This window comes from Chitinophaga sp. CB10, assembly GCA_001870995.2.
Lineage (GTDB): Bacteria > Bacteroidota > Bacteroidia > Chitinophagales > Chitinophagaceae > Chitinophaga.
Genome location: MLAV02000007.1, coordinates 1 through 115,343 on the forward strand (window position 1 = coordinate 1; position 115,343 = coordinate 115,343).

Consider the following 115,343-nt stretch of genomic DNA (forward strand, 5'->3'; position numbering starts at 1 on the left):
CATGGTCAAGATTAAAGTTAATGAATCAATTCATAACTCTAATTCTTATGGCCGAAGTTCGGGGAAGTCTACACCATACTCCTAAACTGGCTGTGGAAATTGGTTAACCGCATATAGTAATCTATTGTAGCCTTATCAACTTTTACCGTCTTTATTTCTTTACCAAACAACACGGAAGTAATGAATTTAGCCTTTGTATTCACACCTGATTTCTCAAACATTGCTAAAAATCGGGCGTTTTCATCATCGGTGAGCCTGAACATATACCTGTTTTGTGCAGGGTTCAGCTTCGGTTTTCTACCACCTTTGTTCCATTTTTTTCTTTGATTTCCATCCATAACAATCCATTTTTAATTTTTCAACCATTCGACTTCGGAGAAATGGTTTAGCTCCCTGCGTAAGGGCAAGTGGTTTTGAGCAGCGGAATTTATTTCGAGCAGCTCAAAACACAACTTGCCAATATCTGATGATATTAAAAATCCGCTCTTTCAGGCGGATTGTAGTTAGCAAGGGAAATGCCCATTTCCTGTATCAAATTTCGGAAAGAATAACAGATACACCGCAAGCCAATGAACGCCAAATAGTGCCACTGACTGCCAGCAATATTTTGTATCTGATTTGATAGAAAGAGGTCTATCAACCCGTCTTTAAGGGTATATAGATGGGCGACATTCAGTAATGCACACATTCCTGCAATCCTGATAGCCGGATTGCAAGAATGCAAGACCGACAGCCTAACGGCTCGCAATCAAACAAGATTACACCTTTGCTTGCAGGCAAGTTTAAGTCGCTACTTTGACGGTACGTTTCTTCCTCATAAATTGTTTCCAAAAGAAAAAAACAGAAAAAAAAGAAAGCCATTCAATCAAGGCGGACAGGCGGAAAAACCAAAAGGAAACGGAATAAGTCCCGAAGGGTGGCAGGGCAACACAACAACCCGGCGAAGCCACCTTATCTGCCCTGCCATTATGCCGTAAGCTTTTGGTTGGGCGGTGCGGTGGGTGTCCGCTTTATCTTTGCTACCTTTTTATTCTTTTTTGGACACATTTTAACTATTCAATTTGGTAACTGAACGCCAAATGCTACCTCTGAAAGCAACATTGGAAAGACCTGTATAAGTACCTTATATTTTTGAAGTCTAAATTGATTAGGTATGGAAATAACGGTTTTAGACATTCAGATTTTAAAGGCATTGCACAGGGAAGTAAAGGAAGTTTCTCTATTGATTGGGGAAATTACCGCACCCTACAAAGCATTGCAACAGGCAACGAAATGGCTCGACCAACAGGAAGCTTGCCAACTGCTCAATATCAGCAAAAGAACGTTACAGACGTACAGGGCAAAAGGTATTCTTGGGGCAACGCAAATCAACCGGAAGACTTATTTCAGATTATCCGACGTGGAATTACTGATGCAGGGAGAGCAACAATTAAAAAAGCAAAGGAAATGAAACAGATTGGAAATTCAAACGAGGATATGCTTGCCCTGCTCGAGGCTGTGGTAGGCATCAAAAACGAACTGCTGTATATCAGGGAATATTTCCACCCATTATTGCAAGGGGAAATTTACTTGTCAGGCGAACAGGTTTGCGAGATGCTTCACATCAGCAAACGGACGTTGCAACAGTATAGAGATGACGGACTGATACCTTTTATCAAGCTCGAACGGAAAATCCTTTTCCGTGAAAGCGATATTGTGAGGGTGTTGGAAGATAACTATCAGCGTTAGCCGATTAAAAGAATATTTTGAAACTGTAACTGTATGGGTCAATTAAAGAAACAGCCCATCGCTTTAAGCGATGGGCTGTACTGTTTTTACATTTTATGGATAACGGTGCTTTGCGTAGTGGCGGTAAAGTCCGCAGGAACTTTACCGCTTGAACGTCAGCCCTCTTACCACAACCCCTTATAAGGCGTTTTTTCTGTCATTCGTTCTATTGTCAGAATGTGAAATATATTGTCCTGCGTTTGGTGCATAGTCAAAATATATTGCACGTCCTTGTTTTATGTCATCTGCTTGCTCGTTTGTCAATAATAGTTTTTGTTCAAATATTTTTTTCGTTGTCCTGTTAACTAAATCCGCATACACTTCAAGTCTGTATTCTCCTGCAACAAAAACCCATTGTTCATTTTTAGGAAGTAAAAAATGATGATAAAGCGATACCCCTGTCTTACTTGCAAATAAATCGCTTCCACGAACTATTCCTTTGTCGTCATAAGCCCAAACATTAAAATTTTGTATAGTTTCTGCTCTAAAAATCTTGACGAACATATTTTGAATATATTGTCCTTGTTCGGCTGTGGCATAAAGTAAAGTCCTGAGAACTATTTTAGGCTCGTCATTTCCATTTTGTCCTACAAAGCAAATCATTGATGGTCGTGTCATTTTTAAGTGTCCTTTCCGAACACGTGTCAACCAAAAAGTCAGTCCCGAAATGAGTAGAGATATTATTGAAATTGTCAAAGCCATATTTTATTTTCTATTGTCAGTCTGTTGATTTACTGGTGTCTAAGTTTACTAATTTTTATAAATAGCTAAAGTACAAAAAAAGCCAATGCTTATAACATTGACTTTCCCTGATTGCTTTATAGGTTTTAGAGTTGCGAAACAAAAGAGCGTTCCAAACTCTTAAATTTGTGCGATACTTTTTGCATATCTTTTCCGACTTTCTCGTTGAGTATCTTGGCGTAAATCTGTGTAGTGGCAATGTTTTTATGTCCTAACATTTTGCTCAAACTTTCAAGTGGAACGCCCTCGCTTAAAAATAGGGTGGCAAATGTATGGCGTGCCAAATGAAAAGTTACTTTCTTCTCTTTAAGGCAGTCTATTTGTTTGGATATTCGTTTCAAACTATCATTGCAGACCGTGTTTGAGGGTACGGGAAATACCTTGCCGTCCTTTGATAATCCTGCATATTTCTCGATAATCATTTTAGGAATATCCAACAGCATCACGTTTGACGATGTAGCCGTTTTCTTCCTGCGTACGATAATCCACCTGTTACCGTCAAAGAAATCTTGGATGTTGTTGTTTTTAAGCCCTTTCATATCCGAATAGGAAAGCCCTGTAAAGCAACTGAAAACAAACAGGTCTTTAACCAACTCGTCTTTTTTTATGTTGCAGTTGAACGTTACAAGCTGTTCCAGCTCATTGCGCAACAGATAGCCCCTGTCTTTGTCCTTTTTGGTATTCTTGTATTCGCTGAATGGATTAAAGGCAAGATGCTTTCTGCTCATTGCCAATCGGCATAGCGTGGTAAAACCAATCATATACAGCCAAATGGTGTTGTGGGTTAAACTCTGGTCATCACGCAGGTAGTAATCAAAGTCCTGTACAAAATCAGGGGTAAGGTCGTTAAACGATACATCAGAATAGCCGTATTTTGTAAGTGCAAAATTCCGCAGGTGCTTTAAAAGCGTTTTGTACTTCCTGCGTGTTCCGATAACCCGAAGTCCGCTATCGACCTTTTTCTCATAGTCGGACAGGAACTGTTCGTAGAATTTGAAAAAGGTCAGCTCTCCGCTTTCCATACCGAGAAAGGCATTTTTAAGTTTCGCACTGTTTACCGCTCCCTCGTTTTTCAGGATTTTGGAATAGCACTCCTCAATACCCAAACGTATCTTGTCAAGTTTGCCGTTCACATCCTGGGCTTCTCGGCTTTTTCCTAAAACCCTGCCGTACTTCAAATCCCAATTCATTGCGGAAATATCCAGCTTTGTAATGAATGCAGACTGTTTGCCGTTTACGGTAATCCTGCACATAACCGTAACTTTTCCGTTTTTCTTTGGGGCATTCTTTTTAAGGTAAAACAATACCTTAAACGTTGATTTTTTTGTAGTTTCCATACTCACAATTCTTAATGATAAAATTAAACCTATGTGAGCTACGGAACAATATGAAAAAATGTGCAAAAAGTTGAAATACAGTATTTTAAAACGATTGTTTCTAATATTTAAAAGTAACGTTTTAGTAACCTTACTTTTGCCAATCGTTGCTTTTTTCTGCTTTTTACCTCATTACCAAAAAATCATAAAACGGCTGTAAAGCCTTTATTTACAACCGTTTTACCTGTTTTTAATCTTTGATGTATTTTTACTGAAAATTTATTTTAAAAGTTGTGCGTAATAGGCTGCACCCCAAAGCGCTGCCTTATCATTATTTACAATATGAATAGGCACACCGGAAAGTAACTCCGCCATCCTGTCCCCCTGTATATAATGATTGTAAAACTCGCCGGTCTCCAACAGGGGCGCAATCTTTGGCGGAATACCACCGCCCAGGAATATCCCCCCGGTAGATTTGTACTTCAACGCCAGATCCGCAGACACACGGGCCAGGTATCTCACAAATAACTCCATCGTCTTCTTCGTAATGCTGGCATCCGCCATCAGGGCGGATTTACTGATCACGGCCGACTTATCCCCCTTCAGGATCGCTTCCCTTAAACTACTGCTTTCCTCATAGCCCATCACATCCCTCAAAAACACATAGATATCATAAATTCCAGGACCGGATATTACCCGCTCCCAACTCGCTATCTCGTATTTCTCCTGCAGGTATTTCAACAACTTAATATCTACATCATTGCGCGCAGCAAAATCAGAATGCCCTCCTTCCGACGCAAACGGATGGTGATGCTGCCCGTCCCAGTAAAGGCCGGCCATACCCAATCCCGTACCCGGCGCTATGATCGCCATATTGCCTTTGCGACTCCCTTCGCCACGGTGCAGCGTCGTGATATGCTCCGGCGATAAGGTTGCCAGCCCGTAAGCCGTCGCTTCCAGGTCGTTGATCAGGGCCACCAGCTCCACGCCCGTCGCCTGGCGGATTTCCCCGGTCGTCAGCTCCCGTGATAAATTAGTCAGCTGCACCGTACCGTTGAACACAGGTCCTGCAACACCAATGCATATACGCTCTACTGGTGTATCCCGGCTTTCTGCCAGGAAATTCACGAACATATCCGTGATATTTTCATAATCACGGGACACATAAGTCTTCTCCCTGACAATATCTAACTCCCCATCAATAGCGCTGTAAAGCGCCAGATTGGTTTTAGTACCGCCCAGGTCGCCTGCCAGCAGGTATATCTTCTCCGTCGTATGGTCCGCCTCCGGAAAAGCCGGAAGGTATTGCTGCTTTTTCAATTGCTGCGTCATCGTTCGAAAATCTTGGAATTAAAAATAGCGATTATTCACCGAAACTGAGTTCCCAAAATATTGCAAAAATCAGCCCGCACCTCATTTTGTGGAACATCATTTGCAAACAGAACAATTTTTGCGAGAGAAATGTATTTGATTAAAGCTTTCATATCCAACCTGATCATATGGAAAGACATACCTACAAGACTGGCATTATCGGAAACTGCGCTTATATCGCACATGTAAATCTCAACACCAACATTGACTGGCTCTGCTGGCCGCGTATGGACAGTACTTTCCTGTTCGGCGGCTTGCTGGACAAACAAAAGGGCGGCGAATTTTCCATATTGCCCGAGGGGCATTATACCTCTCACCAATATTATATGGAGAATACCAATATCCTCTGCACGGAAATCACCACCGCCGAAGGCAGCTACCGCATTACCGACGTGGCGCCCCGCTTCATCCAGTACGAACGCTTCTTCAAGCCCCTCATGCTGATCCGCAAGGTGGAACCCATCGAAGGCGCGCCCCGTATTAAAGTGAAGTGCCGGCCCGTTTGCGATTACGGCTCCCGGGAACTGGCCCCCCTCCGCGGCAGCAGCCATATCGAATTCATAGGCTGCGAAGAACGCATCCGCCTCACTACCAATATCGCAATCAATTATATTATAGACGAAGAGCTGTTCGTCCTGAACGATACCCGCTACCTGCTCCTTACCTACGGCCACCCGCTGGAAGCGCCGCTGGAAAGCACGGCCGAGCGCTTCGTCCGGGAAACGACCCTCTACTGGCGCAGCTGGATTAAACAGTCCTCCATCGCCAACTACTTCCAGCCTTATGTCATCCGCTCCGCCCTCACCCTGAAAATTCACCAGTATGAGGATACCGGCGCCATCATCGCCGCCAGCACCACCAGCCTGCCGGAGTATATGGACTCCGGCCGCAACTGGGATTACCGCTACTGCTGGATGCGCGATACCTATTATATTATAACCGCGCTCAATCACATCGGTCACTTTGAGGAAATGGAGCGCTACTTCGGGTATATTACGGACATCTCCTTCTCGGGCGATTTCCGCTACCAGCCCCTCTATGGCATTACCGGCAAAAAGAACCTGGTGGAAACCATCCTCCCTCACCTGGATGGCTACCTGGGCAACCAGCCGGTGCGCATCGGCAACCAGGCATACGAACATATCCAGAATGATATATACGGACAGGTACTGATTTCCATGCTCCCGCTCTATACGGACCACCGTTTTATTTTCACCGAACGGAAGGACTCCGCCCGCTGGCTCAACCTCCTGCTGCAAAAAATAGAACGCACCATCGACGAAAAGGACGCCGGCATATGGGAATTCCGCAACATGGCTAACGTGCACTGCTATACGAACCTCTTCCAGTGGGCCGGCTGCTGCGCCGCGGAAAAAATGGCCCGCACCATCCACAACGAGGACCTCATGAAACGCGCCATCGCCCTGAAAGAACGGGCCGCCGCACATATCGAAAGCTGCTACGATCCTGAACGTAAAGTATATACGAATGCCGCCGGCAGCAAACACCTGGACGCCAGCACCTTACAGCTGATCATGATGAACTACCTGGACCCGAATTCACAACGGGCGAAGGATCACCTGGCGGCCCTCGAAAAAGAGCTCAAAACGGAAGACGGCCTGTTTTACCGCTACCTCCATTCGGACGACTTCGGGAAACCCAAAGCCACCTTCCTCGTTTGCGCCTTCTGGTACGTGGAAGCCCTCGCCTGCGTAGGCCGGCTCGACGACGCGCAGCGCGAATTTGAAAGGCTGCTCCAATACAGCAACCACCTCCTGCTCTTCAGCGAGGACGTGGAATCCGGCAATGGCAGCCAGTGGGGCAACTTCCCGCAAGCGTATAGCCATGTGGGTTTGATGAATGCCGCCTACCGGATTGCAATGAAACTGGACGTGCCGATATTCCTGTAATGAAACGAGCATACCAGGCCATCCCCTACCGCATTTCGCCAAAAACAAAAAGGCCAGTGGCATACCCACTGGCCTTTCCCTTACTTATTACTTTTTAACGTTCGCAAAAAATGCCTCACCTCATGGAAGCTCCGCAGGTAATAGCGCGCAGCCGAAACCTGGCTACCCACCTTGATCGTATAGGATTCCAGGGGCAGGTCCTTAAAGATATCCTCGTCCGTTACATCATCGCCCATGGCCATGATGAAATCATAGGAACCTTCCAGCAGCCAGCTGAGCGCAGCTTTGCCCTTGTTGATCTCCACGTTCTTCACTTCTATGACCATATCCCCGGGCAGGATCTGCAGTCCTTTCTCCTGTGTGTAATACCGGAGAGTGGCCATCAGCTCATTGGCGCGCAGATCGCCCAGGCCGGCTTCCACCTTGCGGTAGTGCCACACCAGCGAAAAGCTTTTCTCTTCAATGAACGAACCGGGCGTACGGTCCGTCATCATCTCCATCAGCGGCAATATCTCCTGCTTCCATTTATCGCTGAGCCCCGGCAGCTGGAACCAGTCCCCGTCCTTGGTCTTTTGCCAGGCGCCGTGTTCGGCCACGAGGTCTAGCGGCATATGCCCGAACCACTTCCCCAGCGTATCATGATTCCGGCCTGAAATCATGACAATCCGGTTTCCCGGAATGCTGGCCAGCTCCCGTAACAACTGGTAAAGGTCCGGGTCAGGCGAAGCCTGGTCTATATTGGCCTGGAACCCTACAAGCGTACCGTCGTAATCCAGGAAAATAATGCGTTGCGCTGCTTTGCGGTACTCCTGTCGTATATACATGGCCGTTTCCGGGCTCACACGGCGGGCCAGCATGTTCTGCTGCATGGTGTTGACTTCCTTCAGCCGGTCCATAAACAGTTTCACCCAGTGATGGATATTGAATTTGGACACCACCTGCCGCATGGCTTTCATCCGGCGCTGCTGATCGTCCAGCGGCATATTCACCGCCTCCATAATGGCCGTCATGATAGCCCCGATGTTGTTGGGGTTGACGATGATGGCGTCAATCAATTCCCGGCTGGCCCCCGCCATCTCGCTGAGGATCAGGACCCCGTCCTCTTTATTGCGACTGGCAACATATTCCTTGCTGACGAGGTTCATCCCGTCGCGCATGGGCGTCACCAGGCAAATGTCCGCGAAGTTGTACAGGGCGGAAAGCATATCCATCGGGAAGCTCCGGTAAAAGTACTGCACCGGGTGCCAGCTAAGCGTGCGGAACTTCGCGTTGATATGCCCTACCTTGCGGTCAATTTCCTCCCGGAGCTGCTTGTACTGCGGTACCGTATCCCGGGATGGCACAACGATCATATATAATACCACCTTGCCCACGTACTCCGGGTACATTTGCAGCAGCAGTTCAAAAGCGTGTAGCCGTTGCAGTATGCCTTTGCTGTAATCCAGCCGGTCAATGGAGAGGATCATCTTCTCCGTTTTGAAAGTCTCCCTCAGCTGCTGGATGTTGGCCAGCACCTGCGGGTCCTGCCCCATTTCGCTGTACTTCTTATCGTCAATACCCATGGGGAAGGTTTCCACCACTATTGCGCGATCGTTGTAGGTCACCACGTTGGCGGTAGTTTTCGCCGGCAGGAGCCGACTCACCGCCTCAAGGAAATAACGGGTATCGTCGAAGGTATGGAAGCCCATCAGGTCCGCCCCGAGCATCCCTTCCAGGATTTCGGTACGCCATGGGATGAGCCGGAAGAGTTCAAACGAAGGGAATGGAATGTGCTGGAAGAAGCCAATGGAGATTTCCGGTAACTCGGCCCGGATCATGCCCGGCAACAGCAGCAGCTGGTAATCCTGCACCCAGATGGTGTCGCCTTGTTCGGCAACGGATAAAACAATATCCCGGAATTTTTTATTTACCTGGTAATAGGCATCCCAGTAGGTTTGTTCATAGCGGGCATAAACGGACATATAGTGGAAAACTGGCCACAGTGTCTCATTGGAGAAGCCCTCGTAATAATTATTAATTTCTTCTTCGGTAAGGAATACGGGCATCAGGTTCATCTGCCGGAGCTGGGTGGTAACTTTCTCCTGCTGCCTGCTATCGGAGATTTCCTGGCCGGGCCACCCTATCCAAATATTATTTCCTTCCCTGTAAATAGAGCCTAAACCGGTTGCCAGCCCTCCTTCACTCGCCTGCAGGACGTAGTCGCCGTCCTGTTCCATGATCTTAACCGGCAATCTGTTCGATACAATAATAGTTTTTCTCATAGTCTTATCATATATCCATTTTCAAAATACGTTCTCGGGAAACTGCATAAACAGCGCAATAAACGTACCTGCAAAATGGCCTGGCGGCTAAAGACTTCGTTCTTCCTATCATGATCAGCCCTTTTCTTCGCCTGGCGGCGTCCACTCCATCACCTAAAATAGATCTTACTTCTTCCCCAGCGTCATCAGCACCACCCCTCCCACTACAATCGCCGAAGCAATGGCCACCATGGAGGTAATGCTCTCGTGCCCGATGGCCCATCCCAGGAAGAGCGCGACCACAGGATTAATATAGGCATAGGTAGAAGTAAGCCGCGGCGGCGCATTACGGGCCAGCCAACTGTAGGAAGTGTACCCCACGAGGCTGCCGATGAATACAAGGTAGCCGTAGGCGAGCCATCCCCGGTGAGTCATCCGCAGGAACGATCCTACCTGGTCCGTTTCCAATACCAGGCTAACCACCAGTGCGAACGCAGCGCCGGCCAGCATCTGGATGGCGGTACTGGTAATCTGCGCCGGCATGGGCCAGCGTTGCACCAGTAAGGAACCCACCGCCCAGCAGATATTACCCAGGATGACGATCAGCACCGGCCATAACGGGAACGACTCAACGTGTTGATTCCCAAACGGGTTAAACAGCAGGAACAAACCGCCGAATCCGACGGCTATCCCCAGCAAGGTAGTTGCGCTGGGTTTTTTCCGGGAGAAGAATGCCCAGTCCAGCACCATAAACCAGGCAGGCATAGCTGCCACGAGCAGCGCTACCAGTCCGGATGGCATATAATGCACGGCCAGGGCCACCGTCGTATTACCAATGCCTATCAGTAATATCCCTACGAAAACAGCATTGCCCAGCTGTTGCCTGTTCGGGAGAACTTTCTCCCTCCAGCGGCCTATGGCCAGGAGCAGCAGCCCCGCCAGGAAGAACCGGGCGCTGGACAGGAAGAAGGCAGGCGTCGTTTCCGTAGCCACTTTCAATCCGAGGTAAGTGGAACCCCATATAATATATACCGCCAACAGGTATATGAAGGTTTGGGTAGTAACGGGCTTATCGTTGTTCATCAGGGTTTCTTTTTATGACGTTGTTGGAATCGGGTAACCTTATGTACATCGCCGCAGGTACTCATGCTGCACCAGCGGCGGGAGCCGTTGCGACTCTTATCCAGGAACAGCCATCCGCAGGACGGGCATTCCTTCACTTGTCCGAGCCGGGGGCCGGACAGCAGTTCCAGCGCGGAGGCGGCAATACGCCAGTTCACCTGCTCCATGGCCGGCGCGTTGAAATCCGGCCTCACCACCCGCTGCTGCTTATCCCAATCCAGGGAAATGTTCGTATAGGCGTCCGAGATATAGACGGTCAACCCCGCCAGATCCCCCGGGTCCGGCTGCCGGTTTTTTGCAATCGTACTGAACACGCGGTATAGCAATTCCCGGAGCTGAATGCTTTTATCAAACACCTGCGTCGCCTTGGCGGGAAAGTCGCGGGCCATCCTTTCCAGTGCCTGGATACTTTTTGCCGGCATGCCTTTAATGTGGTCGTACCAGGCAGTCAGGTCCCGGAAACCGCTCAGGTAATCCCCCGGGTCCGGCTTCTTCCGGTTGCTGACGGTATTGCAAAAATCGAGGCAAAGGATACCACCGTCCAACCGGAGGGAAGTGATGGGATGACTGGCACTCATGGCATAACTGTTTGATGATATTGTGAATATACGAAGAAGTTTTAACCAGTAAAAGTTATTTTACTGGTTAATAAAAAATGAGGTAAAAAACGGGTAAATCCTTAACTGAAACGATAGTTTAAATGGTCAACATCAATCATTTAAAAATCAATAAATTAATTTTAATTTTTTTAGGGAGAGATATGCCGTTTTCCCGGGGTAACTCATAGTAAATTCACCACTGGGCGAGATGCGGTATGCCGAAAAAAAAAATGCATCCCGGACGGGTAGACCGGAATGCAATATACATATATAAAATTCAATAAAGTTAAAAAATATTTTTATGTGTCGGCGGCCATTTAACAGTTCAATAGTTTAACTTTTTTAACAATACGAATGGCGTTTCCCTCCTTCTCTTTTGTATCTTTTCGCTCCTGCCATTTGTCGCAAAATTATACGTCACTTTTCAAAAGCCCGACAAATGACGCCAAATTACACGACACATTGCTAGGGTTTCACATACACTTCAATCGTCGCATTTGTCGGCCGGCGTGGCGCCAAAAAGGTATCTACCTGGCGATAATTGTCTTTCAAAACTTGCCGCAATGCAAACGGATAAAAGTTATTCAATAACGGCGCATACTCATAAATGATCAGGTCATAATAATGCGCACGCACCTTTTCCTCATACGCTTTCAACTGCCGGTTAAACATCCCTACTCCCAGGTGATGCCATAACGGGATATCCGGCCCCGTTTCCAACTGGTACGGCATCGCTGCAGCCAGCGGGGTCAACTCTGACATATTCAGCACTTTCAATGCCGCGCCCCGGTCCTGCACCACCGGCAGCTCCAATATCTTTTGTATGCCCTCCACCGTGGATGCTGGCATATACATCTTTTTAAACACCGGTATATCGGTAAAGATCCATTGCCCCACCGGCTCATCCACAAAGGAAGTATCCGGCCTGATGATCATATAATTATGACGGGACACTACATTCTCCCCCGTAGTACTGTTTTTGGCTACCGCCAGCTGATGGCCGAAAACCCGTTCCACCAGCCTGTCCGCATATTTCCAGTAACTGCCGGACCACCACAGCAACACCAATAACGTACCCGGCAGTACGAATTGCCAGGTTTCCGTCCGGTACTGCAGCTTGGTACATAACTGATGGGCAATGAAGGCAAAGCTGAAGGCATGGAAAAAGATATTATTGTCCGGCGGGGTATAACTGGTGATCTGGAAGATGGCCGCTTCCGCCAGTATCCCCAGGGTGAGCAGGGTAAAAGTAACCTGCTTCCTATCGGTCAGCCATACACGCCAGTCACTAACGCCGGCGACTACACTGAACACCACCAGCGCCAGGTAAGCCTTAATCCATACCGAGTAGGTCATCACCTCGTTGAAGATATCATAAAGGTCAATCCTTGAGCTATGCGGAGGCTGCCCATGATTAAACCAGTAACTGAAGCCCGGCTGCAGCGGCAGTATCACCGCCAGGGCAATCCCGAGGTAAGCCCCAAAAAATACCAGCAGGTCCGCCCAACGGCGGGTAATGATGACATTATATAACATGATCGCCAGCGCAATCAGTAATCCCAACGCGCCCCCATCCTGCTTCGTGAAAAAAGACAGGAAGAGGAAAAATGCAGCCACCCCCAAAAATACCCATCTTGATAACCTGGTATCTATGAATAACCCCTTCAGCAAAAAAGCCAGGCCCGCCAGCTCATATACAATGACCGTATGGTTGTACCAGGGCCAGAAGTTAGACAAGCTATAAGAGATGATAAACAACAGGATGCTGATCAGTCGCAGCCCCGGCCTTACCCCCAGCGTTTTCAGTATAGCCGTAAACGATAGTCCTGCTAGGATGTTCAGCAACACCTGCGCCTTGACCAGCGTAACCAGCTGAACGCCAAATATTTTCATGAACAGCGCAGGAATTATCCAAAAGCCATAGCCCAGCGGCGCCCCGAAATCCTTGAAGGGAACCTGCCCCTGCGAAATCCTGTAAGCGCCTTCCCAGGTCAGAAAGATGTTAACTCGATAAGGAAAAGTCATGAACAACGGGATCAACGCGAAGCCAACAATAAGCAGTACTTCCATCAACGCCCAGCGGCGGGATTCCAGGGATAAATGCGACATAGATATACTTTGGGATTCTCTCTAATAATCAATTGGTAACAATAACGGGGTCAAAAATAATAGATAAAATTGTATCTTGGCTCGTCAATATTTGTCCCCCGATGAAATATCTTAAGTTACTGCGCCCCAAGCACTGGGCTAAAAATGCCTTCTTGTTTATACCGCTGTTCTTTGCCGGTGAGTTATTCAACCTTGGAAAGATTGCCGAACTGATCGTAGCATTCATCGCATTTAGTCTTACCGCCAGCAGCATTTACATCATTAACGACTACCAGGACATTGAAGCGGATAAAAAGCATCCCGTGAAATGCAAACGCCCGCTCGCCTCCGGAGAGGTATCCAAAACCGCGGCGCTGATACTGTTCGGCCTTTGCGTAGTGGTAGGCCTGGGCCTCGCCTACTATGTACGGCAAAAGTTCGCTTTCGTGGTCGCCATATATTTTGTATTAAACCTCCTCTACTCCTTTGGATTAAAACATATTTCCATCCTGGATATCATTATACTCGCCATTGGTTTCGTTCTCCGCGTAAAAGCCGGCGGCATCGCCAGCGAAGTGGCTATGTCCGAATGGCTGATGATCATGGTCTTCCTCCTCGCCCTCTTTATGGCAATCGCCAAACGCCGGGACGACGTACTTATCAAGCTCAGCTCCGGCCAGGAAATGCGCAAGGCCGCCAAAGGCTATAACCTCGATTTCATGAACGTGATGCTGGCGCTGGTTTCCGCAGTGATCATCGTGGCCTACCTGATGTACACCATGTCGCCCGAAACGCAGATCCGTTTCAATACCTATCGCCTCTATTATACCTCCCTTTTTGTTATTGGAGGATTATTACGATATTTGCAAATAACCTACGTGGAGAACAACACTGGTTCTCCCACCAAGATCCTATATAAAGACCGTTTTATTCAATTAACCATTTTCCTGTGGGTCCTGAGTTTTTATGTTTTAATTTATTTACCCACTAACGTTACATTTTTTGAATAATGCAAAAACGGTTAGCAAATTGGGGCAACTACCCCGCTATCGCCAGTGAAGAAACGAGCTTTACGCAGGAAGATCAGCTGCGTACCTTTGTGAGCAATCATAAGGATTTGATTGCCCGTGGCAACGGCCGCTGCTATGGCGATGCCTCTCTGGGCAAGCATAGCATCTCCATGCTCCGGTACGATAAGATCCTGCAGTTCGACACGGCAAACGGTATCCTGGAAACCCAGGCCGGCGTTACGCTGGACCAGATCCTCGATATCATCGTGCCCAAAGGATGGTTTCTTCCTATTACCCCAGGCACCAAATTCATTACCGTGGGCGGCGCCGTTGCCTCCGATGTACACGGGAAGAACCACCACGTGGATGGCGCCTTCTCCAATCATATCATTGATATGGACGTGATCACCGGCGATGGCAATACCATTACCTGTGCGCCGGACAAAAACCCGGACCTCTTCTGGGCTACCTGCGGCGGTATGGGACTAACGGGAGTGGTTACACGCGTGAAGTTCGACCTCAAAAAAATTGAAACGGCCTATATCAAACAAACACAGATCAAGGCCAAAAACCTGGAAGACGTCATCCGCCTGTTCGAGGAGTATAAACATTATACCTACTCCATGGCCTGGATCGACTGCCTCAAGAAAGGCGACGCCTTCGGCCGCAGCATCCTCATCGTAGGGGAACATGCCAAACCGGAGGAGCTCACCGCCAAACAACGGCAGGCCCCACTCACGCTGCCGGCTAAACGTAAACTGACGGTACCGTTCAACCTCCCCTCCTTTATACTTAACACCCTGACTGTTAAGATATTCAACTGGCTGTACTACAATAAAAATCTCAAACGCGAAATCAATAATGTAGTCCCTTACGAGCCTTTCTTCTACCCCCTGGACGCCATCCTGCACTGGAACCGCGGCTACGGCAAGGCAGGCTTCGTACAATACCAGTTTGTACTTCCCCTGGAACACAAGGACGGCCTGGTGAAAATCCTGCAACGCATCAGCGATAAAGGCTGGGGTTCTTTCCTCGCCGTGCTGAAGGTATTCGGCAACCAGGACAGCCTCATTTCCTTCCCCATGGAAGGCTATACCCTGGCGCTGGACTTCCCCGTGCGCAAAGGCCTGTTCGACTTTCTCGATGAGCTGGACGAAATAGTGCTGCAGTACGGCGGCCGCCTGTACCTCTCCAAAGATGCGCGCATGAAGCAGGAGGTGTTCTGGAAGAGCTACCCCAACGCGGAGAAATTTGCCGCCATCGTAAAACAGTATAACCACAACAATACCTTTACCTCGTTACAATCCGAGCGCCTGGCGCTGACGAAATAATTACCTACTAACCAAACACCTCGTACTCCCATGCCATCTGTCTTAATACTGGGTGCGGGTTCCGATATGGCTATGGCCATAGCGCGCGAATACGCCTCCCATCAATACGATATTCAACTGGCCGCGCGTAGCGGCAACGCCCTCGTTCCGCTACAGCAGGATCTCCAGATACGTTACAATGTCACCGCCTCTGTACATGATTTCGATGCGGCGGCATTTGATTCCCATGCCGCTTTCTTCGCTTCATTGCCTGCCGTGCCGGATATCACCATCTGCGTGTTTGGCTACCTGGGCGACCAGGAAAAAGCGCAGCGCGACTGGTCGGAAGCGGCCCGCATTATCCATACCAATTACACCGGGGCCGTCAGCATCCTCAACATCGTGGCGGAAGCCTATGCGCAACGGGGCAGCGGCCTCATTGCCGGCATCAGCTCCGTAGCCGGAGAGCGGGGCCGCATGAGCAATTACATCTACGGCAGCGCCAAAGCAGGCTTCACCGCCTACCTCAGCGGACTACGGAACCGGCTTTTTCATGCACGCGTACACGTTATATCCATTCAACCGGGTTTCGTCAACACCCGCATGACCCAACACCTCACGCTCCCGCCGCTGCTCACAGCGCAACCGGAAGCCGTGGCCAAAGCGGTGTACAACGGCATCCGCAAAAAGAAGAACGTCCTCTACGTGAAATGGCATTGGAAATACATCATGCTCATCATCCGGAATATTCCCGAAGGCATCTTTAAAAAGTTGAAACTGTGATCATTTCCTTCTTTGACTTCGACGGTACTATTACCACCAAAGACACCCTCTGGCAGATCATCCGATACCAGAAAGGCAGCTTTGCCATGTACACCGGCGTACTCCGGCTACTGCCGGCGCTGGTGGCATTTAAGCTGAAACGCATTCCCGCCCAGGAAATGAAGGAACGTGTACTCACCCACTTCTTCGCGAACATGAAAGAGGAAGCGTTTCGCCGGGGTTGCGAGGACTTCTGCGCCATCGCGCTGCCTAAACTGCTGCGGGAAAAAGCCCTGGCTACCATTCAGCAGCACCAGCAAAACGGCAGCAAAGTTGTCGTGGTAACCGCCTCGCCCCGCTACTGGGTGGAACCCTGGTGCCGGAAAATGGGCATACAATGCATCGGCTCCGAAATGGAAGTAGCAAATGAAATGATCACCGGCAGGCTGCTGGGAATCAATTGTAATGGAGAAGAAAAAGTGAAGCGGATCAGGCAGGAATTCAAACTGGAGAGTTACAGGGTAATATATGCCTATGGGGATAGTGCGGGCGACCTGCCTATGCTGGCGCTGGCGGGCGATAAGGCGTCGTTTAAACCCTTCCGCGGGTAGTTTCTCGCAAAGAGGGTAGTTTCTCGCAAAGAGGCGTAAGGTTGCGTAAGACGCAAAGGATTAACATTTGACTGAATATTTCTCGCAAAGGCGCGTAAGAGCTTTAAGACGCAAAGGATTATCATCTGACTTAAAAAAAGACATAAACTCCTTTGCATCTTTGCCCCTTATGTCACTTTGCGAGCAACAACTCGCTGCGAGCAACCACTCCCCGCAAACAAAAACGTCCCGCCATTACGGCAGGACGTTCTTGTTATTGTAACAGATTGATTCCGGTGTAGTGCGCTTAAGCAGCTTTAGTGCCTTTCGCAGCCTGCAACTGTGCAGGAGAAATATAAGCAGGCTTCAGTTTGATCACGCCCACAAAATTCATCAGTTTCATCACCTGGTAGCTCGGATCAAATTCGTACCACTTCTTAGCGAAGTTCGGACTGTCCTTAAACTTGTGGTGATTGTTCTGGAATAACTCACCCAGCAGGATAATACCCCATGGAGAAGTGTTCCTGGATTTATCGCCATTGTCGAAGTTGCTGTAACCATATTTGTGACCGCACCAGTTCACTACTGCGCCCTGTACAGGGCCCATCAGGAAGTGGATCGGCAGCAGGAAGTACAGGTACCACATGCCGGCAGGCACAAACGCCACGTAAAAACCTACATATATAGCCATCCACACCAGGCGGGTGAGGTTATGATCGCCAAATTTATCCATGGCATCCCACTTTGGCAGCGGCTCCTGGAGGAATTTCGGGTCCACGCCGCTGGTATCCGTCAGGAAACCATTATAGATTTTACGGGTATGCACCATCATAGACCACACGTCCTTAAAGAAGTGAGGCGAATGCGGGTCATGCTCTGTATCGCTGAACTCGTGGTGCATACGGTGCATTACACCATAGGCTCTCGGAACCAGGTAAGAAGAACCCTGGAAGAACCAGGTGCAGAAATAAAAGACACGCTCCCAGAACTTACTGGTCGTGTACATCTGGTGAGAAGCGTATCTGTGCAAATAGAATGTGTGAAAGAACAATGAAAAGAACCAATGCACACAAAAGAATATCAGGATTGCTGTCATTTTCCGTTTTGATATTTACAAAAAGTGAACGTCAAAGGTAGTCTAAATACCTGTAACTCAAAGGAAAATAACGGCTTTTATTAAAATGAAATGTTAAATCTGCTAATCCCGGCTCTTCCGCACCCTGCGTAACTCAAGGAGGTTCAATCCATTACTTTCCAGACCGGTGATGCCGGGCTGCACCAGGTGGATCACCTCGTCGTAAAACAGGGGCACTACCGGCGCCTCCTCCACAATGATCCGGTCCATTTCCTGGTAAAGCCGGTACCGGCTGCTGTCGTCCGTTTCCCGGAGGGATTGTTCGTAGAGACGGTCGAACCGCGGGTTCGCAAAGCGCGTATAGTTGGGCGGGGCCGGGTTGCGACTGTAAAACATGGCCAGGTAGCTTTCTGCGTCCGGGTAGTCGGCAATCCAGCTGCCCCTGAAAAACAGCGCCTGGGATTTGGCCGTTTGCTCAAGCAGCAAGCTTTTCTGTATCACCTCCACCTGTAAACGAATCCCCACTTCCTGGAGCTGGTTGGCCACGTAGTTGGCCAGGTCCGCATAAATGGGGATGGATAATAATTTGATCACCGGCAGCCCCTCCCCGTTCGGATACCCGGCTTCCGCGAGCAGCTGGCGCGCCCTGGCAGGGTCATAGGTATAGCCTTTTACGCGGATGCTGTCGAAAGACGGTAAGCCCGCAGGCACAAAGCCGGCGTTGGCTGCCGTGCCAATGCCATTGCGGAGGTAGGTCATCATCTTCCTGCGGTCGAACCCGGCATTGATCGCCTGGCGGATTTTCTTCAGCCGCAACGGGGACGCCTGTACGATGTCCCGGCTGCTGTCGCACAGGATGCCCAGGTACTCCGTGTTCAGGTAGGCGTGCTTGTCCAGCTGCATCTTCCCCTGCCACTCCGCCTTCAGGTTGCCCTGGCGGGTCAGCACCTCATCTTTAAAGGAAGCGTCTATATCATTCATGAAATCCAGCTGCCCCTGCCTGAAGAGCAGGAACTCCGTAGCTTTGCTTTCCAGGAAGCTCACCTGCACGGCGTCCAGGTAAGGGAGGCGGCGGCCGCTGCTGTCCTTTTCAAAATAGTTCGGGTTGCGGTGCAGCACGAGCCCCTGCCCCTCGTCCCAGAGGTAGAACCGGAAAGGCCCGGTACCGCAGGGATGATTGCGGAAGTCCTTCCCGTACTTTTCAATCGCTTCATGGGGCACAATACTGCAATACTGCATGCTGAGGATGCCGAGGATGGGATGGAACGGCTCCGTGAGCCGGAGCTGGAAGGTGGAGTCGTCCAGCGCCACAAAGCCACTGTCCGCCTGCACCCGCCCGTTAAAAATCCATGCTCCCGAGGAAGCGGTAGCCGGGTCCATAATGCGTTTCAGACTATACACCACATCGGCAGCTACCATTTTTCTTCCTTTCCCTTGCGGGAAGATATCGCTGTCGTGGAAATAGACATCTCCCCTTAAATGAAAAGTAAATACCCGGCGGTCAGCCGATTCCTCCCAGCTGCTGGCCAGGGACGGTCTTATCTGGAGCTGACTGTCAATTTCCACGAGGGTATTGTACAACTGGTGCGTGGCCCAGATGACGGCCTGGTTGCGCGCGAAGGCAGGGTCCAGGCTGGCAATCCCTTCGACCTGGTTGTACCGGAAAACCTGTTTATCCGTTGGCAGGGCCGGGCCGCAGCCCCATAAGGCTACCGCCATCATCCCCCATATTTTCATACTGCGTACAACCGCCTGACAATAACAACTTTTCATTTGGCGGTAAATTAATATCTTTCCCGAAATAAAATACATCGAAATATGCGCGGCATTAAATTGCTTTGCCTGGCGCTGCTGGCTTCCGGCGCCACATTCGCCCAGCAATCGTTCACAAAGGCGGATACCCTCAGAGGGAGCATCACCCCTCAACGTGCCTGGTGGGACGTGACGGCGTACGACCTGCACGTAACCGTTAATCCGGAGGACAGCACCCTCACCGGCTACAATACCATTACCTATGCGATCCTGAAAAGCGATACCGTGATGCAGATCGACCTCCAGGAACCCATGGAGATCGACTCCATCCTGCAGGATAAACGCTCCCTGAAGTTCACCCGGGAAGGCAACGCCTGGTTCGTACGCATGGCGGCGCCACAGGAGGCGAAAAAGTCCGCCCGCGTTACCGTGTACTTTCATGGCAAACCCCGCGCTGCCCGCAAAGCGCCGTGGGATGGCGGCCTCGTATGGGGTAAAGACAAGCAGGGCCGCCCCTGGATCGCCACGGCCAACCAGGGCCTCGGCGCCAGCGTGTGGTGGCCGAATAAAGACCACCAAAGCGATGAACCGGAAAAAATGAGTATAGCCGTTACCGTGCCTTCCGAGCTGGTTGCCGTATCAAACGGGCGACTGAAAAAAACGGTCCCTAACGCGGACGGCACTACGACGTACAACTGGGCCGTTACCAACCCGATCAACAACTACTGCGTATCGCTGAACATCGGCCATTACCAGGAAATAAAGGACCAGTACAGGGGCGAGGGCGGCAAGCTGGACCTCAGCTACTGGGTGCTGGATTATGACGTGGACACCGCCACCGCTCAATTCAAGGTGGTAAAGCCTATGCTGCAATGTTTTGAGTACTGGTTCGGGAAATACCCCTTCTACCAGGACAGCTACAAGCTCGTGGAGGCGCCTTTCCTCGGCATGGAACACCAGAGCGCCGTGGCCTATGGCAACGAATTTAAAATGGGTTACCTGGGCAAGGACCTCTCCGGCACCGGCTGGGGACTGAAATGGGATTTTATCATCATCCACGAATCCGGCCATGAATGGTTCGGGAATAATATCACCACGAAGGACCTGGCAGATATGTGGGTACACGAGGCTTTCACCAACTATTCCGAAACCCTCTTTACCACCTGCCTCTACGGCGTAAAGGCAGGCAATGAATACTTACAGGGCAGCCGGCACAACATCCAGAACGATGTGCCCATCATCCCGGCTTACAACGTGAATGCGGAAGGCAGCGGGGATATGTATTATAAAGGCGCCAGCATGATCCACATGATCCGCCAGATCATCGGCAACGACGAAGCATTCCGCCAGCTGCTGCGGGGCCTGAACAAAACCTTCTGGCATCAGACGGTGACCGGCAGGCAGGTGCAGGATTATATCAACCAGTTTGCAGGCATCAACCTCGACAAGATGTATGAGCAATACCTCACCACCACGCAGATACCTACACTGGAATACCGCATCATCGGCCAGCAGCTGCAGTTCCGCTGGGCGGACGCCGTGAAGGACTTCAACATGCCCGTGAAAGTGAAGCTTAACGAGAGCGGCTATACGCTGATTTACCCGGGTACGCTCTGGCATACGGCTGTGCTCACGCTGAAAAAGAAATCTGATTTCCAGGTGGACAGCAATTTCTACGTGAACGTCAGGGAGGTGAAATAACGGGACATTCACTTACATTCGCATTAGAAAACACATGCTATGCGGATCATAAAACTATTTATCATTATGGCATTCTTACAGTTTTGGAGCCCGAACGCAGATGCGCAGGTTAAAACAGGCGATAAAGTGCCTGTATTTTCCTTACCGGACCAGGATGGCAAAACCTTTGACCTGGCCACGGTTGCGGGCAAACAGCCGCTGGTCATCTACTTCTACCCGAAGGATGAAACCAGCGTTTGCACAAAGGAAGCCTGCTCCTTCCGGGATTCCTATGAGGAATTTAAAAAGCTCGGCGCGCTGGTAATCGGCATCAGCTCGGATAATGTGGCATCGCATAAAAGCTTTGCGCAGCACCACAACCTGCCGTTCACCCTGCTCAGCGATACGGATCAGCAAGTCCGCAAGTTATTTGGGGTGCCCAAGACCTTTGTGATACCGGGTAGAGTTACGTATGTCGTGGACAAACGTGGCATAGTGATACACACGTTCAATTCGATGCGTGATGGAGAGAGACATGTTGCGGAGGCCTTGGAGGCGCTGAAAAAGCAGCATTAAATCTCTCCCCAAAAAAATAAAAAACACCGGCAGGCCACAGGCCTGCTTTTTTTATGCCGGTAAAAAGATGGTTAAACCGGTACGATGTTTAACAAAAATGTTTGACGTTAGACATAAATGTTTAACGTTAGACAAAATTGTCCAACACCACCCAACAAAAAAGGCGATGGAAAAATCCACCGCCTTTCATATAAATCATGAACATTTAAACATTAAGCCTCATTGAGGAAAGGATACCTGTAATCCACCGGAGGTACGAAGGTTTCCTTAATAGCCCTGGCGCTCAGCCAACGGTAGAGGTTCAGCATGGAACCTGCCTTATCGTTGGTACCGGAAGCGCGGGCGCCGCCAAATGGCTGCTGACCCACCACCGCGCCGGTTGGCTTATCGTTGATGTAGAAGTTACCGGCCGCATTCTCCAGCGTCCTGGTAGCCAGTTCCACCGCATAACGGTCCTGCGCAATAATGGAGCCGGTGAGGGCGTATTCGGAAGTGGTATCTACCACCTGCATGATCTCTTCGAATTTCTCCGCATCGTACACGTGGATAGTCAGTACCGGCCCGAAGATCTCTTCGCACATGGTCACGTATTTAGGATCCGTGGTTTCGATAACGGTAGGTTCGATGAAGTAACCTTCCGATTTATTGTAGTTACCGCCGGCAATGATTTTCACGGAAGGATCCTGCTTCGCGTTATCGATGTATTTGGCGATCTTATCAAAAGAGCGCTCGTCGATCACGGCGTTGATGAAATTGCTGAAATCCTCTGTGGTACCCATCTTCATAGTCTTGAGCTGGGCTACCAGTTTGGATTTGATCTCTTCTGCGATATTGCTTGGCAGGTAAGCGCGGGAAGCAGCGGAGCATTTTTGTCCCTGGTATTCGAAAGCGCCGCGTGCCAGTGCAGTAACGGCCACGTCTACGTCGGCAGATTTGTGGATGAGGACGAAGTCCTTACCACCGGTTTCCCCCACGATGCGCGGATAGGTTTTGTATTTCGCAATGTTTTCGCCGATGGTCTTCCACATGGTTTGGAATACGCCGGTAGAACCGGTGAAGTGGATGCCGGCAAAGTGCGGATCGGCGAAGCATACATCCCCGATCAACGGACCAGGCGCATACACGAGGTTAATTACGCCGGCAGGCAGGCCTGCTTCGATCAGTATCTTCATGAACATCTGCGCTGCGAAAACCTGTGTGTTGGCTGGTTTCCAAACCACCACGTTACCGCACATAGCGGCAGATGTAGGCAGGTTACCGCCGATAGCCGTGAAGTTGAAAGGAGTTACCGCCAGTACGAAACCTTCCAGCGGACGGTATTCCATACGGTTGTGGATACCCGGGGAGCTAACCGGCTGCTGACGGTAGATTTCGCTCAGGTAGTGCACATTCCAGCGGAGGAAGTCAATCAGCTCGCATGCGCTGTCAATTTCCGCCTGGTAGGCATTCTTACTCTGACCCAGCATGGTAGCCGCATTCATATGATAACGGTACTTGCTGGCAATGAGGTCCGCCGCACGCAGGAAGATGCCCGCGCGGGTTTCCCAGTCCATTTTCGCCCATTTTTCGCGCGCCTGTAAAGCGGCAGCGATGGCGTCTTTAATATGAGATGCATCTCCCATGTGGAAGTGCCCCAGTTTGTGCTTGATTTCGTGAGGAGGACGCAGATCAACAGTATTGCCGGTACGAACCTCTTTGCCACCGATATACATAGGAATATCAGCGGTTTCCGCTTTGAAGGCGGCCAGTTGCTTTTTGAGCGCTGCCCGCTCCGGGGAACCCGGCGCATAACTGTAAACAGGCTCATTTACTGGCGCTGCGTAGTCAAAGTATCCTGTATTCATCTGGTAAGATTTTGTTGTTTCTGATAAATAATAATTCGCTTGCAGTTTACGCTGCAAAGGTAATTGTTGTAACCAGCGGGGGCTTATTAATTATTAATGAATACTTATTAATTATTGTCCTCTTCTTTCTGCATCATCAGGTACGCCTTGATGAAACCGTTGAGTTCGCCGTCCATGACCGGCCCTACGTTACCTACTTCGTAATCCGTGCGGTGGTCCTTGATCATCTTGTACGGATGGAATACGTACGACCTGATCTGGGAGCCCCACTCGATTTTACGCTTGTTGGCGTTGGCGGCATTTTTCAGCTCTTCCCGTTTACGGAGTTCTTCCTCGTACAGGCGCGATTTCAGCATGGTGAGCGCTTTTTCACGGTTCTCCCCCTGCGTGCGGGCCTGCTGGCATTCGATGATAATGCCGGAAGGGATGTGTTTGAGGCGAACGGCGGTTTCCACCTTGTTCACGTTCTGTCCGCCCTTACCGCCGGAACGGTAGAATTCCCATTCCAGGTCAGCCGGATTCACTGCAATCTCAATATTATCATCCACTAACGGATACACATATACGGAGGCGAAGGAAGTATGCCTGCGGGCGTTGGAATCGAACGGCGATATACGCACCAGCCGGTGTACCCCGCTTTCCGCTTTCAGGTGGCCATAGGCAAAGTCGCCATCAAATTCCAGGGTAGCGGATTTGATGCCTGCGCCATCGCCGTACTGGGTATCGATCTCCGATACTTTCCAGCCCTGCTTCTCCCCATACATGCGATACATACGCAGCAGCATTTCTGCCCAGTCCTGGCTTTCCGTTCCGCCGGCGCCGGAGTTGATGGTGAGTACAGCCGGCATTTCGTCTTCGGGCTGGTTTAAGGTCGACTTAAACTCCAGGTCCTCCAACGCAGCCAGGGCTGCCTGATAGGCTTGTTCTACTTCTTCTTCAGTCGCTTCCCCTTCCCTGAAAAAATCATATAATACAGCACTGTCTTCTATAGCTGTATGTACATGATCATAAAGGTCAACCCAATATTTGTTTACCTTGATTTCTTTCAGGATGGAAGTGGCCCTGGCATTATCATCCCAGAATCCGGGGGCCAGGCTTAATTGTTTGTCGTTTTCTATTTTGGCTAATCGGTCAGGGACGTTAAAGAAAACCTCCCAGGACGTGAAGACGATCCCTCATAGCTTTAAGTTGCTCTGCTGTCATAGGGCGCAAATGTAATGAAAAATGTGGAAATCTGCTAATGTAATAATGGTTGATATATACCATGCAACAATACGGCAGGTTTTAGCAGGGTAATTAGCATAATATTTGCGGAATTTAGCATCCTGCCTGCGTTAGCGCCGCAGGCACTTCATATATCATCAAATAACCATATGCATGCAACTCCATGATACCCTCTATTACAGGAACCGCTCCGTGTTCAATTCCATTTCGTTTGTGATCATGATCGTCGCCAACATCCTGGCTGTAAAAATCCCTATCAACGGCGTCAGTACCGGCGAGGTAGCCGACCGCTTTCCCAGCCTGTTTGCGCCGGCGGGGTTTACATTCGGCATTTGGGGGCTGATCTATTCAGGCCTGCTGGCCTTCACCATCTGCCAGCAGATACTCGCCTTTACCGGCTCCCGCGAGGAGCAGCTGCGCCATCATATGCAGCGGATGAAACACTGGTATATTCTCAGTTGCATCCTCAACGCCGGCTGGCTCTTTGCCTGGCATTATGAGCTGATCCCCCTGGCGCTGCTGATCATATGCTTACTGTTACTTTGCCTCCTCCACATCCACCGGAACTTTTCTATTTATAACCCCGCAGCCACCCTGCACGAAAAGCTGTTCATACAGGCGCCCTTCAGTATTTACCTGGGATGGATCACCGTGGCCACCCTGGCTAACCTCGCCGCCTGCTTCGCCTATGCCGGCTGGCTCGTAAGCCACCAGGCGCAGGTGCGACTCGCCATTGTCCTCATTGGCATCGCCTCCCTCGTGAGTATGTATATGATCCTGTACCGCAACAATATCCTGCACGCGCTTGTTAGTGTCTGGGCGTTCTATGGCATCCTGTATAAGCGGCAAACGGAGGGACTGACGGACGAATACCGGATCATCTATGCCTGCATCATGGGTATCGGATTGATAGCTGTTACTATTTCATGGCATTTAATAAGTAAACAGAAATCATCCGTCTAAAATATTATTTTTGGCCTGCATTAATATAACACGATATGTTTCCATCAATTAATCCGACTGCTACCAAATCATGGCAGCAATTAAAAAGTCATGCTGAAGAGATGAAGAAAGTGCACATGCGTGCATTATTCGCAGAAGACAAGGAGCGTTTCAGCACCTTTTCTCTCAGGTTTGAAGACATCCTGTTTGACTATTCCAAGAATATTATTACCGAAGAAACTAAGGCCAAACTGCTGGAACTGGCCGTGGAATGCGGTGTTCCGGATGCTATCAAAGCCATGTTCCAGGCCGAAAAAATCAACGTAACCGAAAACCGCGCAGTACTGCATACCGCCCTGCGCAACTTCTCCGGCAAGCCGGTACTGCTGGACGGTAGAGATGTGATGCCGGACGTAATGGCCGTGCTGAACAAGATGGATCATATTTGCCGCCAGGTGCATTCCGGCGAATGGAAAGGATATACGGGCAAGCCTATACGCTATATTGTCAACATCGGCATCGGCGGGTCCGACCTCGGCCCGGTAATGGTCACAGAGGCCCTGAAGCCTTACTGGAAAGAAGGCATACAGCCTTACTTCGTTTCCAATGTGGACGGTACGCATATTGCCGAAACCCTGAAGAAAGTAACGCCGGACGAAACGCTGTTCCTCATTGCCTCCAAAACCTTTACCACCCAGGAAACCATGACCAACGCCCACACGGCGCGTAACTGGTTCCTGCAGCATGCCGGCGATGAAGCCTTTGTGGCCAAACATTTCGTCGCATTGTCCACCAACGAAAAGGCGGTGAAAGCCTTCGGTATCGATCCGGCTAATATGTTCGAGTTCTGGGATTGGGTAGGCGGCCGCTACTCCCTGTGGTCCGCTATCGGCTTGTCCATCGCGCTGACCATCGGGTACGAGCATTTCACGCAGCTGCTGAGCGGCGCGCATGCAACGGATGTACATTTTGCCACTACCCCGCTGGAAAATAATATCCCCGCTATCATGGCCCTCATCGGCCTGTGGTACGGCAACTTCTTTGATACCGCTACGGAGGCCATCCTGCCGTATGATCAATACATGCACCGCTTTGCCGCTTATTTCCAGCAGGGAAATATGGAAAGTAACGGTAAACATACGGATCGTACAGGCGCTGACGTTACTTATGAAACAGGGCCGATTGTTTGGGGCGAACCTGGCACCAATGGCCAGCACGCGTTCTACCAATTGATCCACCAGGGTACGCATATTATTCCGTGCGACTTCATAGCGCCTGCTATCAGTCACAACCCCATCGGGGATCATCACGTGAAGCTGCTCTCTAACTTCTTCGCACAAACGGAGGCGCTGATGAACGGTAAAACGGAAGCGGAGGTACAGGCCGAGCTGGAAAAAGCGGGCGCATCCGAAGCGGAGATCAAACGCGTGTTACCCTACAAGGTTTTCAGCGGCAACCGCCCTACCAACTCCTTCCTGGTGAAGCAGATCACGCCGTACACACTGGGCCAGCTGATTGCTTTGTACGAGCATAAAATTTTTGTGCAGGGAGTTATCTGGAATATTTATAGCTTTGATCAGTGGGGTGTGGAACTGGGTAAGCAGCTGGCCAGTAAAATTCTGCCGGAGCTGGAAAACGAGGAACTGGTGATTAATCACGACGCCAGTACCAACGGTCTAATCAACGCATTTAAATCCATGAGGAAATAAAGGAAAGTATTTAGTTAAAGTTTAAGGCTTAAGCCTTAACTAAGGTTTAAGTTCTGAGGTTGAAAATTGTCCCGCATTTTTTAATGCGGGAATTTTTTTTTCTCGCAATGCGAGTTGTTTCTCGCAAAGATGCAAAGGGGATTAAGGGCGCAAAGGGAGTTGTTTTCTCGCAAAGATGCTAAGGATGTTAAGCCCGCAAAGAGAACCCATTCCATGACTCCGCTCTCTTTTTTTCTTAAAAAAACATAACATAAGCCTTTGCCTCTTATGCCCCCTTTGCCTCTCTGCGAGCAACCAATATTTTCTTAAAAAAACATAACACAGGCCTTTGCCTCTTATGCCCCCTTTGCCTCTCTGCGAGCAACAAATAAAAAACCCCCGGAGAAGTCCGGAGGTTGTATTAGGATAATTAATTAAATAGTTCTGTGTAAAATTAAACTACCATTTGCCTACCATTTATCTACATCATCGGCTGCATGTGCGCCTGGAGCAGATGCTTCAACGGACGCTGATACCGGAGCTTCCGCTACGTCAGCGCCATCTGCGTCATCCTGATCTTCCTGCACATAATCGTGGTTGTAGGCATCAAAGTCAAAATCGGGCATCAACTCAGTTTTTACGTAGTTGATGGTTTCGGTCAGCGCGTTCAGGAACTTATTGAAGTCTTCCTTGTACAGGAATACTTTATGCCTGTCATAACCGTTGTCATTAAAACGCTTCTTACTTTCTGTGATAGTAAGAAAATAATCGTTTCCCCGAGTGGTCTTTACATCAAAGAAGTACGTTCTTCTTTTGCCCGCTTTCAATCGTTTAGAAAAGATGCTATCATTGTTTCTTTCCTGTTGATTGTTGTTTTCGTACGCCACAGTTGATAGATTTAAGTGTTAACGAATCAAATCCTGTTTCAATAAGGAACAAATATACTATTGTTTTACAAATATCAAAATAATTTTAAATGATTTTGAAAAATCATAAAACCCCGGGCGGAACGCCCACTGCGGCGTATATACAAGACAGTGATTATTATTCAGTTAGCGGCTCTTCTTCGCCGGATTGCTGACGCGCGTACAACTCGGCATAGTAGCCATTCAATGATAATAATTCTTCATGCGTTCCTGCTTCCGCGATGCGTCCTTCGTCCATCACAATGATCTTATCGAACTCAAACAACGCGAAGATGCGGTGCGTGATGATGATAGCGGTTTTATCTTTCAGATAGGCGTACAGGTTACCGATGATTTCCTTTTCCGTGCGGGCATCCACAGCGGAAAGGCAGTCGTCAAAGATCAGCAGCTGCGGGTCCTTGATCAGTGCGCGGGCAATGGAGATACGCTGCTTCTGGCCACCGCTGAGCGTTACGCCCCGCTCTCCTATCGCCGTTTCAAAGCCCTCGTTGAAGCCGAGGATGTCCTTCTCCACGGAAGCCTGCCTGGCGGCCTGTTGCACCTTCGGCAGGTCGGCCAGGGGATCGCCGAAGCGGATGTTATTGGCCACCGTATCCGAAAACAGGAACACGTCCTGCGGTACATAGCTGATCTGGCTGCGCAGGCTCTCCAACGGTATCTGCCGGATGTCCGTACCACTCATCATCACCTTCCCCTGCTGCGGATCATACATCCGTATGAGCAGTTGTGCCAGGGTACTTTTCCCGGAGCCGGTACGGCCTATTACGGCTATTTTTTCTCCGGGGGTTATGTGAAGATTAAAGTCCTTGATGGCCGTTATGCCCGTATGTGGGTAAGTAAATGTCACCGCTTCCAGCCGTATATCCCCATTAATGGCGATAGGCTTTGCCCCCTCCATATCCGTGATGCCGGGCCGTATCTGTAAAAATTCGTTTATGCGTTGCTGTGAGGCCGCGGCACGTTGTATCATAGAGGCCACCATCCCGATGGAGAAGAAGGGGAACATCAGCATGTTCACATAAATCACAAACTCCGCCAGGTTACCAACGGTAATATTGCCGGCTATCACCTGCAGCCCGCCGATGAAGATGGTGAGTATCACGCTGAGCCCGATCATCAATGCCATGGCGGGCTGGAACAAGGCGTCCGTCTTAGCCAGACTGATGGAGCTCTGTTTATATTCTTCGCTCGCTTCCTCAAAATGTTTGGCGCTTGCCTCCTCCTGCACATAGGATTTGATCACGCGGATACCGGAATAGGATTCCTGCGCGATGCTGGTGATACCGGATAACTGCGTTTGAATACGCTCGCTCTTTTTATGTATGATGCGGTTGACGTAGTAAATGGTGATGGCCAGGAAAGGCAGCGGGGATAAGGTGTACAGCGTCAGCAACGGATTGACGTCTATCATCAGGTAGATGATGATGACGATCAGGAACAGGGTGCGCGAAGCGTACATGATGGCAGGCCCTACGTACATGCGTACCCGTGATACGTCTTCCGTAATGCGGCTCATCAGGTCGCCCGTACGGTGCATTTTGAAGAAGTTCAAATCCAGCCGCTGGTAATGCTGATAGATTTCATTTTTGAGGCCGTATTCGATATGCCGGCTCATCACGATCAGCGTTTGCCGTTGGAGGAACAGGAAGAAGCCGCTGAGCAGCGCAAAGAGCAGGATGCTTACGCCGTAAAAAGCGAGTATCTGTGAAAAGCTGCCTTTGAAAACCCCGCTGAGGGCCGTGTTTTCGAGCAGCCGGTATTCATCCAGGTTATGGGACAGCAGATCGAAGATCTGGCGCACCATGATGGGCTGAAATACGCTAAATACAATGGATATTGCCGTAAACAACAATCCCAGGATTAACCTCCATTTATGCTGGATAAAATACTTGTTCAGTGCCGCTAAGTGTTTCAAAAGCCTATCTGTTTGAAGCAAAAATAGGACATTATGGGAACAACAAAAAGCCGCTCCTGTAGAGAAGCGGCCCGGCAATGATATAATCAAAAAATATTAAGCTTTCAGTCTGTTCAGTTCAGCGATGATCCTGGCTTCAGCATCCGCTTCGCTCACATCTTCCTTCACGAACCGGCGGCCGGTGATTTTTTCAAACAGCTCGATGTAGCGTTCGCTCACGCTGTTCACAAATTCATCGGTCATTTCAGGCACCTGCTGCCCGTCCTTACCCTGGAAACCGTTTGCCATCAGCCATTCCCGCACAAACTCCTTGCTGAGCTGGCGTTGTGGTTTTCCGGCTTGCTGGTTTTCCTCATAGCCTTCCGCATAGAAGTAACGGGAAGAATCCGGGGTGTGGATCTCATCGATCACCACGATCTGGTCGCCCACTTTACCGAACTCATATTTGGTATCCACAAGGATCAGTCCACGCTCCGCAGCCAGCTCCCTGCCCTTCCGGAATAATGCCAGGGTGTATTTTTCCAGCTGCTCGTACTCTTCCTTGCTCACCAGCCCCCTCGCGATAATCTCTTCCCGGGAGATGTCCTCGTCGTGGCCTTCATGCGCCTTGGTAGTAGGCGTGATGATCGGCTGCGGGAAATAATCGTTTTCCTTCAGCCCTTCCGGCATAGTAACGCCGCAAAGCACGCGCTGGCCTGATTTGTAGGTTCTCCACGCATGGCCGGTAAGGTTGCCGCGCACCACCATTTCCACGGGGAAGGTTTCGCATTTCAGCCCGATTGTTACGTTCGGCAATGGCGTTGATTTTACCCAGTTAGGCACAATGTCTTTGGTGGCTTCCAGCATGATAGCCGCTACCTGGTTCAGCACCTGGCCTTTGTAAGGAATAGGGCGAGGCAGTACTACGTCAAATGCAGAGATACGATTGCTTACAACCATGACCATGAGTTTGTCCTCAATGGTATATACATCACGTACTTTCCCTTTGTAGAAAGCGGTTTGACCTGGCAGGTTGAATCTTGGCTCTAACATGAATAAATTTTATAATAAATAAAAATGAATACCTTTTAACGCGCTGCAAAAGTATGCACGAATCAGATGTCTTGTTGCATTACGGCATAAATTTTCTCAGGAACCTGCCGGAACGGCCGATGCATAAGGCCGCAGCAGACTGATAATCGTTTCATTTTCCGGGTAGGGCGTCAGGTATTCCCGGATAGCCATAGGGTCCGTATGTTCCAGGTGGCCGGGGAAGTAGCCCATGCCGTAGAACTTACCTTTTTCCATGAGGATGCAGCTGCGCTCTCCCGGCTCCAACCCTTTGTCGTAAATGGTAACGGAAGGTTGCTGATCCTGCAGGTAGGCCACGGCGGCCGCTACCCGCTGGTTGTATGCCCCGGGGCTCTCCTCCTTGCGGCAGGCCCCATGGCAGGTGCCGGCAGTTATGCCCGCGCAGGTGCCTTCGCTCTTTTGCAGAAAGCACAACTTGGGGCAAAGCCCGAATTCCCTGATCAGGCTGCGTAATATACGATGCCCGTCCACGAGCAAATTGAAGCTATGCACCGGGTGGGAATACTTTCTTCTTTTTTCAATGGCCATGCGCAGGTACCCCATCTGGTCCTCAAAGAGGTAAAGGCCATAGCGGTATTCTATCCGCTTTTGCGCCGCGTTGAAAGCCGGCCATAGCCGCTTGATCTCCACCGATTCCAGGATGCATGCCATCAGCTCTGTAGCGGTAGGCTGGTAGCTGATACGATGAATGGTACGGAGGAAGTTCTGGCGCTGCCGCCCGGGGTTGTTGCCTGTAAAGTGGCTGTTGACGCGCTTTTTCAGGTCCTTGGCCTTACCCACGTACACCACCTTGTCTTTCTGGTCATGGAAATAGTACACGCCGGGCGCATTGGGCAGGGTATGCACCTGCTCCGGTGGCAGGTTCGGCGGGAGGAACTGCTCCTTGGAGCCGCCTTTCAGCGCGCCGGCAATGGCATTGGCCTTGTCCTGCGCCAGCATCATGGCAAAGAGCTTCATCGTGGCCTCGGCATCCCCTGCGGCGCGGTGCCGCCCGTTGATCGGTATCTGGAAATGCCGGCAGATGTTGCCCAGGCTATAGGAAGGCAAGCCCGGGAAGATCTTACGCCCCAGGCGCACCGTACAAAGCTTGCGGGTATCCAGCTCAAAACCGGCGGCCTTGAGGTGGTACTGCACGAAGGAATAATCGAAGTTCACATTGTGCGCCACGAAAATGTTATCCTTGAGCAAACTGTATATCATGGGGGCCACGGCTTCAAAAGGAGGCGCATCGGCCACCATTTCGTTCGTGATGCCGGTCAGGCTGCTGATATAATGTGGGATGGGAATACCCGGGTTAACAAGTGTATCGTAATGCTGCACCAGTCCGCTGCCATCATATACAAAAATGGCGATCTCCGTAATCCCGTTGGCACTGGCATGGCCGCCAGTGGTTTCAATATCTACAATTGCATACATCCTGAAACAAAGATATTGTTTTTAGGATAATCCTGCTTCCCTCCTTTGGAGAAATGAGAGCCGCCATAAAGCCAGCGAAACATAAAACGCCCAAAGCAGCATCAGGTGTACCACGCTGCCCATATTATCCGCCAGGGAAGCGCCCGACTGCACTATGGCGATGTAGATTTTCAGAAACGGCGTGGTAGGCAGTAAGGACGATATTAACTGCATCCCCCGGGGCAGGGAATCATAAGGCCAGGCCAGCCCGCTGAGCAGGAAAAACGGGTAGGTGGAAAACACCATCAGCTGCGCCGTGAGCAGCTGCCCTTTGAATAAAGTGCCCAGCATGAAACCCATGGGGATCAACGTTACTATAAACAGGATAAACGCGATGGCCACATCCAGCGGCTGCCCGCGGAAAGGGATGTCCAGCGTGCGGTAGTTCACCGTCATAAAAAAGGCCGCATAGCCACAGAAGAGTATAAAGTAAAACAGTGATTTCCCCCAAAGGGCGGTCGATAAACTGTTGCCCGCCAGGCCGATCACCTGCCCGAGGTGACGGCGTTGCCGGTCCAGCGCCACGCTTTCCGCCAGCCCTATCAGCAGCGTCTGCTGCAGGATCAGCGCCAGCAGCCCCGGCAACAGGAAGCCTCCGTAGCTGGAACGGGTGTTGTACAGGGGCCGGTAGTCGAAATTCACCAGCATGGTTTCCCGCATGGCGATTTCATTATTGTTCCCCTGCATCTGGTTGTATTTGAGCCGTACCCCCGCTCCTACGGCCATGCCTATATTGGTAATGCCCATGGCCAGCTCGCTGGATGGCAGGAACCGCGCCCCATTGACCACCAGCACCACATCCGCCTGCTTGAGGCCGAGCAAATTCTTCTCCATGCCTTTCGGCAAAAAGAGGTATCCCTGCGTATCGCCGTAGTACATGCTTTTTTCCGCATCCTGCATATTGGCGGCCCGCACCAGCTTCGTAATCTGCAGCTTGCCCACCTGCTCCACGAAGGTCCGCGAGAGGTCCGTATTATCTTCATCCACCACGCCCAGCATGACCTGCTCCTCCACCTTGTACTGGTAGATGCTGCCATAAAAAAACGCATAGATCAGCGGCGCCAGCAGCAGGGTCAGCGTCAGGCTATGGTCCGAAGCAATGAGTTTCAGCTCCCGCAAAAAAACGCGTCCTATGTTAGAGAAGAAATCAGGCATGTACAGCGGATTTATTCAACCGGCGTTGGAAAACGAGCGTCGCCACCGGGTACGTCAGCAATATAAAAACGAGCAGGTGAGCCATCTCCCTAAAACAATATATTAAAGGCAGCTGCATGAAATAAACTTTGAAAAAGGAATCCAGGAAAGGCGTAAACGGCATCAGCTGCGCGTAGTACTGGTCAAACCAGGGCATACCCCAGCGGGGAAAGGTAAAGCCGCTGAACACAAAGGCCGGCGACGTATAGAACAACCCGATATCACAGGCCAGCATCACATCATTGAACAGGGCCGATACCATCATACCCACACCAATACACGCGACGGCCAGCAGCGTGTACATCACAAACAGCGGCCAGTTGCTGGCAATACCGCCACCAGCAAAAATGGGAAACATGATGCAGGTCACCAGCAGGTAATTCACCCAGGCCACGGAAAGATGCGCGAGGGTTTTCCCCGTTATCACTGCCGATGCGGAACCACCTGCCTGTTCCCGTAAATCCTCCAGGGTGCCGGTATTGTTCTCATAATTCAGCATCAGCACCGCTACCATGATGATCATCATCTGCAACGCCACGGCAATGAGGCCGGGCACCAGGTAAGCCTGGTAGTCGTACCGCGGATTGTACAACACCCAGGAATGCAGGTTCACCGGCAATACCAGGGACATGGCCTGGCCAGCAGGCATGCCCTTCTTCACAAACTTCTGCAGGATCACCCCGGAGCCGGCAGTGATGATCACCTGCGCCGCATCCTTGTAAATCAGCTTGGAAGTAACCAGGGACGCGGCGTTGGCGTACAGGGTAACGGTTGCGGGATGGCGGCTTTTTATGTCCCGGTCCATCCCCGGCGGGAAATGTATGGCAGCCAGGATCTCCCCTTTCTTCATGAGCGATTCGATCTCGGCGTAGCTATTTACCTGCCTGGTAAAATGGATAGACTCCGTTTGTTCGAGCATGAAGGTGAACTGCCGCGACAAAGGCGAATGCGATTCGTCCCATACCGCCACGGGCATCTCCTGTGCAAACTTGTTGTTATAGATCAGCGCATACACCGTGCAGATAATCACCGGCACCACCAGCAGCACCACATAGTGTACCGGCAGCGTGAGAATACGCTTCCATTCGCGGATATAAATGCGGGAGATGGCTTTGATCATGGCAGTTGCATGCTGGCGGTCATCCCCGGTCGTAAACCATTGATGGCGGCCTCATTTAGGGGTTTAAAATCGACGGTGAAGGTCCGGAGTTCGAAATCCCCCTTCGCTTTTACGGGCACCCAGTTGGCAAACGTCAGCGAAGGCGATACCTCGCTTACTTTAGCCTCAAACTTTTCCGGATCACAGCCAGGGACGGTCATTTTCACCACGGCGCCCAGCTTGAGCCGGTTCATCTGGTCCTGCCGGATGTTGAAGCGCATATGATAGGTTTCCGGTTTCTGCAGGGTGATCAGCGGGTAACCGATGGATACGATTTCCCCTTCGGAGATGACCATGGATGAAATGATCCCGTCCGTGGGCGCATGGATGTACGTGTTATCCGCCAGCGCTTTGGTGAGCTCATAGCCTTCCCGGGCCTGCGTGAGGATGGCCGCTGCCGCCTGGATTAGCTCCGGCCGGCTGCCCTGTTCCAGCATCTCCATATTCAGCTTCGCGGTTTCCATTTCCTTTTTGGCTGCCTGCAACTTGAAATACACGAGGTCTTTTTCCTGCCCGGAGATCACTTCATCATTGAAGAGGTTCTCCATGCGTTTATAGGTTTTCTGCATCAGCTCATACTGGTCTTGCGTAATTTTATAGAGGTTATCCGCAGCCTTGATGGCCTCGGGGCGGGCGCCTTTCTGCAACAGCGTCAGCTGGGCCTGCGCCGCATCGATGGCCGCCAATGCCTGGTTGCGGATGGCATTGATTTCCGTGGAACGCAATACGCCCAACAGCTGGCCTTTCCGCACCGTGTCCCCCTGCTTCACCAGCAGGCTGTCCAGCCTGCCCGGGAATTCCGCCGCCACATCCACATAGTCGGCATCTACCATGCCGATGACGGAATCGTCCGCAGCGGCCGGCTTCTTTACAAAGAAGAACAAGGCGATGATAATAATGATAATGGGAACAAGTAAAGCCCAATAATTTTTAAGAAAGTTCCTCATCTGTATGCGTTTATTTCGTTCCGTCAATGTAAGCGGCAAACTCCTCGGGAGTGCCCAGTACGTTCCAGTATTCGGCCATGGCCAGGTAGTATCCCAGCACTGCGGTGTAATAGATCTTCTCCATTTCCTCTTCCATCAGGAGTGCATCGTTTACATCTTTTACGGAAGAGAGTTGATTTTCCATACGGTCGGTAATCAGCGTGGTGGTTAACCGCGCCTGCTGCCGCGCGCTGTCGAGCGAGGCAACCTCGTTTTGCAGGGACTGCATTTTATTCTTCGCTACCGCCAGGCGTAATTCCAGGTTTGTCTTCGTGTTTTCCGCCGCCAGTTTCGCTTCTTCCACCAGTTGCTCGCTGGCACGGGTGCGCTTCACGCGGGAGAACCCGTCGAAGATGTTCCATTGTAATTCCACCCCTACCAGCCATGGCGGGATGGTCACCGGCAGGTCCTTCTGGTACACGTTCACGTTACCAATGGCAAAAATGTTGGGGAGGGATAAAGAGCGGGTAGCTTTTACCGCCACTTTGGCCTGGTCCGTAGCATTGGCCACCAGCTGGTAAGTGGCGTTATTGTCCAGCTGCACGGAAGCCGGCGCTTCGCTGCCGGCCACATCGTAGGTGCGATACCGTAAGGTGTCGTTAATCACCAGCGGCGTATTCAACGGCTGCCCCAGCAGCTTATTGAGTTCGAGTATAGCATTTTGTTTGTCCAGCTGCAGGTTGGCGTACCTGTTGGCTGCCTGCGTATAGGATACATTGGCCCAGTTGAGCAGGTAGGGCGGCAATATCTGGTTCTTTTTCAGGGAGGCGGCATAAGCCTTGTTCTTTTCAAAAGCCTTCAGGATAATCGCCTCGTGCTGCAGGATGGTGTTGAGATAGAGGATGCGGAGGTATTGCGCGCTGATGCCGAAACTCAGCTCTTTTTCCACCAGCTGCTGGTTAAACTCTCCGGCTTTTACGTTGGTGCGTGCCAGTTCCTGCGCGGAGGCTATTTTACCGCCCAGGTAAATCGGCTGACGGACGAAGACGCCGGCCGTAAAATACGATTGCTTGGCCAATTGTGGGTTATAATCCGGGTAAGCCGTGTTGATGATCCCTTTCGTCGCGGAAGAAATCCTGTCCTTCACCGCCTGCGGCAAATCCTGCCCGGTGATCTGGCGGAATACCTCGTTGGCGGTGTTGACCGCTTGTGCGGAAGAACCATCCACCACCCCGTTTTTCACCTGTTGCAGATTTATCTCCAGCGGCTTGCCAAGGTAATTATATCCTGCCAGCACATCCACCTTCGGGAAGTAAGCGCGATTGTTGGCTTCCAGCGAGTACTCCCGGGCTTTGAGCGAATGCTGCGCCTGTTGCACCACTACATTCCCCTGTTTGGCGATGCGGTAACAATCTCTTAAAGAAAGCTCCTTCCCGGCATCCTGGGCATACGCCGGCACAGCAAGAATAAACGGAATGATGATGACTGGGAATTGTTTCATACGATACGCATTTCGGAGCAACGCAGCCGTTGTTTTGGATTCATCCGACAGATAAACAATTATTTATGCATAATGTTTGTGTTATTTGAAAAAAATTGATGATTAATTAATCTGGCTCGCCTTACCATTGAATTCCTTAACTTAGTAAGGCACAATTTGTACATCATTTTCAATATTTAGTGCATTTGCATCCGTCCGGCAAATGAAGACCTTTGTAAAGTCCTGCTGAACAATAGAAACACGGACTTGTTAAGCAAGAAGAGCATACAACGTCCTGTCAGGAGGTCAACATATTTCATCATTATAAAACATTCACTTATGGCAAAAACAACCTGGGTAGCAGATGCTGATCACAGCGAGCTTGGTTTCAAGATCAGACACCTGATGATCACCAACATCAACGGCAAATTCGACAACTTCACCGTCGAAGCAGAAACGGAAGAGGAAGACTTTATGAACGCAAAAGTCACTGCCACGGTGGATATCGACTCTATCAACACCGGGAATGCCCAGCGGGACGGGCACCTGCGCAGCCCCGACTTCTTTGATGTAGACAAATACCGCAATATTGTATTTAAGGCTACCAAAGCGGAAAGCGTGGATAACGATGGCTCCTATACGCTGTATGGCGATCTTACCATCCGCGACGTTACCAAGCCAATCAAACTGGATGTGGAATTCGGCGGCGTGGTGAAAGACCCTTGGGGCAATACCAAAGCCGGGTTTACCGTGCATGGCAAAATCAACCGCAAGGACTTCGGGCTGAACTGGAATGCCGTTACGGAAGCCGGCGGCGTGATGGTCAGCGATGACGTGAAGATCCACTGCGAAGTGCAGATGCTGAAAAGATCTTAAAAATAATCCGCGGTCCCGCCATGCTGCGGGACTTTTTCATTCATAAACACATTACCATGAGCGCAATAAAAGGCATACATCACGTAACAGCAATCGCAGGAAAGGCCAGGAAGAATTTCGATTTTTATACAAGGGTAATGGGATTACGATTTGTAAAGAAAACCGTCAATTTCGATGACCCGAATACCTATCATTTCTATTATGGAGATGAGAAGGGCGACCCGGGAACCATCCTTACGTTCTTTCCCTGGGAGGACATCGCAACGGGCCGCCGGGGAACGCATATGGCTACGGAAGTGGGGTATTCCGTACCTGAAGGCAGTATTGACTTCTGGCTGAAAAGACTGGAAAAGGAAAACGTTATTTACAATAAACCTTCTTCTAAATTCGGAGAAGTGTATCTTACATTCCTGGACCCGGACGGGTTGAAGATTGAGCTGACGGTGCCGGAACAAACGGACGACCGCATTCCCTGGGAAACGGCGGAAGTTACCGAGGAATTCGCCACCAGGGGCTTCCATCATGTGACCCTCACGCTGGAAGACATACAGCCCACGGCAGACCTCCTGGTATCCGTATTTGGCTGGGAGCTGAAAAAGAACCACACGAACCGTTACCGCTTTGCGGGCCCGGACGGCCAGCAGGGCGGGTTCATAGACCTGGTGGAAGCCAAAGGCGAAACGCGGGGGCATGTGGCCGGCGGCAGCGTGCATCATGTGGCCTTCCGGGTACCGGACGATGCCGCCCAGCAACAGCTGCGGGAAGTGCTGGAAAACCGGGGACTCCATGTGACGACGGTGCTGGACCGGAAATACTTCAAGTCCGTGTACTTCCGGGAGCCCGGCGGCGTGCTGTTTGAACTGGCGACAGATACGCCGGGTTTCACGGTAGACGAGCCGCTGGAAGAACTGGGGACGCATCTGATGCTGCCGCCTCAGTACGAAGCGCAGCGGGAGGAGATTGTGCAAAAGTTGGTGAAGCTGGATTAGCAAAATTTTAGTTCAACGCTGTCAGGAAGCAGCATATAGATTTATGGAAGAATCAGTGAAAGTAAGTATTGGCCAGCATCCCTACCAGGTGTCCATCGATACGAGGGGTCACCGCTGGCTGGCAGATGAACCGGAGGACGCAGGCGGAGGCGACACCGCTCCCAAGCCGGGAGAATTGCTGCTAAGCAGCCTGGGCGCCTGCACGGCCATCACCGTTACCATGTATGCCAAACGTAAAAAATGGCCGCTGGAAGGCGTGGAAATAGAGCTGTTTTTTAACAAGGACAAGAAACCGGATCCCAATACCACCATTATTGAACGCAACATCTCTTTCCAGGGCAACCTGGACGATGAGCAACGGGCAAGACTGATGCAGATTGCGGACTCCTGCCCTGTTCATAAAGTATTGAGCAATCCTATTGTTATCATCAGCAACCCCGCTTAAAAGGAGGAGATTTTTATGAAAGACATCACCAAAAAATATACGAACGGCGAGGTAACCATCGTCTGGAAGCCGAATGTATGCATACACTCGGAAATGTGCTTCCACGGCCAGCCGGAAGTATTCAATCCCCACGTCAAACCCTGGATCAACGCCGAAGGCGCCAGCACGGAACGCATCATCAACCAGGTAAAGCAATGCCCTTCCGGCGCGCTTACCTACTACCTCAACAGCGAGGTGGCGGCCGAAGGCGGCGTAGCGCCGGACATCCAGGCGGAAAGCATCGTGGAGCCGCTCCCCAACGGGCCGCTGCTGGTGTATGGCAATATTGTGGTCAAGGACGCGGAAGGACATGAAACGCGTAAGAATAAGGTGACGGCGTTCTGCCGCTGCGGGGCTTCGTCTAACAAGCCGTATTGCGACGGTACGCATCTTAAGATTAATTTCAGGGATAAACCGGCAACATAACAAGCCAGGGCTGCAAGGTTAATTTCAGGGACAAACCGGCAACACAACAACCCACGGCTCCAATCAATAAATAAAACCAGCATCATAACATGGAATACAATATCATTCAAAATAAAGAGAAACACCGTTTCGAAACTACCGTAGACGGACATACGGGATTTATCATTTACCAAACCTACCCCGGCGGCATCGCCTACGTACACACGGAAGTGCCCCCGGAGCTGGAAGGCAGAGGCATTGCCTCCGCGCTGGCTAAATACGTATTGGAATACGCCAGGGCAAACAACCTGAAAGTGAAGCCCTTATGCCCTTACGTACACGCCTATATGAAACGGCACCCGGAATATAACGACCTCTTATAACACCAAATTAAAAAAGCGCAAGGGCATCGCCTTTGCGCTTTTTCAATTTATGCGGTAAATTACATCAAAGCTTTATATAACACCCCTATGCAAATTATTCACTTTATCCAGCAGCCGTGGCATTGGGCCGCGGGCGGCGTCCTGATCGGGCTCACCGTTCCGCTCCTGTTGCTCCTTGGTAATAAAACCCTCGGCATCTCCTCCACGCTCCGGCAAATATGCGCGGCCTGCTTCCCGGCGGATATTTCCTTTTTTAAGTACGACTGGAAAGCGCAGGCATGGAACCTCTTTTTTGTAGCCGGCATCCTCATCGGCGCTTTCCTGGCTGCAACATTCCTGAACGGGAATGCGCCCATTGAAGTAGCTGCGGCCACGCAGCAACGGTTGCAGGCTTATCACCTCACTAACTACTCCCAACTATTACCGGCTGAAATTTTTAGCTGGAGCAACCTGTTTACCTGGAAAGGACTGATCTTTTTTGTCATCGGCGGTTTCCTGATCGGCTTTGGCACCCGCTATGCCGGCGGCTGTACTTCCGGCCATTCCATCATGGGACTGTCCAATTTGCAATGGCCATCCCTCGTAGCAACGATTTGCTTTATGGCCGGCGGGTTCTTCAGCGCCAATGTGATTATTCCCTGGATCTTTCAATGGCTCAATGCCTGAGGGTCATTCAACCAAACAATACCAACTTCATGAAAAATATTAAATACCTCATCGCCGGAATATTCTTTGGCATCGTCCTCGTAAAAGCCCAGGTTATCAGCTGGTTCCGCATCCAGGAAATGTTCCAGCTTACCTCCTTTCATATGTACGGCGTTATTGGCGTTGGCGTCATCACCGGCATGATTTCCATACAGGTCATCAAACGCTTCGGCATCAAAACCTTCGACGGACAGCCGATTACCATCCCGCCAAAGAAATTTGACAAAGGGCAGATTTTCGGTGGATTGATATTCGGCATAGGCTGGGCTATCACCGGCGCTTGTCCGGGGCCGCTCTTCGCGCAGATAGGACTGGGCTTTACGGTAGTGTTGATCACCCTGTTGAGCGCCATTGGCGGCACGTGGGTGTATGGGTTATGGGAGAAGAAATTGCCGCATTGATATAAGCGGTACGGGCCCCTGGGAGAAGAAATTGCCGCATTGAAATAAGAGTTCCTGCTTGCAAAAAAAATTGCCGCATTGATACCCACATAAAAAATCCCTGGCACTGTACCGGTACCAGGGACAAGCCGTTTGAGGTTTGCAGTTCCAATCAAACAGCACCTATAATTAACACTTGAACTAAACTATTTCAGTGCATCCTTAATCGCCGTCGCAGAATCCTGGTGGGCTTTTAAGGTTGGCAGCGTGTTGGTGGCAAAGGCTTTCAGATCAGCGTCTGTCAGGTCTTTGGAAGCGTCTTCGAAAGCTTTTACATCATGGTCGTGGTCATCCACCATCATCTTCATGTATTCCTTATCGAAATCTTTACCGGATTTCTTTGCCAGCTCATCGATATGCTTCTGGTCTTCCGGGTTCAATGAAGCAGGCAGCGTAATATTTTTGCTGGTAGCAAGCGCTTTCAGTTCATCGTTTGCTTTGGTGTGATCGTTTACCATCATGTTACCGAATTCCTTTACACGAGGGTTGGTGGCTTTTTCCTGCGCCAGCTTACCCATGGCCACTTCCAGCAGGCCGCCATTTGCTGCTTTCACGGCAAATTCAGAGGATTTATCATCTACTGGTTTTACCGCTTCGTTGATTTGCTGGGCACTGTCCGTTTGTGCTTCCTTGTTGTTATTGGCGCCATTGCCACAGGATTGGATCAGGCCTACAGCCAGGCATGCGGTCGCTAAAAATATGGTCTTTTTCATAGCCGATTGTTTTGAATGATGAATTAATAGGTTCAGCTTCTTGTTTCCAAAAAAGATACCGCAAATTTGGACTCATCCTTTAAAACCCTTACCCATAGCGAACTTCAAACCAAATCCACACAATTCCGCCAGCTGTTAAAACGGCCGCGTTTGTAGACTATATTCCCCGATTCGGTGTCCGCACGGAAATCCTCCGCCCCCCTCAAATCAAAAAGGGACCAGGGTTTTCCACCCTGATCCCTTTTTAAGAATAATAAAAAAGTTTTTATCGTTGAGCCGCCAGCTGCCAGATGATAATAATGGCCAGTATAATGGTAATGACCAGCCCGGCAATCTTCACCCAGCTATATGGCCGGTCGCCGGTGACCTCTCCTGTACTCGCGTTTACCACAAAATGGTACACCTTCTCATTGTACTTATAGGCACTGATCCACACGGGCAGCAGGATGTACTTCAACGCCAGCGAATCGTAGCTGATGTCGTAATCATCGATAATCTGTTCATCCCCGCCGATGTCCGCGCAAATCTCATCCCGGATGATCGGGTCCATACGGCGCTGCGCCTGCACCAGCCCCTGCTCGGCATTGGTCTGGTAAAGCTCCGCCCTGAAACCGCTCAGGTAACGGCCATCGTATTTCTTCAATTCTTCCAGCTTCCAGGGCTCCAGTACGATCGCCATCTTTTGCGGTAACGACGGACTGGCGGATACCAGCACATCCCGGAATTCATTTTGCACACGGCCGGAGGCATGATACCACGCGGTATGACGCACCTGGCGCGTACGGGTTTCTTCGCGGCCGTTTACCGTTTCCGTATAGGTTTCCGTAGTGTAATAATACTCCCCACGTTGACCCGTGTACGCGGTATCCGTTTCTGCATCATAACTCCAATGCGGAATGTACACGCCTTTCAGCTGCTGGGAGGAACCATCCTTCACCTTCTTCACCAGGTCCGATGGCGCAAACCAAAGTTTGCTCATCCAGTTCCTGAAATACTGCAAAGCCTCATTATCCTTTACCTTAAACGGCAGTACATAATGCGGTTCCAGCATGGTGGTGGTTTGCGCATGGTCTATCACCAGCGGCGAAGCGCAGAAGGCGCAGGAATCTGCCGTCACATTCGGCAGCAACGTCGTAGAGGCGCCACAGTTAGTACATTTCACTACCTGCGCTACCTGCGTGGCATTGGTATGCGCTTCCTGCGCCGCTATAAAGGTTTTATAATCGATGGCCTTGATGGCCAGGTCGGGCTCACTTTCAATTTCATTAACGGTACCGCAATATTCACATTTCAGGCTGTTGGTACCGGGTGCGTAATGCAGCACGGCGCCACAGTTCTGGCACTTCAGCGATTGTACCGTTTCACTTGTTTTTTCCTCAAATGACATAGGGAAGCTTGCAAAATATTTGGAGGGAAAACCCTCCTTGAATAATTATGGTAACGGCGGTGGCACAGTCGCTAAAACCGGCGCCAGCTCAGGCACGGAGGATGCGGCTGCCCATGCGGCCATACCGGCTTTCCATACGAGCGAATTCCCGTTGAACTGTCCGGATGCCGCCAGCTGTTGCAGTTGCGCCTGGTCAAAAGGGCCTGCCTGCTGCCCGTTCAGCGCTACATAAAAGGATATGGCCGTCGGCAACGGCGGCGGTACGGCGCCCGCGCCGGGAGCCCCTGCTGCGCCGGTTTGGCCGGATACCGGGTTAAACTGATTCGGCTGGAATACATTTCCCATCTGCCCCATCATGGCCGCGCCCATACCCAGGCCCAGGCCCGCGCCGGCAAGACCGCCACCGCCAGGGTTCTCCGCGGACTTCTCCATCGCGTTGGCTGCCTGGAACTGTGCATATGCGCCCAGGTTGCCCACAATGCCCATGCTGCTTCTTTTGTCCAGCGCTGCTTCCACTTCAGGCGGCAGGGAAATATTTTCGATCAGGAATTTTGTCAGCTCCAGTCCCAGTTCGTTGAACTCTGGACGGATCTTATCGGTAATGATCTGCGAAACTTCATCGTAGTTGGCTGCCAGGTCCAGCACGGGAATCTTCGCTTCCGCAATCGCGTCCATACCGCGGGATACGGCCAGGTTGCGCAGTTGCTCGTTAATGCCGTCCACGGTAAATTCAGGGTTCGTCGCCGCAATGTCTTTTAAGAATTCAGCAGCGTCCTTTACCTTGAATGCATAACTACCGAAAGCGCGTACACGAAGCGGACCAAATTCCGCATCGCGCAGCATCACGGGGTTCTTCGTACCCCATTTCTGGTTGGTAAACTGGCGTAGACTTACAAAGAATACATCTGCTTTATAGGGACTGTTAAACCCGTACTTCCATCCCTGCAAAGTAGCAAGGATAGGGAGGTTCTGCGTATTCAGCGTGTACATGCCCGGCGGAAACACATCAGCAATTTTACCTTCGTTCATGAACACCGCTACCTGCGATTCACGTACCGTCAGTTTTGCATTTTGCTTAATCTCATTCTGGTAACGGGGAAATTTCCAAACAATGGTGTCAGACGTCGTGTCTGTCCATTCAATAATGTCAATAAATTCATTCCGCAGTTTATCAAATAATCCCATGTAGACAGGTTTTTAATACAGAGTTAAATGTCTGCCAAATTTATAGAATTATTTAGTTCATGTAGACATAATGAATTGTTATAATTTCAGCAGTTTCGCATTGATGGCAACAACCACCGTGCTCACTGTCATCAGCACCGCGCCAACAGCCGGACTCAATATCACTCCCCAGGGCGCCAGTACGCCTGCCGCCAGCGGCATCGCCACCAGGTTGTAGCCCGTAGCCCAGGCCAGGTTTTGTATCATTTTCCGGTAGGTAGCTTTTCCGAATTGTATAAGGCTCACAATATCAGCAGGATTGCTGTTCACCAACACAATACCCGCCGTTTCCGCCGCAATGTCCGACCCGGAGCCCACCGCAATGCCAATGTTGGCCTGCGCCAGCGCCGGCGCGTCATTAATGCCATCTCCCGTCATGGCCACATACCTTCCCTCCTGCTGCAGCGCCTTCACCTGTTCCAGCTTCTGATGCGGCAATACCTCCGCAATCACCTTATCAAGCTGCAATTTTTGCCCTACCGCGCCGGCCACTTTCCTGTTATCGCCGGTAAGCAACACGGTGCTGATGCCTTCCTGCCGCAGTTGCTGCACCGCGCCGGCGGATTCCGGGCGCAGCTCATCGGATAATAACAGGTACCCCGCGGGCTGACCATTGATAATCACATACGACAAAGTGCCCGTGCCGTCTGTATCCACCGCCGGCGCATGGTAATGTTCCTGCGCATATACCGGCGATGCCACCAGTACCTCATCATTGCCTACTTTCGCCTGGATGCCTTTGCCGGCAAGGGCTTGCACGTCCGTTGCTGCCGGCGGCTGCAGCTGCAACTCCTTTGCCCTGGCCACGATCCCCGTTGCAATGGGATGCTCGGATTGTTGCTCCGCGGCAGCCGCCAGCGACAGCACCTGTTCTTTCGTATAGCCGTCCCCGAAAGTGCCCATGTCAGTTACTTCAAACTTACCCACGGTAAGCGTTCCGGTTTTATCAAATACCAGCGTATCAATTTTGCGGGAGTTTTCAAACGCAGTACGGTCCTTTATCAGCAGCCCATGCTGCGCGGCAATCGTGGTGGAACGCGCTACCACAAGCGGTACGGCAAGGCCCAGTGCATGCGGGCAGCAAATCACAATCACCGTCACCATCCGCTCCATCGCAAAAGCCAGGGAACTGCCGGTCAGCCACCATACTAAAAACGTGAGGATACCGGCGGCAATGGCAATCACCGTCAGCCACCGCGCCGCTTTGTCCGCCAGCAGCTGCGTGCCGGATTTAGCCTGCTGCGCGTCGTTCACCAGCTTGATCACCTGCGAGAGATAGGATTCCGCGCTGTTGTGCGTCACCTTCACGCGGAAAGCGCTGTTGCCGTTGATCGCCCCGGCGATCACTTTGTCCCCGGCGGATTTTTGCACCGGCTTCGACTCCCCCGTCAGCATCGACTCGTTCACATAGCTACTCCCTTCAGCCACAACGCCGTCCGCGGCAATTTTCTCCCCGGGCTTTACCAGGATGATATCCCCCGGTTGCAAGCTGCCCGTGGCCACGTCTTCCACCCTATCTCCCCTCACCAAATGCGCCTCCGCAGGCATGAGTTTTACCAGCAATTCCAGTTCCCTCCCGGCGCCGGCCACCGCGCTCATTTCAATCCAGTGGCCCAGCAGCATGATGAGGATCAGCGTAGCCAGCTCCCAGAAGAAGTCCATACCCTGTAACCCAAACAACACCGCCACGCTGTAAATGTAAGCCACCGTAATGGCGAAGCCTACCAGCGTCATCATTCCCGGATTACGGGCCGCCAGCTCGTCCTTCGCGCCGGTGAGGAAGGGCCAGCCGCCATAGAAATATATGATGGTGCTGAGCCCCAGCAACACGTATTGATCGCCGGGAAAGCTCAGTTCCACTCCCAGCCAGTGCTGGATCATTTTCGACAGTAACATGACCGGCGCCGTCAGCACCAGCACTACATAAAAACGTTTCTTAAAATCGTTGATCATCCCGGCATGGTCATGGCCGCCATGCATTCCGTGCGTGCCATGCATCGCATGCTGCCCTGGCGGCATATCGTGGTGCATATGCCCGTGTTCGGGTTCGGCATGGCCATGCGCCTGGTGATGCCCATGATGTTGATGTGGGTCCATAGTTCCTGTTCTTTTTTATTAATACAACTGGGGTCCGTAATTGTTATATAAAAAAAGAACCGCGGGGTAGCGGTTCTTTTTTTTTGTTTAGGGAGAAAATTAATTATCGCTTATCAAATTGCTTCAGCCAGGCTTGCGCCAGCGCGGGCCATGCCTCGGCAGCGGGGTTTCCCTTACGCAGTCCGTACCCATGCCCGCCCTTATTATAGAAGTGCAGCTCTACCGGCACCTTTGCGTCGCGCAATGCGCCAGCCATCACCAGGGCGCTGTTCCCATAGGGGTCGTCCGCCGTGGCAAAGAGGAACATCGGCGGCGTGGCCGCGGTTACTTTCAACTCCGGCGTCAGCTTCCTGTCGGGTCCTTTGTCCAGGTAAGCCGGGTAAATCAACAGGGCAAATGCCGGTTTGGCGCTCTGCTGATCCGCGGCATCCACCGGCGTATATTGCTGTTCATCATACAACGTGCTTGCCCTTGCGCTCAGGCTCCCGCCTGCGGAAAAGCCCAGTACGCCTACCTTCTCCGGGTTGATGTGGTAGTCGGCCGCTTTGGAGCGCACCAGCCGGATCGCCCGCTGGATATCCTGCAACGCGCCGGCCTGCTTCTGCGGCACACGGTAATGCAGTACAAACGCCGTATAGCCGAGGGAGTTAAACCACTTCGCTATCTCGGTGCCTTCCAGGTCCAGCGCCAGGATGTTGTACCCGCCTCCGGGGCAAACGATCACCGCCGCATCCTGCGTACTTCCTGCCGGGGCCGGATATACGGAGATGAACGGATCCGTTACCTCGGCGATACGCAGCACATTTCCCTTATTATCCGGAGAGGTTTTCATGGGCGCCTTCACTGTTTCGCCGGGCGCATTGCCCGGCCACAGCGGAATATTTTTCACCTGTTGCGCCATTGTATTAACGCCTGCACTCATCATCATACAAACCAATATTATTTTTTTCATGGGCGGCAGTATAGGAGTTATTTAATGCAATCCAGCCATGCCTGCGCCATCAGTCGCGCGCCTGCCAGGGACGGATGCACGCCGTCACCTGTCCAGTAGCTGGCCGGGGCCGATTGGATTGCCTTGTCAAAAATAGCCTGGTAAGGAATGAAGGCCGCTTTGTATTTATCGGCAATTTCTTTTGCCGCCGCACGGTATTCATTGAATTCGGGATACCAGGTATCATCTACCGCTTTCACGCCTTTCACCGCAAAAGGTTCGCCAATGATCAGTTGCAGATCGGGGAACTTTTGCTTGGTGCGGTCCAGCAGCTTGTCGTAATCCGTACGGTACACTTTGGAAGTACCGTCGTACTTGCCGTTGTGTTTATGCCAGTAATCGTTTACGCCAATGAGGATGCTCAGCACATTCGGCTTCAGGTTGAGGCAGTCCGCATCCCACCGTTCGGCCAGCTGGTACACTTTGTTACCACTGATGCCCCGGTTGTAGATGGAAAGATTTTTATCCGGATGCTGCCAGAGCAGTTCCGAAGCGGCCATGAAGGCATAGCCCCCGCCTAATGCAGCCCCGTTGTTAGGGCCTTCTGCATCCCTTTTACGGCCCACGTCCGTGATGGAGTCGCCCTGGAAGAGGATGGTATAATCTTTTTTCAGCTGGATTTTTGCCGGCTTCGCGCCCGCGGTAGCGGCGGACACAATGTTGGGTAAACTAATGGCAGCAAGGCTTCCCAGCGATACGTTTCGGAGGAAACTACGACGGTCGGATGTATTCATAACGGAGTATTTATTTTCAGTTTTTATCAGTGAACGGATAAAAATAGAAAATAGATTGTTTTAAAAGGGAAAAATTTCCATGAAGGCCACTACGCAATGCAAAGCCGCAGGCCCACGGCTACACAAATGCGCTCGACCCCGTAATCGCCCTGCCCACAATCAGCGAATTGATCTCCTTCGTACCCTCATAACTATATATCGCCTCGGCATCCGCTACAAACCGGGCCACATTGTATTCCAGCAATATCCCGTTACCGCCCATCACTTCCCGCGCGCGTCCTACAATATCGCGTGTCCGCAGCGTACAAAATACTTTCGCCAGGGAGGCATGCTCGTCTTTCAGCGCGCCCTGGTCCTGCAGTTCGGACAGGCGGAACACCATCGTCTGCATGGCCGTGAGGTTGGAAAGCATTTCCACCAAATGCCCCTGTATCAACTGGAAAGAAGCAATCGGCTTGCCGAACTGCTTCCGTTTACGGGTGTACGCCAGCGCGTTTTCATAAGCGCCCCGGGCGCAGCCCACCGCTTCCCACGCCACGCTGGCGCGGGTCATGCGCAACACGCGGGAGGTATCCTTGAAATTATTGGCATGCTGCAGCCGGTCCGATTCCGGTACGCGGCAATCCGTAAGCGTGATCAGGCCATTCTGCACAATGCGCAGCGCCATCTTGTCCTGCATCTTTTCTACGGCAAAGCCGGGGTTCTCCTTCCTCACGAGGAATCCCTTCACCTGGTTGTCATCCACGTCGCGCGCCCATATCACAATCACGTCCGCAAAGGTGGCATTGCCTATCCATTTCTTCTGCCCGTTCAGCACCCAGGTATCTCCTTCGCGTTTAGCCGTAGTCGTTAGTCCGCCCGCAGTGCCGGAACCTACTTCCGGCTCCGTCAATCCAAATGCCCCGATGCAATGCAGCTGCTGCATTTTAGGCAGCCATTCCGACTTCTGCGCTTCCGATCCCAGCATGTAAATGGAGCCCATCGCCAGCCCGCTCTGCACCCCGAAGAAGGTGGCAATACTCGCATCCACCCGGGCCATTTCCATCGCGATGATGCCCTCCATCAGGTAAGACCGGTTAGGGCAGCCATACCCGTCATAGGTCACGCCGCATATATTAAGGGCCCTGAATTTTTCGATTATTTCAAACGGGAACTCCGCCTTCAGCCAGTACTCATTTACCAGCGGCTGGATTTCCTTCTCCATAAACTCCCTCACCTGCAATTGCAAGGCACGGTCCTCCGGCGATAGCCGTTCGCTGATATTATAAAAGTCCCCGTCAACAGGTGGCTCTTTCTTTTTACTGCCGCGGCTTCCCAGCATCTTCATCAACCCGTTGAGCTGATTTTCATCCATCTGGGCCACGGACTGCATGACCTTAGGCAGGTCTACCTTCTCGGAGAGTTTGGCCAATTGCTTGAAGTCAATACTTTTAAAGAGCTGATACGCATTTCTGAGCTTGGAGAAAGTTCCTGACATATAACATGGTTTTAAATGAATATACGATTTTTTTAGGGAGCAGTTACACCGCAGTGCCGGCAACGGGTGGCGGTCATACAAAAAAAGCCCCGGCAACAGGGTGCCGGGGCTGACCTAAAAAATCAAACTATGCTATCGGATGATAGTAATGGTTTTCTTCAGCTTGAGATCTTCGGAGTTGGCGCCAACTGCGAACTCAAACTCGCCCGGCTCTACCGTCCAGTTCATGTCCTTGTCCAACAGGGCCAGGTCGTCCGGATGCAGGGTAAAGTGCAGGGTCTTCTTTTCGCCCGGCTGCAGCGTCACGCGTTCAAAGCCGCGCAGCTGCCATACATACGTGGTTACGCTGCTTACCTTGTCATGCATGTAGAGCTGCACCACCTCATCCCCGGTTCTGCTGCCGGTATTGGTCACTTCCACGCTCACCTGTATATCCCCCTGCTGGCGCTGCTGCTCCGGCGTTACCACCAGGTTGCTGTATGCAAAAGTCGTATAGCTGAGCCCATAACCGAATGGATACAGCGGCCCGTTTACACTCGTACGTCCATAACCGTTATTACCGCTGGAAGGCTGATCCGCGTGGGATCCCGGCTTGTAAGGGAAGTTCAGTTCCAGCTGGCCCGTCGTTTTCGGGAAGGTAACGGTAAGCCTGCCGCCCGGGTTGTAATCGCCGAAGAGGGCTTCCGCTACGGCAATGCCGCCGTTAGGCCCGGGGAACCAGGCTTCCAGGATCGCCGGTAAATACTGGTTCTCCCAGTTGATGGTCAGGGGCTGACCGTTGATCAGCACGGCCACCACCGGCTTGCCCGTTGCATGGAGGGCCTGCAGCAATTGCAGTTGCCGGCCGGGCAAATCCAAACTCGTGCGGCTCAAGCTCTCCCCAACGCGTTTATCATCTTCCCCCACAACCGCGATAATTACATCCGCTTCCTTCGCCTTACTAACGGCTTCGGCTATATCCGCCTGCTCCTCCGCGCTCAGCGGCGAAGGGATCACCTCTGTGCCGGGCCAGCCCGGGTTCACGATGTCGCACCCCTTGCTGTAATTAACGGTAATGCCTTTACCGGCCAGTTTTTGAATGCCGTCAAGCACGGAAATCACGGGGTTGTTGGAAGGGCCGTACCGGCTATTCGCATGGCTCACTGCCGTGGCCATCGGGCCGGTCACGAGGATATTTTTTATCGCGCTCCTGCTCAGCGGCAGGGTGTTCTTTTCATTCTTTAGCAATACGAGGGATTCGCGGTTCAGCTGCAGGGCAAAGGAATCGTCCGCCGCGGTATGCACGTTTTTATCCGCCAGCTTCTCGTCCACATAAGGGTGGTCGAACAGGCCAAGGCGGAATTTCACGCGGAGTACATCCGCTACGCGACTGTCAATCGTCTTCATATTCACCTTGCCTTCCTTCACCAGCTCCCGCAGCGGGTAGATGAAATCTTCCGGCGGCGTAAAGTTGGTGCGTACGTTCAGCCCCGCTTCCACGGTGAGCCGCACCGCTTCCTTATAATCCGGCACTACATGGTGCTTGGAGAAGAGGTATTCCACCGCATCGGAATCGGATACCACGTAGCCGTCAAACCCAAACTCCTGGCGCAGCAGCTGCGTGAGGAAATAATAACTGCCGGTTACCGGCTCCCCGTCCCAGTCGTTATAACTGCTCATCACGCCCATGGGCCTGGCCTCCTGGATCACGCGGCGGAACGGATACAGGTAAATCTGGTGCATCTCCCTTGGCGCCACATGCGGGTCCGTACGGGCGTTGCCATCGCGGCCGCCTTTCGGAATACTGTACACGGCAAAATGCTTCAGCGTGGAAGCCACGCCCTGCGATTGGATACCGATGGTCATCTGCTTGCCCAGTTCCGCCACCAGGAAAGGATCTTCCCCGTAGCATTCCACCACGCGGCCCCAGCGCGGATCGCGGGCAGGGTCCAGGATGGGCGCATACACGTTCGTATAGCCGAGCAGTTTAGCCTCCCGGCCGGCAATTTCCCCGGCGCGGTGTACCAGTTTGCGGTTCCAGGTGCTGCCAATGCCAATCGGCGCCGGCAGCGGCGTAGCGCGGTCATGATTCAGCCCGTGGATGCCCTCCGTGGTAAAGTCCACCGGGATCCCCAGCCGCGTTTCCTCAATAAACCATTTCTGAATCGTATTGATGGAAGCGGCATGCCGGCTGTAGGGAAACGACAGGTTCGTTTGCGCCTTTTTGTTATTGGCTACACTGTTCAGCTCCTCGTCAATATTGGCGATGCCGTCTTTCCAAACCTTGTTCTTCCATTCCGGCGTGGGCATTTCATCTTTCAACACACGACCATAGCCATACAGCGTCGCCATCTGGCAGGTCTTTTCGTCCAGCGTCATTTGCGAAAGCAAATCCCTGATGCGGTCGTCCACGGTTTGAGCGGGATCTTCGAAGATGTCTTTTTTGCCGTTTTTGTTGAAATCAATCCAGCCATTCCGGTAGATGGGCTGTTGCTTTTGCGCCGCGGCATATTGTACCGTGAGCGCAGCCAGCAGCCCCGTTGCAGTAATCCTGAGCTTCATTTGCTGATAATAAATTATAACGGTTTAAGTCTTTTGCAATGGATTGCAAAGAAGGCCCAAGATAAAATTATTAACTGAAACACAAAGGGAAAAAATGAGGTACGGTTAGTCCCGGCGGGCCTCCCGGCAGTAACGGCATTTTTATATGATGTAAAAACGCTACTTTAGCGGCATTCATCATTAAAATTCCGTGAAGGTTAAATGATTACATCACCTTCTTATCAAGCATACAAGGACCTTTTTCACGCACTGTACAACGAGTTATGTAACTATGCCTACAGCTTCCTGAACGATGATGCGGCTGCCGAAGACGTAGTGCAGGAAACGTTTATAAAGCTCTGGCAAAAGCATCCGGATATGATACAGCTGCCCAACATCAGGCCTTACCTCTACAGGGCAGTGCGCAATAATTCCATCACCGTGCTGCGCAAGCAGCAGGTGGAACAGAACAATAAAAAAGGCTTTATCCAACTGGCGGACGTCAGCGAGGAACCGCGCGAGGAAGAAAAGGAAGCCGTCAAACCTTACTTCGATCAGCTGATCCATGAAGCGATTGCCAACCTGCCGCCACAATGCCGGGAAGTCTTCACCCGCTGCCGTATGCAGGGGATGACCCATCAGCAGGCCGCGGCGGACCTCGGCCTGTCCGCAAAAACAGTGGAGAACTACATGGGCAGAGCCCTGAAGATCCTCCGTAAATACCTGGCTGATTACGGCCTGCCGGCCGCTGCCTTACTCATGATAAAAATTTTAATGTAATAGTAGAGGGTACGCCGCTTGCCCTGCGTTATCAATATAGAGCAACTGTAGATATGGAACCTACCAATATATATGAACTGATCACAAAAAAACTGTCCGCTCAGATTTCCCCCGAAGAGGACCTGGAGCTTACCCGCTGGCTGCAAGCGTCAGCCGCTAACCAGGCTGAATACGATGCATTGACCAAAATCTGGAATGGCAGCAATCAACTCCCGGCGCAACGGCAATTCAATACCAGCCGCGCCTGGGACAATGTGGAAACCCGCCTTCAATCCACCACGGAAAGACCTGTTAAAACCATGCGCTGGAAATACGCCGCAGCAGCAGCCATCCTCGTATTGCTATCCGCAACCGCCTGGTGGATGCTGGAAAAACCCGGCAACATCCGGGAAGTGGCCGCCAACGAAGGGCGCATCCGCAACCTTCAGCTGGATGACCACTCCAAAGTAACCCTGCGCCCGGGCGCTGAAATCCGCTACAGCAACAACTACCAGGATAATAAACGCGTGGTGGAACTCAGCGGGGAAGCCTACTTCGAAGTAACCGGCGATCCCTCCCACCCCTTCCTCGTAAAAACGCCTGACCAATCTACCATCGAGGTATTAGGTACCGCCTTTGCCGTAGAAACCAAACAGGAAGCAACCACCGTGATCGTGACCGAAGGTCGCGTTAAACTGGCGCACCCCGGCAACCAGCAGGGCGTGATCCTCACCAGTGGCCTGAAAGGAGTAAGCCAGCAAGGACGGGTCATCGCTGCTGATAACGATGACATAAACTTTCTCGCCTGGAAAACCGGCACTTTAAAATTTAATGATGCCCCTTTAGTTGATATTGTGCCGCAATTAGCCGATTTTTACGGCAAAGAGATCAGGATTGACGAGTCATATCGTGATTCAGCTGCTGTTCAAAAAGCTAATATCAGCTTCCACGATCAGTCCTGCGAAGATGCATTGCATGAACTACAACTATTGCTGGGCTTCAATTACAGGCAGGAAGGCGACACGTTTGTCATCAGCCGCAGGTAGCTGCCAATCATGGCCCCTGACTTATACCACTTTATTGCTGCTATTGCTGCTCCAATGGCTGCCCCTGAGCGCCCAGCAGCCCGATAGCATCCTTAACAGGCATTTCAGACCGGCCAGGTTACAGGGCACCATCCTCCACTATATCCAGGAGATCACCCAACAAACGGGCATCCCCGTTTCCTACAGCTCCAACTTTATTCACCTTAATAAAAAAGTGCAACTCAGCGGCGCCGAAAATACCACCGGCGCCGTATTGCGCGCCATCTTCCAGGGCAACGGCATCGAAATCGCCGCCGTAAACGGAAAGATCTTCCTCCTCCGGGATGTATCCGCCACCCAATACTACACCATCAGCGGATTCGTAAAGGAGAAAAACAGCGATGAAGCCATCATCGGCGCCTCCATCTACGACCCCGTCACCCGCAAAGGTACCATCAGCAACGCCTTCGGCTTCTATACCCTGCAGGTGCCGGATACCTGCGCCCAGGTGGTCTTCTCCCACGTGGCCTACGAAACCGTGCTGCAGCCGCTCCCCCCGCCGGATGAAGGCCAGCTGGATGTGTACATGGGCGTGCGCCATAGCCTCCAACCCGTAGTGATCAACGCCAGTTCTGCAGACACCGTGCTGCTGCACGGCGGCTATATCAACATGCCGGTTTCCTATCTCACCAGCTACCCCGCCCTCCTCGGGGAAAAGGATGTGCTGAAATCGCTGCAGTTCTACCCCGGCGCCGGCAGCTCCCTGGAAAGCAGCAGCAACCTGCTCATTCGCGGCGGCGGCGCGGATCAAAACCTCTACCTCCTCGATGGGGTGCCCATCTACCATACCGGCCACTTATTCGGACTCTTCTCCATCTTCAACGCGGACGCCGTGAAAGACGTTTCGCTCTATAAAGACGCCTTCCCGGCTAAATACGCCGGCCGCCTCTCCTCCGTGGTCGACATCCGCACCAAAGACGGCGACATGAAAGAATGGCACGGCAAAGCCACGCTCAGCCCCGTTTCCGGCAGCGCCCTGCTGGAAGGGCCGATCGTAAAGGACCGCACCTCCATGTCCCTCTCCCTGCGCCGCTCCCTCGTGGATATGCTCTATGGGAAAACCTTCCTGCACGATTACGGCAAGTATTACCTTTACGACATCAACCTGAAAGTCAACCAGGTGCTGAACGATAAAAACCGCCTGTACCTGAGCTTCTACAAAGGGCAGGACAAAATGAATATCTCCAGCGATAACCCCGTCATCCTCCTGTTCGACGATTACAATTTCGCCTGGAGCAACATCACCTCCGCCCTGAAATGGACCAGCGTAGTCAATCCACGCCTGTTTACCAATACCACGCTGACCTACAGCCGGTTCCACAACACCTTCTCGCAGAACTCCGTGATCCCCGTCGGGCTTTCGGATTCCCTGTTCGTCCGCGGGGTGGGCGTTTCCCGTGTGCGGGACATCGCCCTCCATAACGAGACCGAATACACGCTGAACAATACCCATAAACTTTCCTTCGGAGGCGGCTATACGTACCATAACTTCGCGCCCACCTCCTACCGCACGAACGTCTCCGCTGGCGAAGCCGTCAAAAGGGACGCCCCTAAATATTACATGTCGGAAGTCAACTTCTACGCCGAAGACCAGATTTCCCTGCTGGACGAACACCTGATCATCCGGCCGGGGCTCCACTTCGGCAGCCTCGTGCAAAAAGGCTCCGTCTATTCCTCCGCGCAGCCCCGCATGCTGGTACGCTGGAAGTTCCGCAAGGATCAATACCTGGAAGCTTCCTACGCCGCCATGGCGCAGTTCATCCATCAGCTATCCACCCCCGTGATCAATCTCCCTACGGACCTCTGGGTGCCCAGCACGGATGTAATCAGGCCGGAACGCTCCTATTCCTACAGCCTCGCATACGAAAAGAAATGGCAGAACGACTGGCGCCTCAGCGTTGACGGCTATTACAAACTCCTGAGCGATATCGTGACCACCAATACCGTCCTCAATATTTTCGATAATTCTGACCTCTGGGAAAAGAAAGTAATCGCAGGGAAAGGGTATAATTACGGGGCGGAATTCCTGCTGGAAAAAACCAGCGGCCGGTTCACCGGGATCTTCGCCTATACGCTGTCCTGGGCCTGGCGGCAGTTTGACAGGGTCAATGGCGGAAGAAGGTACCCCTACAAGGAAGACCGCCGCCACAACCTCTCCATGGCGCTCAAATACCAGTTGTCGCCCGTATGGTCCCTCAGCGCTACCTGGAAGTTTGCCAGCGGCGCGCCGTTTACCATGCCGCAACAAATCTTCCCGGACCTGGACTGGGCCAAAAACATCAATGGTTACCTGGACGAACGGTACTCGCCCTTCTCCACCTACCAGGTGAATTACCTGCCCTACTTTGTGGGGCTCAACAGGTACCGGCTCCGGCCCGTGCATCACCTGGATATCGGTACCACCATCCTCCTGGGTACGAAGACGAAGTACCGCCATACCATCAACGCCGGCGTGTATAATATCTACAACCGGAGCAATCCGTTCATCGTCAGCTTCGACCAGTTTTCCTATTTCAATTTTGATTCCGTATATCCGTTACAGTTATACCAGTACAGTATCTTCAGGACCCTGCCGTACCTGAGTTACACGTTTAAATTCTGATTATGAAGCGTTTGATAAATTATACTGCGATCATAGCTTTAATGCTTGCCGGCTGCCAGACAGAGCTGCCGCTCCCTCCCGGCAACGGTACGCCGCGCGTGGTGATCTATAGTGAACTGACCGCCGGGGAAAAACCGCAGGTCCGCATCGGGAAAAGCAAGGTAGTAACCAACGGGGTAGACAATGGCTTCGAGCTCGTGCCCAACGCCAGCGTGCAACTCCTGAACCAGGACGGGGCGCTCGTGGAAACGCTGATTAACAACCCCGACCCGGCCGATCGCATGAGTGTGTACAGTGGCAAAACCAAACTGCAGTCCTTACAAAATTATCGCGTGAAGGTGGATGTTCCCGGCATGAAAGAGGTAACCGCCAATGCCTCCATCCCCGGCAGCTGCCGCGTGGAGCTGACCGATACGCTTCGCACCACGCTGAATGGCCGGCCGGTACTGCGTTTCAACCTCACCGTATTCGGGCAGCCGGGCGTGCGCACCTACATCGTCATGGAAGCCCTCAAACAATCCGCCCTGGTGGATTCCTTTTTTACGTATAATGGTGTCCGTTATAACATCGCCGCCAACGAGGACCTCTACGAATCCGTCAAAGGCAAGCCTGGCGTAGTAGTGAGTAAGGATACGACCTTCCTCAACGATTACCTCCGTATCCCCTGCTACACCCAGGACGAAAGTGCGGACAATAACCAGATCGGCGGGTTGAACGAAAACTACAACAGCATTCTCTTCAACGTAATGGGCAAACCGCTGACCACCAATCTCTATATCAACGCCACCGCCCTGAGTTCCAGCGCCATCGAAGCCATAGCGCCGAAAGGCCGCGTGCTGGTCTATATCAAATCCGTAACGCGGGAGTATTACGATTTCCTGCTGACTTATGAAAAGGTAAAACGCAATCCGGGGTTAAACAGCCTGATACAGGCCGTGCAATTGCGTAACAACACCCAGGGAGGACTGGGAATAGTAGGCGGTAATAACCAGGTTGTGTACAAATTATATTACGATGATCTGTAGCAGTTACCCGCTACAGATCATCCGCCTTATTTCAGTTGAAAGACGTCGTTGGAAGGATCAATATCCGCCACCCAGGTGCTTCCCAGCGCAACGGTTTTCAGCCGCTTCTTTTTCGGGATGCTGAACTTCACCGATTCCGCCCCCTGCTCCCAGCAATCAATCGCCCGATGCATCTTTTGGGTGGTACCGTCTTCAAATATCAGCGTCACATCCACCGGCGCCGGCTTGCTGCCTATGCGTTTCACCACAATCTCATAATTGCCGTTCAACACCCGCACAGGGGCCAGCCCCAGGTCAGGATAGCCATTGTCAAAAAAACAGCTTTTCCAGAACCAGTTCAGGTTGCGGCCCGCGCCGGCGTTCATGCAGTTGAAGAAGTCGTACGGCTGCGGATGTTTCCCGTTCCAGGTGCGGATGTAATGGTGCAGCGCCTTCAGGAAAAGGCTGTCCCCCAGGAGGTCCTTCACATACAGGTAACCGAGCGCCGGCTTGGGATAACTGTTAGTCATATACGCATCCGTCAGTTGATTGGAGGGCGACATCACCGGCAAATCCTGGAACTTCCCGGCAATCTTATTGTAGGCTTCCATCCCGTAATCATCCACCAGCGAGCTGTCGATCATCGGGGAAATCAGCCATTCCCCGATCGTAGCCCAGCCTTCGTCCATCCAGGAATACAGCGTTTCGTTGGTGCCCATATAAAACGGGAACATGGTATGAAACACTTCATGGTCCGTTAATTCAATGCTGTACTTACGATCCGGCGCAGGGTTGTCATTGACCATCATGGGATACTCCATCTGATCCAGGCCGTCAAACACGGTTTCATGGCTGTACGGGAAAGGCCAGCGGGGAAAATGATAGCTCATTTTTTCCACCGTGGCGCGGGTGAAGTGGGCCACGTCATAATAGTCCGTATGCTGCGGGTTAAACACGGCGTCTACCCTCGTTCTGCGTTTGGTCTGCGGGTCCACCTCCACGCTGGCGGATTGCCAGAGGTATTGGTTGCTGATCGCAAACGCAAAGTCCGTCACATGTTTCGCTTCAAAGCGCCAGGTGTTGGCCGTTTTATTTTTGGTGATGTTGCCGGCTTTAAGGTCGGTGGAATCAATGATATACCGGATGTCGTCCTGCTGCGATGCGGCGGCGATGCGTTGGAGGAACCTGGGCTGGTACACTTCCGCGGCATTCACGAGATCGCCCGTGGCCCATGCCTGGTAATCGCCCGGCACGGTGATGGCTACACGAAATTCAGAGAAATCATTATAAAATTCCATTGCCCCCGTGTAAGGGATTTTATCCCAGCCGTTTATGTCATCGTACACGGCTACACGGGGAAAGAAGTAAGCGATAAAAAACGCCCCGTCGTCAATAGCGCCGGTGCGGATATGAGAGTTTTTATTCAGCGTGTAGGCAAAGTGCAGTTGCAGCTGCATGCTGGCGCCCGGCGCGAGGGCAGGCACTTTCAGCGTAAGGTTGGTGCCGGTAAATGCAGGCACGCTGGTAGCGGCGCCGTTGACCCGCAGGTCAGTGATGGCCACGCCGTCATGCTCGTCCTCCCGGTCAATATTCATGGCACGCACGTTCCCTTTCTGGTACAGGTTTGCCAGCACTTTCAGGTTGATTTCCTTCAGGGTATCGGGGCTGTTATTGATGTAGTAAATGGACTCCGAACCGGCCAGCAGCCGCGTTTGCGGGTTAAACGCCACCTCAATATCGTAGGACGCGTGGTTTTGCCAGTAACGGGGCCCCGGTTGCCCGGATGCATCGCGGGTACCTTTTTCGTATGCCTGGCGAATGTTCAGCGGCAGGTAGAGTTGTTGCGCGGTAGCCGCTGTGGAGGCGGCGCACAGGAGTAGTAAAAGTCGCAGCTTGGCTTTGATCATATCTGAAAAGCAGGATTTTAGGAATATCCCGGTTTTCAAAAGTACTGATTAAAGCGGTATCAGATGATGGGTACTGTCTGCCGGTGTGCTAAGGCTGTCGGTTGGGGGGAGAGAAGATCTGGTGCTGTCGCCGGGTAAAGCGGACGTATCCGCCACACTACCGGACCTTTTCACCGGGCCGGTGGGACGTGTGTTCTGTCTCGCTTTATAGTCGCTGACCGTTCCTGACTTTTTCATGTCCTTCATCGTTTTCTTATCAAATAAGTACTGGGGCCGGCGTTCCGGCCGCAGGCCACGGTCAAACTCGGATTCTGCCCCCATGGCCGGAGCGGAATAAATACGGCGGCCGTTATTGCAGGCGATAACCGGCAGCAGGAGTAAAACAGCGAAGATAAGTTTCATGCGCCTGGGTACTAAATGGTGAACATGGTACAGGGGGAAGGACGTTTACCCATTAACGGTATCTTTTGTGTTAATATTATCATTATGGGCGCCGGGGATTTTGAAAATATAAAACCCTGTACTAAATTTAGCCCAAATTCATTGAATGCCATCCCCCTATTGTCCTGATTATCAAAAATTTTGTTATTATCACAACAACTATGAAAGTATCTACAACCAGCTTCCCCAGTGTGTTTGAGACCGCCTTTGGGAACACCGAAAACTCCAGTAAAGATTTACTGAACGGATTAAAAATAAAGAAAGATGACACCTGGTACCTGGTAGGTAACCTGGCGAAAAGAGGGGGTATCAATCCGGGTAGGGTGACCAATGCCTCTCCGCAGGAAGAAGACTATGAGATACTTTTCAAGGCTGCCATGCTCAATACCATCGATAAAGTACAGCAGCCGCTGTCCATCACCATGGGCTTCCCCTTCTCCACTTACAACATCTACAAGGCTGCCGCAGAGCAGTTTCTCAGCAAAAGGCATTTCCTCATTGATTACGATACCCAAACCTTTAACAACAAGGGTTCTTTCAAAAAAGGAATGTTTGATATCGAACGCTATGAAATCATCCCGGAAATTGTAGCCGGCATCATCGGTTTAAAGAAAACGGTGAACGAGCCTAACCTGGATAATTTCATTGCCGTGAGCTTTGGCTTTGGTACCATCGAAGGCGGTATGGCTACCGGCGATGGCCTGATCCACCGTACCTGCTTCAGTTCCCACGGTATCCGCTATGCCATCGGCAACCTCACCAGAGAGCTGAATCAGAAGCATTACCTGGAAATGAAGAACGAACACCAGGTGGATGACGCCTTTATGAAAGGTTCCATTTTCACCAACCGCAAACGCATTGATTTGAAAGACATGAGGAAGGCGGTATTACAACAATACTATAAAGAAGTAGTATCCCCGCTCATGCGTAAATATTTCACCGACCTCGATTTTGAGAATTGCGAAAAGATCTATCTCATGGGCGGTGGCGCGCACTATAAAGAACTCACAGACGCATTTGCTGAAGAGTTCAAGGATTTCATCCCTGTGGAAGTAGCGCCGGAGCCGGAGAAGCTGATCAGCATCGGTTACCTCTACAACTCCCTGCGCATTTCCGACAATAAGGCACAGCGCAGCGTAGGACTGGACCTCGGTAATGCCACTTCCATCGTCAGTTACTTCGAGCAGGATAAACCGGTGACCAATACGCCGCCGCCAATCCCCGGCGCGGACGCGAATCCTGCCGGCAGCATCCCTTCAAAAGAAAAAGATATAACCATTAAACTCTAAATTGTTTGAATGATAAACGTCCGACATTTATTCCGAAACCTGACTACGCCGGAAGGGTTGCAGATACCCGCATCTGTAACTGTAAACGGCAGCATTGACGCTGCCGTTCCGGGACGCATTGACGGAACAGTGGAAGGTGATGTAAAAACCACCGGCAAACTAATCATCAGTGAAACCGCCCGTATCAAGGGTCATGTATTTGCTGCAGAGCTGATATTGAATGGAAAGGTGTATGGCAACGTTTACGTTTCTGACAAGGCGCAGGTCATGCGTACAGCGCACGTAAAGGGAGACGTCAATGCTTTTGAGCTGGTAGTGGAAGTAGGCGCGCATATCGGCGGGGTTACCCGCAAGGATAAGCTGGCCGTGCAGGAGCTGGCCAAACCCGTGCAGCCACTGCAACCGGAGGCCCCTGCGGAACCGAAGCCCGAGCCAAAGGTAGTAGTGCCGGAAGAGGAACAACCTACCTCCTGGTTCTGATTACTTTTTACGGAGCGGGTCCAGCAGGTACATGAGTCCGTTCATCTTTATTACCAGCAACGTTTCCAGCAGCATGCCCATCTTGCCCGGAGGAAAGCCTTTACGCTGAAACCATTCCAGGTAGCTCACGGGAAGGTCGCACAAAATAGTGTCCTTATATTTACCGAAAGGCATACGCATGGTAACAAGTTGCTGTAACAATTCCGCATTAGGCTGAGCTGATTCCATCTCCAAAGGTTTTTTGCAAAGAAAGGAAAGTTCAGGCAAAATAACAGAGGCTGACAAAAGCATTGCTTTCGTCAGCCTCTTATGTTTAAATGAATGAAGCATTATCGCTGATCCAGCAGGCCGGCATTCTGTATGGCGTCTGTAAGCGTTTTGGCAAACGCTTTACCGAAGGAAGCCAGGCTGTTGGGATTGACGGTTTCCGATTGTCCGGACCATATCAGCACCCCGTCTTTATTGAGGTCGTACAGGTTGGATTCCAGGAAATAGGTCTTATCCGTGGTGTAATAACCCGGACTGTACAGCGAGCCATACATATAGCCGTAATAGCCCCAGAAACTACCATACCAGCCATACGCAGGATACGGCGCATACATCATGGAGCCGGGCACATAGCGGGTTTCAGATTCTTTATTGATCAGCGAAGTAGTAAGTACTGCGGTATATCCTGCGGCACGGATCTTCTGTGCCATTTCGTTGCGGGATACTTCATTTTTAGGGTCGAAGTTGGGCGGGAACATATCCAGGCTCCTGCCGGCTTCCACGCCTTTTTTCTGCAGCGCCGCCGCTACGTCTGTTTCAATGGTTTGCTTCGCTCCCAGGTTGGACGACAGGCTGGCCACCAGAATTTTATGATAGCCTTGCGCCGGCGCCTGCTGCGTTTTCCAGGTTCCGGTCATGTGTACGGCAGTGCCGCAACCGCTGACGAGGAATAGAACGGCGAGGGCGATACCGGCAACTACGCGATGTTTGAGGAAATACATATCTATGGATTTAAACAGTGAAGTGTTTTGATACGCGGCCGTGCAAAGGCCTTCCAATTCAATCAACACCCACCTGGTGAAAATGTTTTGCGTCAGCGGTCGCCGGCGCCGCATCGCAGATATATTAGGTATATTTTAATACGAATTAACTCTTGGTACATAATACAGTTTTTTGATATTTTTGCAAATAAGTACTTAATTTTAGATAAAATCTAAATCGCCTATCAAAAATGAGCCACCAGTTAAATATTGACAAATTAGACCTGCAAATCATATCTGAAATGTCCAACGACGCCAGCATTTCCTATGCGGAGCTGGGTAAAAAGCTGTTTGTATCGGGTGGTACCATTCACGTACGTATAAAGAAGCTGCATGAGATGGGTGTGATCAAGGGCACCAGGCTGCAGGTAAACCTGCGGGCCATCGGCTATGATGTACTTGCTTTCATTGGCATCTACCTGGAAAAAAGTTCCATGTATGAAACCGTGGCCAAACAGTTACTGAAAGTCCCGCAGATTGTCAGACTTAACTACACCACCGGCGCGTACAGCATGTTCGCGGAAATCATCTGCCGGGACAGCTCCGAGCTACGTAAAATCCTCCAGGACGATTTACAGCATATCAAGGGAATAGAGCGGACAGAAACCATCATCTCGCTGGAAGAAAGCTTCTCCCGCCCTATCAATGTGAGCGCCGCTTTATAGGGTTAGCAGATCATTTCGTTCCTTCTTCTGCGGAGGAAGCGGACAGGCCGGTACACTAACGGACGTACCTGCTGGGGCCGGGTCTGTTCACCTTTGGCATCGGTAATGACCGGACGTGTTTCCGGTGCAAAGTCTTCTTTAACGCTGGCGTTAACGGGCTTGTGCTGAAAGAAATTGAATTTGAACATAAAACTGGTTTTGCCCTGCAACCGGCGCTACCAGCGGGGTTGCGGTTACAGGAGGTGAATAAATGGTGTTGCAGGATCTGAGTCCATGGTATTAGTTTTTAATGTGCTGCAAATGTAGGGTATGCCGCCAGGGAACATCGTTAGAAAGCAGCCAGAATTTTATTAGAAAGTTATTAGAACGCATAGCGGTTATTAGTTTGCAAGGCAAAGCGCCGCAGGGATCAATGCGGCTATATGCGCTACACAATGTTTAAAAAAGGATGCCCGGCCGGCATCCTTTTTTATTATCTGCAAAAAATCACCTCTTTACCCTTTAGAAGAAAATTAATGTAATCGGTTGCGTAATATAAAGGCCCATTCAGATAAATATGTCAAATACAATTTCTATATTAGGAATGTAATCGGTTACATACAAATTTTCTCGTTTTATTAACCTTAAAAACTACGTTATGAACAGAACTATCCTCGGTTGTTCTGCAGCCCTCCTATTGCTCTTCAGCTGCACGAAAGCCGACTCCCCCGCTGCCTCCAACGATCCCCTTGCACGAACCGAAGCCACCGCTGTCATTGACGCAAGCGTCGTCCAGCAGAATATACGCGGCTTCGGCGGGGCCAGTATCCGTGGCTGGATCGCCGACCTGACGGCCGCCCAGCGCGTAACGGCCTTTTCGCCTTCCAGCGGCATCGGGCTGAGTGTGCTGCGCGTGCGGGTATCGCCCAACAGCGCGGACTTTGCGGCGGAAAAGCCTACCATAGACGCCGCCAAATCTTACGGTGCCGCCGTCGTGGCTACGGCATGGACCGCCCCGGCGTCTATGAAAAATAACAACAGCCTCGTAGGCGGACAGCTGAACGCCTCTTCCTACGCGGCCTATGCTGCCCACCTCGCCAGTTTTTGCAACACGGTAGGCGGCGTAACGGCCATCAGCCCGGTGAATGAGCCCAACATCTCCGTGACCTATGAGTCCATGGCCATGACGGCCAGCCAGGTGGCCGACTTCGTAGCGGCGCAGGGCAGCAACCTCGGCGCGCCGGTGATGGCGCCCGAACCGTTCAATATGGATAAAACCTTCCTGGACACCTACCTCAGCAACGCCACCGCTAAATCCAAAACAAACTTTGTATGCGGACATATCTACGGCAAAACGCCTTACGTGTACTCCAACGGCAAGGAAGTATGGATGACGGAACATTACACCAACACCAACGACGCCAATGGCTGGCCGGACGCGCTGGGCGTGGCAAAGGAAATACACGACTGCATGAACGCCGGCTATAATATGTATGTGTGGTGGTACATCAGGAGGTCCTACGGCCCTATGGACGAAAGTGGCAACATCACCAAAAGGGGCTATGTGATGGCGCAGTGGGCACGGTATGTACGCCCGGGGTATAATAAAATATCCTGTACGGCTAACCCTTCCACCAACGTGTACACCACCGCCTATAAAAGCGGTTCCAAAATCGTAGTGGTGGCCGTCAATCTCAATACGACAGACACCTATCAGCCGTTCTCTATCAGCGGCGCCACCGTAGCGGGCTTCAACCGTTACCGCACCACCGCTTCCAGCAACCTTGCTTCAGATAGCTTCGGCATCAGCGGCGGCGCATTTGGGATTACCCTGCCGGCATCCAGCGTAACCACGCTGGTATCGTATTAACGTGTACGGCTATACGCAAACAGCCGGTTTGTAAACCGGCATGCTTGTGCCGCCGGATGACGGACGAACGTAATACTGCTTTACAGCGATAGCCTGTAAAAATAAACGACGCCCGTAAGCGTCGTTTACCTGTTATTCCGCAGCTGCCTGCTGTTTCCTCGGATCGCGCGTACCTGCGTACAACTCGTATTCCAGCAAACGGCAGTCCAGCGTACTATTGTAAAATTCAATCCTGCGCTTGGCCTTTAACCCTATCTTCTTTGCCAGGTCCAGGTTACCGGTGAAAATATACCCGAAGTAACCTCCGCACTTTTGCTTCATGAAATCGCCTATACGGGCATACGTTTCTTCCAGCGCGGAAATTTCTCCCAGGCGGAGCCCGTACTCAGGGTTCATAAACACCACGCCGCTGCCGGGTTGCGGCACAGGCGTAGCGGCAAAATCGCACACCCTGAATTCGATGAGGTCATCCACACCGGCTGCCCTGGCATTCTTGCGGGCATTGGTAACCGCTTGCTCGCTCAGGTCCGTGGCAATGATCTTCAGGCCCGGCGCATCGATGATTTGCCGCTCCAGGCGCCCCCGCTCCTCCTGGTACGCTTCATCGTTGTACCCCAACAAATGCATAAACCCATAATTATCCCTAAACAGGCCAGGCCTGCTGTTGGTGGCGATGAGCGCCGCTTCTATGGCTACTGTTCCGGAACCGCACATGGGATTGATGAAGGGCGACTTCCTGTCCCACCGGCTGGCGAGTATGGTACTGGCAGCCAGCGCTTCCAACATGGGCGCGCGGCCGGGTATCTTGCGGTAGCCGTGGCGTGCCAGCGACTCCCCCGAGGTATCGATGAAAACTTCCGCCTGTTCGTTTTTCCAGAACAGGTTTACCACCGCGCCGCTCAGCTCCGCCCCGGTAGAAGGGCGCTTGCCGGTTTTTTCCCGAAGCCGGTCCACAATGGCATCTTTCACCCGGAGGTTCGCAAACATGCTATTGTTGATCGTTTCGTTGAGGACGTTGCTGGTGATGGAGAAGTAACCATCCGCTTTCAGCAGGGTTTCCCACGGGTAGGATTTCAGCTCCCGGTATATATCATCGGCATTGGCTGCCTCGAATTTTTTCAGGCTGTAAAGCACCTGGCTGGCGCAGCGCAGGTTCAGGTTTAAGCGGATGCAATCGTTAATGGTTCCGTTCAGGCGTACCCCTGTTACAAAAGTTTCTTCCGGCACAAAGCCCAGCTCTTTCACCTCCTGTTCCAGGTAAGGTGTCAGGCGCTTATTACAGGTAACCGTAATAGCGCCCTTAGTGGTGTATAAAGACATAATGGCCGCAAATTACCAATTAATTCCAGATTTCGTTGGCAGCGGTCAATATGATGGGAGCGCCTTCCGTAATCACGATGGTATGCTCGTGCTGGGCCACAAAGCCGCCCCGGTTGCCTACCAGCGTCCAGCCGTCGGCTTCCTGGTTCGCGTAATTGCTGGCCGTGGAAATGAACGTTTCGATGGCTACCACTCCAAAACGCTTGAAGCGCGCGCGGTTCGCCTGGTCGTAACAATTCAGTATATCGGAGGGAGATTCATGCAGCCCTCTGCCGATGCCATGCCCGCCCAGGTTGCGGATCACCGTATAACCATTCCTGCGGGCCTCCGTTTCTATCAGCTTCCCGATATCGCAGATCCTGACGCCGCCGTGAATAGCGTGGATGGCCTTGTAGAGGATATTTTTGGAAGTTTCCACCAGCGGCTGGTAGCCGTGGATATCCTGGCCTACGACAAAGGAACCGCCGTTATCGGACCAGTAGCCATTGAATTCCGCGGATACGTCTATGTTGATCAGGTCCCCCTCCTGTATAATTTTATTTGCAGCAGGGATGCCGTGCGCTATTTCGTGGTTCAGGCTGATGCAGGTATAGCCGGGGAAACCATAGGTCAGCTTCGGGGCCGACCTGGCGCCCTGCTTCTCCAGCAGCTTTCCGCCGTACTCGTCAATTTCCCTGGTACTCATGCCAGGCTTGGTGTACAGGCGCATTTCCTTCAGTGTGGTCGCTACGATCTCACTGATGCGGCGCATGCCTTCCAATTCCTTTTCAGATGTGATGGACATTTTTCTGGTGATTTAAGGTTGCCAATAACGGGCACAATCTAACGAAAAATATGCTAGTCGATATATTTGGCCGGCACATAGTCGGTCAGCCAAACCTTATTTTCAGACAGGTAGAACTGCAGGCCGTCCGCGTGCATCTCGCCGGCACGCACCGTCAGGATGACCGGCTTGCCATGGCGGCCGCCCACCTGTACGGCCGTATCCTTTACCGTGCTGAGGTGCACATACTGGCGGGACATACGCTGGATGCCATCTTTCCGGATAACGTCCACCGTATCGGAAGCGGTGCCGTGATACAATAAGTCCGGCGGTACCGCCGGCGGCAGGCCGAGGTCCACTTCAATACTATGGCCCTGGTTAGCCCGTATCTTTGTTCTATCCTCATTCAATGCAAAACGCTGCTTGTCGCTCGTAGCCACAATCTCGAACAGGTCTTCTTTCGTGAAACGGATGTCCGATTTGGCGATAAGCTCCTCCACATCAGCCCATCCGCTTTCGTCCAGTTGCAGCCCAATCTCCTCCGGCTTATGGCGGAGTACCAGGCTCAAAAATTTACTGATATGTTTCTTTTGTTTCTCTTCCATCTCTTTAAATCTTAATAATAATATTCCTGCGGTACATCACTGCCATCGGTATCCAGATGAGGAATACGAGGAACAGTGCCGCCGCCAGGGAAGCGTTGTAAGGTGTGAAAATATTGTTCCAGACTTTTTCGTTTAGCCATGCCTGTAAGGACAACCCTCCTGCCGGAATCAGGCTCATTAATTTAGGCACCAGTGCAGACAGGATGTAGGCCGTGATAGCATTTCGGCCAAAAGCCACCATGGGCGTAAGGTAGCGGGTGCGTTGCTGCACATCGATCAGCCAGTAGCAGGCTGCCAGGCCTACCGTGGCCCAGCCGCCGGTGTACAATACAAAGGAGCTGGTCCAAAGGGATTTATTGATTGGGAAAAACAAGTCCCATATCAGCGCCAGGATGATGGAAAAAAATCCATACACAAAAAGCCAGCTGACCTTTACGCCGTTATCCACGTCCTTGCGGCGCAGCCAGCTCCCTACGAGGATGCCGAAGATGCCCGTACCAACGGCCGGGATGGTGCCCAGCAAGCCTTCCGGGTCCCAGGTTTTGCTGGATGCCCAGAGGTGGTTGGTGGTAAACACGAGCCTGTCCAGCCAGGCGCCCAGGTTTGTTTCCGGCTCCAGGTTGGCCGGTCCGAAGCCAGGCACCGGCACCACCGTCATGAGCAGGTAATAGCCCAGCAGCGCCGCTGCAAATATCCATTTCAGCGTGCGCAAACTGGTTTTGATATACAGCACGGCAATGATACCGAATACAAGCCCGATACGCTGTAATACGCCGGGAAAGCGTAAATGCGTAAAGTCGAATTTGAATATCAGTCGCAGCGCAAGCCCGATCAGGATCAGCGTTGCAGCGCGGCGCAGTGCATGTAGTATTAATGAACGATGCTGTGCAGGGTCCTCCCTTTTAGTACCCATGGCGTATGGTACCGATACGCCAACGATAAACAGGAAGAACGGGAAGATCAGGTCTGTTGGGGTACAGCCGTTCCATTTGCTGTGTTCCAGCGGCGGATACACATAGGACCAGCTGCCTGGGTTATTTACCATGATCATGGCGGCCACTGTCAGGCCCCGGAAAAAGTCCAGCGATAATAAGCGCGGTTTGGTTGTTGTAGTCATGCGGCGATAATGATCCGCTCAATTTAAATAAAATTGAGTGGATTCCTATGCCTGCACGGAAGTTTTCCTGAAACGCTTTACCAATATCCAACCTGCAACAGCCAATAAAATAAAGGGCCAGATGCTGACAAAAAACAGGAGTATATTTCTCAGTATATCCGTTCCCGTTATAACGGCCGTTTTCATCTCCGTGCCAAATCCGGCGCGGGTTATAGCTTCAGGATTTACTTCCACGACCACATCCGCACGGGCAGGTTGCACCATGGCTACGGTGATGGTAGCGTAATTGGCTTCATCCAAAATAGCGAGGTTGCTGAGCTGGCGGTCGATGGTATTATCCGCGTTTTGCTGGTTATAGCTGGCAGCGTCCACGGAAGAAGTATTCCTGTCAGCCTTCGCCGTATGCTGTACGGTTTTATTGCGCAGGGAATTACCGAGGTAATCCAGCGTTTTATCCTGATCCTTCAGGGTCCTGTAATCAATATAGGTAGCCTGTTGCGTGAGTACCTGCACTACGGAATCCATAGCGGCGGCGGGCACGCGCAGGGTGAGATTGGCTACGGTATGGTACATACGCACATGCCGCAGGGAATCGCTGGAATAAGGCAGGTATTTTTCCTGGGAGACCTCGTTGGTTTGTTTACTTTCCACTACGATCCCATCCAGGGATTTGGCGGTTCTCTCCAGGGCCTGGCTGGCTTTGAATACGTCCGGCACACGGCAGCTAACATCCGCTGTGCGCACACGTTTGCGGGAAGCGCTGTTCAGCGACGCGATGTCCGCCGCAAAGGACGTGGAATCAGCAGCGGCGGTAACGGCTTCCGCTGAAACGGTTTCAGCGCCGGATGGAGCATTTTTTTCATAGCCTGCGGAGGAACAGGCAGCAAGGGTCAGGGCGGGTAAAACCCACAGGGGAACGGCGTTTCGCATAAAGTAGAGATTTACCTTTTATACCGGAAACGCCGCGGAGGTAACCCGTGGAAGTGTTAAAAAAAACAGAAAGCCGGCAGGCAGTGCCGGGCTTTTTATGACTTGAAAACTTTAAGGAGTGCCTAGCCTAACGGGCATATGTATCCTTAGTACACTTCCTTACCAAACGGCGCAAACGTTAGTGCCAGCAATTTGAAATGCTGCCGGGCAAACGGGATACCTACAATGGTAATCGCCAGCAGGAAGCCAAACAGCAAGTGACCCAGCGCAATCCATATCCCGCCTGCAAAGATCCAGATGATATTGAAAATGGTGGACACGCAGCCCGTTGGCGGGTTGGCTTCCCTTACGTTCCTGCCGAAAGGCATGAGGGTGAGCAGTCCTATCTTGAAGCACTGCAGCCCGAACGGGATACCGATGATGGTAATGCAGAAGCCAAGGCCGACCATAAAATACCAGATCCCGGTCACAAAGCCACCGAAGATCAGCCAGATAATGTTTCCGAGAAAACTCATACTATTAAAGTGTTTTTAGCATCCAGATGGTGCATGCATGATGGCCTGAATTGCCCAGCGCTGCCGGCAGGTATTGAAACCCGTTTCGTTCATACAGCGCTACTGCCCTGGACATCTCGGGAAATGATTCCAAATAGAGGGATGTGTAACCGGCATGTTGCGCCGCTTCACTGGCCCTCACGAGCAATTTAACGCCGAGGCCTTTTCTTCTCGCCGCAGGCGCCAGAAAAAAACGAACCAACTCCGCACAGCCAGCCGGCAAACCAGCAGTCGGGTAGATGCCGCCGCCACCCAGGATGACGCTATCTTCCTCCGCTACAAAGTACCTGGAGCCGGGCGTTTTAAACAGGTTATACAAATCGTCCGTAGTAGGATCGCTGTGCGCGGTGCCTTCCAGCGGTACGCCAAACTCTTCTATCCCGCTGCGTATAATCGCCGCCAATGCTGCATTATCGCCGGGTTGTATTTCTCTGATCAACAGTGCCATCAGTCTACCGCAATTTTTATCACTACTTTTTTAACAGCTACGGGGCCGGCTACACGCAGATTGGGCATGTGGAGGTCCGACGGATAGAAAATCGCGAACTGGCCCTGTTTCAGCACGGTGTAGAAGGCGGGCTTGTCCGCAAAGAGCATGTAATCCTCTGCGTCCGCATATGCTTTGGAAGGAATTTTATCTCCCAGGAAATCATGACCTATTCTTTCCTCTCCTGCTGCGAGGTACTGTACATCGATGTACTTACGGTGGGCTTCCATTTGTTCACCTTCTTCCGGGATGGTATCGTATTCGTTCACGATGGCAAAAACGTTGGCGCCATCAATTTCATATTTCCCTTTCGGGACGGTGTTAAAGTCGGTCTGGCGCAGGTAATCAAAGGCTTTTACAAACTTTTCGCCGAGGACGTGGTATCGTGCTGCACGATCTAATGTATCAACTATCATAATGCTTTTGAAATAGGCAGGAAAGATACATTAGTTTTTTACTCAAGGAGAAATTTTATTGAATTTTTCAGCGCTGCCGGCGCTTATTCTTCAGACGCTTGTTGCCAGCCAGTCGCTCGAGGTCAGCGGCGGCCGGGCCACGCACATCACTGCCACGGGCTGATGGCGCTGATTGTACAGCAGGCTGGTATTTACTTCCAGCATACGCCTGCTGCCATCCGGCTTCTCGATGATGATGGCTTTGCCGGTATAAGGGCGCTGCTGCTCAATGGTGCGGGCAACGGGATATTCTTCCGGCTGCAATGGCCTGCCGTTGGGCGAAAACGTTTTCAGGCTCATACACCATTTGTCCGTACCGCTGGCGGGCATACGGCCAAAGAGATTTACTGCAAGGTGATTGAAAATCCGCACATGGCCATGCATGTCACAAATGTAAGCCGCTGCGGGAAAGGCTTCCAGCATGGTATGACAGCCAATTCCATGCTCGCTGAGTTCCAGGTCGAATAAGTAAAACGGCGAGGCCGTTACAGGCGTAGTAACAGAATCTTTTTTCATACGTGGGCATTAATAGCGCTATCACCGGCTATTGCCGGCATGCGGTGGAAAATTACAGTTTTGGTGTTGTTCCGGTTGGTATAGGGAGATGTGAGTGCCGCAGTGCAGGTGGCATGTGGCGGCAGGCAGGCGACGGAATTGAAGCGCCGGTAGCGGGCTATTTTATGACATGTACATTCACGGCAATCGGGCCTTTGGGGCCTTTGCCCAGCTCGAAGGATACTTTCAGGTTTTCCTTCAGAGGGTCTTTCGATTGGTTGATGTGTACAAAATAGCTTTCGTGGTTACGGCTGTCTTTAATAAATCCGAAGCCTTTGGCATCGTTATAGAACGTTACCACGCCAGTATGCACCAGTTCCTCCGCTTCCTCCTGCTGACGTGCCACTCCTATCTGTATATCTTCCAGATTGACTTCTTTCTTTTTTGACGGGTCCGGCGGTGTGGTGGTGAGGTTACCATCCTCGTCCAGGTAAGCCATCATGTCCTCCAGGCTCTTGCCCTTGTTGCTCTTGGCCTGGCGCTCCTCTCTCCGCTCTGCCTTCTCCTGCTTCTTCTGCTGTTTCTTCTTTTCGAATTCTTGTTTGTTAAAGGTTTCCTGTGATCTTGCCATATACAAAATCCCTGTTTCATTTATGGGTTATTACGAAGATAAGAAAATAAATGCCATTGAGCACCCCTTTCCGGCCGCCGGGATAATTTCTGAGCCGGCTATTGATATTTAGCCGATATTAGATTTAAAATTCTTATAGTATGAAATTCTTCCGCCGCCGGAATGAAAATCCTGGAAAAAAGAAATCCCTGCTCCGGGAATGGCTGAATGCGGCCATATTCGCTATAGTGGCCGCTACCCTGATCCGGATGTTCATATTCGAAGCTTATTGTATTCCCTCCGGCTCTATGGAGCGCACCCTGCTGGTCAATGATTACCTGTTTGTCAGTAAGATCAGCTATGGGCCGCGATTGCCTATTACGCCGCTCTCGCTGCCGCTGGTGCATAACAAGATGCCTTTCACGCAGTACAGCCCTTCGTACAGCACGCTGGTAAAATGGCCGTACAAGCGCCTTCCCGGCTTCTCTTCCATCGAACGAAATGATATTGTCGTTTTCAACCTGCCCGCCGGCGATACGGTAGCCCTCGAGGTGGAGGAGAATACGAATTATTATGAGCTGGTCCGCCAGCTGGGCCGGCAGGAAGTATGGAACAATTACCATATCATCCCCCGCCCGCTGGACAAACGGGAAAATATCATCAAAAGATGCGTGGGCATCCCCGGGGATACCCTGCAGATCCGCGAGGGAGCGCTGTTTGTGAATGGCAGGCCCGCCTTTGTGGCGCCGGGCAGCGAAATGCAGTACCTGGTGCAAACGGACGGGGAAGCCCTGAACCCGGCCCGGCTGAAGGAAATGGGTATCATTGACGAGCCAACGCCGACGGGGCAGCCGGGGCTGTACCTCTGCAACCTCAACCAGGCGGACCTGGCCACGATCAAAACCTGGTCGTCCGTGAAGTCCATCACGCCTTTTGTGAACGACGAGCTGTCCGACCCTGCCGTGTTCCCTTTTGACACCACCCGTTTCCACTGGAACCAGGATAACTTCGGGCCGGTAGTGGTACCTGCCAAAGGCGTAACGGTGCAGCTGACGCCCGAAAACCTCCCGCTGTACCAGCGCATCATACAGATATACGAGGGTAATGATTTTACAGTGAAAAATGGTAGCTTTATCATCAATGGCCAGCCCGCCACCAGTTATACGTTTAAAATGAATTATTACTGGGTAATGGGCGACAATCGCCATAACTCTATCGACTCCCGCTACTGGGGCTTCCTCCCGGAAGATCACGTGGTGGGCAAAGCCTGGATTACCTGGATGAGCTATGATAAGGATGGCATTCGCTGGAGCCGCATCATGAAAGCAATCAGATAACGTGCATGATACTACGGAACATGCTATATTATTCAAACCAGGCCATTTCTGCTGTACAGGAATGGCCTTTTTTAATGCCGGGAACAATTTATGGAAACACCCTCTAACCGCGATTTCAATACGATCAGTCCTTCCGCGAAAGGACTGCTGTTCCTGAAAGGACATACTACCCTGCCCTATTCCCGGGAAGCCGTTGCCCTGCTGCAAGAGCCGGAGCCTTTCCCTGCAGATCCGGAAAAAGCGGCCCGTTACTGGGCCAGGATTGTGCATTTTGAACAGCGCTACCGCAGTATAGACCAGCTGCTGTTGCCTACGGGTATTAAGAATATGGTGGAGATATCTGCCGGTTTTTCGTTTCGTGGCCTCGCGATGGCAGCCGACCCGGCGGTCCATTACATTGATACGGACCTGCCTGACCTCATTGCCTCTAAAAGACAATTCATTGCGCAGCTGCATCCGGAGCCGCTGCCAGGCGTTTTGGAGATAGAAGGCCTGAACGCGCTGGATGAAGCCAGCTTCCGGCGGCTCACCGGGCGACTGCCGCAAGGCCCTGTGGCTATCCTTAACGAAGGCTTGCTCATGTACCTGGACACGGCGGAAAAGGAACAGCTTTGTGGAATTATCCGGCGCATATTGCAGCAGCGAGGCGGATATTGGATCACTGCGGATATCTACATCCGCGAGGATGCGGAGGTGGCGGCCAAGATGTACCGTAACGACGCGCTGATGCAGTTCCTGGAAGCGCATCGTATCGAGGAGAAGAAATTCAGCAGTTATGAGTCGGCCAGGGACTTCTTTGGAGAGATGGGGTTTGAGGTAGATGCCGAGGCGCAACCGGATTACGGGGCGATCAGCAGTCTGCCGCAGTTTTTGGCCACGCTGACGCCGGCGCAGCGGGAGAAGTTGAAGCAGGTGCGGCGGACGCGGGCAACGTGGAGGCTGAAGCTGGCGGAGTGAGGCGGGCGTGATGCGGGCAACGAAGAGGTTGAAGCTGGCGGAGGGAGGATGGGGTGATGCGGGCAACGTGGAGGTTGATGCTGGCGGAGGGAGGATGGGGTGATGCGGGCAACGTGGAGGTTGATGCTGCGCAGTGAGGCTGGCTGCAACAGGCGCAGGCCTGGTATCCTATTGCATGCCTATCGCTTTCTCCATAATCCCCACTGCCTGTGTTAACTCCCGCTGGTTTAACGACGCAAAACCAAAACGAATCGCATTCTCCGGCTGCATGCCATAAAAGTACTGGTGGGGGAAATTCATCGTCAGCCCCAGCGACGCCGCCTGTGTTATCATTTGCGGCAGGTCCAGTTCCGGCTGGAATTTCAACCAGATGGCCATGCCGCCCTGCGGCAGCTGAAAAGTAACCTGCCTGCCCAGTTGTTGTAATAAAGCGCCGGCGGCATCCCTCCTCTCCCAATAGACCTTATTCGCTTTCTTCAAATGCCGGGCAACGACGCCTTCCTTCAGCATGTTAGCCAACGCCTCTTCCACGAGATTATCCCCGCCGAGGTCCATTAATTTCCGCAAGGCGGCGGCCCGCTCGATGAAATGCTTCGGCGCAATCATAAAGCCTATGCGCAGGGACAAGCCCAGGGATTTCGTGAACGACCCTACGTAGATCACGTGCCCGCCATGGTCGGCGCTGGCCAGCGGCACAATGGGCGCGGCGCTGTAATAGAAATCGTAATCATAATCATCTTCAATGACCGCGAGGTTGTATTGGCGGATAATTTCCAGCAGCTTCATGCGGCGTTCCGCACTCAAGGTGACGGTGGTTGGATGATGATGATGGCTGATGACATACAGCAGCTTAATCTTTTTCTTTTTGCACAGCCGCTCCACGGCGTCTACATCAAGCCCGTCCTTGTCCACCGGCACGCGAAGGAGTTGCGCCCCCAGCTGTTCAAACGTCATATCCGCGAAGTAATAATTGGGGCTGCCGGTGATCACGTAATCCCCTTTGTGGATCAGCAGCGCCGCTGCCAGGTAGATACTCATTTGAGCGCCGCGGGTGATCATGGTATTTTCAGGAATGATATTGAGGCCGCGGGTGCCGGACAAATGCTTCACCAGTTGGGCCCGCAGATGCTCGTTGCCTGTGGCCGGGCTGAATGCCAGGTGGCGATAGTAAGCGGGGTGCTGGATAAGAGAGCGGCATTCGCGGATCCATTCATCCAGTGGGGCGAGCCGCACATCCGGGAAACCGTCATTTACGACCAGCTTTTTTTGCCGGCCTGCGATGCGGGGATGCGGCAGCATGGGTATCTCGTTCAGTGCAAACGCGGGTTCCTGCTCATAGGCATGGCGGGCGCCTGAGAAAGTCCGGGGTTTTATCTCGGGGAGATTGGAGGCCACCATCATGCCTTTGCGGGGCACCGGCGCCACCCAGTCCTGACTGGCCAGCTCGTCGTAGGCTGCAACGATGGTCTTGCGGTGCAGGGATAATAGTTCTGCTAAAATCCTGCTTCCGGGCAGGTACGTCCCCGGGCGGATAAGGCCGTCCTGGATGAGGGAGATGAACCTGTTCGCTACCTGGAGATAGATGGGTTGGCGGCTTTTACGGTCTATGCGGATGAGTGATTTGTATGGAAGCATGTGGGTGATTTAGGCGATCAGTCCATCCTGGACTACACGACAATTCAAAAGTGGACTACCTGGGTAGTCCAGTTCAAATATACATTTGTGACATCAATTTATCAATAAGATGGATAAGAGATTTAGTTTACACGAACAGTTTCCGGACGCTGTAAAAGCCATACGGGCGCTGGATGTATTTGGCGCTGATTCCAAATTGACTAACATTCAGAAAGAGCTGATCAAGATCAGGGCTTCCCAGGTTAACCAGTGCGCCTTTTGTATTGATATGCATACCAGGGATGCCCGCAAGTACGGCGAAACGGAACAGCGGATTTACCTGTTGAACGCCTGGCGGGAAACGAAGCTTTACACGCCTGCGGAGCGCGCGCTGCTGGCCATGACGGAGGAAGTGACGCAGATTGGACAACAGGGGCTGAGCGATGCCACCTACCGGGAGGTAATTGAGCATTTCGGCGTAGATGGCGCTGCGCAGATACTGATGGCGGTTGCGCAGATTAATGTATGGAACAGGATTGCTATATCGTTGAATTACCAGTTTGGTTGATGTGGATGATTTGGTTTGATTAAACTGGTTAGTCCGCCTTGTTAAAAACAATCACAACCACTGTAAAAATAATCACAACCACTGTGGTACCAACAATCAACATAAATTACATTACCCATCTCATGCCAATCAAAGTCCATTACGCACAATCAGATGAACAAATAATTGCCTGTACAGACGCTATTCTCGCGCTACGCCCTATGCTGCAACCGGAGCACATCCTTCCGCAGGTAAAAGAAATGCAGGAAACAGACGGCTATATGCTCATTTATATTGCGGATCCGGCCAATCCTTCCCGGGCTGCGGCTATAGCCGGGTTCCGGCGGCTCAATAAACTGCTGGGCGGCCCGCATATTTATATCGACGACCTGTCAACGCTGCCGGAATTCCAGGGGCAGGGGTATGCGCGCAAGCTGCTGGATCATATCCGGGAGCTGGCGGTGAAACAAGGGTTGAAAAGTTTGCGGCTTTCATCGGGGCACGACAGGCATACGGCGCATCGTTTGTATCTTAACTATGGTTTTTACATTAGTGCGCATAATTTCATGCTGCCGTTGTGAATGGATAGGTAGTGGCGGCGTAACAAGCAGGTATGGTAATATGCTGCCGTTATAAAATGCTATTTTATTAGTGCAAGGTAATACCACCTGCTGCGCCTGTCCACCCTCCAACTATAGTCCCAACATCAATCCTTACAACTTCTTTCCCCGCCACAAACACCGTCGCAATTCACCCCTACTTTGACGTTTTCGGCCATCCCGAATTATCGCCACTAAGCGGATATTTGTATTCGAAAATCCATTTCTTATGCAAACGAAAAATAAAGTAGTATCGGCAGCCGAATGGGATATTGCCCGCAAAGCTTTGCTGGTAAAAGAAAAAGAGCTAACGCGCCTGCGGGATCAGATAGCCCGCGAAAGACAGGCCCTCCCATGGGAAGCCGTTACCAAAACGTATTCCTTTGACGGGCCGGAAGGCAGGGAAACCCTCTCCGACCTCTTCGACGGCCGCAGCCAGCTCCTGGTGGTACATTTCATGCTCGGCCCCGGCTGGCAGGAAGGCTGTAAAGGTTGCTCCTTTAATGCCGACAGCATCGACGGGGTACTGCCGCACCTCTACAACCACGATGTCAACCTCGTCGTTGTTTCCCGCGCGCCGCTGGAGGAAATAGCACGTTTTAAGAAAAGGATGGGCTGGAAATTCAAATGGGTATCTTCCTATAACAGCGATTTCAATTACGATTATAAGGTATCGTTTAAGCCGGAAGAACTCAATAATGGCGGAGTATATTACAATTACCGGCTGGAAAAGAATGCCGGTGAGGAACAACCCGGCGTCAGCGCTTTTTACAAGGATGAAAACGGGGATATTTTCCATACCTATTCCACCTACGCAAGGGGAATGGAAACATTGACCAATACTTTCAATTACCTGGACATAGCTCCTAAAGGACGGAATGAAGGAGATCACATTATGGGCTGGGTGAGGCTCCACGACATGTATGAGGAACAGCCTGCCGTTACGGGCAATGGCAATTGCTGTCACTAAAATAGATGTTATGACACATCATTCCTGTTCCTGTAAGAAAGCAGAGAAAATGCGCCGGCCTGTATTCCGGCGCATTCTCCACTTTACCCGATGGGCCATGCCGGGAGTAGGCCTGGCGCTTATACCCAAGTGCCCCGTATGCCTGGCAGCTTATATTGCCGCGATAGCAGGGTTGGGTATTCCGATTACAACGGCCAGGTACCTACGCTGGGGCCTCATCGCGGTTTGCGTTGCCGCAATGATTTATATGGGGGTAAGGCAGTGGGCTGCGTTTAGGAAACGAAGGCAAATGCTGTGATGCAGCGATTACCGGCGTTAAAGTCGACAATTATTGATGAAGCAACTACCCGCGTTAAAGGCGACAAATACTAATGCAGCAATTACCGGCGTTAAAGTCGACAACTACGAGTCCGGCAAATACCCCGTTTAAAACTGCTTTAACAGGAACGACCAGTCCGCCAATTACCAGCAGGCAAATGCCGTACCCGCCTCCGCCATCCTACCTCCCTCCGCTCCCCGGCTTTATGGTATATACAAACTTCTCCTTCGCCGCCGGCGCCACCAACTCCAGATTAATCCGGTAGATACTATCTCCCCATTTCTGTATAATCCCCTTATCCTCCATTTTCGTCAATACCAGCTTCTCCACGCCAGCTTTCATCTTCGCGGGGTAAGTCAACCGGTAATCCTTGCCCTCCGCATGAATGGTAATAACGCCCGGCGCCGTTACCTCCGCCGGAAAACACGTCATCAGGTGCTGCGTTATACTATCCCTGCGCTGCAAACTCACCTGGTCCTCTACTACCACCTGCTGCCGCTTGATTAACTGCACCGTCCTGTTCCAGCTTTGAATCCCCGCTTCCGCCGGGTAAGCTTTCGCGAGGTCCAGTTGCATGATACTGCCGGCTTTATGACTGGTACTGCTCACATTCGTAGCCTTGTATTCCGGACCGTTCGGCTGCGTGTATCCGTTAACGGTAGGCAGGTTGTGAAAATCGGAACGGTTGAACCAGATGTCGTACCGCTGCCCGCTGAAAGTGCGCGCAGTATAGGTGCCACGCCCTACGTCAATCAACACAGGCAGGCCGTCATAATACACTATAAAATTACCTACATCATTGTGGTTGTGACTTTCATCGTTATTACCTCCTTTGGCCGCCACATAAAATCCTTTGGCAGTACCACCCTTGTCGCGGGCAGCCATCACCTCCAGGTCCGGCCACCAAACGTTTTCCAGCAAGGGCAGCCCCTTTTCCGCCTTGCGGAACTCGTCCTTCATGAACAGGGAAAAGAAGTTACGGTAATACATATACGTCCCGCGCCAAATACCCTGGCGGTCAGGCTGTATATACCAGGCGCCGAATTTCATCATGTCCGGATCGCCAACGTCTTTTCCAAAGCGGTACACGAGGCTACCATTCATACCCGGCTGCGGATCAGCATCTGCGAAGTCGATAAAATAATCTTCGCTGATCTGCGCCTTATAAATAAACTGCGCCATATGCTTTACCTTCAAATCTTTCAGCACATAGCCAAAAGCGTTGTTGGTAGCCAGGTTCAGTAAACAAATATTGTCATACAGGGAAGCTGCCGCTCCGCTCCAATATCCCGGCCCTTCATCGCACCCGCCATCCTGCGGATAGGGATTCAGGAATTGGTCCAGGGTATGGAGTATTTTGCTGACGGTCGCCGCCCGCAACTGCTCATTCCGTTCCAGCAATAAGACGGCGCAAAGCCAGTTGGACGATATCCAGGGGTTCCAGTTATTCGGCCGCCTGCCGGAGCTGCTAATCCCCATCCAGCCATGATGCTTCGTCATCAGCGGGGTAAAAACTCGTCGATTGGTTTCATCGTATATGCGTTTGCGTATCATCGGCGATGCGGCATCCAGCTTGTCGCCCAGGAAGTAATCCACCCAGCCGAGCAATTCCGCCGTTTCAGCGGAAAACAGCTCCACAAAAGGATTGGCAACATCCGGCAGCCCTCCGTCCTTGCCTTTGGGCAAATGCGCGGAAGCGCCCCAGAAGGACTCTTCGCAGATAGACCAGATGCCATTGATGATATCATCCGTAAACCGGCCCTTGTCTTCATACACCTCCGCCATCATCAGCGTAGCCAGCACATCGCGCTTGCGGTTGGCAATGTCCTGGTACTGCCGGCGGTCGCCGGTGCGAACAATCAGCATGGAAATCGTAGCAGGGATGCCCGGCCATTCATAATGCAGGTAACCTTCGGCGGCTTTGATGGTATTGGCGGCGAGCGTAGTATCAACAGTAGTCCATACGGCTCTTTTTTCCCGGGCAGGGAAAGGCTCCCATTTGTCCCGCGGAATCAGCCTGGCAGCCAGCTCCTGCTCGCTGTAGCGACCGCTGAGCAGGTTTTGCGCGTGCAGGGTTACCGCCGCCGTCAGCAACCCGAGTAGTAGTAAGGTCTTTTTCATAAGTGGAAATTTATGGTCTGATTCTGCCGGTAGCCGGTGAATCATATGCACAAAAAGGCGCCAGGGGGCGCCTTTTTGTGCATATAAGGGATAGAAATTACTTCACCTGGTAACGCTTCACGCTGATCACCATCGACTTCTTCGTATCGTCTACCTTATTGATGTAGATAAACGCCCTGTACTTGCCGTCCGCGCTTTCCACCCAGGTACCGCCTTCCGCCTTCAGGTTGAAGAGGTAACTCGGCTGATTATTGAAATCAATAGCTTTGAAATCAGCATCGGTAATAAATACGCCGTATTGCAGGCGCGCCAGCTGCTGATCGCGGAGGTTGTACGCCTTCACCAGCTTCGTCACATTGGCTGCGCCGCCCGGTACCACAAAATCCTGCAGGTACTCCTTCGGCGCGCCCGGCGCTACCAGCGCATGCTTCAGGCTGGCGGTAGCCGAAGTGCGGTACATATAGATCAGGTCAATTTTTGCCGGATCCACCGCCTGGTTCTTCGCATACACCTTCATGTCGGCGATGGAGAAATAAGTGGAATCCCCATCTGTCATGTTCAGGTCCAGCTTCATATCCATTGTGGATATTTCATAAGGTCCCATTTTGTAGGACACGTTTTCCCCATTGCTGGATTTGGCAGAAAAGGTGAAACTTACTGACTTGCCTTTCGCCTCGTCCGGGATGCGGTAGAAATAACGGAGCGTAGCCGCCATCGTATCTTTCGTGAAGGTCGTAACGGTAGTATTGCCTGTGGTCACGGAAGGATCGCCAATCGGGATCCCTACGTCCACCTGCAGGGAATTCTCGTAATAGTAGGATTTGTTTTCCAGGTAGGTGCCTGCCGCGCCGGCAATGCTAGCCTCTACCTGGGCCGCCACCAGCTTTCCTTTGGCTGCCGGCAATGCCATCGCATAGGCAAATTCAATGTAGCCGCCGGAAATATTCGGACCGGTAGAACGCTTGATGCAATCGTTCTGCAGCTGGTCTTTAGGAATGGGCGTCTTATAGGTATCGTCCTTTGCGCAGGATGCCGCCAGCAGCATCACGCCTAAAAGGGCGGGTGTATATGATCTGAAATTAATTCTCATGTCTCAGGTTTTACTTTTGTTGAACGGTGATGATGATCTTGTAAGTTTTTCTCACTTGCCTGTTACCTGATACAACAGTGTATTGGCGCGGATTTGCAAGGTCTGAAAAATCGGTCCGGCCGGTGATCTTAGGCTCCAGCTTACAATCCTGCGCCAGCGTCAGCTGCGGCCAGAGGTTCTTCAAATCCGCCCCGTAAAACACCTCCTGGGTAATAGTACCGGCAGCGGTATCTATAACAGGCGCTTTACTTCTCACAGTCTGGAAGTCGGCCCCGAGCAACTCAAAGTTGGAAACGTAGCAATCGGTACGGGTGGTGATCAGCAATCCATCTTCATCCACCGGCAGGTCATTCTTCTTGCAGCTGCTGATCATTCCTGCCACAAGCAGGAAAAGGCCGCTGATGATTACAAATTTCTTCATACTGATTTTATTTTGGGGAGATGGCAATGCGGTTACCGCGCTGCCACCTCCTGATTGTCTAATGTCGATTATAACCAAGGCGTGTTTTGTGTCAGGTTCGGATTCCGGTCGCGCTCACTCTGCGGGATCTTGAAGATGTACGCTCTCGCATAATCCCTTTCAGTGGCGTTCTGGAATACCACGGGCGATTGCCTTACCGCGCCCTGGGTATCCTGCTGGCCAACGCCTACGCCACCCAAACCGCCGTAGAGTTTTTCCAGTTTTCTCCAACGGCGCAGGTCAAACGCACGCTGACCTTCTGCCACCAGCTCCACAATCCGCTCCTGCTCTATTGCCGCGAAGAAGGCATCTTTGCTGGCATACCGGTCCGCCTTCAACGGAGGCAGGTTACCGCGATGACGCACTTTGTTCACCAGCGCTACGGCATCCGCCTGCGGGCCATAGGCCTCGTTGCTGGCTTCTGCATACATCAGGAATACATCTGCCAGGCGCATGACCGGGTAGTTGTAATCGCCGTCAGTACGATCCTGACCGGCGTAATTACGTACGAACTTGCGGTACACGTAGCCGGAGTTGCAACCGTCGGTATCATAGGTGATATAGTCCACCCCGCCGAGCCTGATGGCCAGGTTCCAGGATTTGTAAATGAACGGCGCAAAACCGGTGGACTTCAACGCCTGCATGCCCAGCGCTTTTTCGTAATCCCACATGATGGTAGATTTCATACGGTAGTCGCGGTTGGCATAGCTCTGCGGGTTCAGGGCCGAGTTAGGCGCAGTTCTGGCGCCGGCGGCGCCTGGCGCCATCGGTTTCAGCTTGGGCGCTTCCTCGCCGGTGGTGATGAGCTGGTAGCGGTCTGCCAGTTCATAACGCGGACTCACCCAGCATTGGGAACGCTGCATGGTGCGGCCTGCAAAGTCGCGCATCAGCGACTCGCCCTGGCCGGTGCTGGTACCGCCATGGGTAAACGCCATGATCATTTCCGCATCGCCATTCGCTGCCGGCATAAACAGGTAGAAGTAGTTGGGCAGTATTTCTGCTCCGCCCAGGGTATCAATATTACCCGGCTCTCCGCCTCTGAAGAGGGTCAGGCCATAGTCGTTGATCACATGTCCGAAATCTGCCGCAGCGGCTTTAAACGCCTCGCTGGCCGCAGTTGCATCGGGCTTGAAAGTCGTCAGCTCCGGCCAGCCGTTTTTATTCCAGGAACCCCAGAACAATTGGAGCTTACCGCGGAAAGCCAGGGCGGCCGGCTTGGCAGCGCGACCCACCGCCGATGGTTTCGCCGGCAGCTTTTCAAACGCGTAGGTAAAATCGTTCATGATCGAATCCTTGATCTGGGCGATAGGCATACGGGACAGCGTTTGTACGTCCGCGTTGGAAGTAGCCACCTTGTCAAAATAAGGCACGTCGCCCCACATGCTGATCAGGCGGAAGTAGGTCATACCGCGCAGCAAGCGCGCCTCGCCGATGATCACTTCCAGCTTTTCGCGGTTGCCCACCTTGCGGTCGATCATCGATTTCACGTTCTCAATGACGTAGTTGGCGCGGTTGACAGAACCATATAAGGCTTTGAAATAGTTGTCGAATTTATCCCCATAGTTCGCGCTCTGGTAGCCGGCGCTGCTGGAGGGGTTGTATGGGTCGCCGCTGGAAGTGGATGTACCACGGGTACGGGTGTACTCTCCCTGACCATCAAAATAATAATCGCGGTCAAACACTGAACGGGTAGCGTTGTAAGCGCCCATCAGTGCATAGGTGGCATCATCTTCCGTTTTCCAGAAAAAGCTGGAGCCTACTTCTGTAGTAGGTTGCTGGTCCAGCAGGTTTTTGGTGCAACCGGTAGCCAGCATCGCCACGGAAGAAGCGAGTACTGCGGTGCGTATAATAGATAATGACTTTCTCTTCATAACAATTTAATTAGAATCCAACATTCACACCCAGGGAATAATTCTTCAGCAGCGGATACGCAATGTTCCTGTTGCCGGTCATTTCAGGATCCAGGCCGCGGAACCTGGTAATGGTAGCCAGGTTTTCAGCGGAACCGTAAATCCTCACACTATTGATCTTGGCCAGTTTCACGAGGCGGGCAGGAATGGTGTAACCCAGCTGAATATTTTTCAGGCGCAGGTAGGCCAAATTATCCAGCCAGAAAGTGGTTTCCTCGCGGTTACCGCTGCCGCCGAGCCGCGGCCAGATGCCATTCGGATTGTCCGTACTCCATGGATTATTCCAGTGGTCCCAGGTAGCGGCATAGCGGGTAGCGCTGAAATTGACATTGTTATAGTTGTTGAGCCAGTAGTCCTTACGGCCGGCAGCGCCCTGCAGCAGGAAGCTGAAGTCGACGCCATGCCAGCTGACGTTGCCGGACAATGCATAGTTGGTAGTCGGCCTGTCGCGCTGGAACTTATCCTGCGCCACCTTATCATTCCCGTCGATAATACCATCCCCGTTCACGTCATTGCGGAGGATATCCCCCGGCGAAGCGCCCTGTGGTGTGGCATTATACACATCCTGCCAGGTTTTGGCGATACCCCTGTCAGTATAAGTGTACACGAAGTGGTAAGGCATGTTCAGGAAGGTATAACCACGGCCCAGGTACTCATTCCATTTTTCCAGCGTAGTGCGGTTGTAGGAGATATTACCATTCAGCATGTAGCTGATGCCGTTGGACAGCTTGTCCGTCCAGTTCAGGTTCAGCTCCACGCCCTGGTTACGGAGGTTACCGATATTTTTGCGGGGCGCATCGTAAGCGCCGGTGAGCAGCATGGAGAGGTCGGAAGGCCTGTTCATGCCGGTGGTCAGGCGGTTGTAGTAATCCAGCTCGGCGTTGAGGCGACTGTTAAAGAAGCCCAGGTCCAGACCGAGGTTGAACACAGAGGTGGTTTCCCAGGTCAGGTCCCGGTTCACCATTTTCTGGTTTACGAACCCTTTCACGATGTCCTTATCCAGGAAGTAGGAAGCCATGGCCAGGGTTTCCTGTTGCTCATAACGGCCTACCCCGCTGTTGTTACCCAGCGTACCGTAGGAAGCGCGCAGCTTACCGTTGCTCAGCCAGTTGGATACATAGCGTTTCACAAAGTCCTCTTCAATGAATCTCCAACCCAGTGCGGCGGACGGGAAGAAGCCGTACTGGCTGCCTTTCAGGAATTTCGAAGAACCATCCGTGCGGAAGTTGAGTTCCAGCAGGTATTTATCGTACGCGGTATAGTTAATACGGCCGATGTAGGAACGCAGCCCTTCCGTGCTGGAATTACCGCCGGTTCCCTGGATGCTGGTCAGAGCCCCGTCGATCTCATGGAGGTCCGGATAGAGGCGGTCGTTACGGCTCGCGCTCAGGTTACGGTCGTACCAGTACTCTTCGGAGTACACACCCAATACCGTGAGGTCATGGTTTTTATTGAAAGCCTTGTGGTAGGTCAGGCTACCGTTCAGCTGTGTTTTATAGCCGCTGCTGGTTACGTTGGAAACGCCGGAATTTGCGCCATAATATACACGGCTGCCGTTCATCATGGTCTGGAAGTTCCAGGCCGTGGTCGGGATAGGCGCGCTGTAACGGAACTGGTTATAGTAAGCCAGGGAGTAATCGATTTTGGCGGTCAGCCCTTTAATGGGGGACCAGTCATAATACACGTTGGCATTGAGTTGCTGGCGGTTCTGGTCATTTTTGTTCTGGGTGAACATCATGTACGGGTTGAACGCCTGCGGGTCCTCGTTGGCCGCCATTACGCCGCCAAATTTGCCAGTGACCGGATCGTAGGGAGTGATACCGGCAATCGCGTATTGCAGGTCAAAGTTGCCGGAGCCATCATCGTCCGTGAAACCGTCTTCCAGGGCATAGGTAAACTTGGTCCATACGCCGGCGAATTTCACACCCACGTTCATATTCGGGCGCAGTTTATAATCGAAGTTAAAACGTGCGTTATACCTTTTGTAATCGTTGTTGATCTGTAACCCTTGCTCGTTCTGCATACCAACGGACACGAAGAAGTTGGATACATCGTTGCCCCCGGAGGCAGAGAGATTATAATTCTCATTCACACCGTCGCGCATGATGATGTTCCACCAGTCCGTATTCGGATACGCCAGCGGATCGATCATGCCCATAGCCATCCACTGGTCGATGGTACCATCGTGGAAAGTGAGCAGGTCGCGCAGGGTACCCACGCGCTGCTGCATTTGCGCCAGGGTGAGCGACCGCGGGTAGTCCGCCATAAAATCATACGATTTCGTAGGCTTGGCTACGCCGTAAAAGCCGTTGAAGTTAAACTGCGTCTTCTTATTGCCTTTACCTGATTTGGTAGTAACAAGGATTACCCCGTTCGCAGCGCGGGAACCATACACAGACGCAGAGGTAGCATCTTTCAATACCGAAATGCTCTCAATGTCGTTCATGTTAATGGTGTTGATGTCCACATCAGGCATACCGTCCACCACGATGAGCGGGTTGGCGTTGTTCACCGTACCCAGCCCGCGGATGGTGAGGTTTGCGCCGTTTTTACCGGCCATCCCCATCGGCTGGTTTACTGCCAGGCCGGGCACCATGCCGCTGAGGGCGGAGGAGGCGTTGGACACGGCGCGGCCGGCCATCTTCTCATCCACTTTAATAGCGGAAACGGCGCCCACCATGTTTACTTTACGCTGGGTGCCATAACCTACTACTACCACCTCTCCCAGCGCCTTCTGGTCGGTGGTCATTTGCTGATTCAATGTTTTCTGATTGGTGTATGGCACTTCTTTGGCGGAAAATCCCAGGGAGGTAAATACCAGTACGGGCGATTTCACGCTGGCGGGGAAACGCAGTGAATACGCCCCTTTTGCATCGGTCACTGTGCCGTGCGAAGTACCTTTCACAGCGATGGTAACGCCGGGCACCGGCTGTCCCTTCTCGTCGGTTACGACCCCTGTGATAACATGTGATTGCGCCGGATCCTGCTGAAAAAATTCAGCTGCAGCATTACCGGATGCACCTGAGGCCGCATAGGCAGGCGCGGTACAGATCATACCCGCTGCGGGTATCAGTGTCAGCATCATCCAGTGTAAACGTAGTTTACCCGATGAAGAACGTGGTAAATAGTGAATCATTAGGTATTAATTTTTGAGCAATAAAAGGCTGAATCGGGTTACAGTCCGATACCTATGTAATTAGAATGCATGATAAAATAGCAATAGAAAGCCTGGCCGGTAACCGACAAATTGGAATGGCACAGCAAACGTTTGCATGAAAAAGTTAGTACACTACACCTTAAGTCATGAGCCAATTAATTTCATACGTGGGAAAAATTTTGGTCTTTTCTCTTCAGTTGATTTGTTTTGTTTGTATCAGTGAATATCAGTACACGATCAAAAATATAAAAAACAATCGATTGAAATAAATAAACTTCCAACAAAATAGAAATTATTATCCTGAAATTTGATAGTTTCTAACAAAATTTCTTTAGAATGTTAAAATTCTATAAAAATCCAGTGAAATAATATCAGTGGTAAAAACAGGGCGGAAATAAATTAGTACCGTTGAAATCAAGGAGGGCAAACGTTTTCGGAGGAATTATCCGAACTTATCCTGATAAGGAAACCCTTAGCTGGTCTTCCTGTAATTAAATACCGCCCAGGCATTCAGCACCACCGCAAACGCAATCTCATAGCAAAACTCCCATCTCACATCCGCAAAGCCGCTCCCCTTCAGCATTACCATCCGGATCACCTTTACAAAATGCGTAACCGGCGTCAGCGCCGATATCGTCCGCGCCCATGCAGGCATGCTTTCCGTAGCCGTAAACAACCCGCTCATCAGCATGAATATCATCATAAAAAAGAAAGCCAAAAACATCGCCTGCACCTGGCTGGCGCTATACGTAGAAATCAGCAAACCGAAACCCAGCAAGGCTACCAGGTACACCGCCGCAAACAAATACAATAACCATAACGGCCCCACGGAAACAATCCCATACACCACATACGCCACCAGCAACCCAATCGTAAAGATGATCAGCCCCATTATCCAAAAGGGAATCAGCTTGCCGCTGATGAACTCCCATTTTCGTATAGGCGTCACGTTTATTTGCTCAATGGTGCCTATCTCCTTCTCTTTTACAATATTCAGGGCGGACATAAAACCGCCGATCAGCGTCAGCAACAACACGAAGATCCCTGGCACCATGTAATATTTATACTGCTCCCTGGGATTGTACCAGGTGTTATAGGTCACGTTGATTACCGGCGTGCCCGCCGCTGCCGGGTGCGCCGCACGCGCAACGTCCAGGTCCGTACCCTGACTGAACTCAGTTATGATGTAATTCAGGTAAGCGCCGCCAATCGACGCCCTTGCCCCGTTGATCGCATCTATCGAAAGCGAGACCTGCTGCCTCCCCTCCCGCACCAGGTTCCGCTCAAAATCCGCCGGAATCTCCATCACCACATCCGCCTCATTGCGCTCCACATAACGCAACGCCTCCGCGTAGGAACTAACGGCGCCGGTTATACGGAAATATCCCCCCGCACCCAACTTGCCCAGCATCCGCTGCGTAAGCGTGCTGTGATCATGATCTACCACCACCACCTTGATGTCCTTCACCTCGAAATTAGCCGCCAGCGGCAGTATGATCAGCTGTATGGTAGGCATGGCAAATATCATCGCCAGGATAATCCTGTCCCGCAATATCTGCCTGAACTCCTTCTGCAATAAAAAACCAAGTTTCTTCATTCCAGTCTGGTTTTAAACTTCAGTAATGCCAGGGATAACAAAGCGCCCGTCATCCCGGCCAGCACCAGCGTTTCCTTCCATACCGCGCCAAACCCAAGCCCCTTCAGCATCACCGCCTTTACAATCAGGTAATACCACCTGGCCGGCACCAGGTTCGAAATCAACTGCAGGAACAACGGCATATTCTCCAACGGGTACATAAAACCCGTCAGCAACAGCGTTGGCAGCATCATCCCCATCATGGAAATCAACATGGCCGCCTGCTGCGATGCGGCAATATTGCTGATCAGCAACCCTACTGACAAGCAGGTGATAATAAACAAAGTACTCTCCGCAAACAGCAACAGCAAACTGCCCTTCACCGCAATATCCAGGAAACCGACGGACAACACCAGGATGAATGTAAAATTCACGAGGGACAATACCAGGTAAGGAATCGCCTTCGCTATCAACACCATGATCGGGTGAAACGGCGATACCAGCAGTATTTCCATCGTCCCCAACTCCTTCTCCCTCACCACGGAAACAGATGTCAGCGTAGCGCATACGATCATAAAAATCAACGCTATCACCCCGGGGATGAAATTCAACGAGCCATTGCCCTCGGGGTTATACAGCATGCGCAACTCCGGTACAATCCCCACCGGCGCGCCGCCTCCGCCGCCCAACTCCTGCTGGTACCCCGCCATAATAGCCGTCAGGTAATTCACCAGCGTCTTCGCGGTATTCGGATCGGAGCCATCCGCGATAATCTGCACGCTCGCCTTCCCATCATGCCGCAGATCACTGCCAAACTGCGGCGGAAAGTTCAACACGCATTTGATGCGCCCGCGCTTAAACGCCGCGTCTATCTCCGGCCCCGCCAGCTGCTGCTCATGCACAATAAAGTAGGAAGAGGACTTGATCTTACTGATGATCCTGGCCGTATTCGCATCCTGCGCCTGGTCGCTGATCACGATATCCGCATTTTTCACCTCGCTGGTCAGCGCGTAGCCAAACAGCAATATCTGCGCTACCGGCAGGCCAAACATAATCAGCAGCGTGCGCCGGTCGCGGAACACGTGATAGAACTCTTTGCGGATAAATACCAGTAGCTGTTTCATACATTAATCAGTCTGATGAACGCTTGGCGGACCTGGCCAGCTGATAAAATACTTCCTCCATATTCCCGGCCCCGAAGCGCTGCTTCAGCGCCTGCGGCGCATCCAGGGCTTCAATCTTCCCGTCTACCATGATCGTCACCCGGTTGCAATACTCCGCCTCATCCATGTAATGCGTCGTCACAAACACCGTGATCCCGCCGGCAGCCGCCTCATAAATCATATCCCAAAACTGTCGCCGCGTCACCGGGTCCACCCCGCCCGTAGGCTCATCCAAAAACACGATCTGCGGCCGGTGGAAGATCGCCACCGAAAAAGCCAGCTTCTGCTTCCAGCCTAACGGTAACTCCCCTACGAGCTTTTTAGCTTCTTTTTCCAGCCCCAGCGTCTGGATCAGCGCCGCGCTGCGCTCCCGGATCACCGCCCTGCTCAGGCCATATACGCCCCCGTAAAACTCAATATTTTCCGACACGGTCAGGTTTTCGTAAAGGGAAAATTTCTGACTCATGTACCCAATGTTCTTTTTAATTTCATCCTGTTGGCGATACACGTCAAAACCCGCCACCGTAGCCGATCCGCTGCTGGGGTACGACAACCCGCACAAAATGCGCATGGCCGTCGTTTTCCCGGCCCCGTTCGCCCCGAGGAAACCAAATATCTCCCCCTTGTTCACCTCAAAACTGATGTTGTTCACCGCGTAAAAATCGCCGAAACGCTTCGTCAGTTCTTTACATACAATTACCTGCTCTCCCATACTATTGCGTTTTTTGATTCATCAACCGGATAAATGTATCTTCTATTCCCGGCGCTATCTCTTTCACGGTAATACCCGTATGCCCCCGCTCCCGGGCAAATCCCTCCAAAGCCATGATCGCATCCGCTGTTTCACTTTTCATCGTCAGGTGCAGGTACTCCCCGAATGCATAACAACTCTCCACCGCAGGGTTTTCCCGCATATCTTTCAGCAGGCCGTAAATATCGTCCGCTTTCGCTGCGTATAGCCGTACGGGGTAGCTCCGCACAATCTGCTCCGGCGCGTCTATCTGCATAATACGCCCCGCCTGTATCAGCGCAATCCTTTCGCAAAGGCTCGCTTCATCCATGTATGGGGTGGACACGAGGATCGTGATGCCCATGCTCTTCAGCCGGGCCAGCATGTCCCAGAACTCCCGCCGGGAAACTACGTCCACTCCCGTAGTGGGTTCATCCAGGAACAGCACTTCCGGCTTATGGATCAGCGCACAGCAAAGCGCCAGCTTTTGCTTCATCCCGCCGGAGAGCTTGCCGGCGCGCCGGTCCTTAAAGGGCTTCAGCTGTTCGTATATTTCCCGGATAATGCCGTAATTCGCTTCGATGGTAGTGCCAAACAGCGTGGCAAAAAAGTGCAGGTTCTCCTCCACCGTCAGGTCCTGGTAGAGGGAAAACTTCCCCGGCATATAGCCCAGTATTTGCCTGATACGCTGGTAATCCTTCACCACGTCCAGGCCCTGCACCGTCGCACTGCCTTTGTCCGCCTGCAACAGCGTAGTCAGCACCCGGAAAATGCTGGTTTTACCGGCGCCGTCAGGGCCTATCAGGCCAAACAGCTCTCCCGGCTTTACGGTAAGGGACACATTGTCCACCGCCAGCACCTTCCCTCCTGCATACGTTTTGGTGATGCCGTCGAGTACTACTGCCTCCATTTTGCGAAATTTATTGTTGTGACCAAAGCGCTTCTCCGTACATCCCGATTTTCAGGAACCCGTCGTTTTTCACTTTTATCTTGATCGCATACACCAGGTTGGCCCTTTCATGCTTCGTCTGTATCGTTTTGGGAGTGAACTCCGATTTCGCGGCAATCCAGGTAATAGTGCCCGTGTACGATTTATAATCTTTCCGCCCCTGGTCTATCCGTACCGTTACCTGCTGCCCGAGCTTGATCTGCGGCAGCTGCGTGCCGTCCGCATAAGCCCGCAGGTACAGCGTATCTGTATTGGCGATTTTATACAATGGCCTGCCCACCGTAGCCAGCTCCCCCTGCAACGCATAACGGGTAAGCACCACGCCGGTGATCGGGTTGATGATCAAACCCTTTTGCACCTGTTCGGCATACTGCGCCGCGGCCATTTGCAACGGGGCTTTCTCGCTGAGCACGGAGCGGTTCTGCACGCCGGTCGTATAGTCGTCCACGTTAATCTGCTGGCGGGTGGCCGCAATTTGCCTGCGCATCTGCTCCACCTGGCTGTTTATATCATCCAGCTGTTTGCGCGTGGCGGCGTCTTCTCTGACCAGGTTTTCCGTACGCCGCTGTTCCCGCAGTAGCTGCTCCAGCTGCGCTTCCTGCACGGCCAGCTGCTTTCGGACCAGCTGGTTCCTTTCGGCCGGACTGCTCGTTTTTTGCTGCAACGCCGCAATCGAGGCTTCTACCTGCGCCTGCTGCAGCGCTGGTATCTTCACGTCAATCTGTCCAACGGTATCGCCTGCACGAAGCGTAGCGCCTTCCTGCGCCTGGAACGAGAGCAGTTCCCCGTTTTGCCTGGCGGATACAATCACTTCATCCGCTTCAAAATTGCCGGAAGCATCCGCCTGCGGGCCTTTGTTGGTACAGGCAGCGAGGAGGGCCAGCGAGGCAGCAATACTAACTAGCTGTTTCATGATGTACTATTGTTAATTACCCGAAGTAAATTTATATTGATACATAGCCTGCAGGAGCTGCAGCCGGTGCAGGATCAGCAGCTGCCGCGCCTGGTTTTCCGCGTTCAGCTGATTAATAAATTCATGCACGGTGATCACACCGTTTTCCAGCTGGGCTTTGGCGGATTGTTTGACGGAAGCCCGGTAGCCAATCGCCTCTTCATCCGCGGCAATCATCTCCCGGTATTTCCGCAGTTCCCCCCGCTGCTGCACGAGTTGCAGGTTGGTGTTGAAAAGAAATGTCTCTTCCTCCACGGCAATGGACCTGCGGTTGTTTTCCAGCAAACGCCGGTTGTTCCGCAGGCTGTACAAGCTGCCGAAGTTCCAGTTCAACCGCAGGCCGGTCACATACCAGGCCCCGAAGTCGTTGTCCAGGAAGTTGAGCGTCGGCCGGCCATAAGCGCCCTGGAAAAACGCGTTGAACCGCGGCAGGTAATCGGATTGCAGTTGCCGCTCCTGCGCATCTACGGCGTTGCGGCGGTATTGATACAACGCCAGCTCCGGCCGGCGTACCTCCGCCGCCGGGGCCTGCTCCTGCGGCATTTGCAGCGCCACGCTGTCCGCCAGCTGCCGGCCAATAAAAATGCCTAACATCTGCGTATAGGCGCTACGGTTAGCTATAAACGTAATTTCCTGGGATTGTGCCGAAGCCCGCTCGGCCTTGAGTTCATCCACATTGCTGCGGTAGGCGACGCCGTTCCGGTAAGCGGCGCTCACTTTTTCAATGGCATTGTCCAGGTCCGCCATGCGCAGCCGGTGCTGCTTCAGCTGCTCGTCCATCAGCAGGATGGAAAAATACAGCTGGTCCACTTTTTCCCGCACCGCGTACAGACTCACCGCCACGCTTTGCTTTTCCACCTCCGCATTGGCGCGGATGGCGGCCTTATGATTGCGGGAAGCGTTGGCGTCAAAGAGAGTCTGCTGCACTTCCGCAGCTATTTTATACTGGTCCTTACTAAGCGTTGGGAAGGATATACCTATGGCCGGCGGCAGCTGGGGAAAGCGCACCACCTCCGACTGGTAGGTGGCCTGGCCGGAGAGGTTGAATTGCGGCAGGTAGATTTTGCCGGCATTGGCCAGGGAGTAGTCGCGACTGGCGCCGATCAGGTCATAGCGCCTGATCAGCGGATAATTGGCCGCCGCCAGGTCATGGCACTCGTCCAGCGTGAGTACAGGCAGTTGCCCCGCCGCCGGCGCCCCCGTCAAAAGCAGCCACAGCGCCAGCTTCAGGGCGATTAGCTTCTGCGTCATAAAACCGATTTATTAAGAAGGTTAAAGCATCGTCTTCAGCCACGCGGGTATCAGCGTCTTTCGTTCTTCCATCATCGCGCGGAACTGCTTCATGTCGATCGCCCCGGTTTTCAGCAGCAGGTGCCGCGCCACGAAAGGCAGCGTGAGCATACTGACCATATTCATCACCAGGTGCAGGGGCGCCGTTTTCAGCTGCCCCTTCCCATGCAGTTCCACCAGTTGACGGACGAAATAGGAAGTCAGGAAAACGTTATTCTCTACCAGTTCTTTTGTAATGTCGTTGGAGCTGTTCGCCACGCCGTTCATTACGAACAGCGGCAGGTCGGGGTGTACCAGCAGCATGTCTATCCACTGCGCGCAAACGAGGTCAATCTTTTCCTGCGGACTGGTATGCACATCGTCCAGCAGGCCTTTGATGCCATGCAGCAGCTGCCGGATGGCGTCCTTCATCACCAGGTCGTACAGCTTCTCCTTGCTGCGGAAATAATAATTCACCAGCGAAAAATTCAGGTCCGCCTCCGCGGCAATATCCCTCACCGTGGTAGCGGCATAACCATTACGGGTAAAGACCGCCCTCGCCGCCGCCAGGATCTTTTCCTCCGCAGGGGCATCCGCATCTTTTTTCTTCCGCGTCGCTTTTGCCATGGTACTGCTGTTTGCGATTCAAATGTAGGAGTGATTTCTGAATTAAACAAATGTATTAAACAATTGTTCAAAAATAATTTTCACCCCCGCCCCTGTGGTATAAGCCGTTTGTTTTTTTATTATGTAGAAAGATCTAGGCACGCAGGATTAAAAAGTACCCGTCCCCGGGAAAGTTGACTGAGGCAACTGCCAATATTGACACCGTCTAGTAAATGCATTCACTGCCCGCAGAGGTGCTTTTGCTCCAATGCCGCAGTTTGCTATAGGAAATTTTTTTAAAAAGCAACCCGCACTTATCCATTTTCGTATTTATGAACAGCTGATGGTAAATTCGCCATTACTGCTGTTAAACTGACATTATAATTATCGTGATTTCGATATATTCGCTAACGTAATTTTTCCGACTGACCCCAAATTAGTCGCAGCATCTTCAATACACCAACATGCGCTACCTGTTATTTATCCTGCTTTTCGCCACAACGGTATCTGCACAACAACGCATCACGGAAGCAGAAACCTCGTTTGCAGCCCTCGCCAGAGATTCCGGTATCAAGCGGGCCTTCCTGCGCTACCTGGACAGTTCCGCCGTCACCTTCCAGGACGGGATCATCCAAAACGGCCGTCAGCAAATCTGGAAGCAACCCGAATCCAACGTACAACTGATCTGGAAACCGGTGTACTCTTATACCGCCCTAAGCGGCAACACGGGCTTTACCACCGGCCCCTATGAAGTACGCGTGCCCGGCAGCGATTCCGCCAGGGGTCACGGGCAATTCAGCAGCATCTGGGCAAAAGATGCGTATGGTAACTGGAAAGTAGTGCTGGACATCGGGGTGCCTACCCCTCCTTCAAAAGTGGATACCATTACCAGGACGAGGATAGCGAAGGTAAGCAGCCTCCCCTCCGGCATCGGGGATATAAGGGAAGTAGAAGCCAGGTTCCTGAAAGCCTATCAGACTTCCGGGAACCTGGCATTCAGTGAATATATTGACGGAGCCACCTGGTTTAACCTCGAAGGCTTCCCTCCTTTGCACGACAGCAGCAGCATCATGCAGGCCATCAACCAGGTGCATGGGAGGATTATGTTCAAACCTGTAGCCGGCGGCCTTTCGGAAGACCGTGACCTGGGTTACGTGTACGGCTACACGCTGGAAGGAAGCAAAAGAAATAATTACATGCGGGTGTGGAATCACACACAGGCAGGATGGAAAATACTGTTGCAGATTATCCAGTGGTAAGCGTTACGCCTCTGCGCCCACGCCATTGTACGCATCGGTAAGCGCCTGGATGTCCAGTTTCCCCATGCCCATCAGCGCCTGCATTACCCTGCCGGATTTCGCCGGATCCTTATCCGCCATATACTGCCCCAGCTGTTCGGGAATGATCTGCCAGGAAAGGCCGAACTTATCCGTCAGCCAACCGCAACGGTCTTCCTTACCGCCATCCGCCGTCAGCTTTTCCCAGAGCTCATCTACTTCCTGCTGGGTTTTACAGTTCACAAACAGGGAGATGGCAGGCGTAAAGCTGAATTGCGGACCGCCGTTCATCGCGTAAAACGTTTGGCCTTCCAGCTCAAACACGGTGGAGAACACAGGCCCCTGCTGGCCCGGCTCCTGGCCCGGCATGCGGTTAATACTTACTACTTTGGAGTTATTGAAGATGCCGGTATAAAAGTTAGTCGCTTCTTCAGCGTTACCATTGAACCATAAAAAGGGGGTGATCTTTTGCATAGTAATCAGTTTTTTATTCTGATACAAACCTACTGATAGCAATGCAATTTTGGAGGGGTACAAAACGACATTTTACAGGCCAATTCCGACAATCCAAGCGGCCGGCAAATACCTGGGAGATTTGCCGGGCCGGCCTTGGTTGCCGTCACTTAAGCATAAGCTTCCGCCCATGCGGGCACATTATTCCGCAGCATGCGCTTGGCCATGTGGATGCGACTTTTGATAGTCCCCATCGGCTCTTTCATCATGTCCGCAATTTCCTGGTATTTATAACCCTGGCTGTACAACTGGAAAGTAAGCCTGAACTTGCCCGGCAAGCCATCCATCCCTTCCTGCAGCTCCTTCAGGGTAAGCGCCATCTCCGTACTGTTGTAATGCAGGTTGCGGTCCGCCGCATACGCTACCTCATGTTTGCTGTAGGTTTCATATTTATCGTGCAGCTGCTTTCTCCTGTAATTATTCAGGAAAATATTCCGCATGATCACCAGCAACCATGCTTCCATACTGGTGCCGGCCGCAAATTTATCCTTGTTGACCAGCGCGCGGCAAAGCGTGTCCTGGCAAAGATCCCGGGCCGCGTCCCTGTTGCGCGTCAGCTTGATCGCAAAAGGCATGAGCGCCTCCACTACCAGTGGCAACTGGCATTCAAATTCCTGGTTAAACATAACTGTGGGATTTTGAAGTTAACTAAGATAGGCACGGATCATCCAGGCCCATTTTTCATGCACCTTCAGGACGTTGGTCAGGAAGTCGACCGTACCGGGATCATTGTATTGCTCCGTCGTACTGATCTTCTGCTTGATCTCCCGCACCAGCGTTTCGTGGTCGTTGAGCAGGTTGGTCCATTGCTGCACGCGTTCGCTGGTGCTTTCCCCTTCGAGCAGGCTGGCAAGCTTGAGGTAATCTTCCATGCGGCCCATCGCAAAGTGGCCTACTTTGCGGATACGTTCTGCAGTATCGTCAATTACATCCGCCAGCTCCGTGTACTGCGCTTCATAGAATTTGTGCAGTTCAATCATGTTGGTTCCCGTAACATTCCAGTGATAGTTCCTAACCTTATGATACAAGACCTGCTCATCCGCCAGTAACCCGTTCAATAATAATCCTACTGCCTACGCATTTGCGTCGCTTAAACCTATGTTCGCTTTCATGTTAAAAAATTTTCCGTTTTCCGATGATGTAAAATTCATCAATGATCCCCGGCCGCTCAATGGACAGATAACGGATTCTGATGTACATAATGATCCTCTTCCTATTTTGTACTTCCAAGCGATAGCGTTAGAAAAACCAACGTCAATTCGGTATATTTAAGCCCTGTAAAATTTTAACTTAAAAAATTGCTTACAATGGAATACAGAGTATTTGGCAGAACAGGCTGGAAAGTGAGTGAGATCGGCTATGGCATGTGGGGCATGGCCGGGTGGACGGGCTCCGAAGAAGCGGAAGTCAACGCCGCACTGGACCGCGCCATCGAACTGGGCTGTAACTTCTTTGATACGGCCTGGGGCTACGGCGAAGGCCTGAGCGAAGAGATACTGAATAAGACCATGAAACGGCATCCCGGGAAACGACTGTATGCCGCTACCAAAATACCGCCTAAAAACAGGAAATGGCCATCCAAACCGGAGTACTCCCTGCAAGACGTATTTCCGGCGGACTACATCGTGGAGTACACAGAAAAAAGCCTGAAAAACCTGGGGGTGGATTGCATCGATCTGCAACAGTTCCACGTCTGGGAGGACCATTGGGTAAACCAGGACGAATGGAAGGAAGCCATCACCAAATTACAGCAACAGGGCAAGGTAAAACACTGGGGCATCAGCGTCAACCGCTGGGAACCGGATAACTGCCTGCAAACGCTGAAGACGGACCTCATCGATGCCGTACAGGTGATCTACAATATATTTGACCAGGCGCCGGAAGACAACCTCCTGCCGCTCTGCCGGGAAAAGAACATCGCCGTAATCGCCCGCGTACCCTTCGACGAAGGCACGCTCACCGGCACTTTCACGAAGGAAACCACTTTCCCCGCGGGCGACTGGCGCGCCACCTACTTTGTGCCGGAAAACCTCATCAGCAGCGTGGAACATGCCGATGCCCTGAAGCCGCTGATCCCTGAAGGCATGACCATGCCGGAAATGGCCCTGCGCTTCATCCTCAGCAACCCGGATATCAGCACTACTATCCCCGGTATGCGCAAAATCAGGAACGTAAACGCCAACATGGCCGCCAGCGATGGCAAAGGATTACCGGCCTCCCTGCTGGCAGCGCTAAAAAACCACCGCTGGGACAGAACGCCAACGGGCTGGTCACAATAGGATTTTTTTCTCGCAAAGGGGCGTAAGGTTGGTAAGCTCGCAAAGGATTGTGTTATGTTATAGGTTAAGAATATTCTCTGAATCAAAAAAATCTCTTCTTTGCAAACTTCCCCACCTTATGCCCCTTTGCTATCTTACCCCCTTTGCGATCTTTGCCACCTTATGCATCTTTGCGAGCACCCCCCCCCTTTGCGAGCTTTGCCACCTTATGCCCCTTTGCGAGCAAACCTCCCCGTGCTTAGCAACTCATACCCCCGTGCTTTGATCGCCTTCAGCATATCGCGTGTATCCGCGACCGTAGTCAGCGGGTTCAGGATCGTGAATTTGAGGTAAAACTCCCCGCCTACCTTTGTACTGGCTACCAGTAAAGTACCGTCAAAAAAAAGGGATTTTTTTATAGAGAGATTTAAGGCCGCTACGTCAATACCTGCCCGGCCGGGCGCAAATCGGAAGACGAGTATGCCAATGTCGGAGTGCGTCAGGAGTTCAATCTCTTCGTCTTTTTCCATCAGGGCAGCGGTGGCCGCTGTGGTGGCAATCATCCGGTCGGTATAGCTACCGAGCTTTTCTTTTCCCGTCAAACGCAGCGTACACCAGAGTTTCAGCGCATCGAAGCGGCGGGTGCTCTGGGTGACGGACTTGTTGATCTGCGCCGGCAGCTCGTCGTAATCCTGCTCAGCAGGATTGAGATAGTCCGCATGATGCTGCACTATTTTTAAGGTCTCCTTATCCTTCACCAAAAAAGCGCTGCTGCTCACCGGCTGGAAAAATGATTTGTGGTAATCCACCGTCACCGAATCCGCCAGTTCAATGCCATTCAGCAATGCCCGGTGTTTGGCAGAGAGCAGCAGCCCGCAGCCATAAGCCGCATCCACATGCATCCATAGCCGGTACTTTGCAGCCAGGGCAGCTATTTCCTGCAGGGGATCAATGTTCCCGAAATCCGTACTGCCTGCCGTAGCCACCACCGCGATGGGAATGTTCCCCGCGGCCAGCTCCGCTGCAATGGCCTGTTCCAGGGCAGCCGCATCCATGCGGAAGCGCTGATCCGTTTTTACCTTTACAATGGCCTGCTCTCCCAGCCCCATCAGTGCGGCGTTTTTCTGGTTGCTGAAATGCGCCGTTTCCGCCACAAAAATGCGGTAACGCAGCGCCGCTGCGGGTAGCCCTTCCCGTTTGATGTTAACGCCATGGACGCGCATCGCAAAATGGTCCCGCGCAAGAAGCAATCCCATGAGATTACTTTGAGAACCGCCCCCGGTGAAGATGCCATCTCCCCCGGCTCCAAAACCCAGCTGCTCGCAGGTCCAGTCTACCAGGCGGCGCTCCATGAAAGTGCCGCCGGCGCTCTGGTCGTAGGTATCCTGGGAGGAGTTGATGGCGCTGATGATCACCTCCGCCGCCAGCGCAGGAATTACGACCGGGCAGTTGAGGTGGGCAATGTACTGTGGCAGATGGAAAGCCGTGGCATGTTGCAGGTAAAGCGCCTGCACTTCCGCCATGAGTTCCTCATAGCTTTCCAGCGGCGCATCCAAATTTACCGCGGCTACGGCGGCCTTGATGGTAGCGGGCTTCACGCCTGAAAACGGGCGGCGCGTATGTTCCAGGAAATGCAGCACCGCTTCCCGGGCCTGTTCTACGGCTGCTTTGTACTCCGCCGCGCTGCCGGCATAAAAAATATCGTTCAGTAAGGAATCCCGCGATGGCAGCGGTTCCTGTGCTATGCTAAGTTGTTCGGTTATCATAAGTATTTTTTTTGTTAGTCCCGGAATAAGCTGCCATAGTGCTCTTCCATGATAAAGAAAGGATCGTTGGTGCGGGTAACGGCGCGGAGATGAATCAGGCTCGTCTTGCTCATCATGCGCAGCATCATGCGCCGCTCGCAGGGCACGAGGCGCCCGTTGTCGTTGCGGAAGCCCGCCAGGAAAGCGTTGCGGCCATGCGCGCAAAGGTGGTTGTTGACGAATATCAGGTCCCCCGATTGGGGAATGAATGCGTTATAGATATGCGTTTTAGCCACCTTCCAGAATTCTTCCAGGTGGTGCATCGCCTCGGCGGATTGATTGGCTGCCGGGTTATGCAATTGCTCCGCGGCATCAAAACGGATAAACGGCCAGGTGCGGTTGCCATACAGCACGCTGGCCGTCGCTACGTCCCCGGTGGCTACCTCCTGGCTGTAATTGGCATCCTTGGGGCATTTATACATGGGGCGGAACAGGGGCGCCATGATGGCATCCGTAGCGCCGTGGGAGCGGATGGAATACAAGGTGGAAGGCACCTGCTCTTCGTTGCGGAGAAAGAGGAAGCTGAGGAAATCCGCCTGGTGGAAGAGAAACGCATCCTCGGTGTGTACGAACAGGTCCGTCCGGGAGCCGCTGCCCGTTTGGGTGTAGCTCATGTTTTCATCCGGGATGATGGGATGCAGCAAGCCGCCTCCCTTGCGCTGCGCGTAGTACTGCACCGGCTTACTGGGCACGGCGCCGTGGAGCAGACTGCTGATAAATCCGAAGGCATGGAGCTTATCCCGGTCCATCGCTTTCCAGTTGGCGGGCGTTGGGCCCAGCTCTGCCTGGTCCACCTGCATCAGTCCACGGAAGATGATAGCGCCGTATTGCGAGGGGGAAAAATCTGTACCGAACGCGCTGAGCAGGCGGGCAATCCGTTCCGGCAGCAGCTGGTAGGCGTTCAGGTGAAGGGTGGCCTGGAAGGCAGGGTTCTCATAGCTGCCGTATTCGCGGATCAGCTTTTGCGCGATGTAATGAATAGCGGTGGATTCCCGTGCGGTAATATCCACTATCAGCGGGGCCTGGGGCGGCAGGCTGCCGGCCTGCCAGTCCGCCGGGGGTATATGATTCGTAGTGACGGTTAAATTTTTCATGCAGAAGGGTTTAAATGGATCACTTTTTTTTGCTGCTGTTTGGCTTGCAGTTGGCGCCAGCCTTCCTCCCGGTAGGCGGCGGCCAGTTTGCCGCCATCCTCATGGTTCCAGCCGGGGGGCTTGTAGAGGTAGCGGAGTTTGTTTTTCCAGCCGGGAGCCGTCCGCAGATCGCGCCAGAGGTCTTTCCAGAGGCCTACCTGCACCTGCCAGAGATTTTTGCTGTTGATATGATGGTTGAGCAGCCCATACTCGGGTTTTACTTCCTGTACTTCGGTTTGGAAGGTGCCGAAGATCCGGTCCCAGATAGAAAATGTTTCCCCGTAATTACGATCGAGGTATATCAGGTTTTTTGCGTGGTGTACCCGGTGAACGGAAGGCGTAACGAAAAAAATTTCGAGCCGGCGCTGCTTCCCCACTACGTTGTCGAAGTGATCGTTGACGTGTTCATAGAGGCCGTATAATCTGGCGATAGCCTCTACTATAAACAACATAAAGGGATCAAAACCCAACAGCGGCAAGGGTATGATCGTAAGGGGCATATGCAGTATGCCGAGGAAGGAGCCACGTACGGCTACCGTCAGCTTCATTTCCTCCGCGGTGTGATGCACGCCGTGTATGCACCAGAAAAAGCGCACCTGGTGGCCGAGGTAGTGAATGAGCCAGAACATGAAGTCGTACACGAAATAGGCCAGTATCCAGATGTACCAGGCGTAGCCGGGGGTAAAAAGGCGGTATTCGTATAGCCACATCATGGCGCCGAAAATCAGGACTTTGCCGAGGAAGATGGGCGGGATGCTGTCCAGCACGTACGAAAAGATGTTGACCCATCCTTCGCGGTTGCTTTCCATTTTGCGGGTCACCACGAGGATGACCCATTCCAGCACCACCAGCCCGAGTACGATGTAGCCGAATACGCCTTGCATCTTCCCGAGCAATAAGGGCAAAGAGGTATCCATTTAGCTGTGTTTTAAGATGATTGAAAGAGATGGCGGAGGGCGCCCGCCAGCCGGGGCTGACGGACCTTCCGCCTGGTTTCCGCTGCTATCATACATCTGCCGCACCTGACAGTGCAGCAGTAGCTTTGGCCGCGTGTTTGAACGGCGCAATGGGATTAGGGAGCGTACCTGCCAGTTGCAGGCTGCCGGCGGGATCGGCAAGGTCCACCATCTGGCGGTGGTTGCGGAGTTGCAGCCGGTTCAGGCAAGACAAGGTGAACTCCGGCGCAAACATATCATACCGGTCATACTTCTCCTGGTGTTGCGGCTGATCCGCCTGGTAATCGTACACACACTCCGCCACCAGCTCCCAGAAAGCATCCTCGGGGAAGTCGCATTGCGTATCGAGGATAGGCGCCAGGAAGCGGAAGAAGCAATCAAAAACATCCGTGAGGATGCTGAGGATGCGCAACTCTTCGGGCACGTCCACGCATATACGCCGGCCTTTCTCCGCAATATCCGTACGGAGGCGGAAGACGCCGATCTCCTCCGTGATGTCCTTCATGATGGCTTTCACCGGCAGATGATTTTCCAGGACGAGTATGAGATTTTCCCCATGGGGCATAAATACCAGGTCATGCTCGTAAAAGCAGTGCAGCAGCGGCTTCAGGTAAGCGCGCAGGTATTGGCGCAGCCAGGCGGCGGTACCCGCGCCGGCGGCTTTGATGATGGCGGGCAGCAACGCGTTGCCGTTGTAATCCTTATGCAGCAGGGCCGCCATCGTCATCAGTTGCTGGCCGGGCTGCAGCACCCCGGCCGGACTTTCCCGCCAGAGGCCCGCCAGCATTTTATTGTAGGCCGATTGTTTGCCGAAAGGCTCATAGTAAAAGTTGCGGTAGCCTACTGTGGCTACTTCACAGAGGAGCGTGAAGCCGTGCTGCACCAGGTAGGGGTCCTTCCCTATTGCTTCGCGGATCCACTCCGTGATAGGCGGCGTGCTGTCCATATAATACGGCGTGAGCCCGCGGATGAAGCCCATATTGAGTACGGACAAGGCGGTTTTGGTATAACGCTTTTCCGGGTGCGAGCGATTGTAGAATGTGCGGATAGATTGCTGCGCATTGAATTCATCCGGGCCATAGCCCAGGCATACGAGCCGCTGATTGGCCAGATCCGGCGCACAGAGGATGGCCAGTTTGTTATACCACTGCCACGGATGTACGGGAATAAAGTAATAATCATCCGGCTGCAACCCTTTGCTGCGCAGCGTTGCATGGAATGCATCCAGGACTGTTTGCCCCAGCTCCTCCCGGATCAGTACATCATAGGGCAGTTCCTTAACGGCGCTGTATGCCGTGCGGCTCCGGTGCCCGGCCAGCCATACCAGGCGGACGGGCTGGTCCGCTTCGGGAGCGTATTGCTCATAATCGCTGGCATCGAATCCGATGCGGCCGTTGTTGGCCACAAAGCAGGGATGGCCGCTGGTCATGGCATGTTCCAGGGTTTGATAATCCGCCAAGGCCAGCTGCTCCGCGGGCAGCTGCGGCCTGCTCATGGTGAAGGCGCTGCTATAAAGGGTGCTGGTGATTTCTTCCAGGTAGCCGGGCAGCTGCGCTTCGCTGATGAGCAGCTGGCTTTTGAATTCCTGGATGAAGAGGATGCTGTCCAGCGGCTGCGGCGCATCGTTGACGTGTTTGGTAATGCTGTCCGCATCAATGTGCCAGTGTTGCAGGCGCATGAGGCGCGCATTGAAATGATACACGGCGCCGGCGGCATCCGGCGCGGTGAGGCGGTAGCGGTTCCATCCTTTATCCGTCCCGGTTTGCTCCGGTTGCAGCAACAGTTCATGGGAAAATTCGCTGATGATCTTTGCCAGATGGAGCCGGTTGGCCTTTGCCCAGATGGCGGGTTGCAGGTGCTTGACCAATTGTTCGGGCGCTTTCATAGTACTTGTATGCATGATTTAATTTTTTTGTTTGGCTGTTTGAAATTGTCGTTTTGTGCAGAAGGCCAGCGCCGCGGTTTTATGCGGCAGCTGCACTTCTTTTTGATAGACGAAGCCCGCCCGCCTGTTGAGGCGGTGGATCTTTTCGTTGCGGACGTCCGGCTCTACGATTACCCGTTTATGCGCGGGGTTTTGAAAGAGGAACGTCATGACTGCGCGGAAGACGGCCCAGGTAAAGCCATGGATGGGAGCTTCGGCCGGAGCGATGAGCAGGTGCATGCCAACGTCCCCCCGGGAAACGGGGTAATGCCGGCCAATAGGGTCAAAGGCCGGGTCGTACACCTCGCAGAGGAAGGCGCGCGTGCCGGCGACCGTTCCCATGAAGGCCATGGCATGGTCGCTGGCGAGGAGGTTACTGTATTCCAGCATAACTGCTGCGAGCGACTTATCCGTCATGCCCCAGTAGGCCGCGTAAGGCCGGGTAACCCAGTCGTAAATTACCGGTACGTCCGCCCGCAGGTCCAGGGGCCACAGCTCGATGGCGCCAAGCGGGTGGCTGGTTTCCTGGTAGACGGGCATCCGGTGTAAAGGAGATATTACCTGCATAGATCAGTAGGGTCTTAGCGTTTGTATGCGTGGGCGGGCCAGCATATAATACAGCAGCGCTACGCCTGCGTAGCCGGCGAAGGCCACTGCAAAAGGCATATTGAGCGGCAGATACTCCGCCAGCACGCCGGCAGAAAAGGAGGCGGCCAGCACACCCAGGTTTTGGAAAAAGTGAATTTTGCTGTACTCTACAGCGTAAGAGGCCGGATCGCTGATGTGAAACAGCAGCGCATCGAAACGCACGGCGCATTGAAAAAATGCCCAGCCATACAGGCAGCGCCCTGCGATGATGCTCCAGGCAGCCGGGTAAGCCTGCAGGAGCAAGCCGCACAAGGCCAGCAGCAGGGCCGGTACAATGCCGTGCCAGGGCGACTGACAGGGCTTGCGCGTTTTGTTGGCGTAGAGGGCCGCTACGGCAACCGCAGCGGGGATGGCGTATATGGCGCCGGAGAGTATGCGGCTCTCCGATGCGGCTACCGATTCCCAATAGCGCACAAAAAACGGGCGGATGAGGAAATCAGCATAGTAGAACAGCAGCGTGATGATGCTTAGTTTCAGCACGGTACCGCCGGGCAGGAGGTCGTACCAGCTATGCGGGGCCGAAGCTGTGTGCGGCGCTGTGGCCTTGCCTTTGTGCAGCAGGTACCCGCTTAGCCCGGCCTGGAAAAAATCGCCGGCGGCCATGCCGAGGTAGATGTACTGCGGCTGTAACCAGTCAATCACCATACCGCCGAAAATTGCGCCCAGCACGCTTCCCAGGTGAATGATGACGGAGAGGATGCTGATCACGCCTACATGCTTTTCCGTGGGGGTGATGCGGAGGATATACGGATATACCAGCAGGTAGGAGCCTTTGAAAATGATCACCGCTAAGGATACCAGCCAGAAGAGCGGATAGGAAGTGATGAAGGCGCAGGCCGCAGCGAGGATGCCGGCTAACAGTTGCGTATAAACGAGAATATGCAGCTCCGCCATGCGGCGGGAAACCATGGCCCATATGGGAAACGCGATCATCACGGTGGCGCATACGGCGCTGAAATAAATGCCGGTGATACGCGGGTCCGTCACGCCGAAGCGGGCGGCAAAAAATATCGGGTAGAACGGATGCAGCATGTAATCGCTCACCACCGCTACCAGCGTCATTACTATGAGGAATATTCTTACCGGCATGTCAGTGGGTGTGGGCTTTGGGTAAAACGATCTCCTCCCCTGCATCAACGGCAAACTGCTGGAAGGCGATCCGCCGTTCGATGGGGTACACTTCCCTGCCCAGCATTTCCCGGATGATCCAGGCATTGCGGTAGCAGCCCATCCCGAGGTCCGGCGTAACGAAGCCGTGGGTATGCAGCTCCGCGTTTTGCACGAAAATTTCCCGGGCATTTTTATCGATGGTGTAATTCCGGTTGACGATAAAGCGGCCTTTTTCGTCCGTCCGGAAACGGTCCGCTATGGGCGCCATGCATTCCGGGATGCGGTGCGTATAGCCGGTAGCCAGCACCAGGCCGGCCGTTTCGTGGGCGTAGTATTTTTCCTGCTCTTCCTGGTAGAAGGTGAGGCGGAAAGTTTCCGTGGCGGCATCCCAGGCGACGGCCTGCAGGTCAGCGTTTGTGCGCAGGCTGATCCGGATATCCGCTACCAGTTTTTTGGCGTAGATGGTATCGAAGATAGCGGCAATGAGGTCGTTGTTAATGCCTTTGTAGAGGTGTTTTTGGTGATGCAGCAGGTGATCCCGCCTGTGCTGCGGGAGGCCGTAAAAATAGTCCACATACTCCGGAGAAGTCATTTCCAGGGTGAGCTTACTGTATTCCAGCGGGTAGAACCTGGGCGAGCGGGTGATCCAGTGCAGGGCGTAACCATAGGTATCTATCTCCTGCAGGAGGTCGAAATAAATTTCGGCGGCGCTCTGGCCGCTGCCTACAATAGTGATGCTGCGGCCGGATTGCAGGCGGTGCTTGTGTTGCAGGTAGTGGGCGCTGTGGATGGCTTTGTCCGTATAGGCTTTACAGTTAGCCGGGATGTAAGGCATGGTGCCGGTGCCCAGCACAATGCGGCGGGCTTTTACCTGCCGGTTGTTGCTGCATGCCAGCAGGTATAACTGTTGCGCCTCATCGTAGCGGATATGTTTGACGGCGGTATTGAAATGTACTTCCGGCAGTTTATCTATCGCCCAGCGGCAATAGTGGTTGTATTCATTCCGGAGCATTTTAAAATTCTCCCGGATGTAGAAGGAATAGATGCGGCCCTGCTCCTTCAGGTAGTTCAGGAAGCTGAAAGGGCTGGTGGGGTCCGCGAGAGTAACGTGATCCGCGAGAAAGGGCACTTGCAGCGTAGTGTCCTGCAGGAGCATGCCGGGGTGCCAGTTAAACTCCGGCCGCTTATCGAGGAAGACGCCATGCAGGTCCCTGAGGGGGTGCGCGAGGCAGGCAAGCCCCAGGTTAAACGGGCCCACGCCGATGCCGGCAAAATCATAGATCTTTTGGTCCATAGAATTTTCATTTATAATGATAGCAGGCATTAAAAGTACGTGTTGCCGTTACCGTAGTAAATCGCTCCGGCGTGGTAAAAAGCGGGTATGGTAGTGGTAGCGTTTATACCAGCGGCGTGGTATATCAGTGGAGGCGCTGCCATGGCATGGGCCATGGGAGGCTGTCCGGATGACGATGCGGTATTCCCTGCGGCAATAAATCTTTCCCCCCATAAAAAAAACACAGGGGCAACCGTTGGTGAACCGGTTGCCCCTGTAGCTGCAAACGCGTTGGCTTGCGATTAATTTTCCAGTCTTACGATGCCGGCTTCCAGCGCGTAGTTGCAGAGTTCCACTGCGGAATGAAGCTGTAATTTCCGCATGATATTTCTGCGGTGCGTATGGATGGTATGCTGGCTTAGGTGCATAGCGCCGGCGATTTCTTTGTTCGATTTACCCCGTACAATCTGACGGACGATCTCAGTTTCCCTTGCGGATAAGCCTTCCGGCGGGATTTGCGGAATGAAGGGCGTCTTTTTCCTGTCGGCCAGCAGCACGTCCACTGCGAAGCTGCAGAAAAATTTTTCTCCCTGGATGGCACAATGGATGGCTTCATGAATATCTTTTTTCCTGCATTCTTTTGTGAGGTAGCAGTAGATATTGCAATCCAGTAATTTCAATACGTCCACTTTTTTCTTCTGTCCGGAGATAATGATCACCTTACATTCCGGGATGACAGACAAGGTGCTGAAAATTTCATCAGCGTCAAAGAATGCGGGATCATAGTCCAGGATTAAAATATCCGGGTGAAAGGCCAGCAGCGCAGGCCGCAGCTCCGCGCTGTTACCGGCTTCCCGGAACTGGTAGGTATGATCAGCCAACAAACTTTTGATCCCTTCTCTGAAAACAGGTTGAGCGTCCGCCAGGAGGATACGGGTCATAGCGGTACTGTTCATGGCGTTGATAACACGTTTTATGACCTGCTTGCATCAAGGAAGATGAATATGGTTAATGATTAAAAATTTTCAGGGTTTAAAAATAAGGTTTACGCTCTCTTTTGCTGTTGAATAGAATTGACTTTAGACGACGTTTGCTTTTTATTTCTCCTGCCCCACCAGATATAAAAACCCGTTACCGGCAAGGATGCGGCGATGAGGGAAGCCAGGAAAGCCAGTATCTTCCCCGGCAGGCCCAGCACGGCGCCCACGTGGATATCGTAGTTCATGGCGTTGATCCGCTCGCCGTTATTCATACCGGCAAAGGTAGTTTTGGTAAGCATGGCAGCGGCATGCTGATCGTACTGCATCCGTGTGGCTTTGTAAAGGGGCTTGTTATCACTGCGGGCAAATACATGCACCGGCGATTTCGCATCCTTTGGGATACTGATGAAAAACGTAGTGCCTGCGGGCGCCTGCCGGGTGGCATCCTGCAGGATCCTGTCCAGGGAAAAGGCATTTACGTTAGTGGTGTCAGAAAACACGGGAGCCGGCGCTGCAATGGTTTTACCGCCGTTGGCGATCCATTGGATGCTGTTGCTCACCCAGGGATAGCTGATGACCAGCCCGGTGATGGCGATAATGAGCAGGATGAGCATCGCGTAAAATCCGAGGATGTTATGGAGGTCGTAGTTCTTACGTTTCCATTTGGTGGTAGTTTTCCATTTAAAGCGCAGGCGCTGTTTGGCGGCGGCCTTGTTGGAAGGCCACCAGAGTATGATGCCGGAAATGAGCAGCACCACGAATAGGATGACGGACCAGTTTACAATCCTGGCGCCGATGTTGGGGCCCAGCAGCAAACTGATGTGCAGGTTAACAATGGTGTTGAAAAATTCCCATTTGCTGTTTTCTATTTTGAGGATTTTACCGTTGTAGGGGTTTACATAAACGCGGTAAAAATATTCCATCCAGGTGGCATAGCTCAGGCCATCCGGGCGTACTTTGAGGGTGCGGAAAGAGACGCTCCTGTTGGCTCCCAGCGGGATTTCCGCGAGTTGCAACGGATACTCCTCTCCTATGGCTTCCTGCGCTTTTTGCCGTATAACGTGCATGGGTAAACGCTGTGCGCCGGCCGGCACTTCCACGAACATGCGGTCCTGGTAAAATACTGGTTTCAGCTCATCGATGAAGGCGTATATGCATCCGGTGATGCCCAGTATAAAAACAACCAGCCCGGACGCGAGTCCGAGCCAGCTGTGTATCTTTAGGATAGTCTTTTTGAAGGGCATATTTTAGTTTTATTTGGTTACGTCCTTGCAGTAGGTAACGCAATGCCAGATCCGCTCAAAAGGCTTTCCTTCGTGCTGTCCTTTCTCTTCTTCAATGAAGGTGCCTTCCAGCAGGTAGCGGCCACTTTCCACCGGTACGTAGGTGATGGCTTTGGAGGCGTCCAGCTTCTTGCTCCAGCCGGCAGGCGATAACACGGTCAGTTCTGCTTTAGGCAGCGTTGTCTTTGTTTTATGAACAAGGGCAACCTGTTCCGGTGTGTGTACTTTTTTAGCGGCCACGCCGGAAGTTTGCAGCACAAATTCATTTTGCTGCAGGTTGGCGAGCCCGTTCGCATGGTTGACCTCCACGATGCCCTGGGCATAGTAGCGGATTTTGCTGCCGCCGTAGACTTCCTGCACCGTGTGATCGATGTAGAGGACATATGCGCCATCCTGCTGCGGGGTGAAAGTGGCTTTGAAATAGTTGCCGGCGGGCTGGCATTCCAGTTTGGTTTTATTGCCGGAAGGGTCTATCAGATAGAGGCTGAAGTCCTTCATGTTGCTGAACCAGTGCTGGATGGAATCTCTTTGATTTTCGCCGTATTCACCAAGGAAGACTTTCACTTCCTGGGTTTGGCCTTTTTTGCCGGTTACGGCAGTTTCGATCCAGAGGGCGTGGCCAAAGGCCGTGATCATGCTACAGCAGAGTAATACAGAAAACAGTACTTTTTTCATTTTATAAATGAGGGTTTGTTACGATTAAATAATCAGAAGCGGTAGCCCAGACTCATGCGCACGTTGCGGCCGGGTTCCGTTTGCCAGTAATAGATCTTGCCGAAGTTATCCCCCGAAGGACCGCCGGTCCAGAGGTATTTATCCAGCAGGTTATTTACCAGTACGTTGATGCTGAATTTGTTGATATTGTAACCAAGGCCGGCGTCCATCCTGAAGTAGTCAGGAATGAAGTTTTCCGTTTTATCGTACACCATGCCGGCCACGCGGCCTATCTGGTACTGGTAGCCGACGTTGGCGCGGAGGCCTTTGAGGGCGCCGCTTCCGAGGGTGTAGGTGAGCCAGGTGTTTTGAATATGTTTGCTGATGCCGGGTACGTAGTTGCCAACGAGTTTTTCGTCTACATCCTTAGACACGATACCATCCGTATAAGCGTAGTTCACAACCAGGTTGAGGCCTTTCACTACTTCGCCCTGGATGTCCACTTCCAGGCCCCTGATCTTTTGCTGGCCGTTGGTACGCTGGTAGATGTAGCCCTGGGTAACAGGGTCGCGGTGTTCGTTATCCTGTGTCAGCACGTTGTTTTTGATGATCTGGTAGAGGGCTAAGGTGGAGGTAAAGCGGCCGTTGAACCAGTCGCGCTTAATGCCTGCTTCCACATTGGTGCCGGTGAGCGGTTCAAAGGTTTTCTTTTGATAATCCAGTCCGGGGTTTTGCATGAACGACACGTCGTACACGCCGTAAACAGCGGTATTCCTGTCTATACTATAGCTGATACCGAAGCGCGGCGTGAACTTGCTGTCCTTGTTCTTCCCGTCGTACGGGCTTACCACGTTGTTGGCGGTGTACCGGCCGGCGATGGTGAAGCGCAGCGCATCGTTGAAGAACCCGATCTGGTCCTGCAGGTACAGGGCGCTGTAGCCGTAGTTATATTCCACCCCACGGGTACGGATATCCGCAGTGCGGTCCCACTTAGGCATTTTCACGCCGCCGTAGACTGGTTTGTAGATGTTGAAGGAACCATCGCCGAAGTCGGCCCCCTGGCTCCAATCCGCCCAGTAGTTGCTGGCCTTCATGTCCACCCCGCCGAGGATATTGTGCACCACCGCGCCGGTTCTAACGGTACCGTTGATAAACACCTGGCCGGTTTTGTTGAGGCCGAGGGCGTCCCAGATGTTGATGCTGCGTTGCAGGAGGCTATCGTTATTCGGATCATAGAATCCTTTAGGCCACATGCTTTGCCCGGTCTGGGAGAAGTGGAAGTAACCGAATTGGGCGGTGAGCTTCCAGTCCTGGCTGAACTTGTGTTCATAGAAGGCCATCAGGCTGTTATCCCTGATGGTGGTAGGGTCCATATTACCTTCAATGGTGGTGAAGTTGACAGGCAGCTCCCCGTAGCCGCGTTTGGAGAAGGAATAGTTACCGCCGATAACGGGCAGTTGCATGTATTGGAGGTTATATTCCAGGGTGATGCTGTTCTTATCGTCGATTAAGTATTTCAGTACCGGGGAAATGCTGTAGCGGTTGGTGTAATCGAAATCGCGCCAGCCGTTTTTCATTTCGCCGGCGAGATTGAAGCGATAGAGGAGCTTTCCGTCTTTGGAGAGCTTACCGTCCAGGTCGAGCGTGGCGCGGTAGTTATCGTAGCTGCCGAGGGCCATGGTCACTTCCCCCTGCGTGTTGCCGGTAGGCTTTTTGGTCACGACGTTGTATAGTCCGCCGGGCTCGCCGTTGGAGAGCATAAAACCGGCGGGCCCTTTCACGAACTCGATGCGGTCCACCATGCTGAAGTCTTCCGTGAGCGGGCTCCAGGAGCTGATGTACACGTTCATGCCGTTGCGCATGGAGGTGGCGCGGCTGCCGCGCATCTGGATATTGGCGTACATGTCCCAGTGTGCGAGGCGGGACACGCCGGATACGTTACGGGTAACGCCTTCCTGCATGTTGTAAATCTGCTGGTCCGCCATGACTTCTTTGGATATTTCCGTAATGCTTTGCGGCACTTCAACCAGGGGTTGATTTAAACGGAGGGAGTTGGAGGGTGAGAGCACGGTGTATTTATTGGACTCGCCCACGATGGTAATTTCTTTCATCTGCTGGCCGGAGGCGCCGAGGGTGATATTAACCTGGGAGATTTGATCGTGCGCTACTTCCACGGTTTGCGTCACGTTATCATAACCCACGAGGGAGATGATGAGGGTATATTTTCCAGGCTTTACTTTTTTGATCACGAAGTCGCCATTGGCATCTGTGAGCGCGCCGTAATTGGTATGTTGTAATCTAACGGTAACGTATGGAGCGGGCAGTCCGTCCGAGGTGAGGACGCGGCCCCTGATGGCTGATAAAATATCATCTGCTAATGCCTGGCTCCAAACCGCAGCTAAAAGCACGATGAGTATCCATGCTTTTTTGGTAGCGGAGCGCAGTAAAAATTGTTTCATCGGCTTGTTTTTTTGCTTGCAAAGGTATGGGGGTGTTGGAGGGCGGGGTTACGCAAGCGGGAATTTGATTTACGCGATCAGGAAAATTGCATTTGGCAAACAATAACAGCGCTGCCTTTGTAGATATCATTGATGAAAAATTATCTGCGTTACGCGTACTTATTGATGGCGCTACCCTGCCTGCTGGGCTGTGGCGCTGCCCGGGTATTGGATGGCAATGCCCAGTTTCACCAGGATTATTGCGCGCCTGCTCCCCTGTTCCGGAAAACCGTGGCGATGCGGCCGTATTGGAATACGGATTCGTTGCTGCAGGCGCATCCGGATTTGCCGAAAGCGGTGGCGATCAGCGCCAATGCAACCGGCACTTTGTCGCAGTTGCTCCAGTTGAAAGCGCTGGGGCGGGATACCGGTATGGCTGCGCAGGTGCAGCGAGCGACCTTACGCGCTGCGATACAACAGCGTTTACTCCTTGCCGTTACGGAGATATCCGGCCTGGCTGCGGAGATGGATTGTGAAGGCGAGCGTGCCGATCAACTGGGGCGTTACCTGGATAATTTGAACAGCAGCCGGAATACGAAGCTGACGGTGGGGTCTATTATTGTGGCGGCGATAACAACGGTGGCCACGATTGCCATTAAGGATCATACCATGCAGAATGCGACGGCGATTACGGGAGGGGTGATCAGTTCAGGACTGGCGTTGATGACGGTGAACCCGGCGGGGAGAAGGATCAGGTTATCCCTGCAGCGGAACGTGCTGAAGGACGTTTGGGCGCGGGCGGACAGCAGCGATATTTACTCCCCGGGGCTGTGGTATATGCTGAGCGACCGGCATTTTTCCAATAGCGGCACTATTTCGCTGATGGAGAGTATTACGGGGCGGTGGAAGCAATATGACCTGGACCGGAAGGTGAGCGCGGCGGATGCGGAACGTTATTTTGGTAACGGGGGCGTATATACGGCGGATAATTTGCATACGCGGGCGGCGATGCTGAATGAGTTGCAGTCGACGATCAGGTCGTTGAATCAGAATTTGCAGGGGTTGATGGAGTATTTGGATGGGTATGGGGGTGAAGGCAGGGTTTGCGACCGCCGGATGGAAGCAGCGCTTTCCAGCACGTCGCATTTCCATGCGCGGCTAG

General features: G+C 52.3%; 104 protein-coding genes (1 of these 104 running past the window's edge). 34 read left to right on the forward strand and 70 right to left on the reverse strand.

Annotated features, from left to right (window positions below; all coding sequences use genetic code 11):
• Nucleotides 1-68: 68 nt before the first annotated feature.
• Complete coding sequence (locus BOC67_RS11345) at nucleotides 69-338, reverse strand: hypothetical protein (RefSeq protein WP_291910336.1); 270 nt, start codon at nucleotides 336-338, stop codon at nucleotides 69-71.
• A gap of 815 nt (nucleotides 339-1,153) precedes the next feature.
• On the opposite strand from BOC67_RS11345, the gene BOC67_RS11350 reads away from it, so the two are divergent.
• Nucleotides 1,154-1,450, forward strand: a complete 297-nt coding sequence (locus BOC67_RS11350) for a helix-turn-helix domain-containing protein (RefSeq protein WP_291910337.1) — start codon at nucleotides 1,154-1,156, stop codon at nucleotides 1,448-1,450.
• Nucleotides 1,451-1,476: 26 nt separating this feature from the next.
• Entirely contained in the window at nucleotides 1,477-1,728 is a 252-nt protein-coding gene (locus BOC67_RS11355) for a helix-turn-helix domain-containing protein (RefSeq protein ID WP_291910714.1), read from the forward strand.
• Between the two features lie 177 nt (nucleotides 1,729-1,905).
• Here the strand turns inward: BOC67_RS11355 and BOC67_RS11360 are convergent, their stop codons facing one another.
• From BOC67_RS11360 to glk, 3 genes are all read right to left on the reverse strand, one after another.
• Entirely contained in the window at nucleotides 1,906-2,469 is a 564-nt protein-coding gene (locus BOC67_RS11360) for a hypothetical protein (RefSeq protein ID WP_291910338.1), read from the reverse strand.
• Nucleotides 2,470-2,594: 125 nt separating this feature from the next.
• Nucleotides 2,595-3,845, reverse strand: a complete 1,251-nt coding sequence (locus BOC67_RS11365; protein WP_291910339.1) for a site-specific integrase — start codon at nucleotides 3,843-3,845, stop codon at nucleotides 2,595-2,597.
• Nucleotides 3,846-4,103: 258 nt separating this feature from the next.
• Entirely contained in the window at nucleotides 4,104-5,156 is a 1,053-nt protein-coding gene (gene glk, locus BOC67_RS11370) for a glucokinase (protein ID WP_291910340.1), read from the reverse strand.
• A gap of 167 nt (nucleotides 5,157-5,323) precedes the next feature.
• Between glk and BOC67_RS11375 the strand changes: the two genes are divergently transcribed.
• A complete protein-coding gene (locus tag BOC67_RS11375; RefSeq protein WP_291910341.1) occupies nucleotides 5,324-7,105 on the forward strand; it encodes a glycoside hydrolase family 15 protein in 1,782 nt (593 codons plus the stop codon).
• A gap of 80 nt (nucleotides 7,106-7,185) precedes the next feature.
• Here the strand turns inward: BOC67_RS11375 and BOC67_RS11380 are convergent, their stop codons facing one another.
• From BOC67_RS11380 to BOC67_RS11395, 4 genes are all read right to left on the reverse strand, one after another.
• Nucleotides 7,186-9,366, reverse strand: a complete 2,181-nt coding sequence (locus BOC67_RS11380) for a bifunctional alpha,alpha-trehalose-phosphate synthase (UDP-forming)/trehalose-phosphatase (RefSeq protein ID WP_291910342.1) — start codon at nucleotides 9,364-9,366, stop codon at nucleotides 7,186-7,188.
• Between the two features lie 165 nt (nucleotides 9,367-9,531).
• Nucleotides 9,532-10,428, reverse strand: coding sequence for an EamA family transporter (locus BOC67_RS11385; protein WP_291910345.1), 897 nt, complete (start codon nucleotides 10,426-10,428; stop codon nucleotides 9,532-9,534).
• Complete coding sequence (locus BOC67_RS11390; RefSeq protein ID WP_291910346.1) at nucleotides 10,428-11,045, reverse strand: ABATE domain-containing protein; 618 nt, start codon at nucleotides 11,043-11,045, stop codon at nucleotides 10,428-10,430. The genes BOC67_RS11385 and BOC67_RS11390 overlap by 1 nt, the downstream gene beginning before the upstream one ends.
• Nucleotides 11,046-11,531: 486 nt before the next feature.
• Nucleotides 11,532-13,175, reverse strand: coding sequence for a hypothetical protein (locus BOC67_RS11395; protein ID WP_291910348.1), 1,644 nt, complete (start codon nucleotides 13,173-13,175; stop codon nucleotides 11,532-11,534).
• Between the two features lie 101 nt (nucleotides 13,176-13,276).
• On the opposite strand from BOC67_RS11395, the gene BOC67_RS11400 reads away from it, so the two are divergent.
• The 4 genes from BOC67_RS11400 to BOC67_RS11415 are packed head-to-tail and all read left to right on the forward strand — an operon-like array spanning nucleotide 13,277 to nucleotide 16,847.
• Nucleotides 13,277-14,164 carry a decaprenyl-phosphate phosphoribosyltransferase gene (locus BOC67_RS11400; protein WP_291910349.1) on the forward strand — a complete coding sequence of 296 codons (888 nt, stop codon included), beginning with the start codon at nucleotides 13,277-13,279 and terminating at the stop codon, nucleotides 14,162-14,164.
• Nucleotides 14,164-15,495, forward strand: a complete 1,332-nt coding sequence (locus tag BOC67_RS11405) for an FAD-binding oxidoreductase (protein WP_291910350.1) — start codon at nucleotides 14,164-14,166, stop codon at nucleotides 15,493-15,495. The genes BOC67_RS11400 and BOC67_RS11405 overlap by 1 nt, the downstream gene beginning before the upstream one ends.
• A gap of 30 nt (nucleotides 15,496-15,525) precedes the next feature.
• Complete coding sequence (locus tag BOC67_RS11410; RefSeq protein WP_291910352.1) at nucleotides 15,526-16,257, forward strand: SDR family oxidoreductase; 732 nt, start codon at nucleotides 15,526-15,528, stop codon at nucleotides 16,255-16,257.
• Nucleotides 16,254-16,847 carry an HAD family hydrolase gene (locus BOC67_RS11415; protein WP_291910355.1) on the forward strand — a complete coding sequence of 198 codons (594 nt, stop codon included), beginning with the start codon at nucleotides 16,254-16,256 and terminating at the stop codon, nucleotides 16,845-16,847. Before BOC67_RS11410 ends, BOC67_RS11415 begins: the two co-directional genes overlap by 4 nt.
• Nucleotides 16,848-17,133: 286 nt before the next feature.
• Here BOC67_RS11415 and BOC67_RS11420 read toward each other — a convergent pair whose 3' ends face one another.
• A complete protein-coding gene (locus BOC67_RS11420) occupies nucleotides 17,134-17,922 on the reverse strand; it encodes an acyl-CoA desaturase (RefSeq protein WP_291910357.1) in 789 nt (262 codons plus the stop codon).
• 102 nt (nucleotides 17,923-18,024) lie between these two features.
• On the reverse strand, nucleotides 18,025-19,674 hold the full coding sequence (locus BOC67_RS11425; RefSeq protein WP_291910358.1) for an ABC transporter substrate-binding protein: 1,650 nt from the start codon (nucleotides 19,672-19,674) through the stop codon (nucleotides 18,025-18,027).
• 45 nt (nucleotides 19,675-19,719) lie between these two features.
• Here BOC67_RS11425 and BOC67_RS11430 point away from each other — a divergent pair, with 45 nt between their 5' ends.
• Nucleotides 19,720-21,354: a M1 family metallopeptidase gene (locus tag BOC67_RS11430; protein WP_291910360.1), complete on the forward strand. Its 1,635-nt coding sequence runs from the start codon at nucleotides 19,720-19,722 to the stop codon at nucleotides 21,352-21,354.
• 66 nt (nucleotides 21,355-21,420) lie between these two features.
• Nucleotides 21,421-21,909, forward strand: a complete 489-nt coding sequence (locus BOC67_RS11435) for a peroxiredoxin (protein ID WP_291910362.1) — start codon at nucleotides 21,421-21,423, stop codon at nucleotides 21,907-21,909.
• A 212-nt stretch (nucleotides 21,910-22,121) separates the two neighbouring features.
• Here BOC67_RS11435 and pruA read toward each other — a convergent pair whose 3' ends face one another.
• Nucleotides 22,122-23,753 carry an L-glutamate gamma-semialdehyde dehydrogenase gene (gene pruA / locus BOC67_RS11440; RefSeq protein ID WP_291910365.1) on the reverse strand — a complete coding sequence of 544 codons (1,632 nt, stop codon included), beginning with the start codon at nucleotides 23,751-23,753 and terminating at the stop codon, nucleotides 22,122-22,124.
• A gap of 107 nt (nucleotides 23,754-23,860) precedes the next feature.
• Nucleotides 23,861-24,956, reverse strand: a protein-coding gene (gene prfB / locus BOC67_RS11445) for a peptide chain release factor 2 (protein ID WP_291910367.1) whose coding sequence is annotated in 2 segments (ribosomal slippage) — nucleotides 23,861-24,895 and nucleotides 24,897-24,956 — 1,095 coding nt in all. Because the reading frame shifts where the segments join, the coding sequence is not laid out codon by codon here.
• Nucleotides 24,957-25,130: 174 nt separating this feature from the next.
• Here prfB and BOC67_RS11450 point away from each other — a divergent pair.
• Together BOC67_RS11450 and pgi are read left to right on the forward strand one after the other, a co-directional pair.
• Entirely contained in the window at nucleotides 25,131-25,940 is an 810-nt protein-coding gene (locus BOC67_RS11450; protein ID WP_291910369.1) for a hypothetical protein, read from the forward strand.
• 35 nt (nucleotides 25,941-25,975) lie between these two features.
• Nucleotides 25,976-27,628, forward strand: coding sequence for a glucose-6-phosphate isomerase (pgi, locus tag BOC67_RS11455; protein WP_291910372.1), 1,653 nt, complete (start codon nucleotides 25,976-25,978; stop codon nucleotides 27,626-27,628).
• Nucleotides 27,629-28,077: 449 nt separating this feature from the next.
• On the opposite strand, the gene BOC67_RS11460 is transcribed toward pgi, so the two are convergent.
• From BOC67_RS11460 to BOC67_RS11495, 8 genes are all read right to left on the reverse strand, one after another.
• Nucleotides 28,078-28,494, reverse strand: coding sequence for a DUF3276 family protein (locus tag BOC67_RS11460; RefSeq protein ID WP_291910374.1), 417 nt, complete (start codon nucleotides 28,492-28,494; stop codon nucleotides 28,078-28,080).
• A gap of 157 nt (nucleotides 28,495-28,651) precedes the next feature.
• Nucleotides 28,652-30,448: an ABC transporter ATP-binding protein gene (locus BOC67_RS11465; protein WP_291910376.1), complete on the reverse strand. Its 1,797-nt coding sequence runs from the start codon at nucleotides 30,446-30,448 to the stop codon at nucleotides 28,652-28,654.
• Between the two features lie 96 nt (nucleotides 30,449-30,544).
• Nucleotides 30,545-31,480: a phosphoribosylaminoimidazolesuccinocarboxamide synthase gene (locus tag BOC67_RS11470; RefSeq protein ID WP_291910378.1), complete on the reverse strand. Its 936-nt coding sequence runs from the start codon at nucleotides 31,478-31,480 to the stop codon at nucleotides 30,545-30,547.
• Nucleotides 31,481-31,576: 96 nt separating this feature from the next.
• Nucleotides 31,577-32,935 carry an exonuclease domain-containing protein gene (locus BOC67_RS11475; RefSeq protein WP_291910380.1) on the reverse strand — a complete coding sequence of 453 codons (1,359 nt, stop codon included), beginning with the start codon at nucleotides 32,933-32,935 and terminating at the stop codon, nucleotides 31,577-31,579.
• Between the two features lie 21 nt (nucleotides 32,936-32,956).
• Complete coding sequence (locus BOC67_RS11480; RefSeq protein ID WP_291910383.1) at nucleotides 32,957-34,129, reverse strand: ABC transporter permease; 1,173 nt, start codon at nucleotides 34,127-34,129, stop codon at nucleotides 32,957-32,959.
• Nucleotides 34,122-35,288: an ABC transporter permease gene (locus BOC67_RS11485; RefSeq protein ID WP_291910385.1), complete on the reverse strand. Its 1,167-nt coding sequence runs from the start codon at nucleotides 35,286-35,288 to the stop codon at nucleotides 34,122-34,124. The genes BOC67_RS11480 and BOC67_RS11485 overlap by 8 nt, the downstream gene beginning before the upstream one ends.
• Nucleotides 35,285-36,274, reverse strand: coding sequence for an efflux RND transporter periplasmic adaptor subunit (locus tag BOC67_RS11490; protein WP_291910386.1), 990 nt, complete (start codon nucleotides 36,272-36,274; stop codon nucleotides 35,285-35,287). The genes BOC67_RS11485 and BOC67_RS11490 overlap by 4 nt, the downstream gene beginning before the upstream one ends.
• A gap of 10 nt (nucleotides 36,275-36,284) precedes the next feature.
• Complete coding sequence (locus BOC67_RS11495) at nucleotides 36,285-37,754, reverse strand: TolC family protein (protein WP_291910388.1); 1,470 nt, start codon at nucleotides 37,752-37,754, stop codon at nucleotides 36,285-36,287.
• 318 nt (nucleotides 37,755-38,072) lie between these two features.
• Here BOC67_RS11495 and BOC67_RS11500 point away from each other — a divergent pair, with 318 nt between their 5' ends.
• The 7 genes from BOC67_RS11500 to BOC67_RS11530 all read left to right on the forward strand — a co-directional run bounded on the left by BOC67_RS11500 (nucleotide 38,073) and on the right by BOC67_RS11530 (nucleotide 41,976).
• The gene (locus BOC67_RS11500) at nucleotides 38,073-38,609 is read left to right on the forward strand and encodes a YceI family protein (protein ID WP_291910390.1); all 537 of its coding nucleotides are present in this window, start codon (nucleotides 38,073-38,075) and stop codon (nucleotides 38,607-38,609) included.
• A gap of 56 nt (nucleotides 38,610-38,665) precedes the next feature.
• A complete protein-coding gene (locus BOC67_RS11505) occupies nucleotides 38,666-39,598 on the forward strand; it encodes a ring-cleaving dioxygenase (RefSeq protein ID WP_291910392.1) in 933 nt (310 codons plus the stop codon).
• Nucleotides 39,599-39,641: 43 nt separating this feature from the next.
• Nucleotides 39,642-40,043, forward strand: a complete 402-nt coding sequence (locus tag BOC67_RS11510) for an OsmC family protein (protein WP_291910394.1) — start codon at nucleotides 39,642-39,644, stop codon at nucleotides 40,041-40,043.
• A 15-nt stretch (nucleotides 40,044-40,058) separates the two neighbouring features.
• On the forward strand, nucleotides 40,059-40,508 hold the full coding sequence (locus BOC67_RS11515) for a (4Fe-4S)-binding protein (RefSeq protein WP_291910396.1): 450 nt from the start codon (nucleotides 40,059-40,061) through the stop codon (nucleotides 40,506-40,508).
• A gap of 89 nt (nucleotides 40,509-40,597) precedes the next feature.
• Nucleotides 40,598-40,870: a GNAT family N-acetyltransferase gene (locus BOC67_RS11520; RefSeq protein WP_291910399.1), complete on the forward strand. Its 273-nt coding sequence runs from the start codon at nucleotides 40,598-40,600 to the stop codon at nucleotides 40,868-40,870.
• A gap of 87 nt (nucleotides 40,871-40,957) precedes the next feature.
• Nucleotides 40,958-41,536 (forward strand): YeeE/YedE thiosulfate transporter family protein, encoded by a 579-nt coding sequence (locus BOC67_RS11525; protein ID WP_291910401.1) that lies wholly within the window; start codon nucleotides 40,958-40,960, stop codon nucleotides 41,534-41,536.
• A 29-nt stretch (nucleotides 41,537-41,565) separates the two neighbouring features.
• Nucleotides 41,566-41,976 carry a DUF6691 family protein gene (locus BOC67_RS11530; protein ID WP_291910403.1) on the forward strand — a complete coding sequence of 137 codons (411 nt, stop codon included), beginning with the start codon at nucleotides 41,566-41,568 and terminating at the stop codon, nucleotides 41,974-41,976.
• A 185-nt stretch (nucleotides 41,977-42,161) separates the two neighbouring features.
• Here the strand turns inward: BOC67_RS11530 and BOC67_RS11535 are convergent, their stop codons facing one another.
• From BOC67_RS11535 to BOC67_RS11570, 8 genes are all read right to left on the reverse strand, one after another.
• The gene (locus BOC67_RS11535; RefSeq protein WP_291910405.1) at nucleotides 42,162-42,728 is read right to left on the reverse strand and encodes a DUF4142 domain-containing protein; all 567 of its coding nucleotides are present in this window, start codon (nucleotides 42,726-42,728) and stop codon (nucleotides 42,162-42,164) included.
• A gap of 265 nt (nucleotides 42,729-42,993) precedes the next feature.
• Nucleotides 42,994-44,115, reverse strand: coding sequence for a hypothetical protein (locus BOC67_RS11540; protein ID WP_291910407.1), 1,122 nt, complete (start codon nucleotides 44,113-44,115; stop codon nucleotides 42,994-42,996).
• Nucleotides 44,116-44,160: 45 nt separating this feature from the next.
• Nucleotides 44,161-45,300, reverse strand: a complete 1,140-nt coding sequence (locus BOC67_RS11545; RefSeq protein WP_291910409.1) for an SPFH domain-containing protein — start codon at nucleotides 45,298-45,300, stop codon at nucleotides 44,161-44,163.
• Between the two features lie 78 nt (nucleotides 45,301-45,378).
• Entirely contained in the window at nucleotides 45,379-47,436 is a 2,058-nt protein-coding gene (locus BOC67_RS11550) for a copper-translocating P-type ATPase (RefSeq protein WP_291910412.1), read from the reverse strand.
• A gap of 103 nt (nucleotides 47,437-47,539) precedes the next feature.
• On the reverse strand, nucleotides 47,540-48,388 hold the full coding sequence (locus BOC67_RS11555; protein ID WP_291910414.1) for an alpha/beta hydrolase: 849 nt from the start codon (nucleotides 48,386-48,388) through the stop codon (nucleotides 47,540-47,542).
• Nucleotides 48,389-48,405: 17 nt separating this feature from the next.
• On the reverse strand, nucleotides 48,406-49,161 hold the full coding sequence (locus BOC67_RS11560; RefSeq protein WP_291910415.1) for an SGNH/GDSL hydrolase family protein: 756 nt from the start codon (nucleotides 49,159-49,161) through the stop codon (nucleotides 48,406-48,408).
• 118 nt (nucleotides 49,162-49,279) lie between these two features.
• Nucleotides 49,280-50,638: an acyl-CoA dehydrogenase family protein gene (locus BOC67_RS11565; protein WP_291910416.1), complete on the reverse strand. Its 1,359-nt coding sequence runs from the start codon at nucleotides 50,636-50,638 to the stop codon at nucleotides 49,280-49,282.
• 132 nt (nucleotides 50,639-50,770) lie between these two features.
• Nucleotides 50,771-53,179, reverse strand: coding sequence for a glycoside hydrolase family 3 N-terminal domain-containing protein (locus BOC67_RS11570; RefSeq protein ID WP_291910417.1), 2,409 nt, complete (start codon nucleotides 53,177-53,179; stop codon nucleotides 50,771-50,773).
• A gap of 201 nt (nucleotides 53,180-53,380) precedes the next feature.
• Here BOC67_RS11570 and BOC67_RS11575 point away from each other — a divergent pair, with 201 nt between their 5' ends.
• The 4 genes from BOC67_RS11575 to BOC67_RS11590 are packed head-to-tail and all read left to right on the forward strand — an operon-like array spanning nucleotide 53,381 to nucleotide 58,629.
• Nucleotides 53,381-53,938: an RNA polymerase sigma-70 factor gene (locus tag BOC67_RS11575; protein WP_291910418.1), complete on the forward strand. Its 558-nt coding sequence runs from the start codon at nucleotides 53,381-53,383 to the stop codon at nucleotides 53,936-53,938.
• A 53-nt stretch (nucleotides 53,939-53,991) separates the two neighbouring features.
• Complete coding sequence (locus tag BOC67_RS11580; RefSeq protein ID WP_291910419.1) at nucleotides 53,992-54,963, forward strand: FecR family protein; 972 nt, start codon at nucleotides 53,992-53,994, stop codon at nucleotides 54,961-54,963.
• A gap of 34 nt (nucleotides 54,964-54,997) precedes the next feature.
• Nucleotides 54,998-57,604 (forward strand): carboxypeptidase-like regulatory domain-containing protein, encoded by a 2,607-nt coding sequence (locus BOC67_RS11585; protein WP_291910420.1) that lies wholly within the window; start codon nucleotides 54,998-55,000, stop codon nucleotides 57,602-57,604.
• Nucleotides 57,605-57,606: 2 nt separating this feature from the next.
• Complete coding sequence (locus tag BOC67_RS11590; protein WP_291910421.1) at nucleotides 57,607-58,629, forward strand: DUF4249 family protein; 1,023 nt, start codon at nucleotides 57,607-57,609, stop codon at nucleotides 58,627-58,629.
• 26 nt (nucleotides 58,630-58,655) lie between these two features.
• On the opposite strand, the gene BOC67_RS11595 is transcribed toward BOC67_RS11590, so the two are convergent.
• Nucleotides 58,656-60,515, reverse strand: coding sequence for a M1 family metallopeptidase (locus tag BOC67_RS11595; RefSeq protein ID WP_291910423.1), 1,860 nt, complete (start codon nucleotides 60,513-60,515; stop codon nucleotides 58,656-58,658).
• Between the two features lie 48 nt (nucleotides 60,516-60,563).
• Nucleotides 60,564-60,917: a hypothetical protein gene (locus BOC67_RS11600; protein ID WP_291910424.1), complete on the reverse strand. Its 354-nt coding sequence runs from the start codon at nucleotides 60,915-60,917 to the stop codon at nucleotides 60,564-60,566.
• A gap of 200 nt (nucleotides 60,918-61,117) precedes the next feature.
• Between BOC67_RS11600 and BOC67_RS11605 the strand changes: the two genes are divergently transcribed.
• Entirely contained in the window at nucleotides 61,118-62,245 is a 1,128-nt protein-coding gene (locus BOC67_RS11605) for a ParM/StbA family protein (RefSeq protein ID WP_291910425.1), read from the forward strand.
• Between the two features lie 9 nt (nucleotides 62,246-62,254).
• The gene (locus tag BOC67_RS11610; RefSeq protein WP_291910427.1) at nucleotides 62,255-62,725 is read left to right on the forward strand and encodes a polymer-forming cytoskeletal protein; all 471 of its coding nucleotides are present in this window, start codon (nucleotides 62,255-62,257) and stop codon (nucleotides 62,723-62,725) included.
• Here the strand turns inward: BOC67_RS11610 and BOC67_RS11615 are convergent, their stop codons facing one another.
• Together BOC67_RS11615 and BOC67_RS11620 are read right to left on the reverse strand one after the other, a co-directional pair.
• The gene (locus tag BOC67_RS11615) at nucleotides 62,726-62,953 is read right to left on the reverse strand and encodes a DUF3820 family protein (protein ID WP_291910429.1); all 228 of its coding nucleotides are present in this window, start codon (nucleotides 62,951-62,953) and stop codon (nucleotides 62,726-62,728) included.
• Nucleotides 62,954-63,054: 101 nt separating this feature from the next.
• Nucleotides 63,055-63,714, reverse strand: a complete 660-nt coding sequence (locus tag BOC67_RS11620; RefSeq protein ID WP_291910431.1) for a hypothetical protein — start codon at nucleotides 63,712-63,714, stop codon at nucleotides 63,055-63,057.
• 230 nt (nucleotides 63,715-63,944) lie between these two features.
• On the opposite strand from BOC67_RS11620, the gene BOC67_RS11625 reads away from it, so the two are divergent.
• On the forward strand, nucleotides 63,945-64,418 hold the full coding sequence (locus tag BOC67_RS11625; protein WP_291910434.1) for an Lrp/AsnC ligand binding domain-containing protein: 474 nt from the start codon (nucleotides 63,945-63,947) through the stop codon (nucleotides 64,416-64,418).
• Nucleotides 64,419-64,420: 2 nt separating this feature from the next.
• Here BOC67_RS11625 and BOC67_RS11630 read toward each other — a convergent pair whose 3' ends face one another.
• Nucleotides 64,421-64,606, reverse strand: coding sequence for a hypothetical protein (locus BOC67_RS11630; protein ID WP_291910436.1), 186 nt, complete (start codon nucleotides 64,604-64,606; stop codon nucleotides 64,421-64,423).
• A 449-nt stretch (nucleotides 64,607-65,055) separates the two neighbouring features.
• Between BOC67_RS11630 and BOC67_RS11635 the strand changes: the two genes are divergently transcribed.
• Nucleotides 65,056-66,267, forward strand: a complete 1,212-nt coding sequence (locus tag BOC67_RS11635) for a glycoside hydrolase family 30 beta sandwich domain-containing protein (RefSeq protein WP_291910438.1) — start codon at nucleotides 65,056-65,058, stop codon at nucleotides 66,265-66,267.
• A gap of 132 nt (nucleotides 66,268-66,399) precedes the next feature.
• Here the strand turns inward: BOC67_RS11635 and BOC67_RS11640 are convergent, their stop codons facing one another.
• From BOC67_RS11640 to BOC67_RS11685, 10 genes are all read right to left on the reverse strand, one after another.
• Nucleotides 66,400-67,587, reverse strand: coding sequence for a class I SAM-dependent RNA methyltransferase (locus tag BOC67_RS11640; protein ID WP_291910441.1), 1,188 nt, complete (start codon nucleotides 67,585-67,587; stop codon nucleotides 66,400-66,402).
• A 19-nt stretch (nucleotides 67,588-67,606) separates the two neighbouring features.
• Entirely contained in the window at nucleotides 67,607-68,371 is a 765-nt protein-coding gene (gene map, locus BOC67_RS11645; RefSeq protein WP_291910443.1) for a type I methionyl aminopeptidase, read from the reverse strand.
• Nucleotides 68,372-68,424: 53 nt separating this feature from the next.
• Nucleotides 68,425-68,955, reverse strand: coding sequence for an RNA 2'-phosphotransferase (locus tag BOC67_RS11650; protein WP_291910445.1), 531 nt, complete (start codon nucleotides 68,953-68,955; stop codon nucleotides 68,425-68,427).
• A 4-nt stretch (nucleotides 68,956-68,959) separates the two neighbouring features.
• Entirely contained in the window at nucleotides 68,960-70,072 is a 1,113-nt protein-coding gene (locus BOC67_RS11655) for a DUF5009 domain-containing protein (RefSeq protein WP_291910446.1), read from the reverse strand.
• 45 nt (nucleotides 70,073-70,117) lie between these two features.
• Complete coding sequence (locus BOC67_RS11660) at nucleotides 70,118-71,002, reverse strand: DUF4349 domain-containing protein (RefSeq protein ID WP_291910448.1); 885 nt, start codon at nucleotides 71,000-71,002, stop codon at nucleotides 70,118-70,120.
• Nucleotides 71,003-71,148: 146 nt separating this feature from the next.
• A complete protein-coding gene (locus BOC67_RS11665; protein WP_291910450.1) occupies nucleotides 71,149-71,517 on the reverse strand; it encodes a YccF domain-containing protein in 369 nt (122 codons plus the stop codon).
• A gap of 4 nt (nucleotides 71,518-71,521) precedes the next feature.
• Nucleotides 71,522-72,004 (reverse strand): GNAT family N-acetyltransferase, encoded by a 483-nt coding sequence (locus BOC67_RS11670; RefSeq protein WP_291910453.1) that lies wholly within the window; start codon nucleotides 72,002-72,004, stop codon nucleotides 71,522-71,524.
• On the reverse strand, nucleotides 72,004-72,459 hold the full coding sequence (locus tag BOC67_RS11675; protein WP_291910454.1) for a YhcH/YjgK/YiaL family protein: 456 nt from the start codon (nucleotides 72,457-72,459) through the stop codon (nucleotides 72,004-72,006). Before BOC67_RS11675 ends, BOC67_RS11670 begins: the two co-directional genes overlap by 1 nt.
• A 90-nt stretch (nucleotides 72,460-72,549) precedes the next feature.
• Nucleotides 72,550-73,014: a hypothetical protein gene (locus tag BOC67_RS11680; RefSeq protein ID WP_291910456.1), complete on the reverse strand. Its 465-nt coding sequence runs from the start codon at nucleotides 73,012-73,014 to the stop codon at nucleotides 72,550-72,552.
• A 157-nt stretch (nucleotides 73,015-73,171) separates the two neighbouring features.
• Complete coding sequence (locus tag BOC67_RS11685) at nucleotides 73,172-73,624, reverse strand: cold-shock protein (protein ID WP_291910459.1); 453 nt, start codon at nucleotides 73,622-73,624, stop codon at nucleotides 73,172-73,174.
• Nucleotides 73,625-73,764: 140 nt separating this feature from the next.
• On the opposite strand from BOC67_RS11685, the gene lepB reads away from it, so the two are divergent.
• Both lepB and BOC67_RS11695 read left to right on the forward strand, forming a co-directional pair.
• Entirely contained in the window at nucleotides 73,765-74,940 is a 1,176-nt protein-coding gene (lepB, locus tag BOC67_RS11690) for a signal peptidase I (RefSeq protein WP_291910461.1), read from the forward strand.
• 90 nt (nucleotides 74,941-75,030) lie between these two features.
• Complete coding sequence (locus BOC67_RS11695; protein WP_291910463.1) at nucleotides 75,031-75,897, forward strand: class I SAM-dependent methyltransferase; 867 nt, start codon at nucleotides 75,031-75,033, stop codon at nucleotides 75,895-75,897.
• A 168-nt stretch (nucleotides 75,898-76,065) separates the two neighbouring features.
• Here the strand turns inward: BOC67_RS11695 and BOC67_RS11700 are convergent, their stop codons facing one another.
• Nucleotides 76,066-77,532, reverse strand: a complete 1,467-nt coding sequence (locus tag BOC67_RS11700) for a PLP-dependent aminotransferase family protein (protein ID WP_291910465.1) — start codon at nucleotides 77,530-77,532, stop codon at nucleotides 76,066-76,068.
• A 109-nt stretch (nucleotides 77,533-77,641) separates the two neighbouring features.
• On the opposite strand from BOC67_RS11700, the gene BOC67_RS11705 reads away from it, so the two are divergent.
• From BOC67_RS11705 to BOC67_RS11715, 3 genes are all read left to right on the forward strand, one after another.
• Nucleotides 77,642-78,079, forward strand: a complete 438-nt coding sequence (locus BOC67_RS11705; RefSeq protein ID WP_291910467.1) for a carboxymuconolactone decarboxylase family protein — start codon at nucleotides 77,642-77,644, stop codon at nucleotides 78,077-78,079.
• 122 nt (nucleotides 78,080-78,201) lie between these two features.
• Complete coding sequence (locus BOC67_RS11710; RefSeq protein WP_291910470.1) at nucleotides 78,202-78,639, forward strand: GNAT family N-acetyltransferase; 438 nt, start codon at nucleotides 78,202-78,204, stop codon at nucleotides 78,637-78,639.
• A 247-nt stretch (nucleotides 78,640-78,886) separates the two neighbouring features.
• A complete protein-coding gene (locus tag BOC67_RS11715) occupies nucleotides 78,887-79,627 on the forward strand; it encodes a thioredoxin family protein (RefSeq protein WP_291910472.1) in 741 nt (246 codons plus the stop codon).
• A gap of 499 nt (nucleotides 79,628-80,126) precedes the next feature.
• Here the strand turns inward: BOC67_RS11715 and BOC67_RS11720 are convergent, their stop codons facing one another.
• The 12 genes from BOC67_RS11720 to BOC67_RS11775 form a co-directional block, all read right to left on the reverse strand.
• On the reverse strand, nucleotides 80,127-82,067 hold the full coding sequence (locus BOC67_RS11720; RefSeq protein ID WP_291910474.1) for a heparinase II/III family protein: 1,941 nt from the start codon (nucleotides 82,065-82,067) through the stop codon (nucleotides 80,127-80,129).
• Nucleotides 82,068-82,164: 97 nt separating this feature from the next.
• On the reverse strand, nucleotides 82,165-83,157 hold the full coding sequence (locus BOC67_RS11725) for a DUF4466 family protein (protein ID WP_291910475.1): 993 nt from the start codon (nucleotides 83,155-83,157) through the stop codon (nucleotides 82,165-82,167).
• 10 nt (nucleotides 83,158-83,167) lie between these two features.
• Entirely contained in the window at nucleotides 83,168-83,578 is a 411-nt protein-coding gene (locus tag BOC67_RS11730) for a hypothetical protein (protein ID WP_291910476.1), read from the reverse strand.
• Between the two features lie 68 nt (nucleotides 83,579-83,646).
• Entirely contained in the window at nucleotides 83,647-85,488 is a 1,842-nt protein-coding gene (locus BOC67_RS11735) for a RagB/SusD family nutrient uptake outer membrane protein (protein ID WP_291910477.1), read from the reverse strand.
• Nucleotides 85,489-85,498: 10 nt separating this feature from the next.
• A complete protein-coding gene (locus BOC67_RS11740; RefSeq protein ID WP_291910478.1) occupies nucleotides 85,499-88,663 on the reverse strand; it encodes a TonB-dependent receptor in 3,165 nt (1,054 codons plus the stop codon).
• Between the two features lie 493 nt (nucleotides 88,664-89,156).
• Entirely contained in the window at nucleotides 89,157-90,281 is a 1,125-nt protein-coding gene (locus BOC67_RS11745; RefSeq protein WP_291910480.1) for an ABC transporter permease, read from the reverse strand.
• Nucleotides 90,278-91,384: an ABC transporter permease gene (locus BOC67_RS11750; RefSeq protein ID WP_291910482.1), complete on the reverse strand. Its 1,107-nt coding sequence runs from the start codon at nucleotides 91,382-91,384 to the stop codon at nucleotides 90,278-90,280. Before BOC67_RS11750 ends, BOC67_RS11745 begins: the two co-directional genes overlap by 4 nt.
• A 7-nt stretch (nucleotides 91,385-91,391) precedes the next feature.
• The gene (locus BOC67_RS11755) at nucleotides 91,392-92,135 is read right to left on the reverse strand and encodes an ABC transporter ATP-binding protein (protein ID WP_291910484.1); all 744 of its coding nucleotides are present in this window, start codon (nucleotides 92,133-92,135) and stop codon (nucleotides 91,392-91,394) included.
• Nucleotide 92,136: 1 nt separating this feature from the next.
• Nucleotides 92,137-93,063: an ABC transporter ATP-binding protein gene (locus BOC67_RS11760; protein ID WP_291910486.1), complete on the reverse strand. Its 927-nt coding sequence runs from the start codon at nucleotides 93,061-93,063 to the stop codon at nucleotides 92,137-92,139.
• Nucleotides 93,064-93,073: 10 nt separating this feature from the next.
• Nucleotides 93,074-94,015 carry an HlyD family efflux transporter periplasmic adaptor subunit gene (locus BOC67_RS11765; protein ID WP_291910488.1) on the reverse strand — a complete coding sequence of 314 codons (942 nt, stop codon included), beginning with the start codon at nucleotides 94,013-94,015 and terminating at the stop codon, nucleotides 93,074-93,076.
• 12 nt (nucleotides 94,016-94,027) lie between these two features.
• On the reverse strand, nucleotides 94,028-95,305 hold the full coding sequence (locus BOC67_RS11770; protein WP_291910489.1) for a TolC family protein: 1,278 nt from the start codon (nucleotides 95,303-95,305) through the stop codon (nucleotides 94,028-94,030).
• A gap of 21 nt (nucleotides 95,306-95,326) precedes the next feature.
• Nucleotides 95,327-95,950: a TetR/AcrR family transcriptional regulator gene (locus tag BOC67_RS11775; RefSeq protein WP_291910490.1), complete on the reverse strand. Its 624-nt coding sequence runs from the start codon at nucleotides 95,948-95,950 to the stop codon at nucleotides 95,327-95,329.
• A gap of 443 nt (nucleotides 95,951-96,393) precedes the next feature.
• Here BOC67_RS11775 and BOC67_RS11780 point away from each other — a divergent pair, with 443 nt between their 5' ends.
• Complete coding sequence (locus tag BOC67_RS11780) at nucleotides 96,394-97,188, forward strand: hypothetical protein (protein WP_291910491.1); 795 nt, start codon at nucleotides 96,394-96,396, stop codon at nucleotides 97,186-97,188.
• A 3-nt stretch (nucleotides 97,189-97,191) separates the two neighbouring features.
• Here BOC67_RS11780 and BOC67_RS11785 read toward each other — a convergent pair whose 3' ends face one another.
• The 3 genes from BOC67_RS11785 to BOC67_RS11795 all read right to left on the reverse strand — a co-directional run bounded on the left by BOC67_RS11785 (nucleotide 97,192) and on the right by BOC67_RS11795 (nucleotide 98,777).
• The gene (locus BOC67_RS11785) at nucleotides 97,192-97,680 is read right to left on the reverse strand and encodes a VOC family protein (protein ID WP_291910493.1); all 489 of its coding nucleotides are present in this window, start codon (nucleotides 97,678-97,680) and stop codon (nucleotides 97,192-97,194) included.
• Nucleotides 97,681-97,829: 149 nt separating this feature from the next.
• Entirely contained in the window at nucleotides 97,830-98,345 is a 516-nt protein-coding gene (locus tag BOC67_RS11790; RefSeq protein ID WP_291910494.1) for an RNA polymerase sigma factor, read from the reverse strand.
• An 18-nt stretch (nucleotides 98,346-98,363) separates the two neighbouring features.
• On the reverse strand, nucleotides 98,364-98,777 hold the full coding sequence (locus BOC67_RS11795; RefSeq protein WP_291910495.1) for a DNA starvation/stationary phase protection protein: 414 nt from the start codon (nucleotides 98,775-98,777) through the stop codon (nucleotides 98,364-98,366).
• Nucleotides 98,778-99,026: 249 nt separating this feature from the next.
• On the opposite strand from BOC67_RS11795, the gene BOC67_RS11800 reads away from it, so the two are divergent.
• Nucleotides 99,027-99,998, forward strand: coding sequence for an aldo/keto reductase (locus BOC67_RS11800; RefSeq protein WP_291910496.1), 972 nt, complete (start codon nucleotides 99,027-99,029; stop codon nucleotides 99,996-99,998).
• 206 nt (nucleotides 99,999-100,204) lie between these two features.
• Here BOC67_RS11800 and BOC67_RS11805 read toward each other — a convergent pair whose 3' ends face one another.
• The 11 genes from BOC67_RS11805 to BOC67_RS11855 form a co-directional block, all read right to left on the reverse strand.
• Complete coding sequence (locus BOC67_RS11805; protein ID WP_291910497.1) at nucleotides 100,205-101,743, reverse strand: pyridoxal-dependent decarboxylase; 1,539 nt, start codon at nucleotides 101,741-101,743, stop codon at nucleotides 100,205-100,207.
• A gap of 14 nt (nucleotides 101,744-101,757) precedes the next feature.
• Nucleotides 101,758-102,876 (reverse strand): TauD/TfdA family dioxygenase, encoded by a 1,119-nt coding sequence (locus BOC67_RS11810; protein ID WP_291910498.1) that lies wholly within the window; start codon nucleotides 102,874-102,876, stop codon nucleotides 101,758-101,760.
• Nucleotides 102,873-103,832, reverse strand: coding sequence for a sterol desaturase family protein (locus tag BOC67_RS11815; protein ID WP_291910500.1), 960 nt, complete (start codon nucleotides 103,830-103,832; stop codon nucleotides 102,873-102,875). Before BOC67_RS11815 ends, BOC67_RS11810 begins: the two co-directional genes overlap by 4 nt.
• A gap of 88 nt (nucleotides 103,833-103,920) precedes the next feature.
• Nucleotides 103,921-105,771, reverse strand: a complete 1,851-nt coding sequence (locus BOC67_RS11820) for an IucA/IucC family siderophore biosynthesis protein (RefSeq protein ID WP_291910502.1) — start codon at nucleotides 105,769-105,771, stop codon at nucleotides 103,921-103,923.
• A 3-nt stretch (nucleotides 105,772-105,774) separates the two neighbouring features.
• A complete protein-coding gene (locus BOC67_RS11825; RefSeq protein WP_291910504.1) occupies nucleotides 105,775-106,362 on the reverse strand; it encodes a GNAT family N-acetyltransferase in 588 nt (195 codons plus the stop codon).
• A 3-nt stretch (nucleotides 106,363-106,365) separates the two neighbouring features.
• Nucleotides 106,366-107,532 carry an MFS transporter gene (locus BOC67_RS11830; RefSeq protein ID WP_291910506.1) on the reverse strand — a complete coding sequence of 389 codons (1,167 nt, stop codon included), beginning with the start codon at nucleotides 107,530-107,532 and terminating at the stop codon, nucleotides 106,366-106,368.
• 1 nt (nucleotide 107,533) lies between these two features.
• Nucleotides 107,534-108,847, reverse strand: a complete 1,314-nt coding sequence (locus BOC67_RS11835) for a SidA/IucD/PvdA family monooxygenase (RefSeq protein WP_291910508.1) — start codon at nucleotides 108,845-108,847, stop codon at nucleotides 107,534-107,536.
• A gap of 281 nt (nucleotides 108,848-109,128) precedes the next feature.
• Nucleotides 109,129-109,782, reverse strand: a complete 654-nt coding sequence (locus tag BOC67_RS11840; protein WP_291910510.1) for a response regulator transcription factor — start codon at nucleotides 109,780-109,782, stop codon at nucleotides 109,129-109,131.
• 89 nt (nucleotides 109,783-109,871) lie between these two features.
• The gene (locus tag BOC67_RS11845; RefSeq protein ID WP_291910513.1) at nucleotides 109,872-111,050 is read right to left on the reverse strand and encodes a PepSY domain-containing protein; all 1,179 of its coding nucleotides are present in this window, start codon (nucleotides 111,048-111,050) and stop codon (nucleotides 109,872-109,874) included.
• A gap of 9 nt (nucleotides 111,051-111,059) precedes the next feature.
• On the reverse strand, nucleotides 111,060-111,764 hold the full coding sequence (locus BOC67_RS11850) for a hypothetical protein (protein ID WP_291910515.1): 705 nt from the start codon (nucleotides 111,762-111,764) through the stop codon (nucleotides 111,060-111,062).
• A gap of 32 nt (nucleotides 111,765-111,796) precedes the next feature.
• Nucleotides 111,797-114,202, reverse strand: coding sequence for a TonB-dependent receptor (locus BOC67_RS11855; protein WP_291910518.1), 2,406 nt, complete (start codon nucleotides 114,200-114,202; stop codon nucleotides 111,797-111,799).
• A gap of 132 nt (nucleotides 114,203-114,334) precedes the next feature.
• Here BOC67_RS11855 and BOC67_RS11860 point away from each other — a divergent pair, with 132 nt between their 5' ends.
• A protein-coding gene (locus tag BOC67_RS11860) for a hypothetical protein (protein ID WP_291910520.1) crosses the window boundary here: on the forward strand, nucleotides 114,335-115,343 show its 5' portion. 68 nt of this gene lie beyond the right edge of the window; the window shows 1,009 of its 1,077 coding nt (coding positions 1-1,009); it begins with the start codon at nucleotides 114,335-114,337; its stop codon lies off the right edge, out of view.

Bases quoted from the DNA above. Each gene is read 5' to 3' on its own strand.
- BOC67_RS11345 (WP_291910336.1), bottom strand. From the start codon at position 338: ATGGATGGAAATCAAAGAAAAAAATGGAACAAAGGTGGTAGAAAACCG.
- BOC67_RS11350 (WP_291910337.1), top strand. From the start codon at position 1,154: ATGGAAATAACGGTTTTAGACATTCAGATTTTAAAGGCATTGCACAGG.
- BOC67_RS11355 (WP_291910714.1), top strand. From the start codon at position 1,477: ATGCTTGCCCTGCTCGAGGCTGTGGTAGGCATCAAAAACGAACTGCTG.
- BOC67_RS11360 (WP_291910338.1), bottom strand. From the start codon at position 2,469: ATGGCTTTGACAATTTCAATAATATCTCTACTCATTTCGGGACTGACT.
- BOC67_RS11365 (WP_291910339.1), bottom strand. From the start codon at position 3,845: ATGGAAACTACAAAAAAATCAACGTTTAAGGTATTGTTTTACCTTAAA.
- glk (WP_291910340.1), bottom strand. From the start codon at position 5,156: ATGACGCAGCAATTGAAAAAGCAGCAATACCTTCCGGCTTTTCCGGAG.
- BOC67_RS11375 (WP_291910341.1), top strand. From the start codon at position 5,324: ATGGAAAGACATACCTACAAGACTGGCATTATCGGAAACTGCGCTTAT.
- BOC67_RS11380 (WP_291910342.1), bottom strand. From the start codon at position 9,366: ATGAGAAAAACTATTATTGTATCGAACAGATTGCCGGTTAAGATCATG.
- BOC67_RS11385 (WP_291910345.1), bottom strand. From the start codon at position 10,428: ATGAACAACGATAAGCCCGTTACTACCCAAACCTTCATATACCTGTTG.
- BOC67_RS11390 (WP_291910346.1), bottom strand. From the start codon at position 11,045: ATGAGTGCCAGTCATCCCATCACTTCCCTCCGGTTGGACGGTGGTATC.
- BOC67_RS11395 (WP_291910348.1), bottom strand. From the start codon at position 13,175: ATGTCGCATTTATCCCTGGAATCCCGCCGCTGGGCGTTGATGGAAGTA.
- BOC67_RS11400 (WP_291910349.1), top strand. From the start codon at position 13,277: ATGAAATATCTTAAGTTACTGCGCCCCAAGCACTGGGCTAAAAATGCC.
- BOC67_RS11405 (WP_291910350.1), top strand. From the start codon at position 14,164: ATGCAAAAACGGTTAGCAAATTGGGGCAACTACCCCGCTATCGCCAGT.
- BOC67_RS11410 (WP_291910352.1), top strand. From the start codon at position 15,526: ATGCCATCTGTCTTAATACTGGGTGCGGGTTCCGATATGGCTATGGCC.
- BOC67_RS11420 (WP_291910357.1), bottom strand. From the start codon at position 17,922: ATGACAGCAATCCTGATATTCTTTTGTGTGCATTGGTTCTTTTCATTG.
- BOC67_RS11425 (WP_291910358.1), bottom strand. From the start codon at position 19,674: ATGAAAAGTTGTTATTGTCAGGCGGTTGTACGCAGTATGAAAATATGG.
- BOC67_RS11430 (WP_291910360.1), top strand. From the start codon at position 19,720: ATGCGCGGCATTAAATTGCTTTGCCTGGCGCTGCTGGCTTCCGGCGCC.
- BOC67_RS11435 (WP_291910362.1), top strand. From the start codon at position 21,421: ATGGCATTCTTACAGTTTTGGAGCCCGAACGCAGATGCGCAGGTTAAA.
- pruA (WP_291910365.1), bottom strand. From the start codon at position 23,753: ATGAATACAGGATACTTTGACTACGCAGCGCCAGTAAATGAGCCTGTT.
- BOC67_RS11450 (WP_291910369.1), top strand. From the start codon at position 25,131: ATGCAACTCCATGATACCCTCTATTACAGGAACCGCTCCGTGTTCAAT.
- pgi (WP_291910372.1), top strand. From the start codon at position 25,976: ATGTTTCCATCAATTAATCCGACTGCTACCAAATCATGGCAGCAATTA.
- BOC67_RS11470 (WP_291910378.1), bottom strand. From the start codon at position 31,480: ATGTTAGAGCCAAGATTCAACCTGCCAGGTCAAACCGCTTTCTACAAA.
- BOC67_RS11475 (WP_291910380.1), bottom strand. From the start codon at position 32,935: ATGTATGCAATTGTAGATATTGAAACCACTGGCGGCCATGCCAGTGCC.
- BOC67_RS11480 (WP_291910383.1), bottom strand. From the start codon at position 34,129: ATGCCTGATTTCTTCTCTAACATAGGACGCGTTTTTTTGCGGGAGCTG.
- BOC67_RS11485 (WP_291910385.1), bottom strand. From the start codon at position 35,288: ATGATCAAAGCCATCTCCCGCATTTATATCCGCGAATGGAAGCGTATT.
- BOC67_RS11490 (WP_291910386.1), bottom strand. From the start codon at position 36,274: ATGAGGAACTTTCTTAAAAATTATTGGGCTTTACTTGTTCCCATTATC.
- BOC67_RS11495 (WP_291910388.1), bottom strand. From the start codon at position 37,754: ATGAAACAATTCCCAGTCATCATCATTCCGTTTATTCTTGCTGTGCCG.
- BOC67_RS11500 (WP_291910390.1), top strand. From the start codon at position 38,073: ATGGCAAAAACAACCTGGGTAGCAGATGCTGATCACAGCGAGCTTGGT.
- BOC67_RS11505 (WP_291910392.1), top strand. From the start codon at position 38,666: ATGAGCGCAATAAAAGGCATACATCACGTAACAGCAATCGCAGGAAAG.
- BOC67_RS11510 (WP_291910394.1), top strand. From the start codon at position 39,642: ATGGAAGAATCAGTGAAAGTAAGTATTGGCCAGCATCCCTACCAGGTG.
- BOC67_RS11515 (WP_291910396.1), top strand. From the start codon at position 40,059: ATGAAAGACATCACCAAAAAATATACGAACGGCGAGGTAACCATCGTC.
- BOC67_RS11520 (WP_291910399.1), top strand. From the start codon at position 40,598: ATGGAATACAATATCATTCAAAATAAAGAGAAACACCGTTTCGAAACT.
- BOC67_RS11525 (WP_291910401.1), top strand. From the start codon at position 40,958: ATGCAAATTATTCACTTTATCCAGCAGCCGTGGCATTGGGCCGCGGGC.
- BOC67_RS11530 (WP_291910403.1), top strand. From the start codon at position 41,566: ATGAAAAATATTAAATACCTCATCGCCGGAATATTCTTTGGCATCGTC.
- BOC67_RS11535 (WP_291910405.1), bottom strand. From the start codon at position 42,728: ATGAAAAAGACCATATTTTTAGCGACCGCATGCCTGGCTGTAGGCCTG.
- BOC67_RS11540 (WP_291910407.1), bottom strand. From the start codon at position 44,115: ATGTCATTTGAGGAAAAAACAAGTGAAACGGTACAATCGCTGAAGTGC.
- BOC67_RS11545 (WP_291910409.1), bottom strand. From the start codon at position 45,300: ATGGGATTATTTGATAAACTGCGGAATGAATTTATTGACATTATTGAA.
- BOC67_RS11550 (WP_291910412.1), bottom strand. From the start codon at position 47,436: ATGGACCCACATCAACATCATGGGCATCACCAGGCGCATGGCCATGCC.
- BOC67_RS11555 (WP_291910414.1), bottom strand. From the start codon at position 48,388: ATGAAAAAAATAATATTGGTTTGTATGATGATGAGTGCAGGCGTTAAT.
- BOC67_RS11560 (WP_291910415.1), bottom strand. From the start codon at position 49,161: ATGAATACATCCGACCGTCGTAGTTTCCTCCGAAACGTATCGCTGGGA.
- BOC67_RS11565 (WP_291910416.1), bottom strand. From the start codon at position 50,638: ATGTCAGGAACTTTCTCCAAGCTCAGAAATGCGTATCAGCTCTTTAAA.
- BOC67_RS11570 (WP_291910417.1), bottom strand. From the start codon at position 53,179: ATGAAGCTCAGGATTACTGCAACGGGGCTGCTGGCTGCGCTCACGGTA.
- BOC67_RS11575 (WP_291910418.1), top strand. From the start codon at position 53,381: ATGATTACATCACCTTCTTATCAAGCATACAAGGACCTTTTTCACGCA.
- BOC67_RS11580 (WP_291910419.1), top strand. From the start codon at position 53,992: ATGGAACCTACCAATATATATGAACTGATCACAAAAAAACTGTCCGCT.
- BOC67_RS11590 (WP_291910421.1), top strand. From the start codon at position 57,607: ATGAAGCGTTTGATAAATTATACTGCGATCATAGCTTTAATGCTTGCC.
- BOC67_RS11595 (WP_291910423.1), bottom strand. From the start codon at position 60,515: ATGATCAAAGCCAAGCTGCGACTTTTACTACTCCTGTGCGCCGCCTCC.
- BOC67_RS11600 (WP_291910424.1), bottom strand. From the start codon at position 60,917: ATGAAACTTATCTTCGCTGTTTTACTCCTGCTGCCGGTTATCGCCTGC.
- BOC67_RS11605 (WP_291910425.1), top strand. From the start codon at position 61,118: ATGAAAGTATCTACAACCAGCTTCCCCAGTGTGTTTGAGACCGCCTTT.
- BOC67_RS11610 (WP_291910427.1), top strand. From the start codon at position 62,255: ATGATAAACGTCCGACATTTATTCCGAAACCTGACTACGCCGGAAGGG.
- BOC67_RS11615 (WP_291910429.1), bottom strand. From the start codon at position 62,953: ATGGAATCAGCTCAGCCTAATGCGGAATTGTTACAGCAACTTGTTACC.
- BOC67_RS11620 (WP_291910431.1), bottom strand. From the start codon at position 63,714: ATGTATTTCCTCAAACATCGCGTAGTTGCCGGTATCGCCCTCGCCGTT.
- BOC67_RS11625 (WP_291910434.1), top strand. From the start codon at position 63,945: ATGAGCCACCAGTTAAATATTGACAAATTAGACCTGCAAATCATATCT.
- BOC67_RS11630 (WP_291910436.1), bottom strand. From the start codon at position 64,606: ATGTTCAAATTCAATTTCTTTCAGCACAAGCCCGTTAACGCCAGCGTT.
- BOC67_RS11635 (WP_291910438.1), top strand. From the start codon at position 65,056: ATGAACAGAACTATCCTCGGTTGTTCTGCAGCCCTCCTATTGCTCTTC.
- BOC67_RS11640 (WP_291910441.1), bottom strand. From the start codon at position 67,587: ATGTCTTTATACACCACTAAGGGCGCTATTACGGTTACCTGTAATAAG.
- map (WP_291910443.1), bottom strand. From the start codon at position 68,371: ATGTCCATCACATCTGAAAAGGAATTGGAAGGCATGCGCCGCATCAGT.
- BOC67_RS11650 (WP_291910445.1), bottom strand. From the start codon at position 68,955: ATGGAAGAGAAACAAAAGAAACATATCAGTAAATTTTTGAGCCTGGTA.
- BOC67_RS11655 (WP_291910446.1), bottom strand. From the start codon at position 70,072: ATGACTACAACAACCAAACCGCGCTTATTATCGCTGGACTTTTTCCGG.
- BOC67_RS11660 (WP_291910448.1), bottom strand. From the start codon at position 71,002: ATGCGAAACGCCGTTCCCCTGTGGGTTTTACCCGCCCTGACCCTTGCT.
- BOC67_RS11665 (WP_291910450.1), bottom strand. From the start codon at position 71,517: ATGAGTTTTCTCGGAAACATTATCTGGCTGATCTTCGGTGGCTTTGTG.
- BOC67_RS11670 (WP_291910453.1), bottom strand. From the start codon at position 72,004: ATGGCACTGTTGATCAGAGAAATACAACCCGGCGATAATGCAGCATTG.
- BOC67_RS11675 (WP_291910454.1), bottom strand. From the start codon at position 72,459: ATGATAGTTGATACATTAGATCGTGCAGCACGATACCACGTCCTCGGC.
- BOC67_RS11680 (WP_291910456.1), bottom strand. From the start codon at position 73,014: ATGAAAAAAGATTCTGTTACTACGCCTGTAACGGCCTCGCCGTTTTAC.
- BOC67_RS11685 (WP_291910459.1), bottom strand. From the start codon at position 73,624: ATGGCAAGATCACAGGAAACCTTTAACAAACAAGAATTCGAAAAGAAG.
- lepB (WP_291910461.1), top strand. From the start codon at position 73,765: ATGAAATTCTTCCGCCGCCGGAATGAAAATCCTGGAAAAAAGAAATCC.
- BOC67_RS11695 (WP_291910463.1), top strand. From the start codon at position 75,031: ATGGAAACACCCTCTAACCGCGATTTCAATACGATCAGTCCTTCCGCG.
- BOC67_RS11700 (WP_291910465.1), bottom strand. From the start codon at position 77,532: ATGCTTCCATACAAATCACTCATCCGCATAGACCGTAAAAGCCGCCAA.
- BOC67_RS11705 (WP_291910467.1), top strand. From the start codon at position 77,642: ATGGATAAGAGATTTAGTTTACACGAACAGTTTCCGGACGCTGTAAAA.
- BOC67_RS11710 (WP_291910470.1), top strand. From the start codon at position 78,202: ATGCCAATCAAAGTCCATTACGCACAATCAGATGAACAAATAATTGCC.
- BOC67_RS11715 (WP_291910472.1), top strand. From the start codon at position 78,887: ATGCAAACGAAAAATAAAGTAGTATCGGCAGCCGAATGGGATATTGCC.
- BOC67_RS11720 (WP_291910474.1), bottom strand. From the start codon at position 82,067: ATGAAAAAGACCTTACTACTACTCGGGTTGCTGACGGCGGCGGTAACC.
- BOC67_RS11725 (WP_291910475.1), bottom strand. From the start codon at position 83,157: ATGAGAATTAATTTCAGATCATATACACCCGCCCTTTTAGGCGTGATG.
- BOC67_RS11730 (WP_291910476.1), bottom strand. From the start codon at position 83,578: ATGAAGAAATTTGTAATCATCAGCGGCCTTTTCCTGCTTGTGGCAGGA.
- BOC67_RS11735 (WP_291910477.1), bottom strand. From the start codon at position 85,488: ATGAAGAGAAAGTCATTATCTATTATACGCACCGCAGTACTCGCTTCT.
- BOC67_RS11740 (WP_291910478.1), bottom strand. From the start codon at position 88,663: ATGATTCACTATTTACCACGTTCTTCATCGGGTAAACTACGTTTACAC.
- BOC67_RS11745 (WP_291910480.1), bottom strand. From the start codon at position 90,281: ATGAAGAAACTTGGTTTTTTATTGCAGAAGGAGTTCAGGCAGATATTG.
- BOC67_RS11750 (WP_291910482.1), bottom strand. From the start codon at position 91,384: ATGAAACAGCTACTGGTATTTATCCGCAAAGAGTTCTATCACGTGTTC.
- BOC67_RS11755 (WP_291910484.1), bottom strand. From the start codon at position 92,135: ATGGGAGAGCAGGTAATTGTATGTAAAGAACTGACGAAGCGTTTCGGC.
- BOC67_RS11760 (WP_291910486.1), bottom strand. From the start codon at position 93,063: ATGGAGGCAGTAGTACTCGACGGCATCACCAAAACGTATGCAGGAGGG.
- BOC67_RS11765 (WP_291910488.1), bottom strand. From the start codon at position 94,015: ATGAAACAGCTAGTTAGTATTGCTGCCTCGCTGGCCCTCCTCGCTGCC.
- BOC67_RS11770 (WP_291910489.1), bottom strand. From the start codon at position 95,305: ATGACGCAGAAGCTAATCGCCCTGAAGCTGGCGCTGTGGCTGCTTTTG.
- BOC67_RS11775 (WP_291910490.1), bottom strand. From the start codon at position 95,950: ATGGCAAAAGCGACGCGGAAGAAAAAAGATGCGGATGCCCCTGCGGAG.
- BOC67_RS11780 (WP_291910491.1), top strand. From the start codon at position 96,394: ATGCGCTACCTGTTATTTATCCTGCTTTTCGCCACAACGGTATCTGCA.
- BOC67_RS11785 (WP_291910493.1), bottom strand. From the start codon at position 97,680: ATGCAAAAGATCACCCCCTTTTTATGGTTCAATGGTAACGCTGAAGAA.
- BOC67_RS11790 (WP_291910494.1), bottom strand. From the start codon at position 98,345: ATGTTTAACCAGGAATTTGAATGCCAGTTGCCACTGGTAGTGGAGGCG.
- BOC67_RS11800 (WP_291910496.1), top strand. From the start codon at position 99,027: ATGGAATACAGAGTATTTGGCAGAACAGGCTGGAAAGTGAGTGAGATC.
- BOC67_RS11805 (WP_291910497.1), bottom strand. From the start codon at position 101,743: ATGATAACCGAACAACTTAGCATAGCACAGGAACCGCTGCCATCGCGG.
- BOC67_RS11810 (WP_291910498.1), bottom strand. From the start codon at position 102,876: ATGAAAAATTTAACCGTCACTACGAATCATATACCCCCGGCGGACTGG.
- BOC67_RS11815 (WP_291910500.1), bottom strand. From the start codon at position 103,832: ATGGATACCTCTTTGCCCTTATTGCTCGGGAAGATGCAAGGCGTATTC.
- BOC67_RS11820 (WP_291910502.1), bottom strand. From the start codon at position 105,771: ATGCATACAAGTACTATGAAAGCGCCCGAACAATTGGTCAAGCACCTG.
- BOC67_RS11825 (WP_291910504.1), bottom strand. From the start codon at position 106,362: ATGCAGGTAATATCTCCTTTACACCGGATGCCCGTCTACCAGGAAACC.
- BOC67_RS11830 (WP_291910506.1), bottom strand. From the start codon at position 107,532: ATGCCGGTAAGAATATTCCTCATAGTAATGACGCTGGTAGCGGTGGTG.
- BOC67_RS11835 (WP_291910508.1), bottom strand. From the start codon at position 108,847: ATGGACCAAAAGATCTATGATTTTGCCGGCATCGGCGTGGGCCCGTTT.
- BOC67_RS11840 (WP_291910510.1), bottom strand. From the start codon at position 109,782: ATGAACAGTACCGCTATGACCCGTATCCTCCTGGCGGACGCTCAACCT.
- BOC67_RS11845 (WP_291910513.1), bottom strand. From the start codon at position 111,050: ATGCCCTTCAAAAAGACTATCCTAAAGATACACAGCTGGCTCGGACTC.
- BOC67_RS11850 (WP_291910515.1), bottom strand. From the start codon at position 111,764: ATGAAAAAAGTACTGTTTTCTGTATTACTCTGCTGTAGCATGATCACG.
- BOC67_RS11855 (WP_291910518.1), bottom strand. From the start codon at position 114,202: ATGAAACAATTTTTACTGCGCTCCGCTACCAAAAAAGCATGGATACTC.